We start from the raw sequence: 115,343 nt of genomic DNA on the forward strand, positions 1-115,343 counted from the left end.
GCGATATCATCATCAACGGTAACTGTTCTCACCTCATAACCTAAAGCCCGCGCCTGTTCTGCCGCTAAACCAAAATTAAGGCGGTCGCCTGTATAATTTTTGATAATCAACAAACAACCCTTTGGCCCGGTTACCGCTAAAATAGCTGATAACACAGCGTCTACAGTAGGTGAAGCAAAAATATCCCCGCATACCGCAGCCGTCAGCATTCCTTTGCCTACAAAACCTGCATGTGCTGGTTCATGACCAGAGCCACCACCTGAAATAACCGCTACTTTTGACTTGTCCCAGTCTTTACGAATGACTACACGTATCTCAGGAAAGGAATCTAACCTGGCTAACTTAGGATTCGTTAATAATCCATTGATAGCTTCATTTACAATCTGATCGGGTTCATTTATAAAAAATTTCATGATATCTTATATTTCGTTTGTGTATAATTCAATTCCCCTGAGAGTTTCCCAAGGTACTTAAAAGATCAATTCACTCCTTTTTATCTTCCTACAGATAATGTCAAATTTTAGAATCCGCTAAAATTCAGCAATTATTAAAATGTATTGAATCAATCAACACGAAAACAGAAATCAATTACGTTATCATTATATAATAATTTAATCAAGTTAGTATGGCATGGAATCCGGATGTTTACAACAAGTTCAAACAAGAACGCTTTGGCCCTTTTTACGATTTAATCCAATTGATAAAAGTTAAGCCAGCTTTAAAAGTTATAGATCTGGGCTGTGGAACCGGAGAACTGACAAGGAAACTCGCAGATGCCTTACCCGGATCCACAGTTCTTGGAATAGACTCTTCGCAAGAGATGCTTAATGATGCCGCAGAATTTCAAAATGAACAGGTAAGCTTTAAGAAAAGGTCTATCGAAGAACAGGTTGCCACAGGGGAAAAATATGACCTGATCTTTTCTAATGCAGCTATACAATGGTTAGGTGATCATGAAAATTTGTATCCAAAAATCATTTCCTGTGTTAAACCAGGCGGGCAGCTCGTGGTGCAGGTCCCTTCCAACCATAGGCATTTCACCCATACCAGCCTGATAGATATCGCTACAACACCTCCTTTTGCCGCAGCATTAAATGGCTTTATCCGGGTTTCCCCCGTGCTGGATATCCAGAAATATGGTCAGCTATTTTTCGAACATGGAGGGACAGATATCACTGTTTATGAAAAGATATATCCGCATATATTAAAAGATGCAGATGCCTTGCTGGAATGGGTGTCAGGAACAGCCATGATTCCATATATTGAGAAGCTGCCAGAAGAGATCAAACAAAGCTTTATTGCAACTTATAAGGAAAGAGTAAGAAAAGAATTTAAAAAATCTCCCGTATTTTATCCTTTTAAGCGAACAATTATGGCCGCAACCTTTTAGAATCTCCTGCATTAGCAATAGCTTTGAACCAGCTTATGAAATTTGATTCCATCTCTTATCTGGCAACTGGTAATGCACGGCAGCAAAATGCTTATGCGGTACTTCAAGATCATTTGATACTGGAAATGCTTCAGGCTTATGATCCTATACTGGTCGGAACTGTTCCCATTGCGATAGATATCAGCAGTAGTGATCTTGATATTATCTGTTGTTATCAGGATAAACCAGAATTTAAGAATTTACTAGTTGAATCTTTTTCAGACTTCAAAGCTTTCAATCTGGAAGAAAAAGTGATCAATGGCCAGGAAGTGGTTCTGGCGAAGCTGATTGCTGATAACTGGGAAATTGAAATATTTGGACAAACATTACCTACACGAGAACAGGCAGGTTACAGGCACATGGTCATTGAAGATAAATTGCTGATGGAACATGGTGAATCATTCAGGGAAGAAATCATCGAACTCAAAAAACAAGGTTATAAAACAGAACCTGCCTTTGCCCATTTATTAAAGCTGACTGGTGATCCCTACCTTGAACTATTGAAACTCTGATTATTCCTTTTTGTTTCCAACCATGACCACTCCGGTTGTATTACCTTTGTCATCTCTTAGTGGCGTATAACTATAACATATTTGATTATATTCTGAAGTAAAAGATACTCCATTATGATAAACATGTTCCAGTTCTCTGATACATGTTTTATGGTTATGATTCCATAAATCCAGCATTCTTTCATTGATAGACTGAATCTGAAAGTCGAAACCATTAAATACAGCCATGGCTACCGGCGCAGACATCACCAGCGCACGTAAATTACGATCCGCTTCCAGCCGATATTTCTTACTCATCTCCCTTTCACTCACATCCGTCCCGACCACCAAAACTGAGACGACCTTACTATCTTTACCTAAAATTGGTGTGTAACTATAATCCACAAAAACTGTTTCAGCCTTGCCGTTATGTATTGAATAAAACTTAGCTCCTATTTCGCTATGCGGCCTCCCTGTACGAATTACCTCATAAATCAAATCCGGACAAGATTGTTCTGCAATTTCAGGGAGAAACTCCAGAAGTTTCTTGCCCAATACTGATTTCTCTTTCCTCAGCAGTTGCAGCATGGCAGAATTTGCCGAATTAAGTCTTAAGGTTTTTGCATCCAGTATTGCCATAGCAACCGGAGCATTCTGAAATAAGTCCAGGTATTTCTTCATGGTTCACACAGTTGTCATCATAGTTATCTCTCTTAAATATTCCAATTTTATTCCTAAAAACAAAGCTTATTCTGTGTATACTTTTACGCAAAAAATCAAACTGAATCTAAGTGAGAACTTACTATATATTAACCATATCCCTGAATCTGATGTATTGGTGAACTTTTGGAAGAATCCAGATTTTACCCTAATGAAAAAAGGTGTATTTAAAGATTATTTCATCACATTCCAAAAATTGAATGCCTCAAAATTATTACAATTGACAATTTAAAAATTTAATCTTACTAACTTCTGATGATTAAACTTATACTGATGTTCGTAAAATCTAATACAAATTCTACCTATAAATGAATAAGAGGCCAGTTTACATTAAAACCAGCCTCTTATCATACCTATAAACCAATTAATTAACTGTTTCCAGCATAAACAGGATAATCAGTATAACCATGCGCTGCACCACCATAATGTAAATCACGGTTTGGTAAAGCAAGTTCATAACCATACTTTAACCTGTCTGTTAAATCAGGATTAGCAATAAATGCTTCCCCAAAAGCAGCCAGATCAATCAAACCTTCCGCTATATATTTTTCAGAAAGCTCCTTATCCATCCCTCCTGCCAGGATAATAATTCCGTTGAAATTTGCTCTGAAGCGTTTTAAAAACCCATCTGGCAAGGCAAAACTGCCACGGCTTTTCTGATCCATCAGGTGAATATAAACGATTCCACGTTTCCCAAGTTCTGAAGCCAGGTAAGCATAAGTCTCCTCTATTTCATCGTAATGCGGTAATTCATGTAAGCCACCATAAGGGGTTAACCTGATCGCCACCTTTTCAGCACCAATTTCGGCAATACTTGCATCAATAGCCTCTAATAAAAATCTGCTCCTGTTTACTATAGAACCACCATATTCATCTGTTCTATCATTAATGAAAGGATTCAAAAATTGTTCGATCAAATATCCATTTGCACCATGAAGTTCTACGCCGTCAAAGCCTGCTTCTACAGCATTTGCAGCCGCGTTAGCAAAATCTTTAACCACCTGTTTCACTTCCCCGTTTGTTAATGGATGAGGTTTAGAGGCAATTACAAAACTCTCTTTCCCCTGTTCGTCATACCCCCACGCACTCGATTCAGCAGCTTGTTTAGCAGAAGCACCAACCGGAGCTTGCCGGTCCGGCTGATTAGAAACATGTGAAACGCGGCCAACGTGCCAAAGCTGGGTGAAAATTTTTGTGTCTTCAGCATGTACAGCTTTGGTTACTAATTTCCAGCCTTCTACTTGTTCTTTAGTAAACAATCCAGGCACATGTAACACCCCCATTGAAGTTGGAGAAATCGCTGTTCCTTCCGTGATGATTAAACCAGCACCTGTTCTTTGCTGATAGTATAAAGCATTCAAATCATTTGGAATGCCATTTGGGTTACGGGCACGGGTCATTGGTGCCATAACTACTCTGTTTTTGAGTTCAAGTCCTTTGCCTGAATAATTTTCAAATAAGCTCATGATCTGATTTTATAAGAATGTCTGATTTATTGACGCTCTCTTTTGAAAGGCCCCTGTGGTTCAATAATTTCAAGATGTGTTCCGTCCGGATCATCAAAATAAGCTACCGCTGTACCAAAACCAGATTTCAATCCGTCTGCTGCTTCAAAAATGATAGGCTCTCCTGACAATTTGATTCCTGCATCTTTTAAACGTTTCACCGCATCCTGAATATTATCAACCTCAAAACACAAATGCATTGCGCTGATCTGATTGTTCTCATAATGTGCTTTAACAGGCTCAGGCTGCTCATATTCTAATAAATCCATATTGATATTTTCAAGATGAAGATTAGCATAGCGGATCAGTGTTTTTTTCAGACCAAGTACCTGTGCCATCCGGTCGCCGCCAATCTGGTCAACATTAGTCACTTTAAGACCTGTTAAGGCTTCATAAAAAGCGATAGATTTATCAAGATTTGCCACTACGATCCCAACATGGTTAGCCCTGCTGAATCCTTTATTTTTTGAAGATATATTTTCCATTGTTTTAGTTTTAGCATTTAAAGAAATCGCACTGCCTGTAAGTACTGCTGCTGCCCCAAGAGTTGCTGTTTGTATGAATTTTTTACGTTCCATTTTATTTAATATCATTTGTTTAACACCACAAATGTCCTCCTTATAATACTATTATTAAAATAACATGTATTTTAATTAACTATTATAATTATAATACAATAAATAAGATTACGCTGAGACCCAGCTCAATCCCGCCCCGCTATTTATTGTTATAGAAAAATATCTTTACCTTGCCATTAATCAACCTTTTACCTTATGAAAAAAACTATTATTTATATATCCTGCTGTTTAGCACTGCTGCTCACAGCTGTTTCCTGTAAGGACAAGAAGAAACAAGAGAAAGCCTCGCAGCAGACCACGCCAGCAGCCGCCAGATTAGGATCAGCAGATACAGCAAGCCGCGTTATTGAGTATACAAACCTTGTGGTTGATATGGCGAACAGCCACAATGCTTATCTAAAAGATATCCTTGGAAACACGGAAAAAATCGAAAACGCCTTAAAAAACCCGAATGACAAATTTGGATTTCTTAGAATCATTCACCCCCATCTCACCAGGTTTACCATTAACAATCGGAATGGGGTAACTATAGAAAACCCGGTTTCTGAACTGGGGAAAGAGAATCAGGCCTATTTTAAAACACAGGTAGCACAATACAATGCGAAGTTTGAAAAAATGAATACTGATTATAAACAGTTGAAAGATTATCTGACCGCTCAGGATTATAAAGATGATAAAGGCGCTAAAGGCTATGCTTTAATTGATACTATCAGAGGTACTGTTCAAAAGCTCTATACAGGAAAAATCGTACTCATGAAAAAGGTGAACGAAATCGCTGATGCCGCAGAAATCGTTGTATTGAAAGACAGTCCGCTTAAAGAATACATTATTGCGATGAAAACTGATATGAAGAACATCCGTAGTTTCGTTGATTTGTTATCAGATAATGCAAACAGTTATACAAAGATCAGTGCCCGGGCGAAGGCAGGCTTTGCAGCTTTAGAAACTGCACAAGCTAAAAATGCCGGACTGAATATTGAAAACGCGAAAAAAGCAAACAAGGAAGGCGATTATAAAAACTTTTATGAAAGCTTCCACAATCTTTTACTACGTACCAAAAAGACACTCCGTGATGCCGGAGAAAATGGCAAACTAACTAGTAGTGATATTGAAGGATTGGATAGCGGTTATGACGGATTGATCAGAAATTATAATTACTTTAATCAGTAAAAAGGATTCACCTTCAATTATAGATGAAGGTGAATCTTTTTTCCTTTCAAAGATAACTCTTGTTATAATTGTTTTTCAAGCCCGAGCCTGTCAATCTGAATCCAATACTCCTTAATCTTTCCGTTTTCGACCTTGTAAACTGCACTCGCAATTTCAATTAGTGGTTTCCCTGTTGCCGGGCGTCCATCAATTGTCGCCAAATGTTTCCCCGTTTGTTTCCACCTGGCATAAACGCGGTCATCTTCTGCGATGATTTCAGTAATTTCAAAATGAAAATTTCCGTATAAGGTCAGAAATTCTTTTACATGTTCTGCATAATCCTGAGGTGTTCTTTTGACTGATGTTTCTCCTTCTGCATTCATTTGATGCGCTAACAAGGTATCTGCCATATATAATCCGGCATGGTCAGGATTCTTGCCCGAGCGTACTCGTTCCAGGAACCGCCTGATCAACTGCTTGTTTTCAGCGGAGGAATTAGTGTGACTCCATGCCGTAGAGGCAATTTCGATATTTGCTTTCGCAGGAAGATCAGTCACAGCAATACAGACCCTGGCTGGAAAATCTCCTGTAAAATAGCTCCGGTATACTTGATTAGTTATAGGATAGTTATCCATGCTTTTCAAATAAATAGTAACATTCACCAAATCACTATAAGCTAATCCCTGTTCATGAAGTAAACTTCCAATATTTTTCATCACCTGATGTACTTCAGCTTCGAAACTACTGGTTACTAATTGTCCGGTAGCACTATTGATACCTACTTGTCCGGACAGAAAAACAAAATCTTTAGCCGGCTTCACTTTGCTGTACGGTAATGCCTGAACCGGGTTATCTCTTTGTTGTGCCATAATAGGGAAAGAATAAATAAACAAGATGAGAAATAGTAATTTTTTCATTTTAATGATAGATCAGATACAAAATTACATTTACCTTTTAATACCTAAAATACTATTTTTGTCACCAACTAATACCCAAATAGTATCACTATGGACTTAAGGCACTTGAATTATTTTCTGGTTTTAGCAGAAGAATTACATTTTGGAAGGGCAGCAGCGAGGTTACATATTTCTCAGCCCCCATTGAGCAGAATGATCCAGCTGATAGAAAATGATCTGGGCGTATTGCTTTTCGAACGGACTAAACGAAGTGTCATACTCACCCCTGCCGGAGAAGACTTTTTACAAGATGCCAGGCAAATGATTTTACAGATGCAAACTGTAAAAAAACGACTGGCCATATATGGGCAGGGAGAAACGGGTACATTAAGAATTGGTTATGTAGGGGCAGTTATGCATAGCAAACTTCCTTTACTGCTGGCAGAATTTGCGAAAAGCCTTCCCCATATTAATTTACAATTTGAGGAATTGCCTAACCATAAATTAGTCCATGAATTAAATAATGGTACGCTGGATGCTGCTTTTGTAAGAACTTGGCTGCATCCTGAAAAACTGGAAGAAAAACTGATTCTCTCAGAAAAATTCGTAGCAGTTTTACCTATAGCACATTCACTAGCAGCAAAAAATAAGATTTCTGTTAAAGAACTGGTTAATGAACAATTTATCACATTTACACGTGAATGTGGCCCCACCATATTCGATAGTTTTTTAGTCTTATGTTCAAATGCAGGGTTTACACCACAAATCTCACATCATGCTTCCCAGCTAAATTCAGTGCTAAGATTAGTGGAAAGTGGTTTTGGTATTTCGCTTTTACCTGAGCATGTGGAAAAAGGATATGCATTACAGCTAAAATTCATTCCCCTGGAAAACACAGAAGAAACAGTCCCACTGATTATGTTAAACAGGAAAGAGAATCCAAATCCGGCCCTGCTGCACTTGCAGAATTACCTGGCTAAATCTTCGTCAAAAGAGAATAAGATTGCCGGAAAATGAAATATAAAATCAGGCTGAAAACATGTTAATTCACCTGGGATAAGGATATTACCGCTACAGGCAATCCAACCGGCAGAGCGGTTATCCTGTTATACAATACAAATTATGGCCGTGTACATAAGGTTCACAAATCAAAAAAACCGCCTCGAACGAATGAGACGGTTTTTCAAATGCCCGTTATTTAAGGATTAAGCCTGAGGCTCGAGGTATTTTGCATAGCAATAACCTTCTTCCCCATCATTGGTGCGTACCAGCCACCATAAATCATTACTTCTGTTAACCAGTGTAATGACTTCTCCATGTGCTGCCTTACCAACTATTGGCTGATCAGTACCTGGTCCTTTACGGATATTCAGGTTACTGCTTTCTGTAATGACTTTGGCCTGAGTTACTGCTGCATCAACCGCAACATTTACATTTAAAACTAAATCTCCACCTGCAAAATTAGGGTCGATCTGGTTGTAAACATCCCAAAGATGATCTTTAGCCGCGCCATCAGGAGCAGTTCCATCTATATACAATACGCCATCCTGCTCACGTACCGCAAGGTCAGAGATTCCTGCCGCAGTTGCTGCATCAGTTAATGCTTTATATTTATCTTGTAATGCCATGATCCGGATTATTTTACAGTTAATTGATTATCAATTTTCTTCGGTTTTAACACAGACAACTGTTGCATTAATTTTACCAGTGAAGATTTGCTGATTTCACCTTTTAAGGTAACTACACCATCTTTAACTGAAGTTTGAACTGTAGGAAAATCTTTAGTTGCGTCAGCTACATTTTTGGTCAGTGTTGAATCTTCTGCGATTACAACAGGCGCTGAAGATAATACTGGCTTAATAGTCAGATTATTTACTACTGATTTTACGCCTTTTTCAGCTCTGGCGATTGTTTCAGCTTTTGCTTTTTCAGCTTCATCAGCTACTTCACCAGTTAAAGTAACTTCACCTTTAGTAACAGTTACACTAACTTCAGCAGCTTCTTTAGCTTTTACAGCCGTTTGAATGTCCCCATCCTTTGGTGAACAAGCTGCAAAAAACAGCGTTGCGACTACAGCCGCACTCATAAATAGTTTTGTTGTTTTCATTTTTCTTTGGATTTGGTAGTGTAAATTACATTACTATAACAAAGTTCCTTTCAAAAAGATTGCTGCAATGCTAAAATAAATTACCAGCCCTGTAACGTCCACTAATGTAGCAACGAAAGGTGCAGAAGACGTTGCCGGATCAATCTTACATTTTTTAAGTACCATAGGAACCATAGAGCCACTCAGTGTGCCCCACATCACGATCCCGATTAAGGAGAAAAAGATCGTTACGGCCAGTAAAAACCAATGCACCCCATAATTATACCAATGCAGATTCTGCCATATAGCAATCCGGATGAAACCTATCGCCCCTAATATAATCCCTAAAACCAATCCTGATAAAATTTCCCGCCGCATCACATACCACCAGTCTTTCAGGTTCAATTCTTTCAAAGCCATTGCCCTGATAATCAAAGTAGCTGCCTGAGATCCGCTATTTCCCCCGCTGGAAATAATTAAAGGAACAAATAAAGCCAGTACTACAGCTTTTGAAATTTCTCCATCAAAATATCCCATGGCCGTAGCAGTTAACATTTCTCCCAAAAACAGGACAATCAACCATCCCGCCCTCTTTTTAAGCAAAGAGAAGAAGGGTGTTTTTACATAAGGAAAATCCAGTTCTTCAATCCCTCCGAATTTCTGGATCTCTGCGGTAGCCTTTTGTTCGGCTACATCCATCACATCATCTATAGTCACTACCCCGAGTAAAATATGGTCATCGTTAATTACAGGCAATACAACCCGGTCATATTCTTTAAATTTCTGCACCGCATCCTCTTTAGTTTCATTAATTTTTAAAGTGATACAAAACCCATCTACAATGTCCATGATCTTTTTAGAGCGCTCATTTAAAACCAGTCTGCGAACAGGAACATCATCAATTAACCGATCCTGATCATCAACTACATAAATAACATTAGCTGCTTCGGTATCTTTATGATGTAAACGTAAATGTTCTGTGGCTTCTGCAATAGTCATTTCCGGACTTACGGTAGCTACATCTGTATTAATAATACGGGCAACGCTTTTCGCAGAATAACCTAATAAATTTGCGACTTCATTCCTGTTTTCAGTATTTAAATATTCGAGAAAACGGGAGAGTTCCATTCCTTTAGAAGCAGAATAAAAGATAGTCCTGTCATCTGATTTCAGGTGATTAAGAATATAAAATGCACTATCTTTTGAGATACTCTTAATAATCTTCTTTTGAAGTTGTACATCCAAATAAGGTAAGACATTCAATTGTTGCTCAGCATTGAAGGAATTGTAGGCATCGATTGCCTTATCTGCGGGAATAGAAATAAAGAGCTGCGCAACCTCTGAAGGGTGAATATAGCCGGTTTGATGACTCGGCTTAAATAAGCCCGAGAAATCTCCGCCTATTATTTTTTTCCTGGCTTCTTTGAAGGGTAAATTCATGAAAGATAGATTTGATAGGCTGAAGCTACTCAGTTAATTACTGAATTGCAACACCTAAAAACCATCAAACTGGCAAACCACCGGCCCTCTCCTTTAAAAGGGCAGACCGGCGGAATATTACCATCAAACCAACTTAGATCTCTTTTACACGATTACCTGATATCCCAAATACCCGCAGCACGCTCCAATTCAATCAATGCTGCTGCATAATTCGATTGTGATTCATAAAATCCTTGTTGTACTTCATTGTATGTTCTTTGTGCGTTCAAAACTTCCAGTAACGAAGTTTCCCCACGTTTATAGCTATACATTTTAGCCGTTAAAATTTTCTTTCCTTCACTCAGCAGCCCGGTCTTATACTGCTGAACCTGTTTCTGAGCCGCAGTATAATTAAAATAAGCCTGTGTCACTTCTACCTGGATCTGCTGCTGAACTTGTTCATATTGAACACCCACCTGTTTAATTGTAAACTGAGCAGCCTTTATATCACCCTTGTAATGATTTGAGAATTTCAGCGGAACACTGAAACCTGCATTGAAAGTCCGGTGATAAGGCGTCGGGGCAATTTCATTTGTCGAAACCCCAGAGAACTGTAGTCCTGCATTAACCCCTAAATCCACTTTCCGGTTTGCTTTCACTAAAGTCAGGCTCCTGTCAGCAACAATTTTATTGTTTAATGCCGCTACGGCGTCTGCCCTGGTGATTTGCGCATTACTGATTAAGGATTGATAATTTATATCACGCGCCAGGTTCTCAAAGTCCCCATCTGGCATCAACAAAGTATCTGCACTCTTTTTACCGAGATAAGAACTTAATTTAATCAGTGCATTTCTCCAGTCTGCTTCAGTCTGATAAACAATATTTTGCAAATTACTGGCCTCCAGTTTAGATTGTCTTGCATCTGTTTCTGTAATTGCACCCAGTTTACTACGGATTGCGTCTGCGTCTGCGAGTTGTTTCATCATTTGATAAGAATAATGTTGCACCTGCAATAATTCATACTGCTGAATCGCAGAGTAATAAGCGAGTGCAGCATCCGCTCTCAGGTTCCTTAAATAATCAAGCAATAATGCCTTGTTCAATTCGGTCACACTTTGAGCAAGGCCAATCCGTGCTTTTCTTTTACCACCCAATTCAATGGTCGTTCCCAGCCCCAGCGTTACGCCCTGTCCCAATTTCAATTTGGCCTGCTGGTTATCAAATGCACCTGCTGAAAATTGAGGATCTGGAAAGATCTTCGCTGTTTCGATTCCCGCTTCAGCAATATTCACATTGTACTTTTCTGCAGCATAACCCAGATTTTCTTTTCCTACACGGTTCAAGAACTGAAGCACAGATATTTTTGATTTTAAAGACAGGGTATCTACCTGTGCTTGTCCATTCATGGTTATGCCTGTCAGCAGGCATAAGGACAAAATGTATTTCGTAAATTTCATCTATTTAGTATTGAATAGCTGTTTCAAATGGATTTATTGTGTCGCTGTTTCAGCTGGTTGAAAATCATCCTTGCCCCATTTACTTTCCAGCAGATAATAAAGTGCTGGCAAAACGAACAGTGTAATTGCTGTTGCGGCAAACAGGCCATAAACTATTACTGTAGCTAATGGTCTTTGAACATCAGAACCTATACCTGTGGCTAAAGAAGCGGGTAATAGCCCCAATGCTGCCACTGTTGCAGTCATCAGAACAGGTCGGAAACGGTGTTTTGCACCATCTAAAACTGCTTTGAGTAAATCATATCCTTTTTTACGCAATTCGTTGATATGGGAAATCAGGATCACACCATTTTGAATAGCGACACCAAACAGCGCGATAAAACCTACCGCTGAAGACACATTCAGGGTCATTCCTCTGATATTCAAGGCTAACATCCCTCCAAATAACGCTAGTGGAACAATGCTCAGAATCAAACCAGCCTGTCTGAATTTTCCAAACGCACCATAAAGCAGTAAGAACATGATAGCTAAGGCTAAAGGCACAACAACTCCTAGTTTAGCGTAAGCACGGTTTTGATTTTCAAACTGACCACCCCATTCTATTTTATACTTTTCATGATCATATTTAACTTGTTGTGTAATCTTTGTCTGTGCATCTTTCAAAAATGAGCTTAAATCTGCTCCTCTTAAGTTTAACCTTACAGTCAGCTGTCTGCGGTTCATTTCTCTGGAAATAGAGCTTTCTCCCAGATCAGTTTTCACTTCAGCAATCTGCGACAAAGGAATTTTTGCTCCCGTTGATGAGGTGAGCATCAGGTTTCCTATTTTTTCAGGTGTATTCCGGCTTTCTTCTTTATAACGGCAAATCACATCATAAACTCTATCGCCCGAAAAGATCTGCGAAACAGCTTTACCACCTATAGCAACTTCAACCAGTTCGGCTACATCACTAATATTCAGCCCGTATTTGGCTACAGCATCTCTGTTTATCCTGATTTGTAATTGTGGTAAAGGAGGTTCCTGATCAATTGCAATATCTACAGCTCCTTTTACTGTTCTTAAAGTAGAAACCACATTTTCAGTAATCCTCCTGGTTTCCTTAAAATCGTTACCAAATACTTTAACGACCAATTCACTGTGTGCACCCGAAATTTTATCCATTACCCCGTCAATCATTGGCTGCGTAAAAGCTACTGAATAACCTGGCATAGCAGCATATTCCCTGGATAAATCTTCAACCAGGGCAGCTTTATTCCGGCCGCTTGCCCATTCTTTATAAGGCTTCAGTCCTACAGAAACTTCAAAATGTGAAGGGGTGAAATAATCAGTTCCCTGGTCATTACGGCCTGCCTGGACATTTACATAAGTGATTTCAGGATGTTTCATTGTTGCTGCTCTCAGCGCATCACTCATCTCTCTTGACTTCTCTAAAGTCACCCCTGGAGGCAATGATACCTGTAACCAGATGGAGCCTTCATCTAATGGCGGCAAAAAGTCTTTTCCAACGATAACGGACAGGACAATGGCGCTGATCAATACTAACACCAGCGGCATAAACACTTTTTTTGGTTTGTCCATGATCTTACTCAAACGCCTTTCATACCATGCAGTCAGTTTTTCTAACCACGTATTGTGATAGATTTTGCCTGGTTTTCTGTAAACAGCATAAGCGAGCCCCGGTATCAATATTAATGCGACCGCCAATGCACCCAGCAAAGCATAACCTACGGTAAAAGCCATAGGGGTAAATAGTTTTTTCTCTACTCTTTCAAAGGAAAACAAAGGCAGGTAAGCGGTAATAATGATAATCGTCGAAAATAAAATAGGCTTGGCCACGCTTAAAGCTCTCTCACTAATAGAAACCTCTTCCAGTTCTTTATCAGGATGATCCTCCCTTTTTTTCAGAATAGTTTCCAGCATTACAATCGCGCCATCCACAATAATCCCAAAATCTATTGCTCCCAAAGAAAGCAGATTTGCCGGAATCTTTGTGAAATGCATCAGGATAAATGCGACCAGTAAAGAAACCGGGATCGTAATGGCGACAATTAATGCACCTCTCCAACTTCCCAGAAAAACAATTAACACTACGATAACCAATCCCATTCCTTCTAAAAGCGTATGAGAAACAGTGTCGAGTGTGGTATTGATTAAGTTTGTCCTGTCCAGATAAGCGCGAATAGTTACTCCTTCAGGTAAAACACCATGGTTCAGCTCTGCTACCGCTTTATGAATTCCATCGAGTACTACTGAAGGATTTTGTCCCTTCAGCATCACTACAATCCCTGCAATTCCATCAGAATAATCCACATTGCGATCGGTATAACCTGCTACCCCTTTACGTTCTAGTGTACCGTATTTCAGGTCACCCAAGTCTTTGACAAATACAGGGACGCCATTGACAGATTTAACGACCACATCTCCTAAAGCAGCTAAATCTTTAACCAGGCCTATCCCGCGCACTACATAACCTTGTTCTCCGCGGTTTAAAATACTTCCCCCCGCATTGGTATTATTATTACTGATTGCAGTTTGCACATCGGCCAGTGCCACATGATATTGTACTAGTTTAGCCGGATCAATCTCTAATTGATATTGTGTAGTGATCCCGCCAAAATTGGCCACATCTGCTACGCCCTGTACTTGTTTGATCTTTGGTATAATCGTCCAGTTCTGTAAATCAGTAAGTTTCCTTAAATCATGATTTTTACTTTCTATAATATACCGGTAGATTTCCCCGGTCGGAGAGGTCAGCGGATCAAGTCCCGGAGCCGCGCCAAAAGGAAGACTCAGACCAGTTAACCTTTCCTGGATTCTTTGTCTGGCCCAATAATCATCCACACCATCATCAAAAACCATAGTGATTAGTGACAAGCCGAATAAACTACGGCTGCGCATCACATGCATACCGGGTAAACCGTTGAGTGCACGTTCTATAGGAATAGAAATTTGCTGTTCTACTTCTTCGGCAGCCAGGCCAGGCACCTGGGTAACTACCTGAGAGGTTACATCTGCAATGTCCGGATAAGCTTCTATTGAAAGTTGTTTCCAGGAGTAAAATCCGAATACAGCCAGGAGTACAAAAAGTGCTGCAAAGAGCCAGCGTTTTTTTATTGCGGTAAAAATTAATTGCTTCATATGATTGGCTTATAGCGTGATTACTTAGCTTCTAATAAATAGAAACCACCCTCTGATACGATCCTTTCGCCTTTGGCCAGACCACTTTTAATGACAACACGATCTCCATCTGTACCGCCTGTTTCTACTTTCCTTTTGATATATTTACCGTCTGGGTTAACCACGAAAACAAAATTTGCCTCATTCATTTGCAGGATTGCTTTCAGCGGGATCATAATAACTGAAGCAGGTGCATCGATAAAGTTCACAGAAACATACATTCCCGGTTTAAGAGTATGATCGCTGTTGTTACATTCGATCAGAACCTGTACACTACGGGTATCTTCGTCTACAATTTCATTGACATGGTAGACTTTTCCCTTGATTTTTTTACCAGGAAATGCGGCCACCTCAATCTCACATTCATCTTTTTCATGAATATATCGGATATCTTTTTCCTTAACCTGGCCCACAATCCATACTTTACTCAGATTAGCAACCGTAGCTACACTGGCTGCATCGTCTTTAATAAACTGACCTAAAACCACTTTATTTTCAATGACTTCACCAACAATTGGAGCATGTACAACCAGCGCCTGACCTAAAGACAATTTTTCTGGATTTGCCTTAAATATTTTGATGCCCATAACTGCATTTTCATATTCCTTTTTTTCAACATCATAGGCAGTTTGTGCTTCTTCTAAATCTTTCATTACACCTACCCCATTGGCCATCAGATCCTTCTGGCGTTTCAAAGTTCTTTCCGCCTGCTGCATCTGTGATTTCTCCTGAAAAAACACTTTTTGTGCAGCAATAAAATCCGGAGAACTGATTTCAAATAAAGGAGTTTCGGGCGTTGTTTTTAATCCCAATTTGAGGTAGCTTTTAGTCACTCTGCCTTGAAAGGGCGGTGCAATTTCGGCGAATTGGGTGGGAATTGCTTTTACTGTTCCGGCAGTCATCATTTTCATGCTATAAGACTCAGTATCAACATCTATAATTTTAAGTTTACCCTTCAGTACTGAGTTGTCCGGTACAGTAATAACATCACCTTTCATAGTGTAATTAGCAGCAGGTTCTTTAGCTATTTGCTGTTTGCAGGAAGCAGTTATCCCTATAATGGCCATGGCAATGCCAGTCAAATACGACTGACGATTATTTCTTAAGTTCATATTGTGCTTTGTCTTTGTTTGAGAAATTAGATGATAGGGTATGAAAACGGTATTCCAACCATTCTGCGAGTATGACCACCAGTAGAATTAACACGATGGCCAGTATCCATTGTTTGCGGGCAATAATTACAGCCATTGGTTAAATCTTTTAATGTACCATCCTTTAATAAGTTGCGTAAGCAGACAGTAGCAAGCCAGAATTCCAATCAGCCATGGAAAATAGCTCAGTGGCAATTGTTCCATCTTTAATGCACCTGCAAATGGTGAAAACGGTATAAGGATCCCGATAACCATAATCAGCGAGGTCAAAGCGACTACTGGTGTGGTTGCCCAGCTCTGAATAAATGGGATTTTACGCGTCCGGATCATATGTACAATCAGTGTCTGGGACAATAACCCTTCGATAAACCATCCACTTTGAAATAAGCTTTGATGTTCAGGACTATTCGCTTTGAAAACATAAAACATCACTGCGAACATGGCATAATCAAATATTGAGCTGATCGGGCCTATATAAATCATGAACCTCTTAATTCCGGATGCATCCCATTTTTTAGGTTGTTCGATAAACTCTTCATCCATTTTATCCCATGGGATGGAGATCTGTGAAACATCGTACAAGAGATTCTGAACCAGAATTTGCACAGGGAGCATTGGCAGGAATGGCAGAAAGGCACTTGCACCTAACATGCTGAACATATTACCGAAATTACTGCTGGCAGTCATTTTGATATATTTGATAATATTACCAAAAGTTCTGCGGCCATAGATCACCCCTTTTCTCAAAACCATCAGGTCTTTTTCCAGCAAAATGATATCGGCACTTTCTTTGGCAATATCTACCGCTGTATCTACACTGATCCCTACATCGGCATCTCTAAGTGCTACAGCATCATTGATACCATCACCCATAAAGCCTACGGTGTGGCCTTTTGCCTGCAACATTTTAACCACCCGCGACTTTTGAACCGGACTTAATTTGGCCAGGATAGAAACCTCTCCTACTTGTTCCTGTAATTCTGCATCGGTCATTTTCTCCACTTCCGCACCCAACAGGATTTTACTAAAAGGAATACCAACGTCACGGCAGATTTTTTTAGTAACAATCTCATTATCCCCGGTCAAAACTTTGATGCTCACCCCTAATTTCTGAAGCGCTTCAATAGCGATTTTGGCTGAAGGTTTAGCTGGATCAAGGAAGCCAATAAAACCGGTAAGGATCATGTTTTTTTCATCCTCTACGCCATAGTTCAGCGCACGGTCGTCAAATTCACGGATAGCAACAAGCAATACCCGAAGTCCTTCTGCATTGAGTTTTTTTGAGGTCTGAAGGATCATATTCCGCATGGCTGTATCCATAGGAATGACTTTATCAGATTCAATATGCAGTTTTTTATCATCTCCGGGATCAAAAGCATGACTACAGAGATCAAGCATTTCTTCTACAGCTCCTTTACAAATCAATAAATGTTTACCATTGCGCTGTTTAAGTATTACAGACATTCTGCGCCGATGGAAATCAAATGGGATTTCATCAACTTTTAAAAAATGCTCCTCAACTTTCAGATAATCATGCAGTTCAACATGCTCCAGTACAGCAACATCGAGCAGGTTTTTTAGTCCCGTTTGATGAAAGCTATTGAGATAGGCCCATTTGAGTACTTCTTCATCCTCTTGTCCGAAGATATTCAAGTGTCTTTCCAGGACAATCTTGTCCATAGTGAGTGTACCTGTTTTATCTGTACACAGTACATCCATTGCCCCGATATTCTGGATGGCATTGAGCCTTTTAATAATCACTTTGTGCTTACTCATATTAAGCGCGCCTTTAGCAAGATTTGCGGTCACAATCATCGGCAGCATTTCTGGTGTTAATCCAACCGCAACGGCGATTGCAAAAAGCAGTGCATCCCACCAGTTCCCTTTAACTAACCCATTGATCAGGAAAATCAGCGGTACCATCACCACCATAAAGCTGATGAGCAGATAACTTACTTTATTAACACCTTTATCAAAGTTTGTTTCCGCACGTTTACCTACAATTACTTTGCTCAGTGAACCAAAATAGGTTTGATTGCCTGTATTTACAACAATCGCAGTCGCATAACCACTCACGACATTTGTTCCCATAAAACAGATATTATCTAATTCTACCAGTGGTTTTTCTTCTGCATTGCGGACCGTAAGACTTCTTTTTTCTACAGGTAAGGACTCTCCGGTCAGCATGGACTGGCTTACAAAAAGATCCTTTGACTGGACAACCCTGCAATCTGCCGGGATCATATCACCAGCGGACAGCATAATTAAATCTCCCGGTACTAATTTTTTAATATCCACTTCTTTTTTTCCAGCAATTTTCCGTACCACGGTCGCTGTAGTTTTCACCATACTTTTAAGCTGTTCGGCCGCACGGTTGCTCCGGTATTCCTGAAAAAACCTTAACAATGAGCTGGCCATCACCATAATACCAACCATCGTAACTGTTTTGTAATCGGCTTCACCCGGGCTGGCCAACCAGACATCCAGAATAAAAGAGATGATTGCAATAATGAGCAGGATACCAATAAATGGATTTATAAATGCCTGAAACAGCTGTTTAATCCACGCTGGAGCTTTTTCATGATGCACCTCGTTCAAACCAAAACTGTTTAATCTCTCCTTGGCCTGCATAGCAGACAATCCCTCCATGGAGCTATCCAGCATAGCCAGATAAAAGTCCTGGTCTGAGCGGGAAACATTATGAATTTTAGTTGCGGCAGCCTCGTCGCTGCCATTAGACATGATTTTTTTGCTGTCAGGCAGGACTCTTTTTTTTAATCCTTCTTTTACGATAGTCATGATATTATAGATATACAGATAAGCGAAAATTGTTAATTATATCAATTTGAACAGGAGTACAACCACTCCCACCATCATCAGGCAGGTGCAAAGTGTACGCAGTGTATAGATTAGTTTGTGATGATGCGTTTTACCCAACCATACACCTATGCCTAAAAACAGCAGAATGAAGACCGGGAACAGGATATTTATATTGTCTTCTGTTCTATCAAGCCATTGAATCGCCATTCCGAAAACGAAAAGGTACATCGCCGAGCTGAAGGCCAGCAGCAATATATTATTTGCTGTATAATTGATAGTAGTTGCATCTTTCTTGTTTTGAAAATGATCTTTATACATCTTTGCCCCGATAGAAATCAGCAGTCCGAGTGCAAGCCAATCCTTTTGATTTGTAGTTAGAGAAGGTGCCCAGCTGGTGATCCACCTTCCCCACAGCAGCATCTGATTTTGGGTTATAAACAGCAATAATAAGATCAGTATCCAATTTGCCCGGCTGATTATTGAGACTGTTTTACCTGTTAATTTTGCAATCATCAGGTTGTCGGCAGTGATCCCAATTGCAATAAATAAGATTGCATATTGTATAATGCCGCATTTTAATAGTAGAAAGGTCATTTCCTGAAATCGTTTATAGGTTGTTTATATAGTTTTATAAGTCGTTCTCATCACCAGCCCTGTTCCAGCTGACTTCAGAAACCTCGTGTTCGATAGTTAATCGTCCTGCAATTCGTTCCATAATTGCATCTTCACTACTGTTAGCCAGTATTTCTGCAACAATTACAGCCTTGCTCGGATCACCATCATCTGTACTTTTAAGTGATCTCAGCAATAACTTATCATCATTACTGGTAAATTGCAGCAACAGCACTCTCAAATGATTCTCTACATCCTGTCTGCATTTGATAATCAACAGATAAGCCACGGGAATCCTGGTACTCTTTAGTGGTAAACGGCTTAGTTTTATGCCAACCGGGCGCATGATTACATGTGTCAGAATTACAAAAGTGGTAACGATTGCTGCCTCAGGAATAAACCCTAACCCGCAAGACGCGCCAACTGCGGCAGAACACCATAAAGTAGCTGCTGTATTTAGTCCTCTTACGTTCAGGCCATCTTTCATAATGACACCTGCACCCAGAAAACCGATTCCACTGACTACATAAGAAATTACCCTTCCGGAAGCATCTCCACCCACTTTTACCCCCAGGGAAACGAACATACAAGCCCCTAAGCAAACCAGCATATTTGTCCTTAACCCGGCCATTCGTTGTCTCCACTGGCGCTCAGTCCCAATTGCTGCTCCCAGCAAAAAGGCAATGGCAAGTCTTAGTGTAAATTCAATTATTGTCATGACCATTCCTCCCATTTTTTAATTTGTTGAAAAGCCTGTCTGATTACATTCAACAGCGAAGAATAAGCGCTAAAAAAAAGTTGTCTGAAAGAAAGAGATGGAGAATAGTTTTGTCTGCTGAAGATATTGTCAGCTATACCAAACGTGATTGTTGGCCTGGTGTCCATACCCACTGGATAATCATAATCTACAATATGACGGGTATATTTTGGTTGTGTTTTTGAAAAATTGAACATAACTCTGTTTTATGCCACTACCGGCATAACAGAAGTTACGAGCGTTAGCGGGCGGTTAAATAATTAATTGATAATGTTTTTGACGGTACTATTGAAAGTACCTTTGAATGGGGGCCTGAGTCCATAATTTGCTTTTTTTTAATCTGCTGCAAATATAAAACACCCCATTTGAAAGGGCCGTTAGAGGACAAACAGAAATTCATTAGAAATTCATTAGAATCAGCCGGGTAGATTCCGGAGTGTACAATTAAGAATAGAGCTGGGTATAATGCATGCAGCAGGCCGGATATTCAGTGACGTTATTGATGATTACAGGACGATGTGACTTTATGAATCTGGTGATATTAGCCTGCTCCCCTTCTGAGCATACAATTAAATTAGGCAATACATCTTAAAAAATTGGCACCAAATTACATCTTTATTGACTTGTTGCCATCCCAATTTCTCAAGAATAGTACTAAAAACAGTACATAATTAAACATATATAAGTTGGATTTTAAATCAAATTAATAGTTAGTTCATTAATTGATAAAATTTGAACCCAATACGCCATAGCCCATCAACTCCATTAAACGACAATAACACCAAAAAACAAACAAACATTTTGTTTTAATTAATAAATAAATTTCTTTCTATTTCACACCAACAACAAATCAGAAATATATTAATCTCCCTGACCAATGCGTTTTTTCATTTTCAATAAACTAATTGGTATAAGAGTTGGAATAAAAAAAATGTATTTAATCAACAGCATTTATAATCATTTAATCTTCAACTTATGATCAGTAATTCTTTCCCATACCAAGTTAATGACCACAAGTCTTCTTTAAAAACTTTCGCCCTGAATTTCACAAAAAACATGGACGATGCTGATGACTTAGTTCAGGAAACATTATTAAAAGCTATACGTTACTCCAAACTTTATGTGGAAGGGACGAACCTGAAAGGATGGCTATATACTATAATGAGAAATACATTTATAAACGATTATAGAAGGATTGTAAAACAACGCAGCATTATAGACACTACAGAAGAAATCAGTTCTGCCCAGCTATATACAAGTGCTTCGCATAATCAGGCCAATAATAAGTTTATCAGTGATGATGTAAATAAGGCTCTTGCCATGCTAAGCGTTGAATATTACACCCCTTTCATCAAATATTTTGAAGGTTATAAATATCATGAAATAGCAGACATGCTGAATATACCTATTGGTACAGTTAAAACCAGAATTCACGTAGCACGTCAATTATTGAAAAGCAACCTGAAAATCTACAACCAGGAATTTAAGAAATCAAACAAGTATAACTAACTTAAATCCTGGTCGATCATATATACAAAATTTAGCTTTGGAGCTTCACCGAAATAAGTGACCTGCTCCTCAGCTATTTTAATTGCACCAATACGGCTGATAGCGATTTGTGAACGAATGTTCTCTGCACCAATATGGAACTTAATTTTTGAAACAAACTGAGCTATATAATCCAGCATCATTGTCTTAACAGAAAGATTGGTACCCGTCCCCCAATAAGCAGTACCATAAAAGGTATAGCCGATAAAAATTACATTTTCATTTTCATCATAGTCGTAAAACCTGGTGCTTCCCATTATTTTTCCGGTAGCCTGGTCTATGATTTTAAATGCGCCTTTGCTCTTTATTGCCCCATCGAAAAAGTTTTGAAACACGTCCTTCTTCCAGCGATCTTTGCTGGGATGTTGTTCCCAGATCTTTGGGTCGGATGCTACAGCATATAATTCTTCAAAGTCAGATTCCTTTAACGGTAAAAGGGTAACACGTTCATTTGCTAACTGAGGCTGGATACTAAAATTCATGAGGCAGGAGTCAATATTTTCTTCATCATGAGATCTGTTTGCTCATCATTCCCCATTTTGAAGATACGTTTATCAAAAGTAACGAAGCCATTCTTTTCATAAAATCTGATAGCCCGTGAGTTTTCTTCCCATACACCGAGCCACAAATAGGCCTTATTTTGAAGCATAGCTATTTCAAGTGCTTTACTATAAAGCAGCTGACCGACCATTTTACCATGATGGCTGCTCTTCACATAAATACGTTCGATTTCCAGCGCGCTATCATCCTGTAATTCCTTTTGTGTTTTCCCTGAATTTACTTTTAGGTAGCCCACAAGATTTTCATTGTCCAGCGCTATAAAGAACATAGAATCCGGATTAGCCAATTCAGCGCTAATCTTTTTTTCAGTGAAACTCTCTTCCAGGTATTTAGCCATATCAGCTTCTGTAGTACTGCTTGCAAACGATTCTAAAAAGGTCTGCTGTCCTATTTCCCGGATAACTTTAAAATCGTCCGGTGATGCTTTAATAATTTTGATTTGATTCATCTTATATTTTTCTAATATAGTCTGCTATTGCTTTTTCTGAGCTAACATCGCTTTTTTCTAAATGAACAGCTATCCTTTCCCGTTCCATTTCATTTTTATTCTGGCTCACCTTTTTCTGAGCCTGTAAATCAGTCACTTCCAGATCAAACACAGCAATCCCCCGTATCATTCCTTTTTTGAACTTATCCGACAGCTTGTTCCATTGTTCCAGGTAACCTTGCTCATAAAATAAAATCATCTGTTCCAACGCTTGTATTTTGGCATCTTCTTCCTGAACGATCCTCGCCTTCCCATAAGCATGGACAGCAACATAGTCCCAGGTAGGCACACTCTCCACTTTATCATAATGAGCCGGAGAAATGTAAGCATGAGGTTCGGAGAAAATGACCAGCGAGGTATTCTCTTCGATGTAACTCACCTGTTCATTCGCTAATGCAAAATGTGCACTCAATACAAGCTTATCATCATTTTGTGTAATCAAAAACGGAAGCTGTGTAGCGATAGGAAGCCCTGCTTTCGTAGTCACAATAGTTGCAAAACTATATTGCTTCATGAAGGCTATTCTTTCAGCTTTATCCTCAAATTCAAATTGCCTGGCTACGTACATAATCTTATCTAAATAAATGATCTGGTTAGACAAAAGTAGCCTGCAATCGGATTATCTTTGTAGACCAATTACAAGATAATGAATAGTCCAATTATCAATCAACTATTTGAAAGCCTAACCTACGACCGTTCAATCGGGCGGCCTGTCTATCTTCAATTAGCAGACGCACTGTTATCACTGATCAAAAATGGTAAATTGCGTTCAGGCCAAAAACTCCCGGGCAGCCGTGAGTTGTCAGCCCTTTTAAAAATAAACCGGATTACCGCAGCTAAAGCTTATGAGGAACTACAAATGCAAGGCTGGCTTGAAAGCGCTGTAGGCCGCGGCACCTTTGTTTCCACTCATGTGGCAGACCACCATCCCGAAACCTTAAAAACAATATCTCCAGCCTCATCAAAGATTGCAGGTTTCATATTTCAACCCAGAGATTACCCCAACAGCATCCTGGAAACACCCATACCCGGCTTACACTTAGACGACGGTTACCCTGACCCAAGGCTTTCACCCTTAAAGGAATTTTACCGTGCCTATCGAAATCAACTCACCAGAAGCGGCTTATACCCTAAATTCGGCAATTACGGAAATCCTGCCGGCCCCTACCCATACCGGCAAGCCATAGCCGAATACCTTAACACGACCAGAGGACTTAAAACTACTGCCGAAAATATACTTTCAGTGAGAGGCACCTTAATGGGTATTAACCTGATCTGCAATGCCCTGATCAGTCCCGGAGATATTGTCGTTTCTGAAATTCCCGGATGGAGGCGCGCCGAACATAACTTTCTGCACGCAGGCGCTAAACTGATCGGCGTCCCCGTAGATGAACACGGGCTAATGGTAGATGAGCTCCGTAAGATCTGCACAAAACAAAAAATCAGGATGGTCTACGTCACACCCCATCACCAATACCCTACTACAGTCTCCCTGAGAATTGACCGGAGACTGGAATTGCTCAGGCTCTCCAATGAATATGGCTTCATTATTTTTGAGGACGACTACGATTTTGATTTCCACTTCAAGCACCGCCCGCTCCTGCCACTGGCCAGCGCAGATGAAAACGGAATGGTAATTTATTGCGGTTCCTTCAGCAAAAGCTTTTCCCCGGCCTTTCGCATGGGATATCTGGTTGCTGCCGAAAACGTGATTGAACACCTCGCTAAAGTCCGCATACTACTCGACAGGCAAGGTGACCACGTGCTGGACAATACCATGGCTGATTTACTAAATGACGGTACCGTTCAACGTTACCTCAGAAAAACACTTTCAGTCTATCAGGAGCGCCGTGACTTCTTTTGCGATTTGCTCAGCAATGAACTTAAAGAAGCCGTCAAATTTACTATACCCGAAGGTGGTATGTCGGTATGGACAGCCTTTGACAAAACAATAGACCTGGAGAAACTCTCAAAAAATGCTTACCGGGAAGGCTTACATTTATCAGATGGAAAAACGCATCAATATGCCGATTACAATGATAATGCTATTCGTTTAGGCTTTGCATCCTCCACTAAAGAAGATCTGGCAAGAAGCGTAGAAATCATAAGAAAATTGATTTTATAAAGCAATATCATCAATAAACCCTAACACAGCTAACCACCTCAAATAAACCATTGCTCAGCACAATGCGGTTATTACATCAAATGAAAAAAAACCGCAACTTGTATATGCAGACCTTGCGCCTATTTCAGGGCGCGCCAGTCAAATATACAAGTTGCAGTTTTTTTTACCTATCTGAAGAAACCATCACATGTGCCATGACAATGGTAAACTCACTCCCTGCCCCTACTACAGACTTCACTTCAATCTCCCCATGATGCATCCCCACAATCTTTTCCGTCAGCGATAACCCGATCCCATTCCCCGCACTAAACCCCTTATTCTTTCCCCTGTAAAAAGCAGAAAATATACGATCAATCTCGTCCTGCTCAATCCCTATTCCTGAATCCTTAAACCCAAGTATAACTGACCCCTGATCAAAATTGATACTCACCACACACCGATGATCAGCAGAAAACTTACATGCATTCTCCATTAGGTTAATGAACGCAACCTTCAGCAAATACTCATTTCCCCTGACAGATATCTCACTATCATCATCAATCTCTTTATCAAAAACAATATCAATCTTATAATCCTCAAACCCCTTAAGAACCGCTTCCCTTGCATCCATCAATAACTCGTCCGTCCTCAGCACCTTCATACTTACCGTAGTCTGATCATAACTCGCTTTCGCCAAATCGAGTAAACCATTAGACAACTTCACTAATCTTTGCGCATCACTCAACGACAACCGGATCACCTCCTTATACTCCGCCACACTGCGTTCCCTGATTAAAGCCAGCTGTAACTCCCCTACAATAGTTGCCAGCGGAGTCCTCAACTCATGAGAAATATTACTTACAAAACTTCGCTGTCCATCAAAAGACTGCTCCAGCCTATCCAGCATATTATTAAAAGTAGTGGCCAGCTCACCAATCTCATCCCGCTCATTCTTGACATGTACCCGCTTGTACAAATTAGTCGCAGTAATCTCCTCCACCTTATCCACAATCTCCGCAACCGGATTCAGCGCTTTCCCCACAAAATAATACCCCGCAGCGATCGTCAAACTGATAATAATGATAAAAGAAATGATCAAAGTATACTTAAACTCCTCCAAACGCGTCAACCCATATTTATCATTTGCTGCCGCTGTAATTACATAAGTCCTTCCCTTGTGCAGATATAAAAGCCCTACAACCTGTAAAGACTCCTGCTCAAAAGTTATTTCCTTTTGAAGAATAATCTGATTGATCATCTGTCTGGTTTCTTTAACCTTATCTATTTGTACTGCATCATGATACAGTAAATTGAACGAAGTATCATAAACAGCAACCTCTTCCTCAAACAAAGAATTTAAAGAATTCTTATAAATCAACTGTAATACCGTGGGCGGAACTTTTGCATCAAAAAGCAAATTTGCTTTCGTAATCGCTTCTCTTTTAAGATGCTTATAATATTGATCCTTCCTGCTCTGCGCTGTAGAAATATAAATAAACACTGCAAATGCCAAAAGCAAAGCACCAAAAAGCGTTAAAAACAACAACAAAAGTTTCGCTCTTATCTTCATCCCTCTTTAAATATAAAACCCATTCCCGGTTTAGTATGAATCAGTTTCACCTCGTAATTCTTATCTATCTTTTTCCTTAAATAATTGATATACACATCAATGAAATTCGTCCCTGAATCAAACGTATCCCAAACCTTCTCTGCAATTTCTGTTCTGGACAATACCCTTTCAGAATTCCCCATCATATATTCAAGCAAACGAAACTCCTTAGGGGTCAAATCTATCTGTACATCATTCCTTTTAACCAGCTTGGTTTCCAGGTTCATTTCCAAATCTGCAAAACGCAAAATAAAACCCTGGTTGAAAGTATTGTTCTGTGTCTGATTTCTTTTAATTAAGGCGCGTATCCTGGCATGCAATTCCCTGAAATCAAAAGGCTTAACAAGGTAATCGTCCGCGCCTGCATCAAAACCTTCCACTTTATCATCTGTAGTCCCTAAAGCAGTCAGCATAATAATAGGAATATCCGGTCTGGCAATACGCACTTCCTTACAGAGATCAATACCATTGATCTTCGGAAGGATTAAATCCATGAGAATCAGATCGTAAGTTTTCGTCAAAGCAAGCTTCTTCCCCATTTCTCCATCAAAGGCAAGTGTGATATGAAATCCAAGTTCCTCCAATCCCTTTTTGATCAGTTCAGCTACTCTTTGTTCATCTTCAATAACCAGTATGTCCATTACGCTATAATTAAACGACAAATGTGAACATTATTTTTCACAGCCTGTTTAAAATCCCCGGTTTTAAGCCTCTTTTAATCTAACTTTAATATAACAGCATCAACACTGTCTCTTCCCTTAAATAATATCAATCAGATATTATCATTTGATCATTTTCAGCGCAAATAAAACGGTTTTTCCATTGCAATGCCAGCAAAAGATAAACTCTTCATTAACATGCTATTAACAATAGGTAACGAACCTGTTGCCAAAGACGCATTTAATATCAAAAAAAACCGCAAAAGTTTAAATACACATAATACTAAATTGGTTTAGTTTTAATAAACAAAGTTTAGTATTGCTGTGTAAAATCAAAACACATAACAACCTAAATCCACATCAATGAAACAGCTTTACAAGCAATTAAAACAAGTAATAACTGTTGTGTTATTTTTGCTTGCCCCGATGACCTTAGCGGCGCAAATTAAAATATCAGGTACAGTTAGTGACGAAACCAAACAGTCCTTACCCGGGGTAAGTGTTTTGGTTGATGGAACCAAACAAGGTACAGTAACAGACATGAACGGCCACTTTCTTTTAACCGCAAAAAAAGGGCAGACAGTATCCTTTCAATACCTGGGATATGAAAAAAAACAAATCATTATTGGCGATGAGGCTGTCATTAATGTAATACTAAAAGGTGATAGCAAAGCACTTTCTGAAGTTGTAGTTACCGCTTTAGGTATCAAAAAAGACACTAAAAGAATTGGTTATGCCCTACAGACTGTTGACGGTGACGATTTGCTAAAAGCACGTGATCCGAATCCAATCGGCGGTTTGATAGGAAAGGTAGCTGGTTTATCTGTTGGCCCTTCTCCGGAGGTATTGAGAGAGCCGAACGTGATGATCCGTGGTGATAAGTTAACCTTATATGTGATTGACGGATTTCCTATCAATACCGATACCTGGAATATCAGTCCTGACGACATTGAAACTTATACTGTATTAAAAGGCCCTGCTGCTGCTGCTTTATATGGTAGCCGCGCGGTAAATGGTGCGATATTGATTACGACTAAAAAAGGCGATAAGAATAAAAAAGGACTGACCGTTGATTTCAACAGCAGTACAGTAATTAATAGTGGATTTTTGACTTTCCCTCGTATACAAAATTCATTTGGTGCTGGTGAAAACACACAGTACGTATTTGTAGACGGTAAAGGTGGTGCACCAGGTGGTGTGGATGGAGATTATGACGTTTGGGGGCCTTATTTTGCCGGACAGTTGATTCCTCAGTATGATAGCCCGGTAATTAATGGCGTAAGACAAGCGACTCCATATACAGCCAGAGGTAAAAACAATTTAAAGAACTTCTTAAAAACTGGATATCAAACCAATAACAACGTCTCTTTAAGTGCTAACGGTGAGACTTATACCACAAGATTTTCAGTTTCACAATCAAAACAATCGAGTTATATTCCGAATAGCGGGCTTAACATTGTCAATTTCAACATGTATGGTTCATTCAATCCAAGCCCAAGGTTGAAAATTGAAGGTAACCTTGATTTTAACAGACAATTTACGGATAACTTTCCTGATGCGGATTATGGACCTTCAAGTTTAATCTATAGTACAGCAATCTGGACTGGTGCAGACTGGGATGTAAATGCACCGGATATTAAAGCAATCTGGCAACCAGGTAAAGAAGGTGTTCAATCGCAGTTTGCGGAATATCAACGTTACCATAATCCTTATCTGATGACAGAAAAGTGGTTGCGCGGACATTATAAAAATGATGTGTACGGTTATCTTTCTGCAAACTTCAAAATTGATAACCATTTAAATGCAACACTTCGTTCTCAATTTGATACTTACAGTATCTTACGTACAGAAAAACTTCCATTCTCTGCTCACCCTTACGGACGTGAAGGAAATCAGGGGGACTATCGTGAAGACAGACGTAATTTATTTGAAAACAACAATGAGTTGTTATTAAACTTCAATTATAACGTCAAAAACTTTGTCAACCTTTCTGGTTTGGTGGGAACAAATCTTCGTACCTTATCTTATAATTCAAGCTGGACTTCTACTGATTACCTGAATGTTCCTGAAGTTTATTCTTTCAGTAACTCTAAAAACCCAGTACAGTCTACCAGTTTTAACTCAAGCATGATGGTGCTGAGTGGTTATTTCTCATTGGATGCTGCTTTCGGTAAGTATGCAACCCTATCTACAACAAGCAGGATAGATAAGTCATCAGCTTTCCAGACGCCAACCACTTATTATTATCCAAGTGTATCATTGGCAACTGTAATTTCGGATTATATCAAAATGCCAAATCTTATTTCATTCCTGAAAGCAAGAGCATCATTCTCCAATGTACGTACTGACGCAACCAGTGCAAGTATAGGCCCTGCTCCTTTTAGTTCAATCACAGCATTTGGTGGACAAACAGGATCTAACCTGACGAACAATCCACTGGGTTATGGCAATACCTATATGTCTCCTTATAATGGGCCAAACTATTCTTTGAATACAGCATTTAATATCAATAAACCATATAACAATCAGGCTGCTGGTTATGGCCCGGATTATTTGTATCAAAATGGTATTAAAACTACTACACGTGTGAATTATGAAGAAGGTTTTGATATCAAATTCTTAGAAAACAGATTAGGTTTAAGTGCTACGGCTTTCCAGTACATAGATGGGCCACAGGTTTTAGCGAACCAGATTTCTACTGCTACGGGTTATAATATATTATATCTGAATGCTTTAAAAACAAAAAAGACTGGTTATGAAGTTTCCCTGAGTGGCACACCGATTAAAGATATGGGTGGCTTTGGCTGGGATGTTTTGGTTAACTGGTCAACTTATAAGCGCGTTTATAAAGAACTACCTAAAGGACAGGATACTTATCAGACTTTTTTCAAAGAGGGAGATCGTACAGATAAATTGTATGGAACTGCTTTCGTCAGAACTAAAGATGGACAAATTATTAATGATGCGGCTGGAAAGCCATTAGTTAATGGTGGTGCGAATCAATATCTGGGGAACCTGAATTCAGATTATTCATGGAGTATTTACAACAAGTTTCACTACAAAAGCTGGAGTTTAGGTGTGCAGTTTGATGGTAGCGTAGGTGGAAAAACTATTGATTATATGCATAATAAAACTATGCGTGGTGGTTCAAATATCGAAACTGCCCAGGGTGCTTTGGGTGATGCACGTTACCAGGATTGGGCTAATTATGGCAAGAAGGGTTATAATGGTACTTATGTAGGTGAAGGTGTAGTGATTTCTAATGGTGCATCTATCAACTATGATTCTAAAACTGGTGCGATCCTGAATTACGGGGACCTTGCTTTTGCGCCAAATACAAATAAGGTATTTGTTCAGGATTATGTAAGTAAGTATTATAATTTCGATGAGGCCAACCTGATGAGCAAAACTTTCGCGAAACTTCGCGAGGTTACGCTTGGATTCGACCTTCCTAAGAAATTACTTGCGGGTACATTCATTCATAAAGCTTCTGTGTCTTTAGTAGGCCGTAATTTATTATACTTCTATAAAGACAAAAGATTTAAGGATGTTGATTTAGATCAGTATAACGGAGAAACTCCGCTTACTGGCTTACAATCACCTACAGTACGTAGTTATGGATTCAACATCAACGTTACATTATAATTTCTAATATGAAAAAGATATTCAAACTTTATTCTTTGCTACCTCTTTTACTTGTGATTACCATCTCGGGATGCAAGAAGGACTTCGAAGAGAAAACGATCAATAATAATAAACCAAATGCGGTACAGGCATCTTTACTATTAAATGGGATCTTAACTGGCAATGGCCTGGTAGAAGGTCCAAATGATTCTAAAGAAACCAATAATCAGTATTACCTGAATAACTATGATTATTATGGCAACAACCGCTATGATTTCAAATACGGTGATGATTATTATACGGTGTTAAAAAACGTCGTTGAGATGGAAAAACAGGCAGCTAAGGCCGGATCTGCTATTAATTCTTATGCTGCGCTTGGAAAGTTCTTTAAGGCTTACCTGTTCACCAAAATGAGTATGGAAATGGGAGATATTCCGATGACCGATGCGCTGGCCGGGATAGCGAACCTTACTCCTGCTTATGATACACAGAAAAATGTGATGTTACAGTCTCTGGCTTTATTGGAAAGTGCCAACACAGATTTAACAACTTTAATCGCAGCAAAAGAGAATATACTTGCCGGAGATATCTATTTTAATGGTGATTTGCTGAAATGGCAAAAACTTGTAAATACTTTCAGAATCCGTCTGCTGATCCAGCTGAGTAAAAGAGCCGATGATGATGCACAACTCAATGTGAAAAAACAATTCTCTGATATTGTCAGCAATAGGACTAAATATCCTATCATGGAAAGTGCTGCTGATAACATGCAATATATTTATATATCTCCGACGAACTATTATCCGCAGAACCCTGATAATTTTGGACAGAGCGGATCGAGAAAAAACACTTCGGCTACTTATATCAGTTTATTGACGAAACTAAAAGATCCAAGGGTATTTGTAGCTGCCGAACCTTCGCGTTATCAGGTAGATTCTTTAAAACTGAGCCCTACAGACTTCTCTTCTTTTATCGGAGCTGATGCAGGGCAGGATCTTGGTATCATGTATAACAACGCAGGTTTACAGAAGTATTCATTCTTAAATAGAAAACGTTATTATTCAACTTATACTGGTGAACCAAGTATTCAGGTTGGTTATGCTGAGCTGATGTTCAATATTGCTGAGGGGATATATCGCGGATGGGCTGCTGGTGATGCAGAGAGCTATTATACTGCTGGTATCAAAAGTTCTATGGATTCTTATAAGATCCCTACGGGTACAGGGACTTTTACGGCTTATTTCTATCGCCCGGGTTCAACTAACGTTGCTTTACCTGCCAACTATGATACTTATACTATCAATGTAAATTGGGATACCTATTACAATCAGCCTGAAGTAAAGTATAATACAGCAACTGCACTTAAACAGATTGTACAGCAAAAGTACCTGGCTTTATTCCGTCATTCAGGGCTGGAGTCTTATTTTACTTATCGCCGTACGGGTTTCCCTGCTTTCACAACTGGACCGGGCACTGGAAATGGCGGACGTATTGCAACGCGCTTTCAGTATCATGAGTATGAACGTACTGCAAATGCGGCAAATTATCAAATTGCTATACAGAGTCAGTATGGTGGCAATGATGATATTAATGGTATCATGTATATTTTGAAATAGTCTTAATGATTGTTTAATATAGTTTGCATTTTTATTTGAAAGGCGGAATTGTTCCGCCTTTCTCATTTTCAATGAATTAGATTTGGACAGATAAATAATCCAAGGTTTTTATTGAATTTATTTTCATATTTAATTGCATCTTAATATTTATTTTCTATCTTTGCACCTCCTTAAACAAAGGGAATTGATTGATTCCGTAGCTCAGCTGGTAGAGCATTACACTTTTAATGTAGTGGTCCTGGGTTCGAATCCCAGCGGGATCACGAAAACCTCAATGCAAATTGAGGTTTTTTGCGTTAAAGAATATTAGGGTTCGGTTCAGAAATTGGATCAGACCAAATCCCAAACAAATATGGCTTGGACATATTGAATTCCTCTTCCGAATAAAAATCTCCAAATACCAGATTATTCAGAAAACAATCACCAAACATTTTTTCATTTCTATTTAGATTTTCGCTAAATTTACTATTATGAATATACAGGCAGAGAAACTAAATGTGTTACAGCAGATTATTAATTCTGATGATGTGAACCTTATCAAAGATATTAAATCATTAATAAGCAGCAGAGACATTGACTGGTTTGATAGCTTGAGTAAAACTCAACAGAATGATATTTCTGAAGGAATACGTCAGCTTGATAATGGGAATGTTTTTAGTCATGAAGAGGCAAAAAACAGATTTGGTTATAAATAATGACGATTATCTGGTCTCAAAAAGCAGGTGAAACCTTTCAAAGAAATATTGACTATCTTAAAGACAATTGGACGCAGAACGAAGTTGACAAGTTTGTTGCCAGAGTATTCGAGTATCTTGAAATTCTGAGTAGCGAACCTTTCATCGCTCGTAGAACCTATAAAACTAAAGACACCTATATTGGTGTAATCATCCCTCATATTTCTATTGTCTACAGAATTAAACCCAGAAAAAATCTTCTTGAAATCGTAACTTTCATTGATAATAGACAGAGTTTAAAAAAGAACAGACGTTTCCTTTAATATAACAAGCAAATGCCCACAATATATTTAAGTACATTCATTCTGGCAACACCAGAAATTGTATTTGATCTTTCCCGGAGTATCGATTTGCATCAGATATCTACAAAACAAACTCATGAAGAGGTAATTGCAGGAAGATTGTCTGGATTAATAGAATTAGGTGAATCTGTTACATGGCGGGCAAAACATTTTGGTTTTTTTCAGGAATTGACATCAAAAATCACGGCTTTTGAAAAACCAAATTCATTTACTGATGAGATGGTCAGTGGCGCATTCAAATCATTCAAGCACATACATAAATTCGAACCTACACATAATGGAACGATAATGGTTGATATTTTTTCTTACATCTCCCCATTAGGAACGTTAGGAAAACTTGCTGACTATCTTTTTCTAAAAAAATATATGAAAAATCTTTTAATAAATCGTAATCTGATCATAAAGGAGTATGCAGAGAATAGAGATTCTATTCTCTAAATTCACACCTTTAATCTATAGCATTTGCAGCTAAAACGTATAGAAAAAATGGTGAGCGATTCGGTGAGTACCAAATCAAAAACCTCCCATATACTGAATAAACCCTGATTTTCACACTAGCTGTGAATCCCAGCGAGATCACGAAAGCCTCAATGAAAATTGAGGCTTTTTGCGTTAAAGAATATTTCTATCCCCTGCTATTTTCAACTTCATTCCGGATCAAATCATAAACTTGTGGATCAGGGATTAAATTTCAAGTTTTGGGTTTGATATTTTCTTAGTTCAAAGCAGATGGTTACGATTCTTTAATAAGCCAATTACTTCCTGATTTTATAGTTCAATTTATCATTATTAAACGCCCTGATTACTTTGATAAGAGATCGGCCAACGCTTCAGCGGAATTCTTAGGGGGAGGAAAGATCCTGATTTTTCCAGGCTTGCAACTTTTACGAAAGTTCTCTGATGCCTTTCGGTTTCCATTGATTGTTTCATTGTGCCCAGTACAGAACTTTTGAAACAACCTGTACTCCAAACTGCTGCTTTAAAAATGAAATCGCCCAGGATTCCCTTTGAAAATTTACCCGTTAAACTTCCCATAATAAATAAATGCTTTTCCACCAATGTAAGCTATTAGCGTTAAAGATTATCCTGATGCGTAAAAAATGTCCGCAATTGTCCGCAGCTGTCTGCAATTGTCCGCAGTTGTCCGTAGGTTAGTCAAAGGGGAAATTATAATTTCATTAATCTTCATCCGGTTATGACCTGGTTGTGCCTGAGTGGTGGTCGGGATGACACCAGATTGAGAACAGGCTTTAAGCATACTTACTCTAAGTCATTTCAACTAGTTGTTTTGACTTGGACTTGCCATGGACTCACGTTACTTTAGCATTGCTCTTACCCTAACGAGTACTCGGACAGTACCCGGGCAGTACCCGGCCGATATAGAGTTATTATTTAGCTATTTTGAATTTATTTACTAATAGCCCGGCCTTGTTTCGGCTGAGTCATTCCCATGCCAATTGAAAGCTTTCAGCGCAACTTCCACAGGCATAAGAGCATCCGTGATAGCAAAGACTTTCTGTTTAGCGTGTCAAAAATATAATTCAGAGCGATATGAAAAAAGAAACTAAAGACAATCTTAACGAACTTCCAAAAACATGCGTTGCCGAATTATCTGATAATGAGCGTCTAAATAAAGATATATTTCATTCTGATTTTGATAAACTTAAACTCTTTACCAAAATGTTACGCACAAATAATCTTTTCAATAAGGCAGTGATTATTCATAAGTAGTTTATATGGACTTTTTAGATGAAGTATTACTGCGATTTTGGAGTTCTTTAAATAATCATAAAATATATTATGGTTGGTGGATTTGCTACTAGATTTCATGGTTTTAACCAAAGTACTGATGACCTGGATATTTGGTTGTACGATACCCTGGATAATAGAAAAAATCTAAGGGCTGCACCTTTTTGGAATGTCTTGACCTCGCCTCTATTGCAGTCTTTGAAGATATAAAAGTTCCTTTTTTTGCATAATACCTGCTTAACAAACAGAAAGATAAAAGGAAAAATAAAAAGTATCAATTATTTCTCTGACAGCATAGGCATCTTGTGAATAAAATCCTTACTATATAAATTATCAATAAAGAATTTCGCCAGCAGTTTGCGGCTCATCTGGAACGGCTTTGGTGTATGATCATAAGTTACAGCTAACGTTCCAATTGTTTCGTTTTCATTTAAGCCGGCAGGTCTGGCAATAGTCCAATTTGTTCCGGATGTCTGAATTAAATCTTCCTGAGCATTATGGTCGGCAAATATAACCTTGAAATTGGTGAGCCTGACCAATACCTTCACATACCATGGCGTATATTTCCAGGAATTTCCCACTCCAACAGAGGATAAGATTAATATACGTTTAACTCCGTATTCATTCATCACCCGCACCACATTAATCATGCTTTTTTCAAGGATACGCGGCGCATTTATTTTCCGGAAAGAAATGGCTTCTCCCCTGGTTAAAGGACTTAACAAACTGAGGACCACATCGCATCCTTCCATCGCTTTTCGGATATCATCGATGTTTACAGGAAGCCCTTCCACAATAGTTAGTCTATCATGCTTAACAACGATCTTTGCTGGATTTCTAACCAAGGCAACCACTTCGTAACCTTTTTCCAATGCCATTGGTATCGCGTGTTTACCAGTTCTGCCAGTAGCACCTAATATTAATATTTTTCTTGACATAGTCTTTCTATACGTTCAATTTCCCGATTTTTATGCTCTCATCCCACAACTTTGATGCTACACTAGCATCTAAATCTATTCTCTCTTTTATTGCCGGTTTTGCAACCTTTGGAAAGAAATAGCCAGCGTCCCTTCCATCGGTATCAGCCAGCGCAATCACATTCACAATGGCACTTTCAATACTATTTGCCAATATTGGCCCCAAAACAAGGAACATAAGTCTCATAATACCCTTTACCTTTCTATCAATGCCTGTTTTCACCATTCCTGCATTCACAACGTTAATTGGTATTGAACCGCCATATCGTTTACTGAATTCCTGAGCATGCATATGAATGGCGAGCTGATTTCGTCCTATACTGTTAAACAGTGAATAATTGGTTTTCATTTGTAAGTCGTCAAAATTGATAGTGGCACCTCTCCTCAGCGGGCCACCAACAATAATTACTTTTCCCCGTCCACTTTTCAATTCATCCACTAATAGATAATCCAGCATAAACTTACATAAGTAATTTACAGCAAAGCTCTCGTACAACCCATCTTTCGTCTCCTGTCTTTCAGAATTGAGTGTACCCGTGGCCTGAATCAATATATCTATTTTATTGGTTATTTTTTTTATGCCCAGAGCCAGGGCCTTCATCCCTTCGATAGAAGAAACATCGGCGGCAATAAATCTTGCATTAGTACCATTAATTTTGGAAAGCTCCTCAGCGATCTTCCTGCCTTTATCTGCGTCACGCCCTTGAAATATGATATCATTACCCTGTTTAGCCAGTGCTATGGCAACAGCATATCCAATGCCACCAGTTCCACCAGTAATTACGATTGTTTTCTTCATGCATCAAAGTTAGACCTTACTTAACGCTGCGAATAGCCCGCATGGGTTAAATAATGGCCCGATCAGGTAATAAAGTCTGATGTGGCAAGTAACCAAACTGTCTTTTATAAGCCTGAGAAAACTTACTTAGATTAGTATAGCCTATTTTTAAACCTACCTCCCCAATGGTGTGTTTCCGCCCTTCGATTAAAACCCGGGCATAAGCTAACCGGTGATACTGATAAAATTCAAAAACAGGCATACCGAAAACAGAATGGAACAGGGTTTTTAATTTGGAAGCGCTCATCCCAGCTTGTTTCGCCAAAACATCCACGGTTGGATATTCCATGTCCTCCATATCAAGTAATTGTTCTCTTATCCTAAAAATAGCTTCTATATCGCTTTGATGTTTAAATTCAGCTAAATTTGAATTAGCTTGTATGTCAAAAGCCGAAAAAAGATGACTAAGTATATCATATGCAATTGCCTTCATTCGTAAATTGAGAGGGCCGGAATCTATTTTAAGGATAAACAGATTTAGTGCAGATTGTAAAATCACAGGCTTAACATGCTCGAACTTAAAAAGCGGTAGTTCAAATAAGCGCTGCTGTGAAAATATAGAATCAGAATGGAATGTCTTTTTAAGCCAGTCAGAGTGTATCACAAATGAGACGATCTTAAACCGTTGCCGGATCTTGAACAATGACTTTAACTCTACATGAGCATTATAGAGAAGAACGCCTGGAGTCGAAATTTGGTAATACCTGGAATCATACTTTACCATGGTATCTAAGTGGGAATCTGGCAGGTATAACTTTATGAACAGATAATCCGGAGGAATGTTAAGTTCCAGCTTTGAGATACTTAAGTTTGATTTTACCTCAGTTAAAGCCATGATAAGGCCTTCTTCCAGAATAAATAATTTGATTGAGCCTTCATCCGCAGAACCGTTCAGGATTAAGCTATTATTTTCAACAGTACCACCAACTTGCGCAGCGATGTCTGTCAAATACTGGACCGGATCAACCCTCTGAGAATAAATCATACTCAAAGGTACATTATTATAGCAGGAAAAATATTTTACAGCTGATCTGGATACAGCCATTTAAATTACAAACTCCGCAGGTTTTCCTGCGGGAGTTTGTCAGATAAACACAGCCCCGGCAATAACTGATACACAGTGCTACCCGTTAGCTATTTATTTCAAAATAGTATCATAAATCCCATTCAAAAGGTCTTGTCTCATTTTTGAATTCCTTTGATCCAGAAGTATGATGATACCCCAATTTTTTATTCTATTATAACAAATAATCGATGATTGTCCCATAGAATCGCCTGATTTCAAATAAATCGTATTCTTATCGTCTGTCCCAATATTTAGTCCTAATCCCATTTCTCTATTTTTATCCTTATAGTACATTTTTTCACTAATTATCGCAGCCTCTCCTATTGAAGTTTTCTCATTTAAGACTGCTTTTAAATACTTAACCATATCAGAAGCATTAGATTTTATTAATCCAGCAGGTGCTGTAATATTCCATTTAAAGAATTCCTGAATACCGCCTTCAGGATTATGGGCAGTTGTCTTGTTTTTCACGTTAAAGTCTTTCGTAAATGTATTTGACATCTTTAACGGTTTAATCATTTTCTCCCGGATAATTTCATCGTAACTCTTGCCATACACCTTTTCTAGTATTTGTCCGAGTAAAGTATACCCAATCGTAGAATAACGGTATTTACCATAATCTTTAAGTTCAGTACAATTATTGATTATAGTTGTCAGCGTTTCTATAGTTACATTGTTTACAGGCTGTTGCGGATTTAGTTCTATTAACTTTGCAAAATCTATATCTGGCAAACCGGATTGATGAGATGCCAGGTCTGAAATTTTTATTTTGTTCTTAAGGTTTTCATGTAATACAAACGCTTTTGGAAGGAAACGGTCTATATAATCATTCGTTTTAATTTTATGCTCAACTACAGCTTGCGCAATTAAATTTGAGGTTAAAATTTTAGTTATAGATGCGATTTCGAATAGGGAATTTTTATCAATCTTAGTTTGACTTTCTGCATTCAAATTGCCATAAGATGTATAGTATTCTTCATTACTTTTGATAAAACCAACGCTAATACCTACGTTAGGATTTTTTTTATAATTATCTTTTATTAATGAATCAATTCTTTGCGGGATGTCTTGTCCAAAAGAAACGTTGCTTACTAATAATAGCGCTGCTAAAAATTTTAATGAGGTTTTCATTGTACCGGGTTTTAGGTTAAAAATTATTTCGATACAAATATGTGGAAGGGATCAAGGCTGTGCGACCGAATAAAAGTAGTCGAACTCATTTGTTTCAAAAAACAAGTATGAGTAATTAAAAAGACAAGTACGAATAATTACAAAAAACTGTTTTACAGACTTTTACGATAATAAGTAGGTGTATTACCTGTGTGTTTTTTAAAGGCCGTATTGAAAGAAGATTTTGAATTAAAACCTACTTCGTATAGAATTTCTAAAACAGTGACCTTACTTTTCGTAACATCTCTTAAAATATCCATAGCATTTTCTATACGATAGGTATTCACGAAATCATAAAAATGCTGTTCTAATTTATGATTGATTAAAACTGATAAGTCCCGAACAGGAATTTTAAGGTCTTTAGAGACATCCTGAATAGTTAAAGAAGGATTAAGAAATGGCTTTTCTTCTATCATATATCTCTTTAATTTCAGTAAGTCTTCATTGTACTCTTTTTCACGTACAACTAATTGCACACTATTTTTGTCTTCGGAAATAATATGCGCTACAAGTTTTAATCTTGAATCGATATTTCTAAACAGGCCTGGATTATTTAATGCTTTATATAAATACCAAAAAACAATGATCAGCTCAAATAAGAAAAGTCCAGTTTTTAACCATTCGGAAATGTTAGGATATTCAGTAAATTTAAAGATGTTTTTTAACAGCGCAACAAAATAAAAAGCTGACAGTGCCGCAGTAAACTGAAATAGCCAATTAAGCGACTCCATACTTGCTCCTGCATAATTTTCAAGGTATATTTTTTTTGCTTTTCTTAATATCATAAAAGCCGCAATGATGTATAATATAATTTGAATATGTACTAAAATATGATTGAACTGTATTTCCGGCATACTACTGCTTCTTTTAAGGAAGCTAATTTTAGAAGCCAGGCTGACAGTATAAAAGCGAGGTAATAAAATCAGATTGGCTATTAAAAAAGTAATCCCATGAATTAGATGCTTGGGTTTTAGCCTAAAATCGACATAACAGACGGATAAGACGTATAAATAAAATGCTGGAAGTTGTAAGAAAAAAACAGAGCTAATAAAAACTCTTGCATTTAAAGGGATTTCAAAAAAGTAGCCCAAATTTATGCTAAGATCAATTGCATTTAAAACCAGAAAAAAAGCAAAAAGACGATTACTTAACTTATGTTCTGTTTTGACTGTAACCAGAAAAAATGATAGAAATAATGAAATGAACATCGCTATTACAGCGATTATAACTGATAAATTAATTTTGTCCATTAATTATTTTTCATTGCTTGTTTTCAGGAAATTATTTGGTCACTTAATATGGCTAATTTAACCAATTTTTACAATTATTATTTATAATCTAAAACTTCCTGTCTGCTTACTGTTGCTGCCTGAAGTTCATCGGACTCAATTTCCTCATGCTTTTGAAAAAGTGCGACAAATGGCTCTCATCTGTAAATCCAAATTCGTCAGCGATATACTTCATACTTAACGAAGGATCCTTCAGCCGCTTTTCAATAAGCTTTATTCGGTATTCATTTATATAGATCCGATAGCTGATATTAAACTTATTTCTAAAATAGTCACTGAAATAGGTAACAGCAATATTAAAGTGAGGAGCAATATGCTTGATCCTGATCAGTGAAGGATCATAAATATGCTGATGAATATAAGAAATCAGTTCCTCCTTGCCGGGCTCACCATCATCAATACGGATACTCAATTTTGCTGCTGCTTCCCTGATCAGTCCGAATATAGACAGGATCTGGTAATAAACCAGTGGAGAAGAAGCAACGTCTTTGCGGCAATTATAATCCACAATATTTTCTATGATCTTCCGGAGAATAGAAATACACGGCTCGTCCATTTTCAGTTTCACTTCTTTCAGCAGCTTATGGCTCATGATAGCTTCTGGGGTAGACAAGTTTAATGCATCCGGCCTGTTCATCTTATGTCCTGCAAAGTAACTGTCTGTAAATTTGATGAAAGTAAAATGCGTACTTCTCTTAATTTCAAAATGGTGGTGATCTTCAGGACTCAGAATAAATAAGTCTCCTGTAGTATATGGGATTTTATTGTTGTTTAGCAGATGAATCCCACAACCTTTACGGATGTACACAAGCTCATAATAAGTATGGCTATGTGCAGGCAGGTGGAATACTTTTTCTTCAAAATCATGTATTACTAACTGATCAAACTGTGTTTTCTTCATAAAGGCCCGCAAAGATTAGGATAAATCTACAACAAAACACCAGATTTCTACAAAGCAAACAAAATAGCTTTACCGAGTTTTGTAAGAAAGCCGGGATTATAACGCTCAGAAAAACAAAGCATCGCTTCTGAAGGTTAGTAATAAGCACATGAAAAACAATATTCCAATGAAAAATATAATCATCACAGGAACTTTATTACTCAGCACAACTCTGCTGATGCCTTCCTTCAAAAGTGCAGATTTATCCGATAATGGCGGAACTTTATTGAAAGACGTTACATTGATCGATGGCAACGGTGGCAAGCCGCAAGACCATATGGATATCCTGATACAAGGTGACAGCATAGCCGCGATAGGCAGCAAGTTGAAGACTGCCGGGCTGCATGTTATTGACCTTAAAGGTAAAACCATTATGCCAGCACTCATCAGTGCGCATATGCATATTGGTACATTGAAAGGGACAAGCACTAAAGCTGAAAATTATACACGAGACAATATTATCGCCCAGCTGAAAAAATATCAGGACTATGGTGTTAACAATGTTATGATCATGGGTACCGACCGGCCGCAGTTATTTGAAAGTGGTCTTCGTGATTCTTCAGCGAACGGCTTACTGCCTGGTGCACGGATACATTCCGCTGGTTATGGTTTTGGCGTTCCTAAAGGTGCGCCGCCCGTAGAATTTGGAATGGACAATGTATTCCGTCCTGCCTCCGCAGCACAAGTACCCGCAGAAATGGACAGCCTGTTAAAGACAAAACCAGAAGTGGTAAAGATGTGGGTAGATGATTTTGGTGGTAAGTTTACGAAGATGAAGCCCGAAATCTATCAGCGGATTATCACCGAGGCACACCAGCGCAATCTGCGTGTAGCAGCACATGCTTATTATCTGAGCGATGCGCGCAAACTCGTTAATGATGGCCTTGATATTATCGGACACAGTATCAGGGACAGTGTCATCGATGATGCACTGGTACAGCAGATGAAAGCGAAAAATGTAGTTTACATCCCTACCTTGTCGCTGGATGAATTTGCTTATATCTACGCGCGTAAACCGGAATGGCTCAACGATCCTTTTTTCAAAAATTCACTGGAACCCGGCGTATATGAAATGATTACTTCAGAGAAATACCAGAACGACCTGAAAAATTCACCGGATTATGCTAAAAATGTAAAGGCTTTTGAAACGGCGCTTAAAAACCTTAAAAAGCTCAATGATGCAGGTATCCTGATAGCGATGGGTACAGATAGTGGCGCTACGCCAGTAAGGGCGCAGGGTTTTAGCGAACATCTTGAACTGGAACTGATGGTACAGGCTGGATTAACTCCATTACAAGCTATTACTTCAGGTACAAGAAATGCGGCTAAAGTGTTAAAGATCGACCAGAAATACGGTACCATAGCAAAAGGGAAAATAGCAGATTTGCTGATCACAGATGCCAATCCAGCTACGGACATTAAAAATACCCGCAAAATCTTCGCCGTGTACAAAGCGGGAAAAGAAGTGAGCAAAGGGCCATTAAAAAAATAAGATATAATAAATACAATGAAATATATTATCCGGGTATCTTTTTTACTCTTAAGTATAGGTCCATGCAGTAAGCTAATAGCACAGCAGCAACAACCAGAAGTAATTGCAAGAATAATACCTCCTGCACCCGATATGTCTGGTATCGCTGTAACTTCAGACAACAGGGTATTTCTGGGTTTTCCACGTCATGCTGACAACCACCAGTCATTTGCGCTTGCAGAATTAATTGATGGGAAGCCTGTCCCCTTCCCAAATGCAGCATATGTCTATCCATCATCCAAATCCTTCAAGGACTGGCTGGTATCACCACATGGTTTATATATGGATAAAAATGATGTATTGTGGATTTTGGATGATGGTAAGCGTGATGGAATAAAAGAAATACCGGAAGGTGCCGCCAAAGTGGTTGCTTTGGATAGCAAGACAAAGAAGATTCTCCATACACTGGTGATCCCAAAGCCAGTACTTTCTGATGATGCTCATTACAATGACCTGCGGGTAGATCTGTCACATGGCGCGCAAGGTACAGTATACATTGCAAATTCTGGTTTCGGAGAGCGTTACTCCTTACTGGTTATAGATGTGGCAACTGGTAAAACGAGAGAAGTTTTGCTTAACCATTACAGCACCTCGCCCGAACCTGGATTTATGGCCTTTTTGGAGGGTAAACCTCTCAACTATAGTTTTAAAGAACAAACCTTTCCCTCTGGTGGCATCGATGGTTTAGCACTCAGCCCCGATAGTAAAACATTATACTGGACAGCGATCACTGGTCGCCGGATGTACAGCCTGCCCACGTCAAATCTGAGCAATCCAGCTATCAGCACACAGCAGCTAAGTGATTCGGTGAAATATGAAGGCGAACATCCTGCCTGCGACGGATTGGCGGAAGATGAAAAAGGAAACATCTATTTTGGTGCCTTTGAGCAGCAATCTCTTGTACAGCGAACAGCCGACGGCAAATATCATTTGCTTGCGCACGATAAAGATAACTTTGTCTGGCCCGACGGCCTGGCTTATCGAAACGGTTATTTGTATGTGACTCTGGGACAGTGGAACCGTCTCCCCAGCTATAACAAGGGTAAAGATTTACGGAAACCTCCATACCTGGTGGAACGTATTAAAGTGAACGCGAATTAATAGATCATATATTAAAAAAAAGAAAAATGGAATACAGACAATTAGGCGCATCGGGATTACATGTACCAGTACTTAGTTTTGGAACAGCCACATTTGGTGGTGGCAATGATTTTTTCAAAGCCTGGGGAAGTACAGAAGCCGAAGAAGCAAAAAGACTAATCGATATTTGCCTGGAAGCAGGTGTCAACTTTTTTGATACCGCAGATATCTATTCAGACGGACTGGCAGAAGAAGTACTTGGAAAAGCTATCGCCGGTAAACAAAGAGATAAACTGATCCTTTCTACTAAATCAACCTTTACTTTTGGTGAAGGGCCAAACAACCAGGGTTCATCCCGTTTTCATATTTTGAAACAGATTGAGGGTAGTTTGAAGCGTCTGGGTACCGACTATATCGATGTGTATCACATGCATGGTTTTGATGGAAATACCCCAGTGGAGGAAACACTGAGAACATTGGATGACCTGGTACAAAGTGGTAAAGTACGTTATATTGCCGCCTCCAACTTCTCCGGATGGCACTTGATGAAATCGCTGGCAGCCTCGGAGAAAAACAGCTGGAACCGCTATGTTGCTCATCAGGTTTATTACTCGCTGGCAAATCGTGAATATGAATGGGAGCTGATGCCGCTTGGACTTGATCAAAATGTAGGCGCTATTATCTGGTCGCCTCTTTCTGCTGGCCGGTTAGGTGGCAAATATGGCCGCAATAAGCCTGTTCCAAAAGAAGGAAGAGTAGCACAGGGTGGCAGTCCGGTTCCAGAGATGGTGGTTAAAGAAGAGGTATTTTACAACACTATTGATGCATTAGAAGAAGTAGCTGAAGAAACAAATAAAACAGTAGCACAAGTTGCCCTGAACTGGTTGTTACAACGACCAACGGTATCCAGTATTATTATTGGCGCCCGTAATGAGGAACAACTGAAACAAAATCTGGAGGCTATTGGGTGGAACCTTAGCACAGATCAGGTGAAGAAACTGGATGAAGCCAGCACTGTACCGCCAACTTACCCTTACTGGCATCAATGGCAGAATAAATCCCTGAATCCTACACCGGATTTCTATGGCAAATAAAAACAGGAGGGTGTCTCAAAAACACCCTCATATTGTCACAGTTACCCCCTCATACCTATACCCTATTCGTTTAACTTTATGCTAATATTTAAGTAATGCAAAGAAAATGAGAAAGATCAGAATCATGGGCATATCTCAATAGATGGTATAATCCAGCAGGAAAATGGCGAAGGTTTCACGCATGGCGGATGGACAACACCTTATCGGACTCCAGCTGGATTAGAAGCCGTTGTCTACCCGGTATTGCTGGGTCGTGGTAAACGCTTTTTTTCGGACAGCGCCAATCCGCGAGAACTCGCCTTCCTTAATACGAAGGTTACCCACAGGCGTGCTCATCAATACTTACCAGCACCTTGAACCGCTGCACTCTTAAATCCGTCGGAAAAACTAATGTTTTCTGAAAAGCATTAGTTTTTCACTCTCGCCTGCTCCTCGCTTGCTCCTTTTTGATGTGCCAATTCACACATCCTTAACAATTTGCTATTCAAGCAATTCGTCATCTTCTATCAATACATCTGTCATCTGTGTTACCAATCTCTCCGATTGTCTTATGATCGGCCTAAAGGCTTTTCAGTCGTCTTTCAATACGGGTATCACCAACTGCCGCCCCTGTTAACTTAAAAAAAGGGTTCAGACCGATATTACCATAGATCAATTTTCTCATCCATTTAACCGGGGATATTTGACTATGAATTTAAACAATCACAAATAATTATTGAAATGGAAAAGGAATTGATCGTAAAGTGGAAAATCAAAGAAAGCGAAACAGCTGACATACTGAACCTCTTGCCGGAGCTGGCAGACAAGACAAGAAACGAGAAAGGAAATATTTCATACCATATCTACCAATCGGCGGATAATGCGAATGAACTCTTTTTACACGAGCGCTACGCAGATGCTGATGCACTTGAGATCCATAAAAATTCTGAGCATTACCAGCAAATTGTACTTGGTCAGATTATTCCAAACCTGGAAATCAGGGAGGTCACCCTGCTAAAAAAACTGTTTTAACAGTACATATTTTAACCTATCAGTCTCATTATTTATAATATCAAACTAATTTAATCATGTCAAAAAAAATCTTATTCATAGTTTCCAATAGCAAAGTGATTGGCAAAAAAAATAGAGCAACAGGTGTATTTCTTGATGAAGTTGCCCATCCTTACGTAGAGTTTGATGCAGCAGGCTACCATATTGATTTTGCAAGCATCACCGGAGAAGAACCTGGGTTAGACAATCTTGAAGCAAAGGAAGAGCCTTTAAATGCGAAATTCCTGCAAGATGGCGGATGGGAAAAGATGAAGAACAACCGTAAACTTGCTGAAGTGGATGCAAGCATTTATGATGCAATCTTTGTTCCCGGTGGTTTGGCTCCTATGGTAGATATGCCGGAAAATCCTTTACTAAAAAAAGTAATTGCAGAAGCCTATGAAAGAAATGCCGTTGTTGGTGCGGTATGTCACGGCCCGGTATCGCTGCTCAATGTAAAACTCAGTGACGGAACATTCTTGCTTAAAGATAAAAACGTTACCTCTTTCACTAACGAGGAAGAGAACAACTATGCTAAAGACGATGTCCCATTTTTATTGGAGTCGGCTCTTACAGCTCAAGGTGCAAAGTTTCATGGAGCTATCCCCTGGTCTTCGCACAGTATAGCTGACGGAAACCTTGTAACCGGTCAAAATCCCGCCTCTGCGCGTGAAACAGCTCAAAAGATAATCGCAATTTTAGAAGTTTAATGCTGCCTGGAATAAATATTTAAGTTGATCCTGTTTAGACGGGGTCAACTTAAATTCTACGATAAGATACTATTGGTGAGCCAGTTCTTTTCTGATACGGCTTAAACTCTCCGTAGTTATTCCCAAATAAGACGCAAGATGGTAATTTTTGATGCTTTGCTCAATCTGCGGATAGGTTTTAACAAACCTCAGGTATTTTTCCTTTGCCGGAAGCGCCAGGTCAGAAAGTATTCTTTTTTGAAAACTCGAAAAGAAACGTTCCATTTTTTTTCTGTAAAAAGTCTCAATTGCAGGAACTTCATGATATAATTTCTCCATGCTTTCCCTGGATATCTGAAATATTTCGGCTTCCTGAATACACTCAATATAAAGCATCGATTTTTCACCAGTAAAAAAAGCCGTATAATCACTTATCCACCAGTCATTCACAGCAAACTGAACTGTATATTCTTTTCCTGCTTCATCCAGGAAAAACGTCCTTAAGCATCCACTGCGTACATAGTATTGATAAGAGACAGACTGCCCGGCGCTCAGGAGTATATCTCCTTTACTAATCAGGATTTTCTTGAATTTATTAAAGACTACTTCTTCTTCAGCTGCTGAAAAATTTACTCCTTTGAATATTTCACTGAGTATAGAGTTTTGCATATGGCGTTCCATTAAAACTGTTAAACGTTATGCTTTAAAAAACAGCCCCAGTTTCTTAGTGCAGTGATTACAGGAATAATCCCCTTACCACTGATCAGGTTAGCTGCCCGCTCTACTTGACAGGAAAAAAAAGTATCTACTGATATATAATCCTGACTGTCAATGTTTTCCTTGAAATTTTCTTCCATAACGTTAGTTAACATTCATTACTTAACGGTGTACTCCTATGCAAATGTAATTGCTAATTCAATATCTTGTCGTTGTTATTATAAGTATAGCCGATTTTTCTGCAATTTGTTTGGGTCGCAAATGACTGATTACCAGCATCTCTTACCAATAGATACTATCACATGAAATAAAAGACGAAAAAATATTAAAAATTGGCATCATTGGAACTGCGAACATGGCACATTCCTTTACAGAATATTTGCTTATTGGGAATTCAATGCGAGTCAGTTCGATACTTCTATAGCTGCAAGATTAAGACATCAGGAAGGTGTTGTGGCACAACTAAATTGTAGTTTTAACACTGCTCCGCATAGAAATCTCCGTGTTATCGGATCAAAGGAGATCATCTCCTGTGGTTATAATAATCATACCAATGCCGATACAGGCTTTATCGGGTTAAAAACAGGAATAGACTGGGATTACAAATTAAAGAAAATACCGGTTTCCTACGGAAATGGGCTTTTATTCGAGGCAGAGCACTTTTATTCAAGTATCAAGTCTTTCAATCATGCTTATACTGGTACTAGCGCAGAAGAATCTCTTGACAACACCAATACATTAATAGAAAATTATCAAAAGCGCAAGGAGAAACGTAAAAAGTGATGTGCTGTCAGCAGATTACGACGCTGCTATGGTGAAAGTATTTAATGAGAGAAAAATGATTTGTAAAAAACAAATATTTATCATTCTGTAAATCCAGCTTAATTATACCCTATAAATACCCGTCCAGGACAATCTTAAATATTCGTTTTTACAGGTTATAAAGCAGTTTAACTATTTTTCAAAAGAAATTATATTTCAAAAAACAACTCTTATCAATCATATAAATAACTAATATTATATAAAATAAATTTAAAAATTTAAAATAAACTTGCATTGACATTATATTTTTCATAATTTGTAATTAATTACTTAATAAAAGCAAATAAATTAATACCAAAACAAGATCAATTATCCATTTTTACTGATTAAATATATAAACAACTCTGTATTAATTACATGTATAAATTCTTTAGGAGTAATCTGAAAATCCTTAAAAGAGTAGGAAAAATTTAAACTAAAACCATTATTATGACTTTAAAACCATTTAAAATTGTTCAGGAAAGCAATGTCCTTAACAGCGAAGAATTGAAAAAAATCATGGGTGGAAAGCTGGCGCCTGATGATTCTTCTTCTTCAAGTTCGTCATCTTCAAGTTCAAGCAGTTCATCTTCTATTACTGATAGTGATAGCGACAGTGACAGTGATAGTGATTAGTAATTGATTTAGTATTTAATTCAGGCAGCATTGCAGCTGCCTGAATTAAACTTTCATTAAGCTCTCCATATCATCTAACAACTTAAAGCCTTTTTAATTAAACAGTTTTAAAAAAAATGAATGGTTCTAATACTTACTAAAAACAATGATGGTAGCTCTAATGGCATAATTGACTGGCTAACTTACTATAAAAAAGAATTCATAAGAGTAAATGGCAATGATGATTATACCAGAATTGTAGAAATTACTTCTGATAAAATTATTATAGAACAGCAAGGCAAACAATATGACCTTCTAACTTGTGATAGTGTCTGGTATAGACGAAATAGCTTTTCAGCTCAATCTTTTGGTATAAAAATAAAAAACTCAATCGTTGAAAATGTAATAGCAGGCGACCGTGATTATGCAAAAAAACAACTTCTTGCTGAATCAAATGTACTCACCGAATATCTTTATTATTTAATTGAACAAAACATAGAAAAACGATTTGGTGGATATTTCTCATCCAATGTCAACAAATTAATTATCCTCGAAAAAGCGAAGCGCTTTGGCTTGAAAATTACAGAAAACTTTATTATTTCTGATCGGAAAAAGCTGGAAGAAAAGATTAATAGCAATGGTAACTTAATTACTAAATCTTTTGACAATGGCGTATATGCACTTAAAAAGGAATATGGATACTTTTCCTATACAGAAAGAGTAAACACAGAGGAAGCTGCTAAATTCTCTTCTACTTTCTTCCCATCCTTACTCCAAAAAGAAATAAGAAAAAATTACGAGCTAAGGGTATTTTATTTGGCCGGCAAATTTTATTCAACGGTAATTTTTTCCCAGAAAAATGAATCAACCAGCGTAGACAGTAGAAAACATTCAAAAGAACTTCCCCGACATCTTCCTTATCAGTTACCAAATGAGATAGAAGATAAACTGCAATTGTTAATGATAGATTTGCATCTTAAAATGGGATCGATTGATATGATTGTTGACCGGGAGGGGAATTACATATTTCTGGAGGTAAACCCGGTTGGACAATTCACTTTCTACTCTAATAAATGTAATTATTTTCTGGAAAGAGAGCTTGCCCGCTTATTATAAACAATTTTATTAACAAAGAACATGGACCATTTTGAAAAAGTTATTCTTACCGACGATCAAAAAAAAACATTGCCACTGTTTTATAATTTTGTACATTATAAAAAATTAGATTCTACTTTTTATAATTTTTCACCTCCTTATTCTGAAAGACTTAGAACTTATGCGATTTATTCGCAGGCAAATAAGCTGATCTCTAAAATTGTTGACTTTTCTCAAATTGAAGAAGAATGATTCAAACCTCTCAATATTTAAAAGAATTTGCCGGCAAGTACCTTTACATCTATGCTGATATTTTTTTTGTAAAAGGCTATACCAGAACAATGGTTTGCGATTTGAACAAAAATAAATGGTTTTTTATTGAAAATGATTATTATGATATAGTGATCGAGTTCAAATCTAGAAAAATCAATGATGTTATCAACTTAGTTTCAGAAGCATCCGCCAGTCAACTCTGTTTATTTATAGAAAGCTTTATTGATAATGATTTTGCGGAAATTGTAGATGACATATCAAACTTCCCGCCACTAAAACTGGAATATGATTCCCCTAACCCCATTAATAATGCGATAATTGATATAGATGAACAGAGTAATTATGATGTGGATAAACTGTCTGCCGAGTTAGACAAACTGAATTGTAAATTTCTCCAAATCAGAATTTATTATGCGCCCGACATCAGTTTTATTACTGAACTGATCTTGAAGTTCAGTTCCCGGGACCTTAACAGTATCCAGCTTTTACTAAAATATCAAGATAGTATAACCTTGGCTCAATATCAGTCTTTAACAGTATCCTTCCCGATGATTTCGTTCACAATTTACAGCTCTCCATTTAACAAAATTTATGAATCTGACCTGAATATTATTTTGAACACCCTTGGATATGTGCATTATATAAAACAAGAAATTACTTCATGCAATTCATGTGGAATAATTAATCAGGCCGTAATGACTCTGCCTGCTGAAGTTCATTTATTTATGGAAAATATCACCCATAATAATTGTCTGAACAGAAAAATATCAATTGATATTAACGGAGAAATTAAAAATTGTCCTTCCATGGAGACATCATACGGAAATACAAATCAGACTTCCCTGATCGAAATAGCTGAAAATAAAGATTTTCAGTCACTGTGGACGATAAATAAAGATCAGATTTCTGTTTGCCAGGATTGTGAATATAGATATGTATGCAGTGATTGCAGAGCTTATACAGTTGACGGCATTATGTCCAAACCCTCTAAATGTAATTATGACCCCTATCAGGGACAATGGACTAACTAACACATGATGATAATGAGAATATTTTTAAGTTTATTTTTATGCTTGTTTACTTTCACAAACATGGGGTTTAGCCAGAATAATTTCTATAATTTGTATACTAAGGCTTATCAATATTACAATGATAAGAAGTATAAAGATGCCGGCACTTTTTTCAGTAAAGCATATTTAGATAATTATAAAACTAAAAAAATTGAATCCATAGCCGGTGCGGGATATAATGCGGCATGCTCATGGTCTTTAGCCAAGCAACCGGATTCAGCATTTTACATCTTAAATAAAGCCGTCAATGATGAAAGATTTCTAACGTTTTACACCCAATTACCTAAAGATAGTGATTTCGATAATCTGCGTAATGATCCAAGATGGAAAAAAATAACAAGTATTTATCTGAAAACAAAGGAAACTTTTGAGAAAGGACAGAATAAAGAAATTACAGATTTACTAGCGAATGTACGTAAGACTGATCAGGAAGAAAGATTAAAGGCATTGGATTATGAAAAAAAATATGGAGGACAATCTACTGAAGCTAAAAATAAATGGGCAGAAGTAGAAAAACTGGATGTTATTAATTTCAAAACGGTAAGTCATATTATTGATTCCCTTGGCTGGCCAGGTCCAAAACTTATTGGTTATGAAGGAGCTCAGACTTTATTTCTTGTTATCCAACATTCCTCATTAGAGAATCAATTAAAGTATTTGCCAATTTTAAAACAAGCTGTAAAAAAAGGAGATGCCATGCCAGGTTCCCTTGCTTATCTGGAAGATAGGATTTCTATAAAACAAAAGCTTCCGCAAAAATATGGCACACAACTGGTGAGAGATGGATCAACTGGTAAGATCCTTTACCCTGCCCGACTCCTGGATCCGAGAAATATCGATAAACTAAGAGAGGCAGCAGGTCTGGAGCCAATTGAAAATTATCTCCGGAATAATGGAGCAGACTGGGATCTGGAAGAATATATTAAAAAGCATCCTTAGCATAAAAAAACCTGTATATAATAAGTCAAGAGCCTATGACGAGGATAATAGAAAATCAGATCAACATATTTTTCAGTAAAATATTAGTTCTTTAACCTTAAAAAAATCTCGGGATTATCTTTATTAATCATATTCTGTCTCCAGATTCTTCCATTAGCCTGATAAGAAAATATGGCGTATAATGTCCTGCTGTTCTTACTCTTTTTTACATATAGTTCTTTCACTACTCTGCTTGCGGCAAGTTCGTGCCCAACTAATTGTCTATTTATATAAATATTGTGCAAAAAAATAACCAAAGCCACAGCTGGCCCACCTATAAAAAGTACAAATAAAAATGAAATTAATTTTCGCCATTTACCATGGTCAAACCATATAAATTCTAATGCAATTATTGATAACACCTCAATTATGACTAGCCATAAAACCATATCAAAACCATCCCTCCCAAAAAGCATGTCATACTGCTCTTAAACCATCAAAACACACTTTTCTGAAAAAAAAATAAAAAAGTTTGTAAGGATGGCTTCTTTCCTGCGACCAATGTCAAAACAAAACAATAATAAATTCTAAAAATTGACACAATGGAAAAGAAAAAAAACATCCTGAGAAGTACTATTATCGCTAGCGCAATTATCGCAGTATCAGGTCTGAGTGCAAACGCAAACAGCATGTTCCGTTACAGTAACCTGGGTTCGGGAGAAGTAGTAAGAACAAACTTGTCGAAACAAGCTAGTGGTGCAAACTCCCTGGAATTGAGCTGTGGCGCAAAGTCTAAAACAGACTCTACAAAAACAGGTAAAGACGGGAAATGCGGAGAAGGCAAATGTGGCGCCTCTAAAACTAAAGCCGGTAAAGGTAAAGATGGTAAGTGCGGCGAAGGTAAATGTGGTGCAGGAAAAACCAAAACTACTTCTGCTCCTAAAAAAGGATAAGTAAATTTTAAGAGTGTTGGCCATCAATACGGAAACAATTAGTGACCGGACCTTTGGACAACACTCTTTCTCACCTTAAAAAATGTTGTTATGGTAGGCATCGGTTTTAGAAAAGATTTTGCAGAAGAAATGCTGCAAAACAACATCATTCAACCTGCATTTATAGAAGTAGCCCCGGAAAACTGGATTGGTGTAGGCGGCTTCTGGAAAAAAAAGTTCAGACAAGCTCTGGAAAAATATCCTTTATACACGCATGGTTTATCCCTTTCCATTGGCAGTCCGGATCCCCTGGATTTCCAGTTTCTGAAAAAAGTAAAAGCATTCCTTAAGGAAACCAATGCACAAATCTATTCAGAACACTTAAGTTACTCCAAATGTGACAATGCACATCTTTATGACCTCCTTCCTATCCCCTTTACCCATGATGCTGTAAAACATGTGGCCGAAAGGATCCGGATGGTGCAGGATGTGCTGGAAAGAAAAATAGCCATTGAAATTGTCAGCTATTACAGCCCGGTAGCCCCGGAAATAACTGAAATTGAATTTATCAATAACATTCTTGCTGAAGTCAATTGTGACCTGCTACTGGATGTAAATAATGTTTATGTCAATGCTTTCAACCATAATTACGACGCAAAACAATTTATTGATCTTCTGCCAATGGAACGCGTAAGTTATATCCATATGGCTGGTCATCACCAAGTATCAGAAAACCTGATTATAGATACGCATGGAGAAGCAATTATTGATCCTGTATTTGATCTGTTTGACTATACTATGCACCGTCTAAAAAGAGATGTACCTGTGTTATTGGAGCGGGATTTCAATATTCCTGAACTGGAGGAACTACAGGAAGAAATGATCCGGTTAAATGAGATTAAAACGGCAGCATTAAAATCAACGTCTTATGTTACTGCTTGAACAAACACACCTTAATCAATTGGCATTGGCCAGTTACTGCCGTACAGGGATTCTGGAAGATATTCCGGGAATCAATATTGAAAACATCGGCCATTACCGTCGCCTGGTATTTAATGCTATAGATGACATGTTACAATCCGCATTCCCGCTAAGCCATGAGTTGCTCAAAGCTGGTGAGTGGCAAATGATTACCCACGATTTTTTCAGCAACCATGCTTGCCAGTCACCACAAGTTTGGTATATGCCCCGGGAGTTTTATGAATACCTGGAACAAACCCGTCCGCAAATACTGAATAAATATCCTGTCTTACTAGAGTTATTATGGTTTGAATGGCTGGAAGTAGAGCTTTTTATGATGGAAGACCAGGAGATCAACTATAGTATAACAGGAAATATTGAACAGGATAGAATCATACTAAACCCGGAAATACACTTTCAGCATTTTAACTTTCCGGTACATCTTAAAAAGGCGAAAAAAATTACAGCAGCAGCTAAAGGAGATTATTACCTGTGCATACACCGTATACCAGAAACCGGAGATGTTAGTTTTACAGATCTTTCTCCTGCCTTTGTCCGTCTACTGGAGCTTTTATCAGAGAAACCTCAAACTGCGGCTGCACTTATTGACGGTTTATGTGAAGAGCTGAAAATTGAACAAACTATTGAAACTACAACCATGTGCCAGAATTTCATCTTGATGGCGATGGAATCACGGCTGATCATCGGCTTTAAAAATGACTAAAAATGAAAATCAAACAAACATATAGCTATCTGAGTGATCAGCTTAAAAAAGCAGATTTCTTACCCCTTTTACTAATCAGGTTAACGCTGGCTTATGGCTTTTACACCCCGGCCAGAATGAAATGGAATGATATTAATGCTATTGGAGAATGGTTTGGCACTATAGGAATTCCCGCTCCTTATTTCAACGCCTGCCTGGCAGCAGGTACGGAAGCTTTAGGTGTAGTATTACTTATATTAGGACTGGGCACCCGTCTCATCAGTATTCCTTTAATGATTACGATGATTGTAGCCATTGTAACTGTACATTGGGCCAATGGCTTTGAAGCAGGAGAAAACGGATACGAGATTCCTATGTATTATCTGCTCATGTTATTCACGCTGTTAATCCTTGGGCCTGGAAAAGCAAGTCTTGATGAATTAATACGTAAAAAAAATTAGCATATGCCTATCGTTTTCAGTTGAAAAATCTGACTGTGTCCATAAAAATTTATAAAACTGGTACTTTATTATACGTTATAAGCAGCTGTATATTTGTCTTATAACATAGGAACACTAAAATTTTCAATCCTAAAAAATAATGATATGCATATTGCCATTCTTACCTTCGATGGATTCAATGAACTGGATTCATTCATCGCATTAGGTATTCTTAACCGAATCAAAACACCAGGCTGGCGCGTCTCTATCGCCTCTCCGACAGCAAAAGTCCGCTCTATGATCGGAGTTGTAATTGAAGCACAGGCCACACTGGAAGAAGCATGTTTAGCGGATGCAGTTATCTTTGGCAGCGGTACAAAAACCCGTGAAGTTATCGAAGATCAAGAGCTTATGGCCCGCTTAAAATTTGACCCGGCGCGGCAGTTACTAGCGGCACAGTGTTCCGGAACACTTACCATGGCTAAACTCGGTTTACTCAATGGTACACCTGCCTGTACTGACCTGAAAACCAAGCCATGGGTTACAGCTGCTGGTGTAGATGTTTTAAACCAACCTTTCTTCGCTAATGGCAATGTGGCCACTACTGGCGGCTGTTTAGCTTCACACTATCTTGCAGCATGGATTATTGCCCGGCTGGAAGGAATCGAGGCTGTCAAAAACGCCCTAAATTATGTTGTACCAGTTGGAGAAAAAGAAGAATACATTGAGCGTGCCTTGCGTAACATTATGCCTTACCTACCAGTGGAGGCAGAACTTTTGAAAAAATAGAATATACGCCAGGTTCATACCGGATACGAACCTGACGTATATAGTAAAATAGCTCCATTGGTTACCACAATATAACCAGCTTCCAAACCAGACAAAACAGGTAAGTAATTTTGATTTCCCTGCCCCGGCATAACCATTCTGGGTGAAAAGCTCTGATCTGAATTTCTAACTCATACCCCGCTTCCTTTCCATCAGTCAAAATCGATGATTAAGCTATAACACTACAAAACAACCACTCAAGACCAATCTGAAATATCACTAAATTTTGTATCTCTTAAAAGCTATTTTGAAATCACAACTTTTCCTTTACTCTTTCCTGATTCAAAATATTCATGTGCTGCAACTATATGATCAAAATTAAACTCAGCAGGATCAACATGTATCTTTAATTTACCTTGTTCAATCCAATCAGCTATAACCTTTAAATTTGTACCAAATCTGGTTTTAAGATCGCGTATATCAGCTGCAATTGGAATAACCAGAAATACGACATGAAAACTTGCCGCTTTCAGATGTATCGGGGTCAGATCAGCCTCTGTTAAAGCAATTGTAGTGACAACAACGCCATAAGGCTTAACCGTCTGAAAGCTATTTGCCAGGTTTTGATTACCAACGGTATCAAAAACAACATCAAAGCCTTCTCCACCAGTAAATCTCTGCACGAATTCTTCAGTTGACTCTTTATTATAGTTAATAGCATGATCAGCTCCAAAACTTAATACTTTAGCGATATCATTATCATTAGACACTACAGCATATACCTGGGCACCAGCGAGTTTAGCAAACTGAACTCCCATATGCCCTACACCACCCACCCCACCATAAACCAATACCTTTTGTCCTGGTTGTACATTTGCCCTTTCAAAAATTGCCTCATAAGCAGTTAATGCAACTAATGGAACAGCCGCAACATCTTTATAGCTAATGTGCTTTGGGGCTTTAGCCAGCAACCGGTAATCTGCCACTAATAATTCGGCTAAAGCACCACCCGATTCCCCAAGTCCGCCTACCCAGCCAAATACAAAATCACCACGTTTAAAATCGCCAGCATTTAGTCCTGCTTCTTCTACAATCCCAGCTACATCCCCATGCAATACAGCTGGAAAAGCAGGAACTAAGGCTGGCATACTACCTTTACGCAAATGGATATCTATTGGGTTAATAGAGGTTGCCAGTACATTGATCAGCACCTGGCCCTCTTTAGGTACAGGTATAGCTTGTTTAATATTTTCAAAAACTTCGGAAGCTTCTCCGAACTTATTAATTACAATTGATTTCATTTTTTCTATTTTAATCTTTATGGATGGATAAGGCAGTGATCAAAGCCTCAGCTACCTTAATTGCAGATGCCGGATTTTGTCCGGTGATTAAAGTACCATCGGTTACCACAAATGGGTTCCAGTCATCAGCCTTTAAATAGTTTGCCCCCTTTTCTTTCAGCATATCTTCTAAAAGAAAAGGAATATATTTTTTAGTCTGACCAGCCTCTTCTTCAGTGTTTGCATAACCTGTTACTTTTTTATCTTTGATCAGCGGAATTCCAGCTTTGGTTTTTACATTTTTTAGTGCTACAGGCCCATGGCAGACAAAAGAAACAGGTTTTCCAGAGTTATAAAATGATTCTATCAGACTTATAGAATACTTATTATCAGGCAAATCCCACATCGGCCCATGCCCTCCAGGATAAAACACGGCATCATAATTCTTTGCATTTACTTTGCTGAGCGTAAGGGTATGATGAAGGACGTTCTGTGCGTTAGGATCATCCAAAAACCGCTTTACATCCTTAGTGGTATAGTCTGGCAGTGTACTTCTGGGATCAATTGGAGACTGCCCGCCTTTAGGTGAAACCACGGTAATCTCCACTCCGCTTTCTTTCAGCAGATAATAAGGCGTAGCAAATTCTTCAATCCAGATCCCCGTTTTATCCCCACTGTTTTTGACTTCTTCATTTGATGTCACTACAAAAAGTATTTTCTTTCCTTTTAAAGATTCGTTGTGCTGAGCGTATCCTTTCACTTGCAGTATGAAAAGAAAAAGAGCGAATATGTATTTAGCAATTAATTTCATTTTTTTTTAATTTTTTGGGTGTTTTATTCCTTACCGCCTATTTTAAACACAGCAGTAATTATTAATTATTTTTTAATTTAGTTGATATGCTTGTGCTTAAACTGACTCGGGCTCAGGCCAGATTCCTTTTTAAAGAGTCTTGAAAAATAAGGTGGATTCTCGAAGCCAAGCAAATAAGATATTTCTGAGACAGAGAGATCCGAGTCTTTCAGCATATTTTTAGCCTCGGAAACAAGGTAGATATGAATAAGCTCTATAGCGGTTTTCCCGGTCTCCTGTTTTAACAAATCGCTTAAATAACCAGGAGAAAGATTCAATTCCTCAGCCATAAACTTCACTGTAGGGAAACCATATTTTTTTAAACTGCCTTTTTGGAAATAGGAATACAGTTTCTCATTAAATCTGGTCACCATTTTCCCTGAAAGTTCCTTGCGATTAAGAAATTGTCTTTTATAAAACCTCTTTGCATATTTCAGGATAGAATCTATATGGCTTAGAATAATTTCGCGGCTATACTCATCCTGACTATTTTCATATTCAGTTTCTATTTTATAATATAAATCCCATATCGTTTGCTCTTCTTTAGGAGATAAATGGAGCGCCTCATTAACCTCGTAATCAAAAAAACTATATTTTTTAATTTCATGATATAAAGGGTGTCCATTCAACAGATCTTCATGAAAATGAATTGTAAAAGCCTCTTCCTGAAAACCGACATCTTTAATCTCAATAAGTTGGTTTGGCTTAAAAAACAACATTGAACCTAATTGATGATCATATTCGGTCTTCCCATAAATAAGCTGACCCGCATTTATCTTTTTAAATACAATCAAATAAAAATCACTGGTAAACTCTACGTGTTTAATAGACTCCGAATAGGTGCAGGAAACCAGGCTCAGCATTGGATTTTCTGGCAAAGCATAGTTATTGCTTTTGTGTAATTCGCTTAAAGTTTTGAAATGTTTCATGACCTTATGATAATGAACCCCTAATTAGATTGTTAATAGTTAAGCACTTAACTAATATAGTTAAATTATTATTTCCCATGTGCATCAATTGCAGCTTTCTCCCAGGTTAACCATGTTTCAATTCGTTGCGCATATACTTCCCTGGTTATAGCGAAAGCCACTCTACCTAAAAATAAACGCAAAGGAGGATCTGACTCATCTATTAGCTTCAGGATTGTTGGTACTGTTGCTTTCGGATCTCCAAAATTTGAAGGTGTGAATTGCTGATAGGTTTCAGTTTTAATAATGTCATATTCGGTTAAAGGACTCGCATGAAGTGAAGAAAGGCCACTCCAATCTGTATTAAATCCATTTGGTTCCAAAATGGTTACTTTAATTCCGAACTGACTTACCTCAGCAGCCAGTGATTCGCTTAAGCCTTCTACTGCCCATTTAGATGCGGTATATAAACCAACCACTGGAGACGACACGACACCTAAGAGACTTGACAACTGAACAATATGACCGTTATTTTGAGCTCTCATTACGGGTAGTACTGCCTGAGTCATCCATAAGAGCCCGAATACATTCGTTTCAAACTGACTGCGGGCCTCTAATTCGCTAGTTTCCTCAATCGCACCAAATAAACCGTATCCGGCATTATTTATAAGTACATCAATTCTTCCAAAATGAGCCTTTGCTATTTCAACAGCCCGCAGACAATCTTCCCTGTTATTGACGTCTAATTTTAAAGGTAATATTGCATCTTTATATACGTCAGCCAAATCATTTAAACTATCGATACTTCGTGCCGTTGCAATCACCTGATCACCCCGCTTTAAAAATGCTTCTGTCCATATTCTGCCAAAGCCTCTGGAGGCTCCTGTAATCATGATAATTTTTACCATTTTTATTGTTTTTATTTCTTATCAAAATTACATTGACAGGCCCAGGATCATTTATACAAAACAAGGGATTACAGATACTTTTCCACTATTAACGACATAGTATATAGATTTAAACAGGCTTCCAGTTTGGAAAACGCTTTTCCATTAAACTTCTCATTCCTATCATGATCAAACCAAGAATGCCAAAACACATTCCTACCCAGGGAGACATTTGAACTCCTTTAGTCGCAATTACCCAACCGCTCACAATTGTTCCGGTAGAAATCCCCAGGTTGCCAAATGAAGTGGCCAAACTATTTGCAAATTCTAATGTATTGGGTGCCGCAGAGATTACATAGGCTCCGGAATTCAGGAAACAAGGTGCATATAAGAAGCCCCAGAGTGCAATAACGAATATATTAATGTAAATGTTTGTACCTGAATAATACAGTGCAAAAGGAATTAGTATTGTCCCGGAAAGGAAAAAAGCAGCAGTTTTAGGAATACTTCTGCTCAGCATTTTACCAGCAACCCAATTGGAAAATATGCCGGTCACACCAAATAGAAAAAGCATATAACTTATCATTTTCTCGTCCATGTTTTTAATTTCCCCAAGGTAATCTGCGAAATAACTATAGGTTGAAAACCAGGCCGCGATCATTAAGAAATTGACCACACCACTGATTAAAAAGGACGGCTTCTTTAAAATCTGAAGCTGGCTGCCATAAGTTTTTTTAGCCAATACAGGCATTGAAGGTAACGTTCTCCATAAACCAAAAAGAGCCGCGGCACTTACAGTTGTTTGCACCATAAATGAGGTTCTCCAGTTAAATACACCAGCCAGATAAGTAGCCAGAGGAACTGTAGTGACCATCGAAATCGCAATTCCTCCAATAACAATTCCCATCAATTGGTGTTCAGACTTTTTATCCCCGGAGGAAACCGCAGCAGCAATTGCTGTAGAAATAAAAACAGGCTGTAAAAAAGCAGGCAATAAACGCACGGTCATTAATAACCAGAAAGGCGGAGCAAAAGAAGAAACAATTCCGGTAATTAAAAATATAGAGATCGCTGTTAACATGATCGTTTTACGGTTAAAACCCGAAGTAAACAGGGTCATGAATGGCCCTGTTAAAGCAATGATCATCGCAAAAGCGCTTAATAATATTCCAGCTTTATCGATAGAAATCCCATAATGTGCAGCAATTTGTGGCAGTATGCCGATTATTCCAAATTCAGTAGTAATGATGCCTATTACGCCCAGGCATCCTGTATAGGCTATTTTCTTGTTCATTTTAGTTTTTATTTAATACCCACCTCCCACACTCCGATAAAGTTCTACCGTTGCGTTGAGCTGAGCTGCTTTTACATTGGCCAGCTCCAATTCACTCTGTAAAAAATTACTTTGAGCGGTAATCACTTCCAGATAATTTGCCATTCCGCTTTTGAATAAGAGTACTGCATTGGTCACTGCCTGCCGCAGCACATTTACTCTTGAATTTGCGATGCTGTACTGCGACTTTAATTTTTCAATTTTAACCAGCTCGTCAGCAACTTCTGCAACTGCGGTTAAGACTGTTTGACGAAAGCCGATAACCACCTTTTCTCTATCAATTTTGGCTAATTCATAAGCCGTCTTTAACTGTCTGCGCTGAAAAACCGGCTGTGTTATTCCACCAGCAACTACTCCAAATAAAGAGGCGGGTATATTGAACCAATTACTCGATTTAAATGAATTAATACCACCACTAGCTGTTATACTTAAAGAAGGATACAGACTAGCCTTACTCACGCCTACCTTTGCATTTGCTGCTGACAAAGCATATTCAAAAGCTTTCACATCTGGTCTGCGTCCAACCATTTCTGATGGTACACCGGCTGATAAATGAACAGCTATTTTAGTTTTTTCAAGGGTAGCTAATCGCTTAATCGCTGATGGGTTTTCGCCTGTCAGCAAGCGAAGCGCATTTTCCTGAATTTCTATATTCTGTTCAAGTTGAGGGATGAGCTGAGCAGTAACGAACCGCTGCGCTTCTGCCTGTTGTATAGCCAGAGAATTGGCCTGACCGGCATCAAACTGGAACTTGATAATCCGCAAAGTACTATCATTCAATGTCAGGTTTTTTTGAGCAGTCCGGAGTTGTGAATCCATCATCAGTAACCGGTAATATCCTTGCGCTATATTGGCAATCAACCTGGTCTGAATTGCTTTTTTAGCCTCGGTACTTTGCAAATATGCGGCTAAAGCAGCTTGTTTTTGTCTGCTGATTTTACCCCAGATATCCGCTTCCCAGTTCAGTCCGAGATTCGTATTGAAATCTTCGATATGATTTGTTCCCAGAAACTCACTCCCACTTAACCCACTTAAACTGTTACTTGAAGGCCTGTTGGAACTGGCAGTAAGCTGTAATATTAATGCGGGAGTATTGCCCAGTTTAGCTTGTTTGAAAAGCAGTTCAGCACTTTCTATATTTTTGAGTGCAGTCTGCATATCATAATTTCTGATCAAAGCCTTATCTATCAGCTTTAGAACTTCCTCTTCTGCTATAAACTCTTTGATAGAAACAGAAGCTATACTTGCAGAATCAGTAATTTCAGCTCCCCTGAAATTTTCAGGGATTGCTGATTGAGGCAATGGAATATCTTTAGATATTTTGCAGGCGCTTAAAAAAGCCAGCAGTATTAAAAGAGTATATAAATTTATAAGTTGTTTCATTGAATCGTTAATTAATTAGTGTGTATTTCAAGTTTCCCTGTTTCATGAACAGGATGATGATCATGAGCAGATAGCTCTTCCCTGTTCATCACTGCTACTGGTATACCTGTCACCTTTTCCTGTAAAAACTGGAAGATGACAAACAGTACAGGAATGATAAATAATCCTAAAATTACTCCAGTAACCATTCCGCCGGCGGCACCAATACTAATCGAGTGGTTACCCAAAGCCGAAGGCCCGGAAGCCCGCATCATTGGAATCAGCCCTACCACAAAAGCCAGAGAGGTCATAATGATTGGACGAAGCCTTAATTTAGCGGCCTCCAAAGAAGCAGCAATCAGATCCTGCCCAGCATTTCTTCGTTGAACAGCAAATTCAACAATCAGAATAGCATTTTTTGCAAGCAGACCAATTAACATGACCAGCGCTACCTGTACATAAATATTGTTTTCTATTCCGGTTAAGCCGATCGCTGCAAATACCCCAAATATTCCTGTAGGAATAGACAAAATCACAGCCAGAGGTAAAATATAGCTCTCATACTGTGCTGCTAAAAGGAAGTATACAAATATCAGACATAAAGCAAAGATGATCACAGATTGTCCTCCGGAAGTAATCTCTTCTTTTGTGATACCAGTAAATTCATAAGCAAACCCTGACGGTAATTGTTGCGCTGCAACTTCTTCGACCGCTCTGATAGCATCACCCGAACTGTAACCAGGTTTAGGCATTGCATTAATCCCGATAGAATTAAACAGATTATAACGGGACACCGTTTCAGGCCCATAAACCCTTTTCAGTTTGACAAGGGTATTGATCGGTACGTTTTCACCAGACCTGTTTTTCACAAATACATTATCCATAGAAGAAGGATCAGCACGGTCGGCCACATCAGCCTGTACCATTACCCTGTAATACTTTCCAAACCTGTTAAAATCCGAAGCTTGTGCACTACCAAAAAAGCCTGCATCGTACTCAATACATCCCGCACAGAAACGTTTAACTGCTCAATTTTAGCTTCATCCAGTTGTAGTTCCAACTGCGGATAATCCGATTTGAAAGTAGTAAAGGCCATTGCTATTTCCGGCCGTTTCATTAGCTCACTAATAAAGTTAGTTGCCACGCCGCTAAATTTACCCAGGTTCCCACCAGTTTTATCCTGTAGTACCATATCTAAACCATCGATATTACTGAAACCCGGAACAGTTGGAAAAGTAAACACAAAGAAATTTGCACCTTTAACAGTAGCGAGTTTCTCTCTTATGGAATCCATAATCTTATTGATATCCTTAAGCGCTCCACGTTTTTCAGCAGGCTTTAACAGAATAAACAACGCGCCGGCTGATGGACTATTTGAAGAAGTGAGCAAGTTATAACCAGATAATGCAGCGAACAGTTTAGTATAAGCCATTGGCTTTAATAAAACTTCCGTTTCCTTTAGGATCGTTGTACTCCTGTCCATTGAAGCACCTGCCGGGAGCGACATAGAAACAACCACAAACCCCTGGTCTTCTGAAGGAATAAATCCTGTACGTGTTTTTTTTATCATTAAAACTGTAAAAGCCATCACAATAAATAACCCCAGAATACCAACCCATTTTGCCCGGATCAAAAACCTCAGACTACTTGTATATCTGTTGGTCAAAGCATCAAAACTAGTATTAAAACTTTTAAAGAATCGTTGCTTAAAAGTCGTTTTAGTACCTGGCTCATGACTTACAGCATGATTTTCTTTTAAGAACAAAGCACATAATGCCGGACTTAGTGTTAGTGCATTAATAGCTGAGATCACAATAGCAATAGCCAGGGTAAAGGCAAATTGTCTGTAGAAAACCCCGGTAGAACCTTCCATAAAACCAACAGGTAAAAATACCGCACTCATCACCAGGGTAATTGAAATGATTGCGCCCGTGATTTCGTGCATAGCGGCAGCAGTAGCAGCTTTTGGAGGAAGGTGTTTATGCTCCATCTTTGCATGTACAGCTTCGACTACTACAATCGCATCATCTACCACAATACCAATAGCCAGTACCAAGGCAAATAAGGTTAGTAAGTTAATAGAGAAGCCAAAAAACTTCATAAAAAAGAATGTTCCTAAAATCGCAACCGGAACAGCAATCGCCGGGATCAGCGTAGAACGAAAATCCTGTAAAAAGATGTACACAACGATAAATACCAGGATAAACGCCTCAATCAAAGTATGAATTACCTGTTCAATAGATTGATCTAAAGAGGTTTTGGTACTATAAACAAGGTCATACTTAATGCCTTTAGGGAAATTTTTCTCCGCCTTTTTCATGAATGCCTCAATTCCGATCTGGATATCGTTTGCATTAGAACCACTCAATTGCTGAACGGCAATACTTAATGCCGTTTTACTATCATTACGGGTAAGATTTGAATAGGTATAAGACCCAAGTTCTATTCTGGCTACATCTTTGAGCCGCAAAAATGAACCATCAGCATTGGAGCGGATAATGATATTTTCATATTCTTCTGGTTTATTCAACTTTCCTTTATATTTTAGGACATATTCAAAAGCATTTTTACTGCTTTCCCCAAATTTCCCTGGGGCAGCTTCCAGATTTTTGTCTTTAATTATGGCCATGACCTCATTTGGCGTTAGCTTATAGGTAGCCATTTGTGCAGGATTCAGCCATACACGCATGGAGTAATCTTTACTTCCGCCAATTATATTTGCCTGCCCTACTCCCTGAATTCTTTTCAACTCAGGGATCAGATTGATCTGGGAATAATTAGCGAGGAATGTCTGGTCGTAAACCTTTTCATCGGAACTGCTGATACCCAGAACCATGATTATACTATTCTGTTGTTTTGCCGTGGTCACGCCAGCCTGGATAACTTCTTCGGGTAGCTGGCTGGTTGCTTGTGAAACACGGTTTTGAACGTTTACTGCTGCCTGATCCGGATCAGTACCTAATTTGAAGTAAACTGAAATCACCAATGAACCATCATTACTGGCAGTTGAGCTCATATAAGTCATATTTTCAACCCCATTAATTGATTCCTCCAAAGAAGGAGCTACTGAGCGCAGTACAGTTTCGGCATTTGCACCCGGATACAGGGCGGTCACTTGTACGGCAGGCGGAGCTATATCCGGAAATTGTTGCAGGGGTAATTTAGTAAGTCCAAGCACGCCCAATATGACCAGTAAAATGGAAATAACGGTAGCTAAGACGGGTCTATTTATAATTTTTTTAAACATGATTTGTAAATTATCTTGATGTAGTTTTAGTCGGATCTTGTTTTACTTTTTCCGGTTTGATCACCTCTCCTTCTTTCAGTTTGTCGATACCATCAAAAACTATCTGATCTCCTGCTTTTAAACCTTCTTTTACCAGGTAATTAGTACCTTCGGTTCCCAAAATGGTGATCGGTATTTTACTCACTTTATTATTGCTGTCCACAGTGTAGACAAACATTTTATCCTGAATTTCTATAGTAGAAGATTGTGGGATCAGAATAGCATCCGGATGGATCATGGACAATCTCAATTTACCGGTATTTCCAGATTTTAAAAGCCCTTGTGGATTAGGAAAAGTAGCTCTTAAAGCAATTGAACCTGTTTGCTTATCAAATTGTCCATCTACCATATCAATCTGGCCTTCTTGCTGATAAACTGTTTTATCTGAGAGTACCAGGGAAACACGAGGTAATTTTTTCAGTCTTTCTGGTATAGATTTACCTGGATATTTATCATTAAAATTGATAAAATCATCCTCTCCTAAAGAAAAGTAGACATGAACTTCATGAGCGTCTGAAAGTAGTGTAAGCGGAATCAGATCACTTATACTGATTAAACTACCTTGCTTTTTAGGCAGACGGCCAACAAAGCCGCTTACAGGTGCTTTGATCAAGGTATAGCCTAAGTTTATGTTTGCTGTTGCGACTGCCGCTTTAGCTTGTTCAACATTGGCTTTTGCTGATTGATAGTTTGATTTAGCTGTTTTAAGCTGAAAATCAGCAATCACTTTATTGGCTACTAAAGGTATAAGCTTTTCAACTTCAAGTTGTGCATTGATCAGGGTTGCTTTCGCAGATTCCAAAGAACCTTTAGCATTATTGACCGCTTCCTGAAATGGCCGTTCGTCAATTTTAAATAGTGGTTCTCCTTTTTCTACCCTGGCACCTTCATTGACAAAGATCTGCTCCAGGATACCAGAAACCTGGGGTCGTATTTCTAAATCAATTGTTCCCTGGATCGAAGCAGGAAATTCCTGGTAGGTAGTTTCATTGCTGGAAACTAAACGTATTACAGGCAAAGATGGAGGCGAAGCAGCTTGGTTTTGCTGGTTTTTCCCAGCACATCCTGCCAGGAATATAGCTAAAAGTAATATCAGTAAAGGTTTCATTGTGTTATTAAATTGTTTAACGATGTTAATTTTTGATGAATAAAAAAGATTGTATTTCATTATTTTAAATTGCTGTTATGTAGTATTTCATTCTTCGATGTATTTAATTATACCTCTGATTGCGTCTTTCAGAATACGCTGATTCATCGCTTCATCACGACCTTTATTGACCAGGTTAATAGAGATAAGCCCATGGATTACAGACCAGAAAGTATAATACTTTCTACAGACCAGATTTTCGGTAAAATTTTCAACAGTAATTAGCTTTTCTATGACCTGAAAGAAAAGGTTATCGGTCGCTTCGGCTTCAGCCAATGACTTTTTAAATACACAGACATTCATGTCCACACCATACATGAGTTGATAAAGTGCTTTATTTTTAAATGCGAAATTCCAGTAGGTCTTCCACATTGCTTCAAGCTGCTCTTCAGCTTTATTATGCTCAGCTCGCGCTAACCTGATCTCTGCCGCCAGGCTAATAAATCCTATACGGGTGAGTTCAATCAAAATACCTTCTTTATTTTCAAAATATTCGTAGATGATTGGAGCTGTGTATTCTATCCTGTCAGCAATTTTTCTCATACTTAGCGCATTCCACCCTTCCCTTTTTACGATCTCCAAAGCTGATTCAAGAATGTTAAGTCTCGTTTCATCTTTTTGCCTTGCAATTCTGTCTTTACTTCCCATGAAATCTGGTATTATTTCAATTAATTTTCAATAACTATTCAGACACCAAAAGTATAGGCTGGTATTTAAGGCCATTTATACAAAACAGGGAAAGACAGATACTTTTCCACTATAACCAGCCAAGGACGATGACATCGGCGCAATTCTTTGGATAATGATTGAAATGTCCTGAAAAAACCAAAAAGCATCCTGTCAGGTGTATTAAAGTCCGGGGACCTTTGGAGAAAAAATAATTATGAAAAATCACATTGTTCCTGAGGTCGGAATGCCTCAAATTATTGGCGCAGTTATAATCGCCACTTTGTATATCAGTATATTTTCAATGGTCAGGGAAGAAAACCGGACAAGAATGAATGCGGTAGTACTCGCAGGTGCTGGCGCCGCATATCTAAGCAGTGGTCTTGGACCGTGGGAATTTGTTTTCTGCACCATTATATCGATTGTAGCTTATAAAGGTTTAACCCGAAACTATATGATTGGTATTGGCTGGCTATTACACACTGGCTGGGATCTGGTACATCATTTATATGCTGATGCAATTGTACCTATGGATCCTGCCTCATCTTTTGGATGTATGATATGTGATCCTATAATGGCTATATGGTTTTTCTTTGGTGCACCAGATATATGGGCTGTCCTGCGTAAAAAATTTGGAAGCGGAAAGCTGGAAACATATATTTGAGCTATAAGTCTATGGACGAAGGCGAAAAAATAAACATATATGGTACCAGGGCATTTACTTCAAAGTTTATGCCCCTGGTTGAACAGAATCATTCTATTCGTTATGATTATGACCGGTTTCTAATCATGAGGATAGAAGAGATGTATCCTTATACTAATCACCGTGTGCCTCCCACAAGGTCATTAAACGATATCATCTTATTTATTACCGATGGTGAGGCACAAATGAATATTGGTACTGAATCTTATCTTGCCGTTAAACATAATATATTACATATACCATCCGGACAGATTTTCTCTTTCGAGAAATATGATACCAGTAAATCTACTAATGGATTCTTAATTATCTTTAGTAAGGGCATCCTTTCCGGGGATTACGACAATGCGGGAATACTTTCAGCATCCGGTCTGCTTGATTTTGCAGGCCCCCCTTTGATTAGCCTTGAACAAGAATCTTCCAGTTTTGCTGCTCAATTGCTTGAACGGATATTTAAAGAAAATAATGAAAATGGATTAACCCGTTTGGAAATTATAAGAAGTTATTTTCTGGCTTTTATATTGGAAATCAGAAAGGAAAGCAGTGGTGATACCGTTTTAAAGAAGTCTGCATCAATAAAATTGGTCAAAGACTTCATCAATTTGGTTACCCTGCATGTTAAAAAGAAGAAGCAGGTTAGCGATTATGCCCTGCTTCTTCATATTAGTCCGAACCATTTAAGTAAAGTGATGAAAAAATTCACTAACAAATCTCCAACCAAGTGGATAGATGAAGCTTTAATCCTCGAAGCAAAAGTCCTCCTTTTTCAGACCAACATGAGTATCAATGAAATTTCATTTTCCTTGGGAGTATTTGATCCTTCTTATTTTAGCCGCCTGTTTAAAAGATACGAAGGTATTTCACCTCTCTCGTTCAGAAACGAGATCAGAAAGATCAATTAACACTTATTAATCGGTTCAAAGAGAATCTGTTAATCCAAAAAATTTAATGGCTTCCAGCGGAGCGTCAAAATTACTGCTAGTTTTACCCATTAGCCTTGGAAATCTGAATTTTTGTTGAGGAATAACATGCCCGCCTCCCACAATGGTAATCAATTCAACTGCTGATTTACCTGATGAGTTCCAGCGCTGAAGTTCAACTGATGTCGGATCATTTACTTTATGACTTGGAAAAACCTTATTTTCAGGAGATGCATTCGTCGCGTTACGTTCCACAAAATATTCAGCGGTAGCTTTAGCAGAAATTGCTGTACCAACCTTTTGTATCCCAAACAAAGTTACTGGTCCTCCCAGGTAAGGATTTATTCCATCTTCTGTTCCTGTTACGAGCATAACTCTTGAAGTAGCCCCTTTACCAATAAATGAAAAAGTTTCGGGCGTTGGCAGATTAGCACTTATAGCGCAGATTGCATTCACCATTTCTGGTTTTTCCAATGCCAGCCTGATCGCTACCTGTCCTCCATTGGAGAATCCAAAAATAAATACTTTTTTAGGATCTATATGTTGCTCTTTCCCGAATCTATCGACTAAGGCTTCAATAAAACCCACATCATCAATATTTTCCTTTTTTGCCTCAAAAGGAGAATTTTTGCGCAAGTCATTCCAATTGCCTTTATAACCATCAGGATAAACAACAATAAATCCGTACTGATCGGCTAGTTTATCCAGTTCATAGCCGCTCCATTCTCTCATGCGGACTGAGTTCATGCCTGTACCATGCATTGCAAAAATGATCCCCGGTTTAGCAACCAGCTTTTTTGGGATATAGGTCAGATAATTTCGATCCTGATGACTCACATGGATCTTCCCAGAATGAATCTTTCCGCTTAACTGAGGTTCAGCAGGTACAGGTGAATAAACAAAATAAAAATAAGCTACAGCCCCAAGGAGCAATAGAATTCCGAGTATTAAAAAAATTTTAGTGATCATATGATTAAATTTATGACTACAAATTTATTTACATTTGCTTACCTTTTGATACTAGTAAACAAAAGGTTACCAGTAACCTTATAGTTAGTTATAACAATGGAAAAATCGTGCGAAGGTCCGAACATTACTTCTGAAGATTGCTCAGCGCTAGTTATGGCCGTAGGTGATGCACTTTATGCAGTAGGCGGAAAATGGAAATTAAGAGTGATTATTGGTCTGTCAGGGAGCAATAAAAGATTTAATGAATTAAGACGTATTATTCCAGGCATATCGGCCAGGGTATTGTCTAATGAATTGAAGGAGTTAGAAATGAACGGATTCGTTAAAAGGAATGTTTATGCAGAAGACTCTCCGGTAATGGTGGAATACGAGTTGACCGCTTATAGTTCCAGCTTAAAAGATGTAGTCAAGTCATTAAGTGAATGGGGCATTATGCACCGTGAGCGAATAAAAAAATCACGGACGTAACCGCATCAACCACTAACTAATGGCTTGTCACGAAGATAATCCTTACAATCGAATGAGTAAGCCTGCCCTGAATTAAGCTAAGACTCACTCATTTTTTTTGTTTTTCCTCCTTAACTACCTTTTGCAATAAACCCCGGTACTCCAGTTTTCACCACTGCGTTGAATCTCTGCCTGGTCTGAATACTATTGATTTCATCGAAAGCGTCTTGTGGCAAAAAAGAGATGTCAAAGTTCTCTTGTGCACGGGCCGCAGTCCGGGGTGTAGTCAATAAAGCCGTTCCACGCTGAATTGCCCAGGCCAGCAATACCTGAGCGGGTGTCTTTCCAACCCTTGCAGCAACCGACAAAACAGCCGGATCTTCGAGCGGCCCTGGTTTTATTCCATGTCCCAATGGTGCAAAAGCCAAAAACACAATCCCCTTTTCCTTGCAGAATTCCAAAAGTTCCGTTTCTGGCAAATACGGATGCGACTCGACCTGAACCACCGCAGGCTTAATTCTCGCTGCTTCATAAATAGGCAATAATTCGTTTAGGCTGATATCGGACAATCCAATAGCCCTGCATCTGCCACTGTCAACAAGCTTTTCCATTGCCCTCCACGTATCAAGTAAAGTAACCTCACGATCGTAAATAACATTACCGTTTTCATCCCGTGGATCCTGCTCCGCTCCCGGTTGAAATGCGAACGGAGTGTGAATGAGATAGAGATCCAGGTAGGTAAGGCCAAGTCTGTTCAGACTTGCCTGAAATGCCGCCTCCACGCGATCAGGCCGATGATTCGTATTCCACAACTTTGTGGTCACAAATATCTCTTCGCGGCTGAGACCTTCGGCTGAAAGTCCTGCCTGCAATGCCTCTCCTACCGCGCTTTCATTTCGGTATCTTTCTGCGCAATCAAAGTGTCGGAATCCAGCTTTTAGTGCATCTCTGGTAGCACTTATAGTCTCTGCTGCGTCGGGAATCAGCGTACCAAATCCGAGTACAGGCATGTGGATAGTGTTATTTGTTGTCTCCATTTTTATATACTTTAATCAAATCATACTACAAATTACGGCAGGAAATTTCAGGTAATTGTGTGATCTGCATCACATTCTTTTAGCCTGATTTCATCTTAACTTTACAGCAAAAGAAAACCAAATCAATGTTAACAGATATTATTCGTAAAGACCTGGAAGTTCTCTTTTGCGGAATCAATCCTGGCTTAAAATCAGCGTTGGACGGACATCATTTTTCCGGACGAAATAATCGTTTTTGGAAGGTTTTACACCATGCTGGCTTTACACCTTATGAAATTGACCCTGTAAATGACGCAACTATCCTGGATTCAGGTTATGGCCTGACTACAGCGGTGGCCAGGGCAACAACCCGCGCAGATGAACTTTCAAAAGACGAATTTCAAAACTCTATGGAAGCATTTAAAAGCAAAATGATTTACTTCCGCCCGAAATATATTGCTTTTCTGGGCAAGGCAGCCTACCTGGCTTTTTCAGGGAAAAAGCAGATTTCATGGGGTTATCAGGCCGAAGATTTCTGTGGGGCGAAAGTCTGGGTACTACCTAATCCGAGTGGCTTAAACCGTGGATTTACCCTTAGTGACCTCATTAGTTGTTACAAGGAATTATTTCAACAACTTAAACTATAGCTGACTTTCTGTGTTATAAAAGCGATAAAACCAGCATTATGAAAAAAACAATCTACTTTCTTACTACCTGTGCAATAATATTTGTGAGCTGTACCAGCAATAAAGATTCTACAGCTGCTGCTGATAGTGTAAACAGGGTTAAAGATATAACTCCCAATACGATGGCCACAGGTACACTGGGCGTAAAAGTCTCTGATGCAGAATTTGCAACAAGAGCCGCATCTAATGGAATGGCAGCAGTTGAATTCAGTAAAATTGCGGCTGAAAATGCTTCAAATGTTCAACTAAAATATTTTGCCAGAATGATAGTCAGGGATTATGAGAAAACAAATAAGGAATTAGCCTCAATCGCTGCAAAGAAAAACATTACACTTCCCCTGACGCTGGACGAGCAAGATCAGAAGAAATCAATTGAATTAAATGAAAAATCCAAAGCAGACTTTGATAAAGCTTATATAGAGACTATAACAGGTAAGAATAAAAAAGCATTGAAGCTGGTACAAGATGAATCAAAAGATGGTAAAGATGCAGAGGTCAGGGCCTTTGCAACTAAAACTGTTTCAATTGCACAATCACACCTGGATATGATCAATGTAATTCATGATAGTCTGAAATAGAATTACTTCAACTGTCCGGCAGTGTACGTTTACCGTTCGATAATGAACGCATCGATTAATGATTAAAAATTAAAACACTGAAAAACAATGATTTAAAACAAAAACAACTCTTGGCATAAACTTAGTAAATTGCAGTTCAATTGTATTTGTTTTTAATTGATAAATCATTGCTGACATGTTCAGACTCAACTTAAAAATCGCTTTGCGTAATCTCTGGAGAAACAAGACTTCCTCTGTGATTAATATAATTGGTCTGGCTATAGGTTTATCTGCCTGTCTGCTACTGCTGCTTTATGTGAATTACGAAAGGAATTTTGACCGCCACTTTAAGGACGCGGACAAAATCTACCAGGTGATGACCAATTTCCAGGATGCTACCGGAAAGATTACCAGTACAGGTGTATCACCAGGAAATGGAATCGCAATGGCTATTAAGGCCAAAATACCTGAGGTAGATGTGATCACCCGTATTGGTGGTGGTGATAGATCACTCATTGCCAATCAGCAAAAAGTATTTAAAAGAACGGACCTCTTTGCAGACCCGGAAATATTGAAAGTTTTTAGTTACGAATTTATAGCCGGCAATCCCAACACTGCACTGAATACACCAAATTCGGTTATATTAACAGCGGAAACTGCGAAAATTTTATTCGGCACAACAGATGCCCTGAACAAAACGGTCAGGTATAAAAATACAAATAATTTAAAGGTTACCGGTGTAATCAAAGATCTGCCTGCCAATACTTCCCTCAGGTTTGATTATTTGATGCCCTGGTCTTTTTTTGAAAGCATAAACAACTATGTTAAAAATCCTGGCTGGGGAGATTTTAGCTTTCTGGCCATGGCTAAAGTTAATAATCCGGCCAATATTGACCTGATTAATGCTAAAGTAAAAAAGCTTTTCAATGAAAATTATACCGCGCAAAAGAATGAGAATTTCCTGTTCCCGTTATCGGATAGACATTTATATGGTGAATTTCTGAACGGTAAAAGTATAGGTGGCGATATAGATCGCATCTATTTATTTATTGCATTGGCTTTTGGTATTTTGCTTATCGCTTGTATCAATTTCATGAACATGGCCACGGCCAAATCAGAGCGCAGGGCAAAGGAAGTGGGTATCAAGAAAACTATTGGTGCAACACGGGGTTCTTTGGTTACTCAATTCCTGACCGAAGCTATGGTGCTGACTACAGTAGCGGTGCTGATTGCTACCGCTATTGTTGAAGTCAGTTTACCACTATTCAATAAACTGCTGGAAATAGATATTACAATTCACTATAACAATACAGGTTATTGGCTGGGCATTCTGACAGTAGCATTAGTGACCGGCATTTTATCCGGGACTTATCCGGCACTATTCCTTTCTTCCTTTAATCCGGTTCAAACTTTAAAAAAGAAAACCGCAAGCGCAAAATCTATTCCTGTCAATCTGAGGCAGGTACTGGTAGTGGGACAGTTTTGTTTTGCTATTATGCTGGTCATCGCTACCATGGTGATCTATAATCAGATGCAGTTTATCAAAAACAGACCAGTAGGGTATAACATCAACTTAATGGCTGAGATGCCTCAGGATGGTGAACTGTCTGGTAAGTTCGAATTGTTTAAAGCGCAAGTGTTAAAAACCGGCGCAGTGACTGCCGTAAACCAGTCATCCCAGAGCATGATCAGAGTAGGTAACTGGTTTTATGGTCTTGAATGGCCGGGAATGGAAGCCAGAGGAAAGGAAATTGTTTTCAACCGCCTTCAGACCTCTTATGATTTTGTGAAAACAAGCGGTGTAGAGTTGATAGCAGGCCGTGATTTCTCCAGAGATTTTGCCTCAGATACGGCGGCAATTCTATTGAGCAGTACAGCGGTAAAGGTCATGAAGCTTAAAAACCCTGTAGGGATGACCGTAAAACTCTTTGGGAACCAATTAAAGGTAATTGGCATTTTTAAAGATTTTAACTGGGATTCTCCTTATCAGCCGGGCCGCCAGATGGTGATCAATTTTAGTAAAAATGAGGGCGGAAACATTAATATGCAGTTAAATCCTGCCAATAGTCTAAGTAAAAACATAGAGCTGATTTCGGCCGTTGCCAAAAATATCAATCCTGAATATCCGGTAGAAATTGGATTTGTCAATGAACTGTACGCAAGGAAAATGCATTCAGAGAAAATCCTGGGCATTCTGGCCAACCTGTTTGGTGGTATAGCGATACTGATCTCTTGTATGGGGCTTTATGGCCTGGTTAGTTACAGCGCAGAACAGCGTACCAAAGAGTTTGGTGTACGTCGCGTACTGGGCGCGTCAGTTGGCAATATTATGAACCTGCTCTCAGTTTCCTTTCTGAAAATGGTATTTGTCGCTGCATGTATTGGCGTTCCTTTAGCTTACTACCTGATGAACAGATGGCTCACTAGTTTTGAATTCAGAACAACTGTATCTTTTTCAATTATATTGATATCCATAGCAGGAACTACAATCATCGCATTTTTAACTATCAGTTTCCAGGCCTATAAGGCTGCAAAAGCTAACCCTGTCGAAGCGCTGAAGTATGAATAAAAATGACTTTGGGCTATAAAACCAGTAGCCCAAAGTCTCTTAATGTATAAATTGGTTTTGAATACCAGAACAATTCAAAATATTCCATTGTCGTTTCAAAATCAGTTTTGATTTCCTGAAAGGTATAGATCTTCGTATTGGAAACTTCTATTTTCTGTAAGATTGAAGTCAGCCATTCCCCTTCATTTTTATTGGTCTGAATCGTAAAGGTTTCTTTTTTATCATGAAATGTCAAAATCATAGTTTCCAGAGCATTGCCTTTTTTACTCTTTGAAAAGCATTTGGTATCTGGCTTCCCTCCTAACCAAACCACTTTAGCGGTTGGCTTAGTATCAAACTTACTTTCTTCCTTTAAAGCTTGCGCTATAAAATCTGAAGGGATTGTTACTTTGGGGATCTTAAAATCAAACCAGTCCTGTAGTTTGTAATCCAGGCAAATGCCATGCATGAAATTAAAAAGCGATTTCTTTAAACCAAAGCTAAATTTATTATGGTCAATTCCAGTTTTATCGATATAATTGATATCATTATTAGCAAAGGTTCCAATAACTTCAGTTTCTTTAACTACGCCAAATCTTTCCGGGAACATACCCACAGGACTATGAGCGGTCATCGCAAACTGATGCCAGAAGCCAGATTGTAAAACACCTGCTTCAAACAGTTGTCTCACCATTTCCATGCTATCTACAGTTTCCTGAATAGTTTGTGTGGGATATCCATACATCAGATAAGCATGAACCAATACTCCCGCTTCCGTCAGATTTCTCGTAACCCGGGCCACTTGTTCAACCGAAACTCCTTTATCAATGAGCTTTAACAACCTATCAGATGCTACTTCTAAACCACCAGAAACAGCTATACAGCCAGATGCTTTTAGTAAAATACATAAGTCTTTGGTAAAGCTTTTCTCAAAACGGATATTTGTCCACCAGCTTACAGAGATTTCTCTTCTTAAAATTTCCAATGCAACTTCACGCATCAGGGCCGGTGGTGCAGCCTCATCTACAAAGTGAAAACCGTTCTGTCCTGTTTTTTCACTTAATTCTTCAATCCGGTCTACGATCAGTTTAGCTGCAACAGGTTCATAAACCTTAATATAATCTAAAGAAATATCACAAAATGTACATTTTCCCCAATAACATCCATGCGCCATGGTCAACTTGTTCCAGCGGCCGTCACTCCACATCCGGTGCATTGGATTTACAATTTCTATGACCGAAATGTATTGATCGAGTTGTAAATCACTATAATCAGGCGTTCCTACATCAAACTGCTTATAGTCACTTCTTAAAGCATCATTTTTATAAGTAACTTCCCCATTTTCCAATAGAAAAGTTCTTTTATACAGATTAAAAGGCCCCGCTTTGATAATCGAATTATAGATCAGTTCGATAGGCAATTCCCCGTCATCCAGTGAGATATAATCAAAAAATTCAAATACTCTCTTGTCAGAAACCGAACGTAATTCTGTATTGGGGAAACCACCACCCATCGATATTTTAATCTCAGGATAATGCTTTTTTACATATTGTGCACATCGGAAAGCAGCATACAAATTCCCCGGAAAAGGAACAGAAATTAAGAATAACTTAGGTTGAATAACAGCAATTTTCCGCTCTAAAATTTCAATCAGCAGTTTATCCATATAGGTATACTTCTGATTCAAAGCTTCATAAAGCTCATCAAATGAATTTGCACTTCTGCCTAATCTTTCGGCATAACGGCTAAAACCAAAATTCTGATCTATACATTCAATGATAAAATCCGAAATATCCTCCAGATATAAGGTAGCTAAATGTTTCCCCTTATCCTGTGTTCCCATTGAACCAAATGCCCAGTCCAATTCTTCCAATTGCATAAATCTTGATGCTTCCGGTAAAAAATCTTCCTGGCAAATCTGCAAAGCAAGGGTTGGATTTTTGCCTTGTAAAAAAGCAATTACAGCATCAATAGTTCTGATATACTCCTTTTTTAAAGCAAGGATCCGTTTCGCATTTGGACTTTTTGGCTGACCGGCCAGTTGCTCTGCATGAAAGAAAAGATCTTCCAGACCTTTTCTGGAAAATAAAGCCAAAATAACCTCAATACCCAAATCGGCCTGGGTTGAAGAAATATTTTTAGTATTTAAAAACCCTTTGATATAGGCACTTGCAGGATACGGGGTATTCAGTTGGGTAAAGGGAGGCGTAACAACGAAAAGATCTGTTTTCAAAATGGGATTGTATTTCCTGACAAAAATATCTATAATTATTTTAGTATTGGGTTTTGCCGGACTTAATATTATCAGCGGACTCCGAACCTAAGACCTCACAGTAGCGTAAGATCTTAAGTTTGAAGCGCTATTCTACTGATTTATCAGCTTATACTCTTCTCAAATACCTGCATAATTATTGCGCGCACTTTTGCCCTTTCCAGATTCAGCACCAGTTTTTCACTGATATCTTCATGAGAAACTATACGGAGAATTTTGTCAACGTCATCAAGATCCTGGCTCCATTCAATCACACTTTTAAAATTAGCAATTGTACATTTAATCCGGTTCAAATCAAATGGAGACTTGATAACCGTTGACAGAATTAGTATAAATTGAGACCTGTTTTTCATTTACCAGTATTTTAAACCAGTTAGTTTAGCAATCGTCAACTGTGCTACGCATAACTGGTACTTGTATTGTAAATTGGTTAATTCTGCTTTTTGGACATTGGTACTTGCACTGGTCAGTTCCAGATTAGTTCCAATTCCGTTCCTATAACGACTATGTGCAAGTTTTTGTGCTTCTTTAGCCTCTGTAACCTGTCTTGCTGAATTCACCAGGCTAGAAGTATTGCTGGTAATGTCAATCATAGCCTGCTGAATATCTTTACGATAAGTATTATTCAGGGTTTCCTCTGAGTACTTAGTTTGTAAAAGCTGACTTTGTGATAACCTGACCTGTTTTTTTGCCCTTCCACCTTGATAGATTGGAATATTCAATGTTACACCCGCAGAATAATTATAGCTGAACTTATCAAGATCTGGTGTAAAACCATTTTTATAACCCGTTCCCCCACTCATCATCAAAGAAGGTTTACCATTAGTCTGACTAACTTTAAGTTCTGCTTCTGCTTGTTGAACCCTGTCCTTAATCAATCTGAATTCCGGGTGATTATTTTGTGCCTCTGCCAGTGCTTCATTCAGATCATATTTGTTGGCTACAGGGAAAACAAAATCCGAAGAATTCGTCCTGATTCTTGTTCCTGTTGCATATTCCATCAAAGCATATTGCTTATTCAGGCTATTTTGAAGTTCTATTTTACGATTTCCCTCCTGATCAATGCTGGATTGAATAGAAAGTACATCATATTTTAAGGCATCTCCATTTTTGAACTTTATTTCGGTATCTTTTTTATTGACTTCCAGAAAATTGATTACACTATCCTGGATGGAGATCGCATTTTTGAGATAAGCAATCTGGTAATAAATATTACCCACTTGAAATGCCATCTGGTTCTGATTAAATTCCAGGTTATCTTTTGCATATTCCAACCCCGCTTTAGCCCGGTCCACACCAGCTTTAACTACACCAAAATCCCAAAGCATATAACTGGCATCCAGCGATGTATTGTAATTATTTTTAGGCATAATACTGAATTCGAGCACATTGCCACCAGCAGGAATACTGATTTGAGATACCGGACTCGTATACCGGTAGTTGCCTGTAGCCTGTACAGAAGGCAAACCAGCAGACTTAGCCAGCGTTATCCGCTGTTGTTCCACATCTATAGCTTGCCCGAGTTCTTTAAACTGGGGGAAATAGGTAAAGGATTGATTGATCAATGTTTTGAGGTCTCCTGCATTTTCCTGCGCACGCAAAGCTGGAGACAGCGCAATCAGGGATATAATAAGAAATAACTTTTTCATGTTTTTTTTGATTAATGACAATTTGCAGCCTTGATATTAATGTGCTGCTGCTGCAACTTTTGCTCTTGTTTCTGCATCCATCGTTTCATTTTTCAACAGGAGCATAAATGGGATCGTGCAGACAAAAAAGATGGCGATCAGCAGAAAACCATCTAAATAGGCCTGCATTTGTGCTTGATTAGACAAACTGTGGTCTAATGCTCCATAAGCAGCTTGTTTTGCTAATGATGGATTCATTCCCTTAGCAACCAGACCTTGTGTTATTCCATTCAGCCGCTCACCTAACAGCGGATTATTACCCTGTAGATTAGAAACCAAATCCATCCGGTGTGTTGCAAAACGATTAGTGGCATAAGTATTCATAATCGCAATACCAAATGCCCCCCCAAGCTGACGGAACATATTGTTGAGCGAAATACCATAGGGCATGTCTTGAGGCTTTAATCCTACTACGGCCTGACTTAACAAGGGCACTGTTAAACAACCTGTACCTACTCCACGACAAATCTGTGTAATGATAAACCACCATTTATCAGCGTCCGGAGCCGCTTGTGAAGACGTATATCCGTGTAAGATAAACAGTGCAAAACCCAGAGATACAAAATAGATTGGCTTTATTCCTTTTCCTAAACCTGCTCCAATAAAAGGCATCGCAAATATGGTAACCAGCGCTCCCGGAATCATCGACAAGCCTGATTCTGTTGGGGTGTACCCCATAACTCTTTGCACCATTACCGGGAACAGGTATACAGAGCCGAATAACCCAAAACCACATACAAAAGTCAATATGTTACTCCCAATCAGGTTCTTGCTTTTCATTACCCTTAAATTGATAGCCGGGTTTTTGGTGGTCAGTTCCCACCAGATAAACAATCCTAACCCTAATATGGCAGCAGCGGTCAGGTAACGGATATGTGCATCCTCAAACCAATCGTCAGATTGTCCCTTTTCCAGAATATACTGAAGTGCACCAACGCCTATGGTTAAAGATAAAATACCGATATAATCAATCGGGATCGATTTCTTATCAATATTATATTCATCAGCTTTCTTGTCTACAAATTTCCAGGTAAGCAGCGCAGCAATTATCCCAATAGGAATGTTGATATCAAATATCAGCGCCCAATGGTAGTTGTCTACAATGTACCCGCCAAGGATGGGGCCAATAGTTGGCCCGATAACAATCCCCATTCCGAATATACCACCAGCAATCCCTTTTTCTTCAGGTTTAAACTGGTCGAACAGAATTCCCTGTGAAACAGAAAGTAATGCACCACCTCCTATTCCCTGTACAAACCGCCAAAAAACAAGCATCCATAACGAAGATGAATTGCCGCACATGTAAGAAGCCAGCGTAAACAGGATAATTGAGGCGAGGTAATAGTTTTTTCTCCCAAAATAACGGCTTAGAAAGCCTGTTAATGGGATAACAATCACGTTTGCAATCGCATAAGCAGTCACTACCCATGAAGCGTCTTCAAGTGTCGCCCCGAGTGTCCCGCTAATATTGGTCAGCGCCACATTGACAATCGAAGTATCAATCAACTCCATGATCGCAGCTGTGATACAGGTAATTACAATGATTATTTTTATAAGCTTATTTCTTTCGCCTTCCATAGCTATTTGACCTTTACATCTATAGCCGCACTAAGGCCGGCTTTCAGCATTCCTTTAAGTGCTTCTGCCTGATTGATCTGGATGGTAACAGGTACACGCTGCGTAACTTTAACAAAGTTTCCGGTAGAATTATCTGGTGGCAGCAAAGAGAATTTTGCACCTGTAGCATCACTGAAACCAGATAGGGTTCCGGTAATTTTATGGTCAGGATAGCCGTCTATAACGATATCTACCAGCTGCCCTACTCTCATATGTTCAATCTGGGTTTCTTTGAAATTGGCAACAATCCAGTAATTATCATTACTCACCAGGTTAAACAATTGCTGGCCACCTTGCACATATTGCCCGGTTTTAAGATTGGTTTTGCCTAGTTTACCATCAGAAGGGGCCACAATCCTGGTGTAACTTAAGTTTAATTTCGCTTTTTCAAGCGCTATTTCCCGGGCAGAGATATTGGCTTTTGCACGCTGGATCAATGCATTGGCATTTCCTTTTTGTGTGCCCACTTGTTTGAGTTTACTTTTACTGGAAGCCAGCATCCGTACAGCAGTCTGATAAGCTGACTGACTTCTTTCATACTGCCTCTGGGTAATTGATCCTTCTTTAAATAAAGTTTCATCGCGGGCTACATCCCGTTTTGCCTGTTTCAAAGTCACTTCTTCTACACTGATTCCTGCGGAGGCAACATCCTGATCTGAGCCGATTGTTGGGATTTGAGATTCCGCACTGCTCAGATCTGCTTTTGCCGCTAAAAGATCAGCTTCAGCTTGTTTTACAGCAAGCACATACTCACTATCGTCGATAACCACCAGGGTATCTCCTTTTCGTACCTGGTGATAATCCAGTAATTTAAAATCATTGATATAACCAGAAACTCTGCTCAGGACAGGGACAGCATTTGATTCGAGCTGTGCATTGTCAGTGCTTTCATAGGTTAGTGCGTGCATAATTTTGTTAAAAGCGAAATAACAGATAAAGATGGCTACAAGGCCGATAATTAACAGTTTTACAACTTTTTTAGAGGAGGATTGGGTTTGTTCTTCTGGTTCCATAATATATATTTAACGGAACAAATGTAAACTTAGTTGACTAATATCGTCAACTAAGTTTACTTATTTTATTAACAAAATTGTCAATATTAGATTTAGATGACATTATAGAAATGAGTTAAATAAGTAATATTTATACTAAATTCGCAGTTATGGAAGATGTGCACGATTATGAAAGGTTAATTTTCAAACAAGTCTATATTTTAAAACGGCATACAGATAAAGCGGCCGCTACTCACCTGGCCAACTTAATGCCAAGTGATTTCAATATGACTTTTATGCCCTATTTCATGAGTATTGGTCATGGTGGCATTTCCAATCATAACCTGGTGAGTAAGATTATGGTAACAAAGCAGGGAGTAAGTAAAACAGTAAAGGAACTTGAAAGATTAGGTCTTACCTATACCCAGAAAAGCGAAGCTGATGCCAGGTCAATCATGATCTTTCTAACCGAAAAAGGAACGAAACTCCATGATACAATATGTGAAATGGCAGATGGCATGACTGCAGAATATAAGAAGTTAATTGGTGCTAAAAAATATGAACAATTCATAGATACATTAATCACACTTTCAGCATGGCATGAAGAGCAGGAAAAATTGCTGTAAATTCAATAGTTGTTATCAATAAAATTGTTTTACAGTTTCGACAGCTCCTGTTCCGGTATCGATAAACAAATAAATACAGCCATCATCGTTAAATAAATTACAATTTTTGATTTCAAACTGACCTAGGAAAAACAATGGTTTATCATTTTTTATTAACCAATCCGGGTGCTGTATCCACTGAGGAGGTTTTGTCTGATATTTAAAAAGTTCTGCATAACGTTGTTTAATAAACTGCTTTTTGTCAGCTTTAGCAATCATTTTATCCGTTGGCAGGATATATTTTTCAATAAAATCCGCATCGGCATCAATATATTTTGGAGTCGCACTGATCAGCAATTCATGGTCTTGCATATATTTTTTTGAAGCTATTACCTCAATGCCAATTTTCATTAAAAATAGTTCAGCAGTTCCGTGGGCTTCTATTTGCCCGGCAGAATTTCCATAGTTCAGTTCTGCCAAATATAAAAATGTAGTTGTACCTTCCAGATAGGTCCCGTGCCAGCTTATCGCCGGGTCCGAAAGTAATTCCTCTAATGCTGAATTTGTATAAATGTGTTGTTCAAAAGCTTTAGGAGATAATTTGCCTTCAACAAAGTCTTTTAAAATTTGTATTTCACTTGTCATATGTCTGTCCGGTAAGCAGTAGGATTCATTCCAGCTTGTGCTTTGAAAAATTTATTGAAATGTGCCTGATCATCAAAGCCAAGCGCATAACCTATTTCGGATATGTTCCATTGCGTATGTTTAAGCAATATTTTGGCCTCTGATGCTATTCTGCTGTAAATATGTTCACTTGTAGTTTTACCAGTCGTCTTCATTACAATCCGGTTTAGATAATTGATATGCACAGCAAGTTTGCCAGCAAAATCTTTAGGTGTCCGAAGTAATAACCGCTCTGAGCCGAATTCTATCAAAAACTGTCGTTCCAGCATTTCAATAAACCGGGCCGTTATCCTGGTGCCCGCATCAGCATATTGTAAATGGTTGTTATCAGGCCCCAATTTCATCGCCAGAAAAAGCAATTGGTTCAGATAACTTCTGATCAATTCATATTTATAAATATAAGAGGTGTCGATTTCCTGATACATTCTTTGAAAAATTGATGCTACTTCATTGTATTGTTCTTCGTTAAGACTATAAACGGGTGGTACTCCAGGTACAAATAAAGGAAGATCTCCTAAGTTCAGCCTGAAATTTTCCTGATAAAATTCATCTTTAAATACACAAAAGAAACCTGTAGTCCCCTCTTCTACCAGGTTATAAGAGTATGGGATTTGGGGATGAAAGAATAAAAGAGTTTTCCCCTTAACAGCTATACTTTGATCTCCGTAATGAAATACATTTTCTCCCGCATACAGCATTACTTTATAAAAATTACGTCTCACATGCAAAGAAGGAGCTTCTCTACGCACACGATCTTCAATACGAAAAACATTGAATTGTCCAATAGCTCTTTTGTCCGGACTGGAAAACCCATCAAACTTATACTGGTAAAATTCTTCAAGAGTTTCCATGTTCTGAGGGAAATATGAGTCTAAAGCATGGCAAAAATAGTTCATTTTCTTCGAATTCTGCAAAATGAATTTTTCTGGTTAAATGAATAACTCCTTTAGCCAATGCCATGTCATGGTTTGATTTATACAAACATTGGTTTGATAGTGCCTAACCTCAACTTTTTTATCAGGGTACATTTGTATCCTACAAAAACAAGAACATGGAAACTATTAAAGTATACAATCCTTCCACAGGAAACTTAATTAATGAATGTGCAAATCTCAGTGAACCTGAAGTGAAAATTGCAGTTGACCGTACGGTGAATGCATTTCCATCGTGGTCAAAAAAACTTGCCGCTGAACGTTCCGCTTTATTACGCAACTGGCATGATCTGGTCAAAGCAGACAAAGAAGAATTTGCAAAATTATTGACAGCAGAAAACGGAAAATGTCTATCGGAATCCCGTGGGGAAATTGATTATGGTTTAGGATTTATTGAATGGTACGCAGAAGAAGCTAAGCGTTTATATGGAGACACGGTCCCTACACATGATCCAAATGGAGCTGTCATCGTAACTAAAAATCCTATTGGCCCAACCGCAGCAATCACACCATGGAATTTTCCATTCATGATGATTACACGTAAAATTGCTACAGCCTTGGCAGCAGGCTGTACAATGATTATAAAACCGGCAGAAGACACACCATTAACTGCTATAAAATTGTTAGCCTATGCACGCAAAGCCGGAATTCCGGAAGGTGTATTTGAACTGGTGACTGGTGATCCAAAAATGATTGGCCGGATTTTTACAGCTGATGCCCGTATCCGCAAAATCTCCTTCACAGGATCGACCCAGATTGGTAAACTTTTAGTGGAACAAAGTGCTGCTACCCTTAAAAAGCTAACGATGGAGCTTGGTGGTAATGCGCCGTTTATTATTTTTGACGATGCAAATATTGAAAATGCGGTAAAAGGTCTGGTGAGTGCAAAACTGAGAAATTCAGGACAAGTATGTATTTCACCCAATCGTATATATGTCCAGCAAACTTGTTATGACCAGGTGATTAAACTGTTAAAAGATTCAGTTTCACAAATAAGAGTTGATGATGGCTTACAGGAGGAATTTGTTGTTGGCCCGCTGATCAATCAAAAGGCAATCGATAAAGTGGAGGCCTTGATTTCTACTACGGTTAAGCAAGGAGCTAAAGTAATATATGGCGGAAAAATCCATGCAAAAGGCGGGCTTTTCTATGAGCCGACCATTTTAACTGAGCTGACAGATGATATGGAGATTAATCAAACTGAAATCTTCGGGCCTGTTTTCGCGGTATATACATTTGACACTGAGCAAGAGGTAATAGAACGCGCAAACCATACAGCTTACGGCCTGGTTGCCTACGCTTATACTGAAAACCTTGGCCGGGCATTCAGACTTTCACAACGCATTGAATCTGGTATGGTCATTTTAAACAGTGGCTCTGTTGGTACTGCATCAGTACCTTTTGGAGGCATAAAAGAATCAGGGTATGGACGTGAGGGCAGTTATTATGGTATAGAAGAATATGTAGAGATTAAGTATAGCTTGTTTTCGGGACTGAACTTGCAATAATTACTGTACAACAAAACCCTTTGAAAAACACCGTATCATTTGATTGATACGGTGTTTTCTATGATATGGCCTGTTTACAAATTAAGCTTTTGGTGGATACTCAATACCTGCTTCCTGGATTAGTTCATAACCATACTTCATAATATGCTCAATCACCGGGATTGCTTTTAATCCTTTTGCCGTAATCTTATACTCTACTTTAGGTGGAACGACGGGATAAACAGTCCGTTCAATAAGTTGCTTCTCTTCCAGCTCCCGCAACTGACTCGTCAGCATTTTGTGCGTAATATGGGGAATATCTTTTTTCAATTCTCCATACCTGAGGATGTTTGCCTGAAGTCTCCATAGGATAGGCATTTTCCATGTTCCCCCAATATGTTTTAAGGCAAATTCAATCGGAGTATAGTACAGTTTTTTATCGTGAAAAAATTCTGGCATGATTAAGCTTCTAATTATCAGTATACTTTCCTTTTTGATAGTATTTCACATAAAAGTGCATATCATCTAATCAGGTTATCTATGCTTCAAATTTGCACAAAAAACAAATATGAAAAGAACACTTTACGTACTGGCTTTAGGGATTTTCGGAATTACAACAACCGAATTTGGTGTGATCGGTATATTACCACAAATAGCAGACACTTATCATATTACTATTGATAAAGCGGGATGGTTATTAAGCATTTTTGCACTGATTATAGCAATCTCTGCTCCTTTTATCACATTAGCATTCTCGGATGCTGATAGAAAAAGAACTTTATTACTGGTAATAGCATTATTTTCGATTTCCAACATTCTCTCTGCTATCGCGCCATCATTTCCATTTTTACTCTTTGCCCGTGCCTTGCCCGCAATTTTACATCCTGTTTTCTGGTCTGTTGGTTTGGCCGTTGCAGCAGGCTCTGTACCTGCTGATGAGTCGCCTAAAGCTGTTAGCATTGTATTTGGTGGATTAACGTTAGCCACAGTTTTCGGAATACCTATGGCAACATTTATGGCAGAAATGTTTAGCTGGAGGGCTTCTTTTGTCTTATCTGCTGTAATCAATAGTATTTCATTTTTATCTCTATGGATTTTCCTTCCTTATATCCCCGTCTCCGGGGCAAAAATCAAAATTTCTTATTGGAAGATACTAGGTAACCGTAGTCTGCTATTCAGCCTTTTGTTAGCTTGTCTGATGATTTCAGCAATGTTCTCTACCTATGGTTATCTGGCTGATTACTTAAAAAACATCACCCATATGACTGGTTCGGAAATCGGAGTAATGTTGCTGATATTTGGTATAACTGGTGTTGCAGGGAATTACTTTTCCGGCAAACTTTTAAGTAAAAACAAGGAAAGGACTACACTACTTTTTATAGTATCACTTTTAGGAATTCACAGCTTAACTTATTTTATGGGAGCTAATTATAACCTTATGGTATTCCTCATCATATTTTGGGGATTTATCCATTCCGGTGGTTTTTTGATCAGTAATGTAAATATTACTTCTTCAACTTCAGAAGCACCCGAATTCATCAATAGTATTTTCACTTCCTGTGGAAATCTGGCCGTAACAATCGGATCCACAATTGGTGGATTGGCCATCTTAAAAATTGGTATTCATCAGTTACCATGGACAAGCATTGTCCTGCTTGGCTTATCACTACTGGTATTCACTTTAAAGAGCCTCACAAAAATGTGAAGCTCTAATTAACTGCAAAAGAATATCAGGGTCTGTCCCAAAAGAAAGGAGGTTCAATACCCAGGCTACGCAAGTATACATACCCTTGTCCGCGATGATGAATCTCATTGTCTATAAAATAAAAAACGGAAGACCAGACTGTTCCTTTATACTTACCGAAAATTGTAATTTCTTCTGAGAACCTTTCAGCAGGAATCTGTGCCCAATAAGTATTTATTGTTACTGTAGACTCGTCCCACAATTGCAGCAATTGCTCCTTTTGTGTAATTCCTTTAAATTGTTCATTCAATTCATTAACTGTATTGGTTGCGATTTCCTGTATTCCCGGACCACCAATAGCCAATAACTCCATAACCATTCCAGCAAAACTCCGCATTCCACCTATCGAATAATCAAAAAGTTCTTTTTCCGGGAAAACTTCTATTACTTTTCGGGTTAAGTTACGGTGCCCCTGCCAGTGTGCCAGTAATTCTGCTGTGTTGATTACCTGTTGAGCTGTGATTGTGTTCATAATTTTATCTTTAGCTTGTGATTTGATAGTGTAAAACTATAACCGCGTAGTGACAACAGTATGTCAGCAGCTAAATTATTCAGCTAATCTGGAACTAAAACAGCCTAAATCCCGGTTAAAACACCACCATCTGCACGTAAGCTCGCACCATTTGTAGCAATTGATAAAGGACTGGAAAGATAAACAGCAAGGTTCGCCAGCTCTTGCGGATCAATAAACCGCTGCAAGAGTGAAGTCGGATTAGTACTGCTGCCAATATAGGCTTTAAGTTGTTCCGGATCCTGATTTTGAGCATGGGCAATTTGTTGTATAACTTCTGCTACCCCATCCGAATAAGTTGGCCCGCCCAATATAGTATTCACTGTAACCTGAGTACCCTTAGTTAATTTTGCCAGGCCATTACTTATCGCTACCAATGCCGTTTTAGTCATCCCATAATGAATCATGTTGTCAGGAATATTGATGCCCGATTCACTGCTGATAAAAATCACCCTGCCCCAATTCTTATTCAGCATTTTAGGCAGCAAAATACGCGAAAGCCGCACTCCGCTCATCACATTGACTTCAAAAATCCTCATCCAGTCAGCATCTGTTATAGCATCAAAAGATTTGAGTTCAAAAATGCCCACATTGTTGATCAGAATATCAATTGAAGGCAATGAATTTATTAAGGCTTCGACTTCCTCACTTTTAGAGAAATCGGCCGCAATTCCTGAGATCTGACTATCAGGATATAATTGTTTCAGGCTTTCTATAGCAAGATCTATTTTTTGTTGGGTACGCCCATTAAGAATAACGCTTGCGCCTTCTTTTACTAACTGTTTGGCTATCGCAAAGCCGATACCTTGTGTAGAACCGCTGATAAATGCTGTTTTTGAATCTAAATGTAAATCCATAATATTATTTTATTTTTGTAATGATTGATACATAATTGAACAAAAAAAATCAACTGATGAGATCCAGCTGCATTTCAATCTGTTTTTGGAGAACTTTATTGTCGGGATACATTCTTCTGGTCACGTTCAATCCATTCCAGAATGTAATCAGATATCTGCCCAGAATGACCGGATCGGTTTGATTTTTTATGCGGCCATCCTGCTGTCCCTTTTCAATGGCTAAAGCAAACATTTTTTCCACGTCTTTCAAGATTGTTATGGCCTGGTTTTCAAGCCCGATATCAATAAAAGTCATTTCTGTTACTGTATTTGAAATAAGACAGCCTTGCAGATGCGTATGCTGATCAGCTGTAGCCATACTTCTAAAGAAATCCTTAATCAAATCAATTGGCGAATCACTACTGCTGAGCTCAGCCTTGAACTGTATAAATGCTTCCCGTCGTTGTTGTATTGCTTTTTGAAATAACTCTTTTTTACCCCCTTTAAAAGTATTATAGAAACTACCACTTCCCATGCCAGTAGCCGTTAATAAATCAGCCAGAGAAGTAGCGGTATATCCTTTTTCCCAAAAAACTTTCTGGGCTTTTAAAATCACCTCTTCGTTGTCAAAAGTAACTGGTCTTCCTTTCATTGCCTTATTTTGTAGTAATCGATACAAAAATAGTTATTTTTTTGAATTAAGAGAATTATTTTTAATAAATGAACTTATTGAATTCAGTCTTTCAGACTACTCGTTTATCATTAATTCTTCATTAGTCAATGCAAAATAAAGATTCTGAAGCTGGTGAACATATTGCAGTTTATAATCCAACATGGCTATTTCGCCATCCATAGGCTGCAAACTTTCATTGAGTACGAATTGATGACCATTCTTTTTCTCTAATACATAAGTAGTTTCGTTTCCTTCTTCATATTCAAATTCAAAACGTTCAAAACCAAATTTAACTATCCACTCCTCTGTTAAAAGAATCGGATCCATCAATCCTGCGGAATCAATATCAGATCCATACGGGATTTGCTCCGGATGGCCATGATCCATTGTATAATTCCCGATTCTTAGTTCGCTCGCTTCCATAATTTATTCTTTGCGCGCAAAATTAGCAATAAAAGCCATACTTATTCGTCCGGATAAGTATATAGGTGTCATCTCAAACAGATATTACGAACCTTTTAATCAGTATTTTATTTTCTGGAATGCTTTTGGTGGTAAATAAGAGGAACTATCCCGGGTCGTATTGTCATCGGTGTTGGAAGGGTACTTAACCCTTTCTTTAATATTTGTGGAATACCCACAAAACATAAGCCTTTCGTGCTTACTAAAAAACCAGCTATATGAACAATGATTTTATACATTATCCTGTCGGCCCAGTTGCTTTAAAAATGACTGTTGCTATAGGTATTGGCATGCTGATAGGCATGGAGCGGAAATGGTCGCATAAAGAGGCCGGAATCAGAACATTTTCAATTGTCGCACTATTGGGAATGCTCTCCACTCTTGCAGGACACGATTTTATCATTGTGGCCATGGTAGGCGTATTCTTATTGGCGATCGGTATGAATGCGCGCAGCCTGATGGCCAATGAATCTGTCGAGATCACAACCTCAGCGGCGCTGATTGCTAATTATATATTGGGCGTTCTGGTAGGTATGGGACATATATTTACCCCCGTTGCCGGCGCTATTGTGATTACAATGCTGCTGGCCTGGAAAACAGAGCTGAACAAATTTGCAGGAGGGCTCCTTCCCTCAGAGATAAGGAGTGCTATTTTACTGGGTTTGATTGGTTTTGTAATCTTCCCGGTATTGCCCAACAGGTATGTTGATCCCTGGCACTTATTCAATCCGAGTGATGCCTGGATAAGTGTAATTGCAATTGCAGGAATTGGATTTGTGAATTACGTATTTCTGCGTGTATTCAGTACGCGCGGCCTATATCTGGGGGCGATATTTGGCGGCCTGGTCAATAGTACAGCAACTGTGGCCGAAGTGAGTTCCAGAGTTCAAAGTGCAGGCACACCTTCAAAAATAACAACACTATCCAGCCTGATCAATATTTCAATGTTTGTAAGAAACATGTTATTGGCAGCTATATTTGTTCCACTTTCGCTCACCGCAACACTTATACCACTACTTGCCATGTCTTGTGTAGCAGCATTATGGATATGGCGTGATTATAGTTTAGAGAAAGCAGATGTAACTACACCGCAGGCTACCATTAAACTGGCGTCTCCTATTTCTTTAACAAAAGTACTGTGGTTTGGTGTATTATTCATCATCATCCAGGCAGCAGGTATTTTACTGACCCGCTATTTTGGAAGTCTTGGTATTCTGGGTACCGGTTTCTTTGGCGGGCTGATCAGCAGTGCAAGTACTACTGTAGCCGCTGCTACCATGGCTGCACATGGACAGATTAGTCCGGCAGTTGCAGGTAGCGCAGCCATTATCTCTTCTATGGCCAGCGCACTAATTGATCTGCCGATTGTTTGGAAAACAATACACGATAAAAAAATCGTCAGGACTTTTACCTATAAATTATTGAGTATTATTTTAGTAGGTATTACCATGATTGTACTGGATCGTGTTTTTCAACTTTCTGAGATATTCGTCAGCTATTTACAATAAACATGGGGCTCTTAACCAGGTTTATTGAGTTCAACATTTTGTTCTAAAAACACAAAGTACTTTTGGTCTTCTGCCTCAAATATTTCCTTGCCTTCCAGCATATAAGCGCGGAGCAGGAATTCTTTGGCGTCATTAAAATGCGCCCCTTCTAAAAACAACTCTCCTAAACGCAACATTACAAATGGATTTTCATGAGCATTGGTTTCGATATTTCCTTTTGCATTTAAAAAATGCACTAATGATTGTTCGAAATCATTCAGCATAAAATAGCAATCTCCAATGGAAGTTTCCAGCCAGAACGCTTCCCTATAAGTGTTTTGGGGTTCAGGAATCAAGGCTAAAGCCTCATTCCAGACTTGAATACATTCCCTATATTTTTCTTCTTCAAATAACTCGTTTCCCTGTTCGCTTAAATCTTCAATACGCTCACTGACCTCCGCTGACAGTTCCGCGGTTTCAGGTCTTAATATGGTAACCGACCGGGACAAAACCTTCTCCTCAAAGAGTGCCATAATCTCCTGATTGTCATTCAGTTTCTTTTGTGCCACCTCGAGATAAAAACCAGGCTGGTCACTAAAATCTCTTTTTTTAGCACCATACTTTACCGCCTGGTAAAAAGATTCTTTTGCTGCATCCGCATCTTTAAGAAATAACAACGTTTCTCCGTGTAAGATATAAGGCAGCGTATGATAGATTCTGTAACCGGAATTTTCAAGATCTGCTATCCATTCTTTAGTCAGCCGCAATGCCTCATTATGCTGGCCTGCTGTATTCAAAATAGGAATTAAAGCAGATAAGATCAGATGAGATACAGAAGTATTGTACCCAGGTTCCGGCACTTTCTCCCAGGCAAGCTTTATTTTTTCCAATGCCTCTTCGACCTTACCTTCCTCCAGTAATTCACAAGCCAGATCGCTTAATTCAAACACTTCGTTTTCTAATTTCTCTGGCAGGGAAACTGCCATACGTATCTCGTCTTTCATATTTAAGCACTAAAATTTCTATTAAAATAGGCAATGTTTTTTCTTTTCACTAATGCCCATTAAAAACTCTCTCTTCTTTCTCCAACGGCTACCAACGATTTTTGTTTACTTTTACACGAAAAATTAAGTAATATGCCTTTTAAATCCCTCGGTTTATCGCCTGCTTTATTAATAGCACTGATAGATCAGAAATTCACAGTACCCACCCCTATTCAACAAACAGCTATACCAGCTATACTAAATAAAAAAGATGTCTTAGCCATTGCCAAAACAGGCTCTGGTAAAACTGCAAGTTATGTTTTACCGCTTTTAATGAACCTGCAACAAACATCAGGTGTAAAAAACCGCTATGCAAATGTATTGGTTCTGGTGCCTACACGTGAACTTGCTGAACAGGTTAAAGAGGTTTTCCAGACCTTCAGCAAAGCAATTCCTGAGCCTGTTAAAACACTGGCAGTGTATGGTGGTGTTTCTATTAACCCACAAATGATGGCTATGCAGGGTGTAAATATATTGGTTGCAACACCAGGCAGATTATTGGAATTAGTAGACTCAAAGGCAGTACACTTATCCAGTATTGAAGCGTTGGTACTGGACGAGGCAGATAAAATGCTTAACCTGGGATTTAAAGAGGAAGTCAACAAAATCATTGCGCTTTTACCTGAAAAGCGTCAAAACATACTACTATCAGCCACATTGAATGCCGATCTTCAACATATTCATCAAATCTTACTGCATGATCCTGTGGTTATCAAGATAGCTGAAGAAGAGGAATCGCTCGACCTGATCAACCAGGTAGCTTATATTGTTTCAGATGAAAAGAAAGGGCCGTTTTTACGTTACCTGATCAACCATCATGAAATGAAACAAGTACTGGTCTTTGCTTCTTCTGTTAAACAGGCTGATGCTATTGTCAACAAGCTTCGTAAAAATAATATTGATGCAAAAGCTATTCACAGTAAGAAAAGCCAGGGCGCAAGAACTGATGCTTTAACACATTTCAAATCAGGAAAGCTTAAGGTATTAGTAGCCACAGATTTAATGGCCAGAGGAATTGATATTAATTTCCTTCCTTTTGTGATCAATTATGAATTACCACGTTCACCAAAGGATTATGTTCACCGTATCGGAAGAACTGGCCGTGCAGATAAACCAGGAGATGCAATTTCATTGGTTAGCCAGAATGAATTACATCATTTTGAAATCATTCAAAAGAAAATGGGTAAAAAGGTAGACTTAATTGACAGCGAAAATATCTCTTTAGCTTAAAAAGAGTTAAAAAACAAAATCCCGCCAAATAATATATTTGGCGGGATTTTGTTTTTTAAAGGTTCATCACTTAAACTATTGCATTTTTACGAAATCCAGAAGGATTTTGACTTGTACTATTTTTAAAAAACCTGCTAAAATGAGCAGCATCTTCAAAACCAAGTTCATAGGCAATCTCTTTTGCAGATTTATCAGTATAAAATAATAACCTCTTGGCCTCATTAACAATACGGTCATGGATAATGGACATTGGAGAGTTATAATTGTATAGTGTAAAAATGTTGGATAATGTTTTAGGCGATTTATTCATCAAACCGGCATAGAACTGTACCTTATGTTCTTTACGGAAATTCCCTTCCACATAAAAATTAAACTGACGGATCAGATCAAACTTATCATCAATAAAAATAACATCACCAAAATACTGATCTCTGGCCAGCCTGGTCAATATGATAATAAAGCGTTTGAGTAAAGTCAGCAGCATATCTGTTTTAATATAATCTCCTGAATCAAATTCTTCAATAAATATCTCTATCAATGTGGAAATTTTTTGACGATGTTCCTGAGCTATTTCTATAAAAAGTTTTTTAGAATAACCCAGAAAGATCAGTCCGATACAGCTAATCTCTACATGGTTATCTGCCATGCAATAAAACTCCCTGTTATATTGCCAGATGGTTACTGTTTCAGGATTATGGAAATGAAAAGGCTGATTTGCATATATTGGAATAATGCTCCAGGAAGGAAAATCATAAGCCACTCCATCCACAGTTATTTTCTGTGGTTCACCAGTATTAAGCGCCAGCGTCAGGAAAATTTTGCTCCGATGTTCTTCAATCAGCTCATTAAGTTTCAATTCTCCGGTCAGAAAATGCATTTCACCTCTCCCGCTTCTATCTATATGTTGTAAACGCATCTGTATATTGAATAATCGTAATTTTTACACCTGCAAAATTAGCTGAACTGAAGGTAGGAAAGAATAGCATTTTTTCCTAAATCCTTGACACTTATTCAAATTGCTATTTATAGAAAATGGCCAATATCTTACATGTGGTAGCTTCTCCAGAAAACAAAATGCAATTAGAACTACGAGCGAAATGCAATTGGCGTAATCGAGGTTTGCTTTTTGAAGAAGTTTGAAAAGTGAGCCAGATCATCGAATCCTAAGCTATAACTGATGTCCGAAATACTCCAGTCCGTTTGCTTCAGCAATATTTTTGCTTCTTGAATGACCCGCAGTGTAATAATACTGGTCGTCGTTTGGCCAGAGCTTTCCTTCAATACTTTATTCAGGTGATTGACATGTACCGCAAGCCGGTCTGCATAATCCTTAGCCGTACGCAGCATCAATCTTTGCGCTGAAGTTTCAATTGGAAACTGTCTTTCCAATAGTTCCACAAACAATGAGGTGATTCTTTCCGCAGCATTTTGCACGACATGAAATGGAGATATAGGTTGTAATTTTTGTCCATAATGGATCACTTCCATCACGAAATTACGGATCAGATCATATTTATAAATATAGCTGGAGTCCATTTCCCTGTGCATTTTCCTGAAAATAATTTCAAGTTCGGCACTTTCTTCCGATGTCAGCTGAAAGATGGGCAATTGACCTGGCTGAAAGATAGGCAAATCATCCAAAGCTACCCCAACCTTATTTTTGGCCAGGAATTCTGCTGTAAAAATGCAGAAAAGCCCGGTCTGATCATCATCATGCGCTACCCAGTTATAAGGGATTTTTGGCGTTGCAAAAAGCAGGGCGCTTTCAGGGATTTCAATCACTTTATCAGCATATTCCGCCCTGTTTTTACCTCTGATCAAACTAATCTTATAATAAGCCCTTCTACTATAAGGCATAATCCGGGTACCGGTTTTCCGATCAAACAGTGTCTCAATGTCAAAAACATTGAAATGGCCAATCTCCCTGTTGATATCTACAGGAAGAGTGGCCGTAACTTTTTGATAAAATTCTTCTAAGGATGTTTCCTGAGGCATATATTTTTGCAATAATCAAATATAATATTCCTTATTGAAATTAATGTATCAGGTATTAAAGGCTCATTCCTCCTGAAACTTCAATACGCTGTGCAGTAATCCATTTAGCATCTGGTGTACATAAGAAAGCAACAACACCGCCAATATCTTCAGGCAAACCAACCCGGCCAAGCGCAGTAATACCACTGATGTGTTTATTAATCTGCTCATTGTCACGCACAACTCCACCTCCAAAATCAGTTTCGATAGCTCCTGGTGCTATGGAATTCGCATTGATCCCTCTGGCGCCCAGCTCTGCTGCAAGATACCTCGTGAAAACCTCTATTGCCCCTTTCATAGCTGCATAAGCAGAATACCCAAACATGCTCATCCGGGAAAGACCTGTAGAAACATTGACAATACCACCCTGATCATTCAGCAGCTCTAATGCCTTTTGTGTCAGAAAGTAAACCCCTTTAAAATGTACATTCATCAGTTGATCAAACACTTCCTCACTCATATCCTTAATTAAGGTATTGTGCCCCACCCCAGCATTATTGATTAAAAAATCAAATTTATCTGCATGGAATGTATCCTTAAGCGTTCCTCTTAATTGTTCAAAAAACGAATCAAAGCTCTTCAAATCACCAGTATCCAAACGCAGAGCTACCGCATTTTGTCCAGCCTCTTTAATTTGTGTAACCACTTTCTGTGCTTCTTCTTCTTTACTCAAATAAGTGATAATGACATCAATACCTTTCTCCGCAAGTTTAAGTGCCATATTTTTACCTAGTCCGCGACTACCGCCAGTAACTAACGCTATTTTACTCTTGTTCTCCATAATCATATCTTTATTTTGATACGACAAAGATCTGTTACTGAGTAACCTCTTGTTTGGAGATTTCAATCGGATATTTGCGAATTTCAAATAACCTAGATATATCTGTTAATCAGATTTTCCAGATATTCCTGTTTTCCGCTACGGACTTCGGGTTCTCCGTTTTGTACCGCATAGTTCCTCAAATCTTCTAAACTTAATTTACCCTGCTCAAATTCCGCGCCTTTACCACTATCAAAAGAAGCATAGCGATCAGCCCTTATCTTTTGATAATCTGATTTTTGAAGAATCGCATCAGCAGTAACTAAAGCCCTTGCAAAAATATCCATACCACCCACATGGGCATAAAACAAATCAGCAGGATCAGTTGAGTTTCTGCGAATCTTGGCGTCAAAATTTACACCTCCCCCTTTTAAACCGCCGCTTTCCAAAATAATCAGCATCGCTTCAGTCAGTTCATTGATATCTGTCGGAAACTGATCCGTATCCCATCCATTTTGATAATCGCCACGATTGGCATCTATTGACCCCAGCAAACCGCTATCCGCTGCAACCTGTAACTCATGCTGAAAAGTATGCCCGGCTAAAGTGGCGTGGTTCACTTCAATATTCATTTTAAAATCTGCAAGCAAATCGTACTCCTGTAAAAAGCTCTTTACCGTAGCAGCGTCATAATCATATTGATGTTTAGAAGGTTCACACGGTTTAGGTTCAATAAAAAATGTCCCTAAAAACCCTTGATTTCTTGCATAATCTTTCGCAGTATGAAGAAATTTAGCCAGATGCTCCTGCTCCCGTTTCATATTGGTATTTAATAAGCTCATGTAACCTTCTCTGCCGCCCCAGAAAACATAGTTCTCTCCGCCAAGCGCTATGGTTGCATCTAAAGCAGCTTTTACCTGTGCAGCGCCATGTGCCAGCACATGAAAATCCGGATTGGTAGATGCACCATTCATATAACGTTTATGGCTGAATAAATTGGCTGTTCCCCAGAGTAATTTGACTCCACTGCTGGCCTGTTTTTCTTTAGCATAATCAACCAAAGTTTGTAACCGGCGTTCATTTTCAGCAATATCATCTCCATAATCGACAATATCCACATCGTGGAAACAGTAATAAGGCAGTTGCATTTTGGTGATAAATTCAAAAGCAGCATCCATTTTATCTTTTGCCCGCTCTACTGCATCTTTCTTTTCATCCCACGGAAAAACATGTGTAGCTCCGCCAAAAGGATCACTCCCATTCCCATTAAATGAATGCCAGTAAGCGCAAGCAAACTTAAAATGTTCTTTCATGGTTTTACCGGCTACTATCCTATTTGGATCGTACCATCTAAAGGCCAGCGGATTATCACTTTCTAAACCTTCAAATTGAACTTGTGTTATTCCTTTAAAAAACTCTTTTTTTCCAATTACTATTCTTGTCATAATTTCTGTTTTATTCAGCTTGATAAAGCTTTATTTAGAAGATTTTTCCATTCAGTATACAGCGGCTCATAGGCTGCTGTATTTTTCGGCTCCAAATACCTGACCGGTTCATGATGAATGAACGCTTCTTCGGCATCTTCAAAAATCCCCGCACCAATACCTGAACCAATTGCAGCGCCCACACTGCCATCATTTTCATACAGCGCTACAGGCACACCGGTCACATCTACAAAGGTCTGTGCAAAAACCTCACTTAGAAACAGATTGGCCATCCCCGCCCTGATCACCTTTGGCTGCATACCGCTTTCCCGCATAATATCCAGCCCATAACGAAATGCAAAGGCTATTCCCTCTTGTACCGCTCTGAATATTTCGGGCTTTCCATGCAGGTTAAGGTCAATTCCAAGCAATTGTGCACCCGTATATTTATTTTTCAGTATACGTTCTGCACCATTGCCAAAAGGCAGGACTTTTAAACCTTTGCTACCTATAGGTGCAGTCGCAGCAAGTTCATTCAGCGCCTCATAAGACAAATTTGGTGCGAAATTATGTTTTGCCCACCGGTACATACTTCCGGTTCCATTGATGCACAACAATACACCTGTATGTTTTTGAGTTGTACTGTAAGTCACATGAGCAAACGTATTGACTCTGGATTCCGGATCATAAATTAACGCATCGCTAACACCATAAATCACGCCGGATGTGCCGGCAGTTGCCGCAACCTCCCCCGGTCTGAGTACGTTTAAAGACAGTGCATTATTAGGCTGGTCACCTGATTTATAAGCAACCGGAATTCCTTCCTGCAACCCCAATTGTTCCGCAATGTCTGCCTTTAATTGTCCATGCACAGAGAATAATGGTTTGATAACAGGAATTAAATCCTGATCAAAACCATAATATCCCATGATATCTTTTGATAACTTATCCGAACTAAAATCCCAGAATATACCTTCAGACAATGCAGAAATACTCGTTGTGATACTTCCGGTCAGTTTCATCGCAATAAAATCACCCGGAAGCATTGCTTTAGCTATCTTTTTATAAATTTCAGGCTCGTTATTCTTAACCCAGGCCAGTTTTGAAGCTGTAAAATTACCCGGGGAATTGAGCAGCTGATGTAAACATCTATCCTGCCCGATTTCTGCAAAAGCTTCTTCTCCCAATTCAACCGCTCTGCTGTCACACCAGATTATACTATCCCGCAGCACGTTCTGTTCTTGATCCACAATGACCAGTCCATGCATTTGATAAGCAATACCAATAGCCTTGATCTGCTCCGGATCAAAACTTCCAATGGCATTTAACCTGAGCACAGCGTGAATTGCATTTTGCCACCAATCTTCAGGAGACTGTTCAGCCCAGCCCGGATGGAGAGATTTAATTTCCACCTCTTGATCAGGATACTGCGCTGTGGCAATCCTTTTCCTGGTTTGTATATCCACCACCGAAACCTTGATGGAAGATGTACCGATATCGATTCCTAGTAAATACATATAAACTAAGCCCAGGCTTTATCGCCTTTTTTATAAGGAACTGATCCTTCATAATGGCCTGGTACAGCGATGTAACGCATTGCCTTAGTACAACCGGGTTCTGAAGAAAAATACCCCAAAAGTGTCAATTGCTTCATCATGGTAAAATAATGGGCAGGTAAGTCACCTCTTTTAGCCTGATATGCTTTAGCTTCCTGATCCAGTATAACCAGTAAGGCCGGTTTTTGCTCCTTGCTGGCCTTCATAAATTCACAGCCATGCATCTTTTCACAGGCTGCATTGAGTTTAGCAATCCCCTCCTTAAATACTTTCTGATCTTTTTCTTCATAACAATCATTCACCATCACCGTCATAAAAGCCCCCACTTTAGCCGCCTTGGCTCCGGGAGTTTTTGTAGCAGGTAATATCGTATCAGCTACTTCGTCCAAAAAATCCTGATCCTGCCTGCTAAAGATTGAATTATTTAGCAATTTTCCCTTTTCAGGGCTACAGCCAGTCAGTAAAGCATTACCTCCAATCATCACACCACCAGTAAGCAGTGCAATCATCTTTAAAAGTTCTCTTCTTTCCATCCGCTTAAATGTTATTTTTCTTTAATTCACTCACGGCATAATCTACCGCTCTTGCCGTTAAAGCCATATAAGTTAACGAAGGGTTCTGGCAAGCTGAAGAAGTCATACAAGCGCCATCAGTCACAAATACATTCATGCAGTCCCAAACCTGGTTCCATTTATTCAAAACGGAGGTCTTTGGATCTCTACCCATTCTTGCTGTTCCCATTTCATGGATACCATGCCCTAAAGCATGCCCGTTGTCCCAGGTATTGATATTTTTTATTCCTGCGGCATCAAACATTGCCCTCATTTCTTCCTTCATGTCTTTGCGCATTTTGAACTCATTCTCCTTCAACTCCGCATCCATAGCCAGCACAGGCAAACCCCACTTATCTTTTTTATTTTTATCCAGAGAGACTTTATTCTCGTGATAAGGAAGGATTTCACCAAACCCGGTTGCCCCGATTGTCCATTTCCCCGGTTCTGCTAAAGCATCCTTAAAATCGCCGCCAATATTCAGTTCGGCAATCTCCCTGCCCCATCCTTCCCTGCTTGCACCTCCCTGGTAGCCGAAGCCACGCAGGTAATCTCTTTTATCACCCCCTAAATTCACAAATCTCGGGATATAGAATCCATTGGCTCTTCTGCCAAATACATACTGATCTTCAAAACCCTCAACAGATCCTGAAGCGCCTACATTATAATGATGATCCATTACGTTATGCCCTAATTCACCACTGCTGCTTCCTAAACCACCCGGCCAGACATCGGTTGCAGAGTTAAATAATACCCAGGCTGTATTTAATGTAGAAGCGCATAAGAAAACGATCTTGCTTTTGAACTCATAAGTCTGATTAGTCTCTGTATCGAGTATCTCTACTCCTGTTGCCTTTTTTGAATTCTTGTCATATAGCACCTGTTTCACTAATGAATAAGGTCTTACCGTAAGATTTCCGGTTTTCATTGCCGCTGGTAAAGTAGATGATTGTGTACTGAAATAACCACCAAACGGACATCCTTCCCAACAGCGGTTTCTAAACTCACATTTTGTTCTTCCGGGAATGGCAGCGGTCAGGTTAGCCACCCTCCCAATAATTAGATGTCTCTTTTCATGGTACTCCTTTTTTATTCTTTGTGCCATATCCTTCTCGACACAATTTAATTCCATAGGCGGTAAAAAGTGTCCATCAGGTAAATGCGCAATATTTTCTATAGAGCCACTGATCCCTGCAAATTTCTCTACATGGTCATACCATGGGGCAAGATCTGCATAACCAATCGGCCAGGGTGTGGCAATACCGTCCTTCTCATTTCCTTCAAAGTCCAGCTGACTCCAGCGATAAGATTGTCTGCCCCATAAAATAGAGCGTCCGCCCATCCGGTAACTGCGCCACCAGGTAAATGGTTTGGTTTCCGTATAAGGACAATCCTGTTCATTTGCCCAACCATCCATTACCGCCTCATTGGCTGCCCATCCGCGATGAATAACAGGATATTTCTTTTTCTGTTCGGCTGTTGTAGCACCACGGTGTTCAAACTCCCAGGGATTTTTCTGTGCCGTCTTATAATCTTTGATATGATCATAAGGCCCTCCGCGTTCTAACATCAGGACTTTTAAACCTTTTTCACAAAGTTCCTTTGCCGCCCAGCCACCGCTGATACCGGAACCGACTACAATCGCATCATATGTACTATCTTCCATAATCAGCTTTTATTGATATTTCATTCATAAAAATATATTTGGTTTTATTCAGGTTAAAATTGTCTCCGCGTCAAAGAATTCGTTAGTTTTAAATCTACAGAATAACACAAGCCCTGTTCAACCGTTATTTATTGAAAAAAATCTGCTATCTGATCACTTATTGGATTTAGCATCGTTATTTCATGTTCAGATAGCAGTTGAATCACATACATTTTCAGTTTTATGAAGACACTTATTCAGAAAATCCATGTGGAAGAATACAACTCTTTCGCTTGCCGGACTTACAAAACACCTGATTTTGAAACGGCCTGGCATAAGCACCTGGAATGTGAATTAATTCTGATTACCGAAGGAAACGGGACTGCATTGATAGGTGATTATATTGGAGAATATAAGCAAGGAGATATCTTTTTGCTCAATACAAACGTACCACACTGGTTTAGAAAATCACAGAATATCATCATTGGAAGCGCAATTGTAATTCATTTCATGAGAGATTTCTGGGGTGAAGGCTTTCTGGCCTTGCCGGAGATGAAAAATATAGCCGGGCTATTAGACAGTGAAAATACAGGGATTCAGCTCCAGGAAAACTTATCAGATGATGTCGCTGTATTGATCAGACAACTGGAATTTGCCGCAGGGATTGAGCGTATCCAGCTCCTGATTAATTGTATGCAGAAGATTAGTACTTCAACGCAGCAAAAGATTATTACGACTGCTTTTGATACGATGACCAGCGGTGAAGAAAATTCAGTCATTGAAACGATCATAGACTATTCCTTTAAGCATTTTCTGGATCCGATTTCTTTAAAAGAAGTAGCAGGGATTACCAGTATGTCCATTCCTGCATTCTGTCGTTTTTTTAAGAAGAATATTAAAAAAAGTTATTTTGATTTCATAAAAGAGATCAGGATCGGGCATGCCTGTAAATTATTAAGAGAAACAAACCGGCCTGTTTTAGAAATATGTTATGATAGTGGTTATAACAGCTGGGCACATTTTAGCAAGCAGTTTAAGGCGGTTACCAGGATCCCTCCATCAAAATATAGAAAGCAACATATCAAATAAAACAATCTCTTGCCATTTTTTTTCAGGCTAACCTATTGATTTTCAAATTTTAAACAGTAATTTAAATTCCACCAAAATCTAATTAAAATGAAAATCGTAAAAACTGTACTCTGTATCCTGTTCGGTCTGATGTTTATCAATGCCGGATTAAACAAATTCTTTAATTACATGCCCATGCCAAAAATGAGCGCGGAGCAAATGAAGCTCATGGAAGCTTTTGTTAGAATTTCCTGGCTGATGCCCTTAACAGGAATTGTTGAAATTATAGGTGGCCTGCTGTTTATGCTACCGAAGTACAGAGCGCTGGGCGCTATTGTTATTTTGCCAGTTATGGTAGGTATTATAGTTCATAATGCTATTTTCGAACCAAGTGGTCTGGTTATCGCCTTGCCATTTTTCCTGATCAATCTTTGGATAATCGGAGCTAATTGGTACAAATACAAACCAATGATCAATGAATAAGGATTTATTCGTTTAAAACCTTTGCAATGACCTGAGCTAAATCGGTCTTATTTTTTGCGTAAGGCTCCAGATTATAGAGCCTTACCTTTTTAAATTCAATAGGATGACTTTCGCTTTGTAAAGAAATGTAGCCGCCGGTCAACGCTTTGCCATCTACTTTGATTTTCGGATCGTAGTTGGATACATTCCCCCCACCGATCTGAGGTTTTGTATATTCAAGCACTACTTCTTTATCAATAATATGTTTAATTACGGAATCTCCTAAAACTAAGAATTCAGCAGTAACCCATTGATCACCAGCATAAGTTTTTGATCTGGAATCTAAACAATGTGGGGTAAAGAGTTTTCCTTCATACACGATCTGCGTACCGGGCGTGCAGACATTGCTGGTATGGCGATCGTGTGTGCCATCACCACCCAGAAGCTGTCCTTCTACAGAAATTGGAAAATCCTGATCCTTCAGCATAGTTTCAGGTGCCTGCCCATGCAGCATAGCTCCGCTATTTCGATAAGCCCAGCCTTCTCCTCCTTTAGCCTGTTCACCAACAAAACGATAGGTTATTTTTAACAGATAATAAGAGAAAGGTTTTTTATAAAATATATGGCCATATTGCTGATCGAAATCTTTATAACCGTCATAACTTACTTTCATCAGCCCGTCTTCTACACGAAAGGTATTTGCATAATTCTCGTTATAGTTATGCTTGGAAATTTTAATATTCCAGTCTTTCAGATCTTTTCCATTAAAAAGATCAATCCAGCCTTTTTGAGCGGAGGATTGGTTTACAAATAAAAAAGTAAGCGCAATAAAAAGCGAAAAGCTGATTTTTGATTTCATACGGCAAGACAAATGGTTAGCTTTTAAAAGTAGGTATTTAAATCAAAGCAGACAATAAAATGAACATTATAACTATTTTGCTACCGATTTAGCAAATTATGTATCATATCACAACAACAAATTTAGAACAGCAGGAGTCCGCTTCCCGGATTGGCGGAGCAGCCAATATTGAAATCGCAGATTACCCTGTTTGTCCGGTTACCCAAAAGCCAATGTTGCTTTTAATGTCTTTAAAGAAAGATCTTTTTGATGCCGGTTATGCGGTTAATAATTTACTGGAAGACAGCAACTACGCTATCAGTATATTCTTATCAGTAAAAATACATCCGGAATTCGGGGTTGGCAGTAATATGCCAGGCATGTATACTGTTAATGACCCGAAACAGGCAGAGAAAATGAAGAATGGTACAGTAAAAGTTATTTTACATTATGATACAGGACGGGCTGTGGAGATGGCAGATTTGCCAATTCCGATTCCTGAGCAGAAAATAGTGCTGACCAGATTCTCGGAGCAAGAAGGCAAAGAAGATTTTCCCGCAGGGCAGGAATGGTTTGAAGGCTCAAAATTAACCACCTCAAAATTTGGGGCACAATTTCCCGCCTGGTTACAAGACCCTATAAATATAGATCCTGAACTCATGGCAAATTTTGCTTCCATATTCGGAGGTTTTTTTGGTCCGGAGTTTATTTTGCAGCTTGAAGACAAATTGATTTCTGAGCTCAGCCCTGTCCATAGTGGTCTTTTAGGCACTGACGGAATTGGCTATTTATATTTACCGGTAAGCGTAAGAAATTTCGTCAAAAAATACCAGCGGCCAGTTGAAATCGGAAACTTCTTTATCCAGGATACCTGATCTTACATTTTTTATAAATACAAATGCCTGATCACCTTCAGGTCTAATTCACTTTTCCTGGGCAAAACAATGGACCAGGCATAACCATCAGCCAGCCATGATAAAGACTGATACTGAGGAAAATTAACAAAATGACAAATCACAATATCATCCTGACGCTGTACATTATCAATTTCAAACAACTCAAAAGGGGTCATTAAACCCGTTTTCAGCACTTTAGACAATGCTTCTTTCATCGTCCATAAAAGTGTAAGACTTTTGCCCGGATCGCTATGGATCAGCTGGAGTTTATTCTGCTCTCCCAAAGCGACGATGTCCCTGATGGTTTCACTTTGCTCCTGCTCCACCAATTCGACGTCTACCCCCATAGGATGACTCTCCGGGTAAACTATAGCAATTCCCATTTCTTCTCTGTGTCCGATACTGAGTTGTATATTTCCTGTACCCGGTAAATACACTATAGGCTGCTGAAATATTCCGGCAGCGATCTCTACCTCTGTCATCACGAAGTTTTCCAGAAAGGCGAACAATGCTCTTTTAGCAGCAAACCTTCCCAGCAAATAACTATGCTGCACTCTTGCAAATTTCAGGGTCTCAAAGAAATTCAGTTCATTAGGGTGCAAAAATGAATAACGAATGTTCTTTAACTCACTCAGGGTCTGGTTCACAATAGCAATGGCGGCAGGAAATACGCCGTCAGCCCGCTGCAAAACAAGTTTTTCAACAACAATACTACGCATCAGAAATTATTTAAAAGCAAAAGGATCAGGTTGATTTTTCCGCATTCTGAATTCTACAAAAGCCTCTCTGCGGTTCAGCAGAAAATAGATATTATTCCGGAATAAAAAGCTGAGTTCTTTACCTGGAGTTTGTCCAAAGGAATGTCCCGGCCAGATCAGCGTATTCGCTGGCAGATATTGCTTTATAAATTGTACTGAATAAAACAAGGAATTTACATTCAGATCATCGCTGATCCCTACCCCTTCTATAAAAACAGTATCTCCTGTAAAACAATGTTCACCAATCAGATAACATGTACTTCCTTTAGTATGACCGGGGGTCAGTAGTGCCGTAACTGTAAAGTCATCAATTACAAACTCCTGTAAATGCTGTACCGCAACCAGCTGTGGACAGGTAAAACTATATTGCCGGATTTCAATCGCCGACATATAAACAGGCACTTCATGTTTTTCTGCAAAAGCAGCCGCCAGGTTCGTATGGTCATGATGCGCATGCGTTAAAAGAATACCTTTCAATATAATTTGATTATCCTGCAAAAAATCATTGATCAACTCGTAATCCCATGCAGGGTCTACCAGAATACCAGCGTTATCTTCATAAATAAGATAACACTGATTTTTTATATTTTCATTCGATACCCGAAAAAGTTTGACTTCCATGTTATTCTGTTTTTACCCGATAATAGCCTGTAACTTTTTCAATTGCTTCATTTCTCCCTTATAGGGGCTCATAATTTGAAATATTTCAGATTCAGTATCCGATTGTAAATTGTATTTAACAAAAGCAGCACTGGTTCCCGAAGGCCCCATGTCAATATATAAACAAGGACCCATATTTTCAAAAAAACTAACTGTTTCCGGAAAATTAGTGTACCGGCTCACCACCTGCCAGAAATAATCATCCGTCAGTACATCCATCTCTTTTGCTGTAAAACCAGACACAAAACCAGGTTTAGGATTGCCCAAAGCAGTCGCAGAGGCTGTATACTGACTAAAACTAACACTTGCCTGTTGTAATAAAGGAGAATGAAACGGACAGGTTACCTGCAAACGGAAAAAGTTGATTTCCCGGCGGGAAAGTTCCTGTTCAAACAGTTCTAAATCCTGCATTCTGCCCGATAAAGTGAAATGTCCATTAAAATTATTTGATGCAAGAAATAGCCCATGCTGTAAATAAAGGTCTTTCAATTTTTCTTCCTCCGTTAATACAGCCAGCATTCCCCCATCGATATCACTGCGGCATATTGACTTTGCCTGTTCTATAGCAGCCTCTATAGCCGCAGTGGCATCCCAGATTCCATTAGCCACGCCCGCAGCAAATTCCCCTAAACTATTACCAGATACAAAATCTGGCTTGATCCCCATATCTGTGATCACTTCGTACAAAGCAATTTCAACAGCAACAATTGCCGGATGCGTAATCAGCAGTTCCTCAAAAGGCTCTTCTTTTTTCGTGTAAAGTTCTTCAATCAAAGAGCTGTTCAGTTGTTTCCGGACAATTTTATCCATCTCTTCCAGGCTGCTTCTGAACTTCGGGTATTGTTCAAACAATTCCCTGCCCATGCCCCGGTAATGACTTCCCTGCCCGGAAAACAACAATACAATAGGTTTCAAACCGCTTTTAATCATTTAATTGTTTACCATTAAAGCAGCATCCTCTAATAATTTCGCCGCACCAACCATAATACTAATACCTATTTCATCTACATGGCGCTTTTTCCAGCTCTCCTGCTGCGTACCCTTTACCCATTGGTTAAAAGCACCCAGGGCAGAACCTGTATGGATTTGGAAATTGGTCTTATTTTCTATATTCCCTTCAAATGCTAGTTTGTTCGTATATCCAAAATACCAGCGGAATACCAAAGCCATTTTATTCTTTGAATTCTGTTCCGCTTTGATAATTTCAGCTTCTGCTCCTGCTGCTTTACAGTAAACCCTTACTTCGTCCCATATTTCGGCTATTGTTTTACCAAAATAGGTCTTCTCTAACTGGATCAATGTCTTTTCAGGGATCTCATCCAACCCGTTATACTGATTATATAAGGCATAAAGTTTGTTAGCTCTGGCGGCAAACAGTACTCCCTTGCGCAATACCTGTACTTTCGCCCCGATTTCAAACATGTCACCGGCTGGCGCATAATCCGTATCCTGAACATTGATATCTTGTAAAAGGTCTTTTACAGCATCACTGGTTCCTGCTTCCACAGTACATTGGTTAATAGACCCTGTGAGGATGAAATCTGCGCCCATTACATAAGCACAAGTTGCAGCTTGTGGTGTACCGATACCACCCGCAAGCCCTACACGAATAGTTTGACCATAAGCATATTCTTTTGAGATATCTGCTCTTAAACGTTGAATTGAAGGCAGCAAAACCATTGCAATTCCACGATCAGTATGACCGCCCGAATCTGCTTCCACACAAATATCATAACTCATAGGGACTAACTTAGAAAGCGATGCCTGCTCTTCACTAATCAACCCATCTTCTACCAAACGTTTCACCATCTTTTCTGGCGCCGGCCGCATAAAAACCTCTGCAACCTCCGGTCTTGATACTTTCGCAATTATTTTATGCTTGCAAAGCACTGCACCATCAGCTCCTTTTTCTAAACCTTTCAATCTATAGTAAACCAGGGCCGGCATCATCTGCATATAGGCAGAAGCCTCGATGTTGGTTACCCCATAACGAAGGAAAAGTTCAGCAGCCTTCATTTCAAATGCAGGATCATTCAGATTATGCAGAAAATTGACACCATAGGCTTCGCCATTGGTTAATTCTTGCTGGATCTGTATAATATTCTGTTCCATTTCTGCTAATGACATTCCACCAGTCCCCAGAAAACCAAGCATCCCTGCTTTTGCCAGTTTCACGACAAGCTGACGGGAGGCAATTCCTCTGTACATAGCTCCGGCAACATAAGCGTATTTCACGCCATAATCTTTACGGAACGCCTGGCTTCCCAAACGCGTAGATAAGCAGGTTTTGCCAGCTGTTTTTCCATTTACTTTGATAGGTATACCATTGGTATGTGGTTTTTCTTCAGCAATCACTTTTTCTTCCACAACTACCCTTTCTTCCACTATCGGTGTACAGTTTTCCTTAATTTCATTGACCATTTTAGTCAGGATAACACTGCCCGTTTCTTCATAATCATCAACACCTTTTCCCATTAACGTCCGGATTGTATCTGTCCATTGCACAGAACTTTCAATCTGTTTAGCCAGTAAATCAGTTACCTGATTATCCTGATAAGCTTTTGCCGTTACATTAGCAATTACAGGAGTCTGTAACGCGGAGAAACTAAAATTCTTTAAAAACTCTTCAAACTCGATTGCCGCAGGCTTCATATACCTGGAATGGAAAGGGGCACTTACAAAAAGCGGAAAGATCTTGATCTTCCTGGCTTCAAATTCCTGTACAATTCTGTTGATCGCATCCTGCGGGCCAGCGATCACAATTTGTGTAGGTGTATTGATATTTGCAATATCAATATCAGTATACCCACCCTCGTCTAACATTTGCTGTACAGCCTCTACTTTATGACCCAATACCGCAGCCATTCCACCACCAGATGCAGCAGCCATCAATGCCCCTCTTTTTTGAACTAACCTCAGTCCCGTTTCAAAACTAAACGCTTCTGCCGCCAGTAAAGCATTGTACTCGCCCAGGCTATGGCCAATAAAATAATCAGGCTTAGTTCTCGGCTGACTTGCATAATAAGTAAACGCATTCACCACATAAAGTGCCGGCTGTGTAAATGCCGTTTTCCCAAGCTGACGCTCAGGATCTTTGATACATAACTCTTCCAGATCATACCCTAATATATCAGAAGCCAGTATAGTTTCCTGTTTAAATGTATCAAAAAAAGCCTTTCCCATTCCTTTGTATTGCGATCCCTGTCCGGGAAACATAACTACTTTCATATCTGCTATAAAGTTTGTTTTATATTCTGTTCAATGTTCATTTCTGTTAACCATTCTGTACAATAAGGTGCATTCACGATGGTAAAGTGATTGGCCTGCGAATAGATGATTTGTACGTCGCTGAAATAATTATCCCAACCCGCTGCTGCCCCTGCATCCCCCCAGTCCTCTCCTTCGAGTTTTGAATTATCAGCCTGTATGAAATTGACCGTCTGGTTTAATTTCTCCTCCATGCTGTAAACAGCTGAAACAGCTGCGCGGAATACCTCCCACATTTTTCCTATTGTTTTTGCAGGAAGCGTATGGACGATTTCACAAATAAACGTCATGTAGTTTTCCGCAGGTAACTGGTTTACTAAACTGGTTACCGCTTTTTCATCCAGCCAGGGCTGACTGAATTTAATCAGCGACCGGAAGTAAGTACCCAGCTTATCAGCCTCTTGTACGGTATAGAAAGAAGAAAGCGGATCTACAAAACAATCCAGTAAAATAACTTTCTCAATCTCTACCCCCGTGCCTTCAGCCTGTCTGATCATTTCATAGATCACAATACCGCCATAACTATGGGCTAATAAAGTGACTCCACCAATTACACCAGTCTGTTTGATCTGCTCCAGGTTATATGCAGCCATGGCTTCAATGCTTGTATTTGGTGTTTCATTTCCGGCAATCCCTTTCATCTGCAAACCATATACAGCACCTTCTCCGGGTAAATTACCAGCCAGGCCAAAATAACCTTCTGTTGAACCCAGTGCCCCTGGAATAATAAAGGCTACTTCTTCTGCCGTTCCCTCTCTTAAAGTTAAAACAGCCGCATCCTGCGCCTCTTCATAGGCATTGATTAATACCTTGATTTCCGCAATGGTCGGGCTTTTCATGATATGGATTAACTGGATATCTTTTCCGAATGCCGTATTGATTTTATGTGTCAGCTGGATCATTGTCAGCGAATTTCCTCCCGCATCAAAGAAATTATCATGAATACCTACCTCTTCTGTTTTCAGCAATTTTGACCAGATCGCAGCCAGTTCAATTTCCATCGCATCAGATGGTGCTATAAAATCCCGGTGGGTAACAGCACTGAGTTCTGCATCAGGTAAAGCTTTCCGGTCTACTTTTCCATTAGAAGACAAAGGGATTTTGTCTATTTCCACAAATAAAGAAGGCACCATATATTCCGGTAAATGAGCCCGCAGATGTTGTTGTAATTCTTCCTTATTCAAAGGATCATGAACCACTACATAAGCGACTAACCGCTTATTCCGGCAGTCATCTTCCACAGTCAGCACTATACCTTGTTTAACCAGAGGGGAAAGTTGCAGAACGGTTTCTATTTCCCCAAGCTCTACTCTGAACCCATTGATCTTTACTTGTCCGTCTTGTCTGCCAAGGAACATTATAAAGCCATCAGGATGCTGGCAGCCCATATCCCCAGTACGGTAAAGCTGTTTTCCCATTTCCGGATGCAGCATAAAACCAGCCGCAGTTTTCTCCGGATCATTGTGATAACCTTTAGCTACCCCAATTCCCCCGATATAAATATCCCCGGGAACATTTACCGGACAAGGGGAAAGATTAGCATCCAGTACATACATTTCCTGATTTCCAAGGGGATAACCGTAAGGAATGCTTTTCCAGGAAGGATCAACTTCGCCTATAGGGAAATAAATAGACCAGATAGATCCTTCTGTCGCTCCACCCAGGCTAATCACTTCACTATCAGGATTCAGCGCCCTGATTCTGCCTGGAAGATCCAGCGGAATCCAATCGCCGCTCATCCAGTACATCCTCAAACTGGAAAGCTGCATTTCCGCGTTATCCTCCTGTCTTTCAATCAGCAGGTTAACAATCTGAGGTACAGAATTCCAAACGGTTACTTTTTCTTCCTGTACATAACGAAGCCAGATATCCGGATTTAATCCCTCCTGCTCTAAAGGCAGAATCAATGTTGCCCCGCAAGCCAGTGTACCAAAGATATCATAGACAGAAAGGTCAAAATTCAGATCAGAGATACCGAATACCTTATCATCTGCCGTGATATTAAAACGTGCGTTCATATCATACAGCGTATTTACGGCGCCTCTGTGATCGATCATCACCCCTTTTGGTTTTCCAGTAGATCCCGAAGTAAAAATGATATAAGCCAGCTCAGTATCCAGTACTTTCACCGTTTCATGTTCCGCAGCCTCCCCGGCAAAAGTATCCTCTTCCAATACGATAACTTTTACGCCTTCAGGACAATGGACTTTGTCCAGATAATCACGCTGTACCAGTACAATACTGGATTCAGTTTGGGAAATCAGCTCATTCATCCTTGCTTGTGGCAAACTGCCTTTCACAGGAATATAATGACCTCCTGCTTTCAGAATACCCATTACACCCCAAACTTGTTCCAGGCTTTTATGAGAAACTATCGCTACCGGTGCATTTGCAGGCAACCCTGATTTCACTAATAAACCAGCCAGGCGGTTCGCCTTGTTATTCAGTTCCCTGTAAGTGATCCGCCCGCCATCATGCACTACTGCAATATGATCTGGTGTTTGCAGCACCTGCTGCTCAAAAAGATCCGAAAGTGTTTTATTTTGCGGATAAGCCACAGCGGTCGCATTGCGTTCATTTAACAGGTAATGAATTTCTTTTGCAGAAAGCATTTCATAAGTCTTAAGCTGTTTTGAGGCATCTTCCAGCACGCCTTTAAGCAGCTCGTTGAAATACTCCATGTGCCGCTTGATTGACGCGGAAGCAAATACATCCTGATCATATTTCAGACTAAGGATAATATCCTTTTTTAAGTCCTGTATTTCTAAGGAATAAACATGTGCCGTTTCCTGGTAAACTTCATCATAGATTTCAACTCCCGATCCGCCTTTCAGCATCTCATCAAAGATATTCTGATAAATGAACGACACCTTAAACGGCGTTTCCCTGGTACCAGAACGATCAAGATTCAGATCTGCCAATAACTTAGGCAATGGATAAGCAGCGTGCGATATCCCATTGATCATTTCCTGCTGAATGTTTTTCACCAGTTCAGCGAAGGTCAGTTCCGGAGATATACGATTACGCAAAATCATCATGTTTACATAATAACCGATGCTGTTTTCGTACTCCTTCCGCGGACGGCCGGCTGTAGGCATTAAGACCAGCAGATCTTCCTCACCAGTCAATTTATGAAGCAGCATGGCATAAATACCAGAGAAGATCACAGATAAATTAACTTTCAGTGCCCGGCTTAACTCTTTCAATTGTTCAACCTGCTGCTGTTCAAGCTGCATCCGTTCAATGCCGATTGTTGTTGTTTTTAGTTTGCCCGGAACATATAAATCATAAGGCAGGTTTAAGATTGGCAATACACCAGACAGATTTTCTCTCCAGTAAGCCAGGCTTTTCTCTCCCATTTTACTCTGCATATAGGTCTGTTCCCATTCTACATAATTGAAATAGGCAAAATCAGGTTCTTTTAAGGCAATCTTCTGCCCGTTTAAAAGCTGCTGATATTTTTCAAAGAGTGAAGCAATAAATACAGAACTCGACATTCCATCAAATATGATATGATGAAAAACCAGCAGGACATAGTTTTTAGCTGCTTTTTGATCTCTTCTGATATATAACCTGACCGGACGGTCTGTTTCCAGGTTAAACGGTGTCCTGATCAGCCCCCAGCAAACTTCTTTGATCTGCTGATCTTCAATCAGATCCTGATCATCTAAATCAACTTCAGCCAGATTGTTGAACTGATTATAAACCTCACCCGTCAATTCATCTGTCAGAAAGCTTGATTTTAAGATCGGATACTCATCCAATGTAAACTGGAAAGCTTTTTTTACCAGTGTATGCTCAATTTTACCCGGTATGATAAAGGATACAGGCACATTATAATTCACATTTTCCGGTTCCAGTTGCTGGATAAACCACAAACCTTTCTGACCTTCTGAAAGCGGATAGCGCTTTTGAACAACCTCTGGTAAAGCTTCTTCCCGCATTTCCTCTTGTGGAGTGAAGACCAGTTCCGGCTGATGTTTAACCAATAATTTATCCTGATATTCTTCCACCAGAAACTCAGCAAGCCCGTCTATAGTTGGATAATTATAGAAAACAGCTGGAGTAAGGTCAGTATCATAGAAATCATTCAGTTCATTGGAATATTTGATCAGCAAAATAGAATCAAAACCATAATCACTTAATTTCTCATCCAGTTCCAGATCACTTTCCGGAAGCTTTAACAATTGCGCTGTGATAGTCAGTAATTTCGCTGCTACTTTTGGATGTAAACCCGCAGGATGTTCTACAGGAGCAGCAGCACTGACCTGTTTCTGTTTCACCACTAGTTTGTTCAGGAACTGTGGCCTTATTTTATCCACTTTTCCATAAACCACTACCCCCTGATTATACGCACTGCCTAACAACTGCTCAAAAATATCAATCCCTGAAGCAGAAGGCAGCGGTAATAATCCATATTGTTTATTCAGATATTCCAGGCTTGCCTGATCAATAGACATCCCGCCTTCTTTCCAGAATGGCCAGTTAATACTAATCGTTTTACCTTGTCTTTTCCCTTTGATACGTTCACTTTCTCTGTAGAAAGCATAATTGTCTAAATAGACATTCGCAGCCGCATAATCTGCCTGCCCTGCGTTTCCTGAGATACCAGCCAGTCCGGAAAAAAAGATCATGAAATCGAGTGCTTCATTTTTAGAAGCCTCATCCAGATTTCTAACCCCGGTAATCTTAGCTTCCAGCACCTCGTGTACTTCTTGCTGCGTTTTATTAATAATCAGGCTGTCCCGGGTAACACCTGCACTATGGATAATCCCATCTATCCGCTGATATTTTTCCTTAACCAGCGCAAGTAAACGGATTACTTCTTCTGAGTTAGTTACATCACAATTGAAGTAATCACCATGTGCTAATCCGGAGATGAAAGCCTTCTTTTCTGCATCTAATTCACCCCGGCCCGCTAAAACTACCTTAGTCTGCGGGATTTTACTGATGTGATTTGCAAAGATACGGCCTACTCCACCTGCGCCCCCCAAAATCAGGTAAACACCCCCTTCTTTGATCTTCAATCCATCACTAGCTGACAGCTCGGTTTCCTGAAGTTTTTTTACTTTTCTGATGCCAGTCTCATAGCGGATTTCCGCATCTGTAGTATTCAGCTCTGCTTGCAGAACCGTTATCAGTTCTGGCATATCCTTAACAGATAAGCGGTCGGTAACGATTAGCTTTCCGCTGATCCCCGGATTTTCCAGGTGAGCTGTTTTTAATAAGCCGGAGATGAAACCATATTCCAGATAATCTTCCTGGCTGCAAACAATCATCAAATGAGAATGGTGTTTTGCCGTTACTTTATTTTGAACCACAGCCATCACATTGAGCAGATATTCTTCAGCGGTTTCCCCTGTA

The 115,343-nt window shown here is 39.0% G+C and carries 106 protein-coding genes, 1 tRNA gene and 1 pseudogene (2 of these 108 running past the window's edge); 42 read left to right on the forward strand and 66 right to left on the reverse strand.

The window, feature by feature from the left end:
- Nucleotides 1-413 carry the 5' portion of a dihydroxyacetone kinase subunit DhaK gene (locus HDE70_RS11360; protein WP_183890140.1) on the reverse strand. It extends 1,216 nt beyond the left edge of the window, so only the first 413 of its 1,629 coding nucleotides appear in the window; its start codon is at nt 411-413; the stop codon falls past the left edge of the window.
- Between the two features lie 212 nt (nt 414-625).
- Between HDE70_RS11360 and HDE70_RS11365 the strand changes: the two genes are divergently transcribed.
- Nucleotides 626-1,390: a methyltransferase domain-containing protein gene (locus HDE70_RS11365; RefSeq protein ID WP_183890142.1), complete on the forward strand. Its 765-nt coding sequence runs from the start codon at nt 626-628 to the stop codon at nt 1,388-1,390.
- Between the two features lie 35 nt (nt 1,391-1,425).
- Nucleotides 1,426-1,941, forward strand: coding sequence for a DUF4269 domain-containing protein (locus HDE70_RS11370; RefSeq protein WP_183890144.1), 516 nt, complete (start codon nt 1,426-1,428; stop codon nt 1,939-1,941).
- On the opposite strand, the gene HDE70_RS11375 is transcribed toward HDE70_RS11370, so the two are convergent.
- The 3 genes from HDE70_RS11375 to HDE70_RS11385 form a co-directional block, all read right to left on the reverse strand.
- Nucleotides 1,942-2,601 carry a PAS domain-containing protein gene (locus tag HDE70_RS11375; protein ID WP_183866789.1) on the reverse strand — a complete coding sequence of 220 codons (660 nt, stop codon included), beginning with the start codon at nt 2,599-2,601 and terminating at the stop codon, nt 1,942-1,944.
- A gap of 407 nt (nt 2,602-3,008) precedes the next feature.
- Nucleotides 3,009-4,106 carry an alkene reductase gene (locus HDE70_RS11380; protein WP_221302039.1) on the reverse strand — a complete coding sequence of 366 codons (1,098 nt, stop codon included), beginning with the start codon at nt 4,104-4,106 and terminating at the stop codon, nt 3,009-3,011.
- A gap of 26 nt (nt 4,107-4,132) precedes the next feature.
- Nucleotides 4,133-4,738 carry a VOC family protein gene (locus HDE70_RS11385; protein WP_260160380.1) on the reverse strand — a complete coding sequence of 202 codons (606 nt, stop codon included), beginning with the start codon at nt 4,736-4,738 and terminating at the stop codon, nt 4,133-4,135.
- Between the two features lie 180 nt (nt 4,739-4,918).
- Between HDE70_RS11385 and HDE70_RS11390 the strand changes: the two genes are divergently transcribed.
- Nucleotides 4,919-5,893 carry a hypothetical protein gene (locus HDE70_RS11390; RefSeq protein WP_183890146.1) on the forward strand — a complete coding sequence of 325 codons (975 nt, stop codon included), beginning with the start codon at nt 4,919-4,921 and terminating at the stop codon, nt 5,891-5,893.
- A 62-nt stretch (nt 5,894-5,955) separates the two neighbouring features.
- On the opposite strand, the gene HDE70_RS11395 is transcribed toward HDE70_RS11390, so the two are convergent.
- The gene (locus HDE70_RS11395) at nt 5,956-6,789 is read right to left on the reverse strand and encodes a Rid family hydrolase (protein ID WP_183890148.1); all 834 of its coding nucleotides are present in this window, start codon (nt 6,787-6,789) and stop codon (nt 5,956-5,958) included.
- Between the two features lie 90 nt (nt 6,790-6,879).
- Here HDE70_RS11395 and HDE70_RS11400 point away from each other — a divergent pair, with 90 nt between their 5' ends.
- Nucleotides 6,880-7,785, forward strand: a complete 906-nt coding sequence (locus HDE70_RS11400) for a LysR family transcriptional regulator (protein WP_183890150.1) — start codon at nt 6,880-6,882, stop codon at nt 7,783-7,785.
- 188 nt (nt 7,786-7,973) lie between these two features.
- Here the strand turns inward: HDE70_RS11400 and HDE70_RS11405 are convergent, their stop codons facing one another.
- The 10 genes from HDE70_RS11405 to HDE70_RS11450 form a co-directional block, all read right to left on the reverse strand.
- Nucleotides 7,974-8,396, reverse strand: a complete 423-nt coding sequence (locus HDE70_RS11405; protein ID WP_183866785.1) for an SH3 domain-containing protein — start codon at nt 8,394-8,396, stop codon at nt 7,974-7,976.
- 8 nt (nt 8,397-8,404) lie between these two features.
- Complete coding sequence (locus HDE70_RS11410; protein WP_183890152.1) at nt 8,405-8,875, reverse strand: BON domain-containing protein; 471 nt, start codon at nt 8,873-8,875, stop codon at nt 8,405-8,407.
- Between the two features lie 33 nt (nt 8,876-8,908).
- Nucleotides 8,909-10,294, reverse strand: coding sequence for a magnesium transporter (mgtE, locus tag HDE70_RS11415; RefSeq protein ID WP_183866783.1), 1,386 nt, complete (start codon nt 10,292-10,294; stop codon nt 8,909-8,911).
- Nucleotides 10,295-10,446: 152 nt separating this feature from the next.
- The gene (locus HDE70_RS11420; RefSeq protein ID WP_183890154.1) at nt 10,447-11,730 is read right to left on the reverse strand and encodes a TolC family protein; all 1,284 of its coding nucleotides are present in this window, start codon (nt 11,728-11,730) and stop codon (nt 10,447-10,449) included.
- Between the two features lie 33 nt (nt 11,731-11,763).
- Nucleotides 11,764-14,868, reverse strand: a complete 3,105-nt coding sequence (locus HDE70_RS11425; protein WP_183890156.1) for an efflux RND transporter permease subunit — start codon at nt 14,866-14,868, stop codon at nt 11,764-11,766.
- A gap of 20 nt (nt 14,869-14,888) precedes the next feature.
- Nucleotides 14,889-16,019, reverse strand: a complete 1,131-nt coding sequence (locus HDE70_RS11430; RefSeq protein WP_183890158.1) for an efflux RND transporter periplasmic adaptor subunit — start codon at nt 16,017-16,019, stop codon at nt 14,889-14,891.
- Between the two features lie 126 nt (nt 16,020-16,145).
- The gene (gene mgtA, locus HDE70_RS11435; protein ID WP_183866779.1) at nt 16,146-18,857 is read right to left on the reverse strand and encodes a magnesium-translocating P-type ATPase; all 2,712 of its coding nucleotides are present in this window, start codon (nt 18,855-18,857) and stop codon (nt 16,146-16,148) included.
- 36 nt (nt 18,858-18,893) lie between these two features.
- On the reverse strand, nt 18,894-19,472 hold the full coding sequence (locus HDE70_RS11440) for a manganese efflux pump (protein WP_183890159.1): 579 nt from the start codon (nt 19,470-19,472) through the stop codon (nt 18,894-18,896).
- Nucleotides 19,473-19,506: 34 nt separating this feature from the next.
- Nucleotides 19,507-20,214 carry an MgtC/SapB family protein gene (locus HDE70_RS11445; RefSeq protein ID WP_260160381.1) on the reverse strand — a complete coding sequence of 236 codons (708 nt, stop codon included), beginning with the start codon at nt 20,212-20,214 and terminating at the stop codon, nt 19,507-19,509.
- Nucleotides 20,205-20,444: a hypothetical protein gene (locus HDE70_RS11450; RefSeq protein ID WP_183866777.1), complete on the reverse strand. Its 240-nt coding sequence runs from the start codon at nt 20,442-20,444 to the stop codon at nt 20,205-20,207. Before HDE70_RS11450 ends, HDE70_RS11445 begins: the two co-directional genes overlap by 10 nt.
- Before the next feature lie 778 nt (nt 20,445-21,222).
- Between HDE70_RS11450 and HDE70_RS11455 the strand changes: the two genes are divergently transcribed.
- Nucleotides 21,223-21,756 carry an RNA polymerase sigma factor gene (locus HDE70_RS11455; protein ID WP_183866776.1) on the forward strand — a complete coding sequence of 178 codons (534 nt, stop codon included), beginning with the start codon at nt 21,223-21,225 and terminating at the stop codon, nt 21,754-21,756.
- Here HDE70_RS11455 and HDE70_RS11460 read toward each other — a convergent pair.
- Genes HDE70_RS11460 through HDE70_RS11470 form a run of 3 tightly spaced genes read right to left on the reverse strand, consistent with a single transcriptional unit; the run spans nt 21,753 to nt 23,411 of the window.
- Complete coding sequence (locus HDE70_RS11460) at nt 21,753-22,277, reverse strand: GNAT family N-acetyltransferase (protein WP_183890161.1); 525 nt, start codon at nt 22,275-22,277, stop codon at nt 21,753-21,755. The two genes, HDE70_RS11455 and HDE70_RS11460, sit on opposite strands and share 4 nt — an antisense overlap.
- Nucleotides 22,274-22,804, reverse strand: coding sequence for a GNAT family N-acetyltransferase (locus HDE70_RS11465; protein WP_183866774.1), 531 nt, complete (start codon nt 22,802-22,804; stop codon nt 22,274-22,276). The genes HDE70_RS11460 and HDE70_RS11465 overlap by 4 nt, the downstream gene beginning before the upstream one ends.
- 1 nt (nt 22,805) lies before the next feature.
- Nucleotides 22,806-23,411 carry an FMN-binding negative transcriptional regulator gene (locus HDE70_RS11470; RefSeq protein WP_183890163.1) on the reverse strand — a complete coding sequence of 202 codons (606 nt, stop codon included), beginning with the start codon at nt 23,409-23,411 and terminating at the stop codon, nt 22,806-22,808.
- Nucleotides 23,412-23,489: 78 nt separating this feature from the next.
- Here HDE70_RS11470 and HDE70_RS11475 point away from each other — a divergent pair, with 78 nt between their 5' ends.
- Nucleotides 23,490-24,968 (forward strand): PLP-dependent aminotransferase family protein, encoded by a 1,479-nt coding sequence (locus tag HDE70_RS11475; protein WP_183866772.1) that lies wholly within the window; start codon nt 23,490-23,492, stop codon nt 24,966-24,968.
- Between the two features lie 163 nt (nt 24,969-25,131).
- Here the strand turns inward: HDE70_RS11475 and HDE70_RS11480 are convergent, their stop codons facing one another.
- Nucleotides 25,132-26,517, reverse strand: a complete 1,386-nt coding sequence (locus HDE70_RS11480) for a sensor histidine kinase (protein ID WP_183890165.1) — start codon at nt 26,515-26,517, stop codon at nt 25,132-25,134.
- On the reverse strand, nt 26,514-27,197 hold the full coding sequence (locus tag HDE70_RS11485) for a response regulator transcription factor (protein ID WP_183866770.1): 684 nt from the start codon (nt 27,195-27,197) through the stop codon (nt 26,514-26,516). Before HDE70_RS11485 ends, HDE70_RS11480 begins: the two co-directional genes overlap by 4 nt.
- 381 nt (nt 27,198-27,578) lie before the next feature.
- On the opposite strand from HDE70_RS11485, the gene HDE70_RS11490 reads away from it, so the two are divergent.
- The 6 genes from HDE70_RS11490 to HDE70_RS11515 all read left to right on the forward strand — a co-directional run bounded on the left by HDE70_RS11490 (nt 27,579) and on the right by HDE70_RS11515 (nt 33,929).
- Nucleotides 27,579-30,860, forward strand: a complete 3,282-nt coding sequence (locus HDE70_RS11490; RefSeq protein ID WP_183866769.1) for a SusC/RagA family TonB-linked outer membrane protein — start codon at nt 27,579-27,581, stop codon at nt 30,858-30,860.
- Nucleotides 30,861-30,868: 8 nt separating this feature from the next.
- Nucleotides 30,869-32,455 (forward strand): SusD/RagB family nutrient-binding outer membrane lipoprotein, encoded by a 1,587-nt coding sequence (locus HDE70_RS11495; RefSeq protein WP_183890167.1) that lies wholly within the window; start codon nt 30,869-30,871, stop codon nt 32,453-32,455.
- A gap of 190 nt (nt 32,456-32,645) precedes the next feature.
- Nucleotides 32,646-32,718, forward strand: a tRNA-Lys gene (locus tag HDE70_RS11500).
- A gap of 207 nt (nt 32,719-32,925) precedes the next feature.
- On the forward strand, nt 32,926-33,150 hold the full coding sequence (locus HDE70_RS11505) for a hypothetical protein (RefSeq protein WP_183890169.1): 225 nt from the start codon (nt 32,926-32,928) through the stop codon (nt 33,148-33,150).
- Complete coding sequence (locus HDE70_RS11510; protein ID WP_183890171.1) at nt 33,150-33,452, forward strand: type II toxin-antitoxin system RelE/ParE family toxin; 303 nt, start codon at nt 33,150-33,152, stop codon at nt 33,450-33,452. Before HDE70_RS11505 ends, HDE70_RS11510 begins: the two co-directional genes overlap by 1 nt.
- Before the next feature lie 12 nt (nt 33,453-33,464).
- Nucleotides 33,465-33,929, forward strand: a complete 465-nt coding sequence (locus HDE70_RS11515) for an SRPBCC family protein (RefSeq protein WP_183890173.1) — start codon at nt 33,465-33,467, stop codon at nt 33,927-33,929.
- A 351-nt stretch (nt 33,930-34,280) separates the two neighbouring features.
- Here the strand turns inward: HDE70_RS11515 and HDE70_RS11520 are convergent, their stop codons facing one another.
- On the reverse strand, nt 34,281-34,547 hold the full coding sequence (locus tag HDE70_RS11520; protein ID WP_183890175.1) for a hypothetical protein: 267 nt from the start codon (nt 34,545-34,547) through the stop codon (nt 34,281-34,283).
- Nucleotides 34,548-35,042: 495 nt separating this feature from the next.
- On the opposite strand from HDE70_RS11520, the gene HDE70_RS11525 reads away from it, so the two are divergent.
- On the forward strand, nt 35,043-35,222 hold the full coding sequence (locus tag HDE70_RS11525) for a hypothetical protein (protein WP_183869807.1): 180 nt from the start codon (nt 35,043-35,045) through the stop codon (nt 35,220-35,222).
- Between the two features lie 296 nt (nt 35,223-35,518).
- Here the strand turns inward: HDE70_RS11525 and HDE70_RS11530 are convergent, their stop codons facing one another.
- From HDE70_RS11530 to HDE70_RS11555, 6 genes are all read right to left on the reverse strand, one after another.
- Complete coding sequence (locus HDE70_RS11530) at nt 35,519-36,178, reverse strand: NAD(P)-dependent oxidoreductase (RefSeq protein WP_183890177.1); 660 nt, start codon at nt 36,176-36,178, stop codon at nt 35,519-35,521.
- A 7-nt stretch (nt 36,179-36,185) separates the two neighbouring features.
- On the reverse strand, nt 36,186-37,016 hold the full coding sequence (locus HDE70_RS11535) for an SDR family NAD(P)-dependent oxidoreductase (RefSeq protein ID WP_183890179.1): 831 nt from the start codon (nt 37,014-37,016) through the stop codon (nt 36,186-36,188).
- Between the two features lie 46 nt (nt 37,017-37,062).
- The gene (locus HDE70_RS11540; RefSeq protein WP_183890181.1) at nt 37,063-38,040 is read right to left on the reverse strand and encodes a helix-turn-helix transcriptional regulator; all 978 of its coding nucleotides are present in this window, start codon (nt 38,038-38,040) and stop codon (nt 37,063-37,065) included.
- A gap of 153 nt (nt 38,041-38,193) precedes the next feature.
- Entirely contained in the window at nt 38,194-39,252 is a 1,059-nt protein-coding gene (locus HDE70_RS11545) for a serine hydrolase domain-containing protein (protein ID WP_183890183.1), read from the reverse strand.
- Between the two features lie 152 nt (nt 39,253-39,404).
- Nucleotides 39,405-40,541: a helix-turn-helix domain-containing protein gene (locus HDE70_RS11550; protein WP_183890185.1), complete on the reverse strand. Its 1,137-nt coding sequence runs from the start codon at nt 40,539-40,541 to the stop codon at nt 39,405-39,407.
- Between the two features lie 106 nt (nt 40,542-40,647).
- Nucleotides 40,648-41,481 carry a helix-turn-helix domain-containing protein gene (locus HDE70_RS11555; protein WP_183890187.1) on the reverse strand — a complete coding sequence of 278 codons (834 nt, stop codon included), beginning with the start codon at nt 41,479-41,481 and terminating at the stop codon, nt 40,648-40,650.
- A gap of 166 nt (nt 41,482-41,647) precedes the next feature.
- Between HDE70_RS11555 and HDE70_RS11560 the strand changes: the two genes are divergently transcribed.
- From HDE70_RS11560 to HDE70_RS11580, 5 genes are all read left to right on the forward strand, one after another.
- Nucleotides 41,648-43,012, forward strand: coding sequence for an amidohydrolase family protein (locus tag HDE70_RS11560; RefSeq protein WP_183890189.1), 1,365 nt, complete (start codon nt 41,648-41,650; stop codon nt 43,010-43,012).
- Nucleotides 43,013-43,027: 15 nt separating this feature from the next.
- The gene (locus HDE70_RS11565) at nt 43,028-44,152 is read left to right on the forward strand and encodes an L-dopachrome tautomerase-related protein (protein WP_183890191.1); all 1,125 of its coding nucleotides are present in this window, start codon (nt 43,028-43,030) and stop codon (nt 44,150-44,152) included.
- Nucleotides 44,153-44,178: 26 nt separating this feature from the next.
- Entirely contained in the window at nt 44,179-45,225 is a 1,047-nt protein-coding gene (locus HDE70_RS11570; RefSeq protein ID WP_183890193.1) for an aldo/keto reductase, read from the forward strand.
- 720 nt (nt 45,226-45,945) lie between these two features.
- Nucleotides 45,946-46,236, forward strand: coding sequence for a putative quinol monooxygenase (locus tag HDE70_RS11575; RefSeq protein WP_183869795.1), 291 nt, complete (start codon nt 45,946-45,948; stop codon nt 46,234-46,236).
- 56 nt (nt 46,237-46,292) lie between these two features.
- Nucleotides 46,293-46,964: a type 1 glutamine amidotransferase domain-containing protein gene (locus HDE70_RS11580; protein WP_183890195.1), complete on the forward strand. Its 672-nt coding sequence runs from the start codon at nt 46,293-46,295 to the stop codon at nt 46,962-46,964.
- 69 nt (nt 46,965-47,033) lie between these two features.
- Here HDE70_RS11580 and HDE70_RS11585 read toward each other — a convergent pair whose 3' ends face one another.
- On the reverse strand, nt 47,034-47,612 hold the full coding sequence (locus HDE70_RS11585) for a Crp/Fnr family transcriptional regulator (RefSeq protein WP_183890197.1): 579 nt from the start codon (nt 47,610-47,612) through the stop codon (nt 47,034-47,036).
- Between the two features lie 20 nt (nt 47,613-47,632).
- Nucleotides 47,633-47,800: a hypothetical protein gene (locus HDE70_RS11590; protein ID WP_183890199.1), complete on the reverse strand. Its 168-nt coding sequence runs from the start codon at nt 47,798-47,800 to the stop codon at nt 47,633-47,635.
- Between the two features lie 313 nt (nt 47,801-48,113).
- Here HDE70_RS11590 and HDE70_RS11595 point away from each other — a divergent pair, with 313 nt between their 5' ends.
- The 10 genes from HDE70_RS11595 (at nt 48,114) to HDE70_RS11640 (ending at nt 56,256) form a co-directional block, all read left to right on the forward strand.
- Nucleotides 48,114-48,443: a hypothetical protein gene (locus HDE70_RS11595; protein ID WP_183890201.1), complete on the forward strand. Its 330-nt coding sequence runs from the start codon at nt 48,114-48,116 to the stop codon at nt 48,441-48,443.
- A 468-nt stretch (nt 48,444-48,911) separates the two neighbouring features.
- Nucleotides 48,912-49,097 (forward strand): hypothetical protein, encoded by a 186-nt coding sequence (locus tag HDE70_RS11600; RefSeq protein WP_183890203.1) that lies wholly within the window; start codon nt 48,912-48,914, stop codon nt 49,095-49,097.
- A 120-nt stretch (nt 49,098-49,217) separates the two neighbouring features.
- Complete coding sequence (gwsG, locus tag HDE70_RS11605) at nt 49,218-50,192, forward strand: grasp-with-spasm system ATP-grasp peptide maturase (protein ID WP_183890205.1); 975 nt, start codon at nt 49,218-49,220, stop codon at nt 50,190-50,192.
- 227 nt (nt 50,193-50,419) lie between these two features.
- A complete protein-coding gene (gene gwsS, locus HDE70_RS11610; RefSeq protein WP_183890208.1) occupies nt 50,420-51,475 on the forward strand; it encodes a grasp-with-spasm system SPASM domain peptide maturase in 1,056 nt (351 codons plus the stop codon).
- A 12-nt stretch (nt 51,476-51,487) separates the two neighbouring features.
- The gene (locus HDE70_RS11615) at nt 51,488-52,453 is read left to right on the forward strand and encodes a DUF6624 domain-containing protein (RefSeq protein WP_183890210.1); all 966 of its coding nucleotides are present in this window, start codon (nt 51,488-51,490) and stop codon (nt 52,451-52,453) included.
- Between the two features lie 581 nt (nt 52,454-53,034).
- A complete protein-coding gene (locus HDE70_RS11620) occupies nt 53,035-53,385 on the forward strand; it encodes a hypothetical protein (protein WP_183891001.1) in 351 nt (116 codons plus the stop codon).
- A gap of 90 nt (nt 53,386-53,475) precedes the next feature.
- Nucleotides 53,476-54,306 carry a DUF692 domain-containing protein gene (locus HDE70_RS11625; RefSeq protein WP_183890212.1) on the forward strand — a complete coding sequence of 277 codons (831 nt, stop codon included), beginning with the start codon at nt 53,476-53,478 and terminating at the stop codon, nt 54,304-54,306.
- Nucleotides 54,293-55,048: a DUF2063 domain-containing protein gene (locus HDE70_RS11630; protein ID WP_183890214.1), complete on the forward strand. Its 756-nt coding sequence runs from the start codon at nt 54,293-54,295 to the stop codon at nt 55,046-55,048. Before HDE70_RS11625 ends, HDE70_RS11630 begins: the two co-directional genes overlap by 14 nt.
- Nucleotides 55,049-55,050: 2 nt before the next feature.
- Nucleotides 55,051-55,488 carry a DoxX family protein gene (locus tag HDE70_RS11635; protein WP_183890216.1) on the forward strand — a complete coding sequence of 146 codons (438 nt, stop codon included), beginning with the start codon at nt 55,051-55,053 and terminating at the stop codon, nt 55,486-55,488.
- 144 nt (nt 55,489-55,632) lie between these two features.
- Complete coding sequence (locus HDE70_RS11640) at nt 55,633-56,256, forward strand: DJ-1/PfpI family protein (protein ID WP_183890218.1); 624 nt, start codon at nt 55,633-55,635, stop codon at nt 56,254-56,256.
- Between the two features lie 281 nt (nt 56,257-56,537).
- On the opposite strand, the gene HDE70_RS11645 is transcribed toward HDE70_RS11640, so the two are convergent.
- From HDE70_RS11645 to HDE70_RS11685, 9 genes and pseudogenes are all read right to left on the reverse strand, one after another.
- Nucleotides 56,538-57,536 (reverse strand): zinc-binding dehydrogenase, encoded by a 999-nt coding sequence (locus tag HDE70_RS11645; protein ID WP_183890220.1) that lies wholly within the window; start codon nt 57,534-57,536, stop codon nt 56,538-56,540.
- 10 nt (nt 57,537-57,546) lie between these two features.
- The gene (locus HDE70_RS11650; protein ID WP_183890222.1) at nt 57,547-58,326 is read right to left on the reverse strand and encodes a type 1 glutamine amidotransferase domain-containing protein; all 780 of its coding nucleotides are present in this window, start codon (nt 58,324-58,326) and stop codon (nt 57,547-57,549) included.
- Nucleotides 58,327-58,403: 77 nt separating this feature from the next.
- Nucleotides 58,404-59,294: a helix-turn-helix domain-containing protein gene (locus HDE70_RS11655; protein WP_183890224.1), complete on the reverse strand. Its 891-nt coding sequence runs from the start codon at nt 59,292-59,294 to the stop codon at nt 58,404-58,406.
- Nucleotides 59,295-59,362: 68 nt separating this feature from the next.
- A complete protein-coding gene (locus HDE70_RS11660; protein WP_183890226.1) occupies nt 59,363-60,181 on the reverse strand; it encodes an SDR family NAD(P)-dependent oxidoreductase in 819 nt (272 codons plus the stop codon).
- 109 nt (nt 60,182-60,290) lie between these two features.
- Complete coding sequence (locus HDE70_RS11665; RefSeq protein WP_183890228.1) at nt 60,291-61,454, reverse strand: MFS transporter; 1,164 nt, start codon at nt 61,452-61,454, stop codon at nt 60,291-60,293.
- 12 nt (nt 61,455-61,466) lie between these two features.
- Nucleotides 61,467-62,876 carry a TolC family protein gene (locus HDE70_RS11670; protein ID WP_183890230.1) on the reverse strand — a complete coding sequence of 470 codons (1,410 nt, stop codon included), beginning with the start codon at nt 62,874-62,876 and terminating at the stop codon, nt 61,467-61,469.
- 11 nt (nt 62,877-62,887) lie between these two features.
- Nucleotides 62,888-66,102, reverse strand: a pseudogene (locus HDE70_RS11675) (efflux RND transporter permease subunit).
- Between the two features lie 10 nt (nt 66,103-66,112).
- On the reverse strand, nt 66,113-67,249 hold the full coding sequence (locus HDE70_RS11680; RefSeq protein WP_260160382.1) for an efflux RND transporter periplasmic adaptor subunit: 1,137 nt from the start codon (nt 67,247-67,249) through the stop codon (nt 66,113-66,115).
- Nucleotides 67,250-67,336: 87 nt separating this feature from the next.
- Nucleotides 67,337-67,936 carry a TetR/AcrR family transcriptional regulator gene (locus HDE70_RS11685; RefSeq protein WP_183890234.1) on the reverse strand — a complete coding sequence of 200 codons (600 nt, stop codon included), beginning with the start codon at nt 67,934-67,936 and terminating at the stop codon, nt 67,337-67,339.
- 235 nt (nt 67,937-68,171) lie between these two features.
- On the opposite strand from HDE70_RS11685, the gene HDE70_RS11690 reads away from it, so the two are divergent.
- Together HDE70_RS11690 and HDE70_RS11695 are read left to right on the forward strand one after the other, a co-directional pair.
- Nucleotides 68,172-68,618, forward strand: coding sequence for a DUF6010 family protein (locus HDE70_RS11690; protein ID WP_221302040.1), 447 nt, complete (start codon nt 68,172-68,174; stop codon nt 68,616-68,618).
- Nucleotides 68,619-68,629: 11 nt separating this feature from the next.
- Nucleotides 68,630-69,556: an AraC family transcriptional regulator gene (locus HDE70_RS11695; protein WP_183890236.1), complete on the forward strand. Its 927-nt coding sequence runs from the start codon at nt 68,630-68,632 to the stop codon at nt 69,554-69,556.
- Between the two features lie 15 nt (nt 69,557-69,571).
- On the opposite strand, the gene HDE70_RS11700 is transcribed toward HDE70_RS11695, so the two are convergent.
- Complete coding sequence (locus HDE70_RS11700; RefSeq protein ID WP_183890238.1) at nt 69,572-70,543, reverse strand: alpha/beta hydrolase family esterase; 972 nt, start codon at nt 70,541-70,543, stop codon at nt 69,572-69,574.
- 96 nt (nt 70,544-70,639) lie between these two features.
- Here HDE70_RS11700 and HDE70_RS11705 point away from each other — a divergent pair, with 96 nt between their 5' ends.
- Nucleotides 70,640-71,011 carry a winged helix-turn-helix transcriptional regulator gene (locus HDE70_RS11705; protein WP_183890239.1) on the forward strand — a complete coding sequence of 124 codons (372 nt, stop codon included), beginning with the start codon at nt 70,640-70,642 and terminating at the stop codon, nt 71,009-71,011.
- 110 nt (nt 71,012-71,121) lie between these two features.
- Here HDE70_RS11705 and HDE70_RS11710 read toward each other — a convergent pair whose 3' ends face one another.
- Nucleotides 71,122-72,027, reverse strand: coding sequence for an aldo/keto reductase (locus tag HDE70_RS11710; protein ID WP_183890242.1), 906 nt, complete (start codon nt 72,025-72,027; stop codon nt 71,122-71,124).
- 125 nt (nt 72,028-72,152) lie between these two features.
- On the opposite strand from HDE70_RS11710, the gene mug reads away from it, so the two are divergent.
- From mug to HDE70_RS11725, 3 genes are all read left to right on the forward strand, one after another.
- On the forward strand, nt 72,153-72,653 hold the full coding sequence (mug, locus tag HDE70_RS11715) for a G/U mismatch-specific DNA glycosylase (protein ID WP_183890244.1): 501 nt from the start codon (nt 72,153-72,155) through the stop codon (nt 72,651-72,653).
- 38 nt (nt 72,654-72,691) lie between these two features.
- A complete protein-coding gene (locus tag HDE70_RS11720; RefSeq protein WP_183869784.1) occupies nt 72,692-73,270 on the forward strand; it encodes a DUF4142 domain-containing protein in 579 nt (192 codons plus the stop codon).
- 175 nt (nt 73,271-73,445) lie between these two features.
- Nucleotides 73,446-75,818, forward strand: a complete 2,373-nt coding sequence (locus HDE70_RS11725; RefSeq protein ID WP_183890246.1) for an ABC transporter permease — start codon at nt 73,446-73,448, stop codon at nt 75,816-75,818.
- Nucleotides 75,819-75,831: 13 nt separating this feature from the next.
- On the opposite strand, the gene HDE70_RS11730 is transcribed toward HDE70_RS11725, so the two are convergent.
- The 5 genes from HDE70_RS11730 to HDE70_RS11750 form a co-directional block, all read right to left on the reverse strand.
- Nucleotides 75,832-78,030 (reverse strand): B12-binding domain-containing radical SAM protein, encoded by a 2,199-nt coding sequence (locus HDE70_RS11730; protein WP_183890248.1) that lies wholly within the window; start codon nt 78,028-78,030, stop codon nt 75,832-75,834.
- A 143-nt stretch (nt 78,031-78,173) separates the two neighbouring features.
- The gene (locus tag HDE70_RS11735) at nt 78,174-78,422 is read right to left on the reverse strand and encodes a hypothetical protein (protein ID WP_183869781.1); all 249 of its coding nucleotides are present in this window, start codon (nt 78,420-78,422) and stop codon (nt 78,174-78,176) included.
- Nucleotides 78,423-79,718: a TolC family protein gene (locus HDE70_RS11740; RefSeq protein ID WP_183869780.1), complete on the reverse strand. Its 1,296-nt coding sequence runs from the start codon at nt 79,716-79,718 to the stop codon at nt 78,423-78,425.
- 36 nt (nt 79,719-79,754) lie between these two features.
- Complete coding sequence (locus HDE70_RS11745; protein WP_183869779.1) at nt 79,755-81,335, reverse strand: DHA2 family efflux MFS transporter permease subunit; 1,581 nt, start codon at nt 81,333-81,335, stop codon at nt 79,755-79,757.
- 2 nt (nt 81,336-81,337) lie between these two features.
- A complete protein-coding gene (locus tag HDE70_RS11750; protein ID WP_183890249.1) occupies nt 81,338-82,387 on the reverse strand; it encodes an HlyD family secretion protein in 1,050 nt (349 codons plus the stop codon).
- A 149-nt stretch (nt 82,388-82,536) separates the two neighbouring features.
- On the opposite strand from HDE70_RS11750, the gene HDE70_RS11755 reads away from it, so the two are divergent.
- A complete protein-coding gene (locus HDE70_RS11755) occupies nt 82,537-82,992 on the forward strand; it encodes a MarR family winged helix-turn-helix transcriptional regulator (RefSeq protein ID WP_183890251.1) in 456 nt (151 codons plus the stop codon).
- 15 nt (nt 82,993-83,007) lie between these two features.
- Here the strand turns inward: HDE70_RS11755 and HDE70_RS11760 are convergent, their stop codons facing one another.
- Entirely contained in the window at nt 83,008-83,616 is a 609-nt protein-coding gene (locus tag HDE70_RS11760) for a hypothetical protein (protein ID WP_183890253.1), read from the reverse strand.
- Nucleotides 83,613-84,506, reverse strand: coding sequence for a helix-turn-helix domain-containing protein (locus HDE70_RS11765; RefSeq protein ID WP_183890255.1), 894 nt, complete (start codon nt 84,504-84,506; stop codon nt 83,613-83,615). Before HDE70_RS11765 ends, HDE70_RS11760 begins: the two co-directional genes overlap by 4 nt.
- Nucleotides 84,507-84,706: 200 nt before the next feature.
- Between HDE70_RS11765 and HDE70_RS11770 the strand changes: the two genes are divergently transcribed.
- Nucleotides 84,707-86,095 (forward strand): NAD-dependent succinate-semialdehyde dehydrogenase, encoded by a 1,389-nt coding sequence (locus tag HDE70_RS11770; protein WP_183890257.1) that lies wholly within the window; start codon nt 84,707-84,709, stop codon nt 86,093-86,095.
- Between the two features lie 81 nt (nt 86,096-86,176).
- On the opposite strand, the gene HDE70_RS11775 is transcribed toward HDE70_RS11770, so the two are convergent.
- A complete protein-coding gene (locus HDE70_RS11775) occupies nt 86,177-86,533 on the reverse strand; it encodes a winged helix-turn-helix transcriptional regulator (RefSeq protein WP_183869773.1) in 357 nt (118 codons plus the stop codon).
- Between the two features lie 109 nt (nt 86,534-86,642).
- Between HDE70_RS11775 and HDE70_RS11780 the strand changes: the two genes are divergently transcribed.
- The gene (locus HDE70_RS11780) at nt 86,643-87,779 is read left to right on the forward strand and encodes an MFS transporter (RefSeq protein ID WP_183890259.1); all 1,137 of its coding nucleotides are present in this window, start codon (nt 86,643-86,645) and stop codon (nt 87,777-87,779) included.
- A 25-nt stretch (nt 87,780-87,804) separates the two neighbouring features.
- Here the strand turns inward: HDE70_RS11780 and HDE70_RS11785 are convergent, their stop codons facing one another.
- From HDE70_RS11785 to HDE70_RS11800, 4 genes are all read right to left on the reverse strand, one after another.
- Nucleotides 87,805-88,290: a DinB family protein gene (locus HDE70_RS11785; RefSeq protein WP_183890261.1), complete on the reverse strand. Its 486-nt coding sequence runs from the start codon at nt 88,288-88,290 to the stop codon at nt 87,805-87,807.
- Between the two features lie 104 nt (nt 88,291-88,394).
- The gene (locus tag HDE70_RS11790) at nt 88,395-89,186 is read right to left on the reverse strand and encodes an SDR family NAD(P)-dependent oxidoreductase (protein ID WP_183890263.1); all 792 of its coding nucleotides are present in this window, start codon (nt 89,184-89,186) and stop codon (nt 88,395-88,397) included.
- Between the two features lie 49 nt (nt 89,187-89,235).
- Nucleotides 89,236-89,817: a TetR/AcrR family transcriptional regulator gene (locus HDE70_RS11795; RefSeq protein WP_183890265.1), complete on the reverse strand. Its 582-nt coding sequence runs from the start codon at nt 89,815-89,817 to the stop codon at nt 89,236-89,238.
- A 96-nt stretch (nt 89,818-89,913) separates the two neighbouring features.
- A complete protein-coding gene (locus HDE70_RS11800) occupies nt 89,914-90,261 on the reverse strand; it encodes a hypothetical protein (protein WP_183869768.1) in 348 nt (115 codons plus the stop codon).
- A gap of 257 nt (nt 90,262-90,518) precedes the next feature.
- On the opposite strand from HDE70_RS11800, the gene HDE70_RS11805 reads away from it, so the two are divergent.
- A complete protein-coding gene (locus HDE70_RS11805; RefSeq protein WP_183869767.1) occupies nt 90,519-91,808 on the forward strand; it encodes an MgtC/SapB family protein in 1,290 nt (429 codons plus the stop codon).
- A gap of 11 nt (nt 91,809-91,819) precedes the next feature.
- On the opposite strand, the gene HDE70_RS11810 is transcribed toward HDE70_RS11805, so the two are convergent.
- Nucleotides 91,820-92,791, reverse strand: coding sequence for a tetratricopeptide repeat protein (locus HDE70_RS11810; RefSeq protein ID WP_183890267.1), 972 nt, complete (start codon nt 92,789-92,791; stop codon nt 91,820-91,822).
- 132 nt (nt 92,792-92,923) lie between these two features.
- Between HDE70_RS11810 and HDE70_RS11815 the strand changes: the two genes are divergently transcribed.
- Nucleotides 92,924-94,060, forward strand: coding sequence for a DEAD/DEAH box helicase (locus HDE70_RS11815; protein WP_183869765.1), 1,137 nt, complete (start codon nt 92,924-92,926; stop codon nt 94,058-94,060).
- A 70-nt stretch (nt 94,061-94,130) separates the two neighbouring features.
- On the opposite strand, the gene HDE70_RS11820 is transcribed toward HDE70_RS11815, so the two are convergent.
- The 7 genes from HDE70_RS11820 to HDE70_RS11850 all read right to left on the reverse strand — a co-directional run bounded on the left by HDE70_RS11820 (nt 94,131) and on the right by HDE70_RS11850 (nt 102,051).
- Nucleotides 94,131-94,976: an AraC family transcriptional regulator gene (locus HDE70_RS11820; RefSeq protein WP_183869764.1), complete on the reverse strand. Its 846-nt coding sequence runs from the start codon at nt 94,974-94,976 to the stop codon at nt 94,131-94,133.
- Nucleotides 94,977-95,146: 170 nt separating this feature from the next.
- Complete coding sequence (locus tag HDE70_RS11825; RefSeq protein WP_183869763.1) at nt 95,147-96,055, reverse strand: helix-turn-helix domain-containing protein; 909 nt, start codon at nt 96,053-96,055, stop codon at nt 95,147-95,149.
- A 55-nt stretch (nt 96,056-96,110) separates the two neighbouring features.
- The gene (locus tag HDE70_RS11830) at nt 96,111-96,875 is read right to left on the reverse strand and encodes an SDR family NAD(P)-dependent oxidoreductase (protein WP_183869762.1); all 765 of its coding nucleotides are present in this window, start codon (nt 96,873-96,875) and stop codon (nt 96,111-96,113) included.
- 92 nt (nt 96,876-96,967) lie between these two features.
- Nucleotides 96,968-98,299, reverse strand: a complete 1,332-nt coding sequence (xylA, locus tag HDE70_RS11835; RefSeq protein ID WP_183890269.1) for a xylose isomerase — start codon at nt 98,297-98,299, stop codon at nt 96,968-96,970.
- 14 nt (nt 98,300-98,313) lie between these two features.
- Nucleotides 98,314-99,795, reverse strand: a complete 1,482-nt coding sequence (locus HDE70_RS11840; RefSeq protein WP_183869760.1) for a xylulokinase — start codon at nt 99,793-99,795, stop codon at nt 98,314-98,316.
- A 5-nt stretch (nt 99,796-99,800) separates the two neighbouring features.
- Nucleotides 99,801-100,367: a gluconate 2-dehydrogenase subunit 3 family protein gene (locus tag HDE70_RS11845; RefSeq protein WP_183869759.1), complete on the reverse strand. Its 567-nt coding sequence runs from the start codon at nt 100,365-100,367 to the stop codon at nt 99,801-99,803.
- Nucleotides 100,368-100,371: 4 nt separating this feature from the next.
- Nucleotides 100,372-102,051, reverse strand: a complete 1,680-nt coding sequence (locus HDE70_RS11850; protein ID WP_183890270.1) for a GMC oxidoreductase — start codon at nt 102,049-102,051, stop codon at nt 100,372-100,374.
- A 222-nt stretch (nt 102,052-102,273) separates the two neighbouring features.
- On the opposite strand from HDE70_RS11850, the gene HDE70_RS11855 reads away from it, so the two are divergent.
- On the forward strand, nt 102,274-103,119 hold the full coding sequence (locus HDE70_RS11855; RefSeq protein WP_183869757.1) for an AraC family transcriptional regulator: 846 nt from the start codon (nt 102,274-102,276) through the stop codon (nt 103,117-103,119).
- An 87-nt stretch (nt 103,120-103,206) separates the two neighbouring features.
- On the forward strand, nt 103,207-103,581 hold the full coding sequence (locus HDE70_RS11860) for a DoxX family protein (RefSeq protein WP_183890272.1): 375 nt from the start codon (nt 103,207-103,209) through the stop codon (nt 103,579-103,581).
- Nucleotides 103,582-103,585: 4 nt separating this feature from the next.
- Here the strand turns inward: HDE70_RS11860 and HDE70_RS11865 are convergent, their stop codons facing one another.
- Complete coding sequence (locus HDE70_RS11865) at nt 103,586-104,419, reverse strand: DUF1080 domain-containing protein (protein ID WP_183890274.1); 834 nt, start codon at nt 104,417-104,419, stop codon at nt 103,586-103,588.
- Nucleotides 104,420-104,517: 98 nt separating this feature from the next.
- Here HDE70_RS11865 and HDE70_RS11870 point away from each other — a divergent pair, with 98 nt between their 5' ends.
- Nucleotides 104,518-105,273, forward strand: a complete 756-nt coding sequence (locus tag HDE70_RS11870) for a hypothetical protein (protein ID WP_183890276.1) — start codon at nt 104,518-104,520, stop codon at nt 105,271-105,273.
- An 11-nt stretch (nt 105,274-105,284) separates the two neighbouring features.
- Here the strand turns inward: HDE70_RS11870 and HDE70_RS11875 are convergent, their stop codons facing one another.
- The 5 genes in view from HDE70_RS11875 to HDE70_RS11895 are tightly spaced (at most 12 nt apart) and all read right to left on the reverse strand, a layout consistent with a single transcriptional unit that may run on beyond the window.
- Nucleotides 105,285-106,013 (reverse strand): 4'-phosphopantetheinyl transferase family protein, encoded by a 729-nt coding sequence (locus HDE70_RS11875; protein WP_183890278.1) that lies wholly within the window; start codon nt 106,011-106,013, stop codon nt 105,285-105,287.
- Nucleotides 106,014-106,019: 6 nt separating this feature from the next.
- The gene (locus tag HDE70_RS11880; protein ID WP_183890280.1) at nt 106,020-106,673 is read right to left on the reverse strand and encodes an MBL fold metallo-hydrolase; all 654 of its coding nucleotides are present in this window, start codon (nt 106,671-106,673) and stop codon (nt 106,020-106,022) included.
- A gap of 12 nt (nt 106,674-106,685) precedes the next feature.
- Complete coding sequence (locus tag HDE70_RS11885) at nt 106,686-107,642, reverse strand: acyltransferase domain-containing protein (RefSeq protein WP_183890282.1); 957 nt, start codon at nt 107,640-107,642, stop codon at nt 106,686-106,688.
- Entirely contained in the window at nt 107,643-109,940 is a 2,298-nt protein-coding gene (fabD, locus tag HDE70_RS11890; RefSeq protein WP_183869750.1) for an ACP S-malonyltransferase, read from the reverse strand. It abuts the gene before it with no gap.
- 5 nt (nt 109,941-109,945) lie between these two features.
- Nucleotides 109,946-115,343, reverse strand: partial view of a non-ribosomal peptide synthetase gene (locus HDE70_RS11895; protein WP_183890284.1) — the final stretch only. The gene runs 15,212 nt beyond the window's last position; the window shows 5,398 of its 20,610 coding nt (coding positions 15,213-20,610); the start codon falls outside the window, past its right edge; the stop codon is at nt 109,946-109,948.

It is taken from the genome of Pedobacter cryoconitis (genome assembly GCF_014200595.1).
GTDB classification, from domain to species: Bacteria; Bacteroidota; Bacteroidia; order Sphingobacteriales; family Sphingobacteriaceae; genus Pedobacter; species Pedobacter cryoconitis_C.

Excerpts from the sequence above, each read along its gene's own strand:
- HDE70_RS11645 (WP_183890220.1), bottom strand. The coding sequence starts at position 57,536 with ATGAAATCAATTGTAATTAATAAGTTCGGAGAAGCTTCCGAAGTTTTT.
- HDE70_RS11430 (WP_183890158.1), bottom strand. The coding sequence starts at position 16,019 with ATGAACTTAAGAAATAATCGTCAGTCGTATTTGACTGGCATTGCCATG.
- mgtA (WP_183866779.1), bottom strand. The coding sequence starts at position 18,857 with ATGACTATCGTAAAAGAAGGATTAAAAAAAAGAGTCCTGCCTGACAGC.
- HDE70_RS11750 (WP_183890249.1), bottom strand. The coding sequence starts at position 82,387 with ATGGAACCAGAAGAACAAACCCAATCCTCCTCTAAAAAAGTTGTAAAA.
- HDE70_RS11445 (WP_260160381.1), bottom strand. The coding sequence starts at position 20,214 with ATGGTCATGACAATAATTGAATTTACACTAAGACTTGCCATTGCCTTT.
- HDE70_RS11805 (WP_183869767.1), top strand. The coding sequence starts at position 90,519 with ATGAACAATGATTTTATACATTATCCTGTCGGCCCAGTTGCTTTAAAA.
- HDE70_RS11655 (WP_183890224.1), bottom strand. The coding sequence starts at position 59,294 with ATGAAACATTTCAAAACTTTAAGCGAATTACACAAAAGCAATAACTAT.
- HDE70_RS11505 (WP_183890169.1), top strand. The coding sequence starts at position 32,926 with ATGAATATACAGGCAGAGAAACTAAATGTGTTACAGCAGATTATTAAT.
- HDE70_RS11690 (WP_221302040.1), top strand. The coding sequence starts at position 68,172 with ATGAAAAATCACATTGTTCCTGAGGTCGGAATGCCTCAAATTATTGGC.
- HDE70_RS11550 (WP_183890185.1), bottom strand. The coding sequence starts at position 40,541 with ATGGACAAAATTAATTTATCAGTTATAATCGCTGTAATAGCGATGTTC.
- HDE70_RS11625 (WP_183890212.1), top strand. The coding sequence starts at position 53,476 with ATGGTAGGCATCGGTTTTAGAAAAGATTTTGCAGAAGAAATGCTGCAA.
- HDE70_RS11615 (WP_183890210.1), top strand. The coding sequence starts at position 51,488 with ATGAGAATATTTTTAAGTTTATTTTTATGCTTGTTTACTTTCACAAAC.
- HDE70_RS11695 (WP_183890236.1), top strand. The coding sequence starts at position 68,630 with ATGGACGAAGGCGAAAAAATAAACATATATGGTACCAGGGCATTTACT.
- HDE70_RS11760 (WP_183890253.1), bottom strand. The coding sequence starts at position 83,616 with ATGACAAGTGAAATACAAATTTTAAAAGACTTTGTTGAAGGCAAATTA.
- HDE70_RS11425 (WP_183890156.1), bottom strand. The coding sequence starts at position 14,868 with ATGAAGCAATTAATTTTTACCGCAATAAAAAAACGCTGGCTCTTTGCA.
- HDE70_RS11885 (WP_183890282.1), bottom strand. The coding sequence starts at position 107,642 with ATGATTAAAAGCGGTTTGAAACCTATTGTATTGTTGTTTTCCGGGCAG.
- HDE70_RS11785 (WP_183890261.1), bottom strand. The coding sequence starts at position 88,290 with ATGAACACAATCACAGCTCAACAGGTAATCAACACAGCAGAATTACTG.
- HDE70_RS11570 (WP_183890193.1), top strand. The coding sequence starts at position 44,179 with ATGGAATACAGACAATTAGGCGCATCGGGATTACATGTACCAGTACTT.
- HDE70_RS11830 (WP_183869762.1), bottom strand. The coding sequence starts at position 96,875 with ATGGAGAACAAGAGTAAAATAGCGTTAGTTACTGGCGGTAGTCGCGGA.
- HDE70_RS11370 (WP_183890144.1), top strand. The coding sequence starts at position 1,426 with ATGAAATTTGATTCCATCTCTTATCTGGCAACTGGTAATGCACGGCAG.
- HDE70_RS11700 (WP_183890238.1), bottom strand. The coding sequence starts at position 70,543 with ATGATCACTAAAATTTTTTTAATACTCGGAATTCTATTGCTCCTTGGG.
- HDE70_RS11880 (WP_183890280.1), bottom strand. The coding sequence starts at position 106,673 with ATGGAAGTCAAACTTTTTCGGGTATCGAATGAAAATATAAAAAATCAG.
- HDE70_RS11420 (WP_183890154.1), bottom strand. The coding sequence starts at position 11,730 with ATGAAATTTACGAAATACATTTTGTCCTTATGCCTGCTGACAGGCATA.
- HDE70_RS11620 (WP_183891001.1), top strand. The coding sequence starts at position 53,035 with ATGGAAAAGAAAAAAAACATCCTGAGAAGTACTATTATCGCTAGCGCA.
- HDE70_RS11795 (WP_183890265.1), bottom strand. The coding sequence starts at position 89,817 with ATGAAAGGAAGACCAGTTACTTTTGACAACGAAGAGGTGATTTTAAAA.
- xylA (WP_183890269.1), bottom strand. The coding sequence starts at position 98,299 with ATGACAAGAATAGTAATTGGAAAAAAAGAGTTTTTTAAAGGAATAACA.
- HDE70_RS11590 (WP_183890199.1), bottom strand. The coding sequence starts at position 47,800 with ATGGAAGAAAATTTCAAGGAAAACATTGACAGTCAGGATTATATATCA.
- HDE70_RS11685 (WP_183890234.1), bottom strand. The coding sequence starts at position 67,936 with ATGGGAAGTAAAGACAGAATTGCAAGGCAAAAAGATGAAACGAGACTT.
- HDE70_RS11845 (WP_183869759.1), bottom strand. The coding sequence starts at position 100,367 with ATGGAAAGAAGAGAACTTTTAAAGATGATTGCACTGCTTACTGGTGGT.
- HDE70_RS11860 (WP_183890272.1), top strand. The coding sequence starts at position 103,207 with ATGAAAATCGTAAAAACTGTACTCTGTATCCTGTTCGGTCTGATGTTT.
- HDE70_RS11540 (WP_183890181.1), bottom strand. The coding sequence starts at position 38,040 with ATGATTTATTCTCAGAGGGTTGATCCGGTCCAGTATTTGACAGACATC.
- HDE70_RS11775 (WP_183869773.1), bottom strand. The coding sequence starts at position 86,533 with ATGCCAGAATTTTTTCACGATAAAAAACTGTACTATACTCCGATTGAA.
- HDE70_RS11400 (WP_183890150.1), top strand. The coding sequence starts at position 6,880 with ATGGACTTAAGGCACTTGAATTATTTTCTGGTTTTAGCAGAAGAATTA.
- HDE70_RS11455 (WP_183866776.1), top strand. The coding sequence starts at position 21,223 with ATGATCAGTAATTCTTTCCCATACCAAGTTAATGACCACAAGTCTTCT.
- HDE70_RS11515 (WP_183890173.1), top strand. The coding sequence starts at position 33,465 with ATGCCCACAATATATTTAAGTACATTCATTCTGGCAACACCAGAAATT.
- HDE70_RS11755 (WP_183890251.1), top strand. The coding sequence starts at position 82,537 with ATGGAAGATGTGCACGATTATGAAAGGTTAATTTTCAAACAAGTCTAT.
- HDE70_RS11405 (WP_183866785.1), bottom strand. The coding sequence starts at position 8,396 with ATGGCATTACAAGATAAATATAAAGCATTAACTGATGCAGCAACTGCG.
- HDE70_RS11875 (WP_183890278.1), bottom strand. The coding sequence starts at position 106,013 with ATGCGTAGTATTGTTGTTGAAAAACTTGTTTTGCAGCGGGCTGACGGC.
- HDE70_RS11395 (WP_183890148.1), bottom strand. The coding sequence starts at position 6,789 with ATGAAAAAATTACTATTTCTCATCTTGTTTATTTATTCTTTCCCTATT.
- HDE70_RS11525 (WP_183869807.1), top strand. The coding sequence starts at position 35,043 with ATGAAAAAAGAAACTAAAGACAATCTTAACGAACTTCCAAAAACATGC.
- HDE70_RS11530 (WP_183890177.1), bottom strand. The coding sequence starts at position 36,178 with ATGTCAAGAAAAATATTAATATTAGGTGCTACTGGCAGAACTGGTAAA.
- HDE70_RS11450 (WP_183866777.1), bottom strand. The coding sequence starts at position 20,444 with ATGTTCAATTTTTCAAAAACACAACCAAAATATACCCGTCATATTGTA.
- HDE70_RS11485 (WP_183866770.1), bottom strand. The coding sequence starts at position 27,197 with ATGGACATACTGGTTATTGAAGATGAACAAAGAGTAGCTGAACTGATC.
- HDE70_RS11770 (WP_183890257.1), top strand. The coding sequence starts at position 84,707 with ATGGAAACTATTAAAGTATACAATCCTTCCACAGGAAACTTAATTAAT.
- HDE70_RS11385 (WP_260160380.1), bottom strand. The coding sequence starts at position 4,738 with ATGATATTAAATAAAATGGAACGTAAAAAATTCATACAAACAGCAACT.
- HDE70_RS11635 (WP_183890216.1), top strand. The coding sequence starts at position 55,051 with ATGAAAATCAAACAAACATATAGCTATCTGAGTGATCAGCTTAAAAAA.
- HDE70_RS11480 (WP_183890165.1), bottom strand. The coding sequence starts at position 26,517 with ATGAAGATAAGAGCGAAACTTTTGTTGTTGTTTTTAACGCTTTTTGGT.
- HDE70_RS11600 (WP_183890203.1), top strand. The coding sequence starts at position 48,912 with ATGACTTTAAAACCATTTAAAATTGTTCAGGAAAGCAATGTCCTTAAC.
- HDE70_RS11545 (WP_183890183.1), bottom strand. The coding sequence starts at position 39,252 with ATGAAAACCTCATTAAAATTTTTAGCAGCGCTATTATTAGTAAGCAAC.
- HDE70_RS11735 (WP_183869781.1), bottom strand. The coding sequence starts at position 78,422 with ATGAAAAACAGGTCTCAATTTATACTAATTCTGTCAACGGTTATCAAG.
- HDE70_RS11790 (WP_183890263.1), bottom strand. The coding sequence starts at position 89,186 with ATGGATTTACATTTAGATTCAAAAACAGCATTTATCAGCGGTTCTACA.
- HDE70_RS11575 (WP_183869795.1), top strand. The coding sequence starts at position 45,946 with ATGGAAAAGGAATTGATCGTAAAGTGGAAAATCAAAGAAAGCGAAACA.
- HDE70_RS11365 (WP_183890142.1), top strand. The coding sequence starts at position 626 with ATGGCATGGAATCCGGATGTTTACAACAAGTTCAAACAAGAACGCTTT.
- HDE70_RS11740 (WP_183869780.1), bottom strand. The coding sequence starts at position 79,718 with ATGAAAAAGTTATTTCTTATTATATCCCTGATTGCGCTGTCTCCAGCT.
- HDE70_RS11560 (WP_183890189.1), top strand. The coding sequence starts at position 41,648 with ATGAAAAATATAATCATCACAGGAACTTTATTACTCAGCACAACTCTG.
- HDE70_RS11460 (WP_183890161.1), bottom strand. The coding sequence starts at position 22,277 with ATGAATTTTAGTATCCAGCCTCAGTTAGCAAATGAACGTGTTACCCTT.
- HDE70_RS11870 (WP_183890276.1), top strand. The coding sequence starts at position 104,518 with ATGTATCATATCACAACAACAAATTTAGAACAGCAGGAGTCCGCTTCC.
- HDE70_RS11720 (WP_183869784.1), top strand. The coding sequence starts at position 72,692 with ATGAAAAAAACAATCTACTTTCTTACTACCTGTGCAATAATATTTGTG.
- HDE70_RS11375 (WP_183866789.1), bottom strand. The coding sequence starts at position 2,601 with ATGAAGAAATACCTGGACTTATTTCAGAATGCTCCGGTTGCTATGGCA.
- HDE70_RS11630 (WP_183890214.1), top strand. The coding sequence starts at position 54,293 with ATGTTACTGCTTGAACAAACACACCTTAATCAATTGGCATTGGCCAGT.
- HDE70_RS11475 (WP_183866772.1), top strand. The coding sequence starts at position 23,490 with ATGAATAGTCCAATTATCAATCAACTATTTGAAAGCCTAACCTACGAC.
- HDE70_RS11495 (WP_183890167.1), top strand. The coding sequence starts at position 30,869 with ATGAAAAAGATATTCAAACTTTATTCTTTGCTACCTCTTTTACTTGTG.
- HDE70_RS11565 (WP_183890191.1), top strand. The coding sequence starts at position 43,028 with ATGAAATATATTATCCGGGTATCTTTTTTACTCTTAAGTATAGGTCCA.
- HDE70_RS11670 (WP_183890230.1), bottom strand. The coding sequence starts at position 62,876 with ATGAAACAACTTATAAATTTATATACTCTTTTAATACTGCTGGCTTTT.
- HDE70_RS11865 (WP_183890274.1), bottom strand. The coding sequence starts at position 104,419 with ATGAAATCAAAAATCAGCTTTTCGCTTTTTATTGCGCTTACTTTTTTA.
- HDE70_RS11665 (WP_183890228.1), bottom strand. The coding sequence starts at position 61,454 with ATGAACAAGAAAATAGCCTATACAGGATGCCTGGGCGTAATAGGCATC.
- HDE70_RS11660 (WP_183890226.1), bottom strand. The coding sequence starts at position 60,181 with ATGGTAAAAATTATCATGATTACAGGAGCCTCCAGAGGCTTTGGCAGA.
- HDE70_RS11680 (WP_260160382.1), bottom strand. The coding sequence starts at position 67,249 with ATGAAACCTTTACTGATATTACTTTTAGCTATATTCCTGGCAGGATGT.
- HDE70_RS11535 (WP_183890179.1), bottom strand. The coding sequence starts at position 37,016 with ATGAAGAAAACAATCGTAATTACTGGTGGAACTGGTGGCATTGGATAT.
- HDE70_RS11800 (WP_183869768.1), bottom strand. The coding sequence starts at position 90,261 with ATGGAAGCGAGCGAACTAAGAATCGGGAATTATACAATGGATCATGGC.
- HDE70_RS11855 (WP_183869757.1), top strand. The coding sequence starts at position 102,274 with ATGAAGACACTTATTCAGAAAATCCATGTGGAAGAATACAACTCTTTC.
- HDE70_RS11705 (WP_183890239.1), top strand. The coding sequence starts at position 70,640 with ATGGAAAAATCGTGCGAAGGTCCGAACATTACTTCTGAAGATTGCTCA.
- HDE70_RS11820 (WP_183869764.1), bottom strand. The coding sequence starts at position 94,976 with ATGCGTTTACAACATATAGATAGAAGCGGGAGAGGTGAAATGCATTTT.
- gwsG (WP_183890205.1), top strand. The coding sequence starts at position 49,218 with ATGGTTCTAATACTTACTAAAAACAATGATGGTAGCTCTAATGGCATA.
- HDE70_RS11745 (WP_183869779.1), bottom strand. The coding sequence starts at position 81,335 with ATGGAAGGCGAAAGAAATAAGCTTATAAAAATAATCATTGTAATTACC.
- HDE70_RS11380 (WP_221302039.1), bottom strand. The coding sequence starts at position 4,106 with ATGAGCTTATTTGAAAATTATTCAGGCAAAGGACTTGAACTCAAAAAC.
- HDE70_RS11710 (WP_183890242.1), bottom strand. The coding sequence starts at position 72,027 with ATGGAGACAACAAATAACACTATCCACATGCCTGTACTCGGATTTGGT.
- HDE70_RS11555 (WP_183890187.1), bottom strand. The coding sequence starts at position 41,481 with ATGAAGAAAACACAGTTTGATCAGTTAGTAATACATGATTTTGAAGAA.
- mgtE (WP_183866783.1), bottom strand. The coding sequence starts at position 10,294 with ATGAATTTACCCTTCAAAGAAGCCAGGAAAAAAATAATAGGCGGAGAT.
- HDE70_RS11815 (WP_183869765.1), top strand. The coding sequence starts at position 92,924 with ATGCCTTTTAAATCCCTCGGTTTATCGCCTGCTTTATTAATAGCACTG.
- HDE70_RS11390 (WP_183890146.1), top strand. The coding sequence starts at position 4,919 with ATGAAAAAAACTATTATTTATATATCCTGCTGTTTAGCACTGCTGCTC.
- HDE70_RS11585 (WP_183890197.1), bottom strand. The coding sequence starts at position 47,612 with ATGCAAAACTCTATACTCAGTGAAATATTCAAAGGAGTAAATTTTTCA.
- HDE70_RS11580 (WP_183890195.1), top strand. The coding sequence starts at position 46,293 with ATGTCAAAAAAAATCTTATTCATAGTTTCCAATAGCAAAGTGATTGGC.
- HDE70_RS11490 (WP_183866769.1), top strand. The coding sequence starts at position 27,579 with ATGAAACAGCTTTACAAGCAATTAAAACAAGTAATAACTGTTGTGTTA.
- mug (WP_183890244.1), top strand. The coding sequence starts at position 72,153 with ATGTTAACAGATATTATTCGTAAAGACCTGGAAGTTCTCTTTTGCGGA.
- gwsS (WP_183890208.1), top strand. The coding sequence starts at position 50,420 with ATGATTCAAACCTCTCAATATTTAAAAGAATTTGCCGGCAAGTACCTT.
- HDE70_RS11470 (WP_183890163.1), bottom strand. The coding sequence starts at position 23,411 with ATGTACGTAGCCAGGCAATTTGAATTTGAGGATAAAGCTGAAAGAATA.
- HDE70_RS11780 (WP_183890259.1), top strand. The coding sequence starts at position 86,643 with ATGAAAAGAACACTTTACGTACTGGCTTTAGGGATTTTCGGAATTACA.
- HDE70_RS11465 (WP_183866774.1), bottom strand. The coding sequence starts at position 22,804 with ATGAATCAAATCAAAATTATTAAAGCATCACCGGACGATTTTAAAGTT.
- HDE70_RS11725 (WP_183890246.1), top strand. The coding sequence starts at position 73,446 with ATGTTCAGACTCAACTTAAAAATCGCTTTGCGTAATCTCTGGAGAAAC.
- HDE70_RS11410 (WP_183890152.1), bottom strand. The coding sequence starts at position 8,875 with ATGAAAACAACAAAACTATTTATGAGTGCGGCTGTAGTCGCAACGCTG.
- HDE70_RS11810 (WP_183890267.1), bottom strand. The coding sequence starts at position 92,791 with ATGAAAGACGAGATACGTATGGCAGTTTCCCTGCCAGAGAAATTAGAA.
- HDE70_RS11510 (WP_183890171.1), top strand. The coding sequence starts at position 33,150 with ATGACGATTATCTGGTCTCAAAAAGCAGGTGAAACCTTTCAAAGAAAT.
- HDE70_RS11650 (WP_183890222.1), bottom strand. The coding sequence starts at position 58,326 with ATGAAATTAATTGCTAAATACATATTCGCTCTTTTTCTTTTCATACTG.
- HDE70_RS11825 (WP_183869763.1), bottom strand. The coding sequence starts at position 96,055 with ATGCCTCAGGAAACATCCTTAGAAGAATTTTATCAAAAAGTTACGGCC.
- HDE70_RS11850 (WP_183890270.1), bottom strand. The coding sequence starts at position 102,051 with ATGGAAGATAGTACATATGATGCGATTGTAGTCGGTTCCGGTATCAGC.
- HDE70_RS11440 (WP_183890159.1), bottom strand. The coding sequence starts at position 19,472 with ATGACCTTTCTACTATTAAAATGCGGCATTATACAATATGCAATCTTA.
- fabD (WP_183869750.1), bottom strand. The coding sequence starts at position 109,940 with ATGAAAGTAGTTATGTTTCCCGGACAGGGATCGCAATACAAAGGAATG.
- HDE70_RS11640 (WP_183890218.1), top strand. The coding sequence starts at position 55,633 with ATGCATATTGCCATTCTTACCTTCGATGGATTCAATGAACTGGATTCA.
- HDE70_RS11765 (WP_183890255.1), bottom strand. The coding sequence starts at position 84,506 with ATGGAAACTCTTGAAGAATTTTACCAGTATAAGTTTGATGGGTTTTCC.
- HDE70_RS11840 (WP_183869760.1), bottom strand. The coding sequence starts at position 99,795 with ATGTATTTACTAGGAATCGATATCGGTACATCTTCCATCAAGGTTTCG.